This is a genomic window from Brevibacterium aurantiacum, from assembly GCF_007558825.1.
GTDB lineage: Bacteria > Actinomycetota > Actinomycetes > Actinomycetales > Brevibacteriaceae > Brevibacterium > Brevibacterium aurantiacum_A.
Window position 1 is genome coordinate 285831 of sequence record NZ_VLTK01000001.1, and the last position, 115343, is coordinate 401173.

Genomic DNA, 115343 nt, shown 5'->3' on the forward strand with positions numbered 1-115343 from the left:
CGCTCCACCCCCAGTCATGGAGCCCGCCGAGGCGGCCCTCACCCTTGCGCTGCCAGGAAACGATGGCGCTGCGACCGCGTTTGACCCGAATCCGGGTCGGGACGACGGCAGATCCCAAACGCTGAGACAGTGCTTCGGCCGACCTGAGCTCGGTGACATACGGCAGGCCAGCGAATTCTGCGGTTGCCTCATCCATGCTCTGGAGATTCGTCATCCCGTCACCTCCTTGAGAGTGTTCCCCATCTGGGAATCCTCGGCCTGCGTGCGCATCCAGCGAGCGATTCTGGTGTCCGAGTCACTGGCCAATTCGCTCAGCGATCCGTCTTCGACGATCTGCCCGTCCTCGAGCCACAGCACCCGGTCGAGGTCGCGGATCATCGCCAGGTCGTGAGTGATGACGATGCTCGTCCGTCCTTCGGTCAGCTTCGACACCGAACCCGCGACCTGCCCGCGGGTCTGCGGGTCAAGACCGGAAGTCGCCTCGTCGAAGACTACGACAGGTGCGTCACGAACCAATGCCCTGGCGATCGCCAGACGCTGTCGCTGCCCACCGGAGAGCGTGTCACCCCGGTTGCCCAACACGGTGTCATACCCCTCGGGCAATCCCAAGATGAACTCCTCGGCCTGGGCCGCACGAGCCGCGTCTTCCACCTCGGCGTCGGTGGCATCCAGACGGCCGTAGCGGATGTTCTCCCGCACGGTCGCGGCGAACAGAACCGATTCCTGCAGGAGCACCGACACGTTCGAGCGCAGGGAGGACCTGGTGACGTTGTGCGTGTCGTAGCCGTCGATGAATATCGACCCCGATTCCGGCTGTGAGAGCCGCAGCAGGTAACTCATCAACGTGGACTTCCCGGCTCCGGAGGCGCCGAGGATCCCCACCTTCTGCCCCGCAGGGATCAGCAGATTGAAATCGTTGAACAGCGGATTCCCATGGCCGTCCGCTGAGGTGATGCGGTCGAATACAACATCACCGACGACGGGCCCCATGGTCAGAGCGCCGGGGACATCAGCAATCTCGATCGGTTCGTCGAGGAGGTCGGCGATCCGTTCCCCAGACGCGGTGGCTCGGGCGATGCGGCCAGTGTATTTGGCCATATCGCGCAGCGGCTTCATCGCGATCTTGAGGTACATCAGGAACAGCACCAGGTCCCCGGGGGACATGGCCCCGCGCAGCACCTGGTAGCTGCCGAAGATAAGCACCAGAGCCTGGGAGACGCCGACGAGCACGTCGGTTGATCGTTCCAGCCCCGCGGCCAGACGACGGGCACGCACACCCGCCTTGAGCGCGCGTTCGTTTCCATTGGAGAATTCGCGGGCCACGGTGCCCTCGAGACCATAGGCCTGGACGACGCGGATGGCGCCCAGCGCTTCGGCGGCGGAGCCCACGAGCCTTCCTTCGCCCTTGCGGGTTGAGCGGGAGGCTGTCGTGATCTTCGGGGTCGCGATCTTCGACAGCACCCCGTAGATCGCTGCGGTGATGAGCACGATGGCGCTGAGCACCGGGTCGAGGATGACCATGACGACGAGGAGGACGGCCAGGGTGATGACGTTGCCCACCAGCGGAAGACCTGCTGTCACCGCCACTTCCTGGAGGCGTCCGATATCGCCGACGAGGCGCTGGGAGGTGTCTCCGATCGAGGCCCGCGAGTGGTACTTCAGCGACAGAGCCTGCACATGCTCGAAGACCCGCGAGCGCAGCTGGGTCGCGACTCGGGCGCCGACAAGGGCGAAGCAGATGGTCGAGGCATAGTTCGCCACGGCTCGGCCTGCCACGATGACCGCCAGACCGATCGCGGCCGCTGCCAAGGTCATCCCGACGTTCGATCCGACGCCGATGGTCGGCCCGATCTCTGCGCCCAGGGCCGCGGTCACGGCATCGATGGCGATCTTGAGCGGCCATGGCTCGAGGATGCGGAAGATGACGTCGCAGAACAGCGCGGCCAGCCCGCCGAGGATGAGCCACTTATGCTGGCCCAGGTGCGGGGTGAGGATCCGCAGGGTTCGCTTCAGTGCCCCGGGGGAGATCTTGGTCCTGGCCCTATTCGTTTTCGAGGTCTGACTCATACCGACTCCAACACGAACGGCGCCAGTATCTCCTGGCACCGACTGGTCCACGAATGATGGGCAAGTGCTTCGGCGCGAGCGGCAGCACCCATCCGCTGCCTCGCCGCGGCGTCGTCGATGAGGTCCTGCAGGGCACCGGCCAGCGCACTGGAGTCGCCGGCAGGCACAAGCGCTGCCGCACCGGTCCCGTCGAGGACCTCGGGAATCGAACCGATCGCCGAGGCGACGATGGGCAGTCCCGCTGCCAGGTACTCGTAGATCTTCAGCGGCGAGAAGTAGTTCTCCCCTGCCGGGTAAGGGGCCACAGCAATATCGAAGGTGCGCAGTCGGACAGGAATCTCTGCGGGGGCGAGCGCCCCGTGGAAGGTCACGCGGTCACCGAGGCGAAGAGCCTTCGCCTGCTTCTGCAGAGCCTCCGCCTCCGGCCCGTGCCCGAGGATATCGAGATGGAAGTTCCCGCGCAGATCGGCACAGGCCTCGATGAGTCGGTCGGTGCCGTGCCAGGGTTTGAGGGTTCCCACGAATCCGATCCGCACAGGTCGATTGTGACCTGGCACGGGTCGATCGTGACCTGGTTCTTCGCCCAGGCTTGGTTCCTCGCCGAGGCTGCCCATCCCTTCGGACGATTGTGCCGGAGTGATCCGTTCCGTGTTCACACCGTTGGGGACCACCGAGACATCGCGCAGTCCCGGGTAGTCCCGCTCCACCCAGGCGGCAACAGCGGAACTGACACAGACGATCCGCTCGGCTTCGACGAAGCAGTGGGCTGTGGTCCGAGCGGCATGTGCATCGTGGACGAGACCGCGATGCTGTTTCTGCTCGGCGAGCAGAGGTGCGTTGACCTCGAGGACCAGAGGCACGCCGAGGCGACTGCTGATCTGTGCTCCGGCGGTGGAGAACAGCGAATACCGTTCGTAGACGAGGTCGAAGGCCTGGTCAGTTCCCGCATCCGGAGCAGAAGCGGTGTCGACGACCATATCAGCGAGCATGTCGGACAGGCGCATGAGCGCCATCTCCCGTTGGCTTCGATCAAGACCGCCGGGCACCTTGAGGCGGGTGACGTTGAGATCGGCGAGGTCGGTCGGCACGTCGTCATCGGTGCGGGTGCAGAAGACGCTGACATCGTGCCCGAGGCTTCTGAAGGTGCGGATGACTTCCTGCACGTGGACGCTTGCGCCTTTGGTGCCGAATACTCCGATGCCCGGGTCGAGCAGAATATAGGCGATTCTCATGACACATGCTCCAATTCTCGATCGGCATTCGGCGTGGCTTCGCCGGAGTTCGGCGCGGGGTGACCAGTGTTCGATGCGGCCTGACCGAGCACGTGTGCCGCCGGAGTCTCGGTCGCGATTGCGCCAGTCACCAGGTCGGCAAGTTCGCGGGCCTGGGAGCGTGAGTCGTGCTCTCGGCACACGAGGCGGCGAGCAGCATCGGTGATCTCTCGTACGGAAGCAGGATTCTTCTGCAGACGATGGACCACCTCGGCGATGGTGGCTGCGATCTGGTCGGGGGCATCCCCCTCGACCAGCCACCCGGTCTCATCGTTGATGATGACCTCGGGCACGGCCGTGACTGTACCGGCGATGCACGGGATTCCGGTGGCCATGCCTTCGAGCAGGACGGTCGGCAGGCCATCGGCATTGCCGTCGGCGCCGACGACGAACGGGGCGACGAGGAGGTCGTGACTGACGAACATCTCGCGGACTTCGGACTGGGTCAGCGCTCCGTGCATATCGACGAGCTCGGTGAGGTGGCTGGTGACGATGAGCTCGCGCAGTTCGTCCTCAAGCGGACCCGTACCGACAAGATCGAGGTGACAGGGCAGGCCGCTGTCGCGCAGCCGGGCGAGCGCGGTGAGCAGATGCGCGAATCCCTTCTTCTCAACGAGACGGCCGACGGCCAGAAGCGAGGGAATCGCCTGCGCCGCACCGCTTGGTCGCTCGGCGATCTCGGGACGATAGGGGAAACGGTCGAGTTCGAGACCGTTGCGCACGACGACGATCCGCTCGCTGAGCTCAGGGCCGAGGGTGCGGCGCAGGTAGCTGTGGTTGTAGTCGCTGATGGCGATGACGTGGTCGGCGTCGGCGACCTTCCTGCTCAGATCGTCGAGTTCGACGCTCTCATGGAAGATGTCCTTCGCATGCGTGGTGAACGAATATGCGATCCCCGTCAGCGCCGAGGCGGCCCGAGCCACCGTCGTCGCCACCGACGCGAAGTGGGCGTGGAGGTGGGTGACCTCGTGGTCGAGTGCCAAGCGGGCCACGGCAGCAGCCTGGACGGCATCGTCGTGGCTCAGCTCTGCGATGTCGCCGAGGTGGGCCCTGAGTCCAGCGGCGATCCTCGGATCCTGCATGTTCTCCTGCCAAGTCTGCCAGAAGCTGCGGGCGCTCGAGGGCCGTTCGACGTGGATGACAGGGGCCTTGACCCTGGCCAGCTCCGGGTGGAAGCGGGTATCGGTGCTCGGCCGCAGGGAGAAGATGATCAGCTCCTCCCCCGCAGCCTCCCTGGCGAGGATCTCGGAGACGATGAAGGTCTCGGAGAAGCGCGGGTACATCTTCAGGACGTAGGCGCGTTTGGTGTTCAAGTGCGCAGTTGTGGGCCCGTGTGTGAGTGCGTGTTCAGCCTGCATAGCTGGCCTCCTCGATTGAAGCGACGGCGCCGAAGGCCGCGGGACTGTGGTCGGGGATGATGGCGGTGACGTGCGGGCCGATGAGTTCGGCAGCGAGGTGCGCGACCGAGGCCAGTCCGGCCAGGTCGATGTGCGAGCGGTCGATAGAGCGATCGACCTGCCGGCTGAACCAATCGCTGAGTGCCGTTGCGCTCATCCGATCAATGGACAGTGTGTCGATCGCGCCGACCGCGGCAAGCGCAGATGCCCGCCGGGGCTGCTCGGCACGATGCCCGTTCCGGGGGACGACGAGGGCCGGAGTCGTCGTCGCGATCACCTCGCTGATGGTGTTGTATCCGCCCATGCAGACGAGTGCGGATGCCCGGTCGATGAGGCCGGGAACGTCGTCGCTGTGTCGGATGACGATGGTCGACTCCGACGCGGATCGTTTGAGAGCTTCGAACTCGGCGAAGTCCATCTGGGGACCCGTCACGACCAGGTGAGTGTGGCCCGCCGGTGGACGCGCACGTACCGCGATCGATGCGAGGTCGGCGCCGTCGGAGCCTCCTCCCAGGCAGGTGAGGACGAACCGTCCATGCGTTGTCGCCGCACGTTCCACGGAGTGTTCCGCGGGGCGTTCCATGGCCAGGTATCCGGTGCATTCCGCGATGCGCGCAAGTTCCTCTGGCACTTCACCGGTCGCCCTTGGGTCGTAGACGTCCGGGTCACCGTAGATCCAGACCTCGTCGAAGGCATCAGCGACGACGCCGGCTCCGCCGACACGATCCCATTCGCGTTCGATCACCGAGGGGGTGTCGAGGACCTCGCGCAGGCCAAGGACCGTGTGGCACCCGCGAGCCCTGACGTGGTCGAGTGCGTCGTTCAGTTCGCCGTCGATGCCGAAGGGGTGGCGATCGACGATGAAGAGCTCAGGGTCCTGCTGGTCGAGGATCGCGGTGATCGCGGCGGCCCGCAGGGCGCTGAGCCCTTCCATCGACGAGGCCAATGCCCGGGGCTCGTAGCCTCCAGCAGATGGGGTCACACCGGGCAGAATCACCCAGTCCCATCCGGCGGGGAGATCGAAGCGAGTGGCCTCGGGGTTGCCTGCGATGAGCAGCCCGCTCACTCTGCGTCCGGTCAGTGTGGGAAGGTCCTTGGCCAGGGCGAAGGCCAAGGCACGGTTCCGGCGGATGTGTCCCAGCCCCAGGGAGTCGTGGGAGAACAATGCGATTCTCAGAGTGGAATTCATACTCTTCATCCTGGTCTGCCTGATTAAGGTGGAGTTAAGACGCAGATGAGAAGACTCTTAGGCTCGCATTCAGTCCACGCGGTAACCGAACCCGCGCACGGTGGTGACGAAGTCGCTGCCCAGCTTCTTGCGCAGATAGCCGACATAGACGTCGACGACATTGGAACCGGGATCGAAGTCGAAGCCCCACACATGTGAGAGCAGCTGTTCCCGCGAGAGCACATTGCCGCGGTTCTGCAGCAGGATCTCTGCCAATGACAGCTCACGGGCAGAAAGGTCGACGATCTTCCCAGCCACCCACACCTGCCGTCTGAGGAGGTCGACGTGCACATCTCCGCGAACGAGTTCTGTCTTCGGAGCTTCGATGATCGTCTCCTTGAGCCGCAGTCTGATGCGGGCCAGCAGCTCGCCGAAGCGGAAGGGTTTGATCATATAGTCGGCAGCGCCGGACTCCAACGCGAAGATCGTGTCGTCTGCGTTGTCACGTGCGGTGAGCACGAGGACAGGAAGGTCGGGGCGCTGTGTGCGAAGCTGGCCGAGAACGCTGAATCCGTCGAGACCCGGCAGCCCGATGTCGAGGACGAGCAGGTCGAAGTCTCCTGTCAGCGCCAGGTCTCGGCCCGAGATCCCATCGGCGGCGATCTCCGTGCTGAAGCCTGCGGCTTTGAGTCCCTTGGCGATGAAGGCGGAGATCCGCTCCTCATCTTCGACAACGAGAATTCTGTTCACTGCGGTCCTTTCGGCAGGATCATTCGGAACTGGGCGCCCCTGGATACGTGATCGAGGACGACGGTCCCTCCGTGCGCCTCGGCGATGGCCATGATGATGGACAGTCCGAGGCCGAAACCGTGTCCCTCGGTCGACCCTCGGCTGAATCGTTCGAAGATGTCGGCTGCGATCTCATCCGGGACGCCGCTGCCTTCGTCGCGAACCCAGAGATGGACGCTGTCACCTTCGACGCCGGCGCCGAAGGTGATCGACTGATCCACCTCGGTGTGTTCGAAGGCGTTTGCGGCCAACTGCAGCAGAGCCTGCGTCAGCCGCTGTCGATCAGCGGTGAGCACGACGGCCGGTGGAGTCTCGACCTTCCAATCACGCTGTCCCAGCCCTTTGGCCTTAGCCAGGGTCTCATTGAGCAGCGAAGGTACGTCGACCTGGCCCGGTCGAACGAAGTCGGGGCGACGAGAACGCGCCAGAATGAGCAGCTCCTCGACGAGGCGGGCCATCCTGTCGGTTTCATCGAGCAGCATCGTCCGAGTCTCATCGACATCATCGACGTCGCTGGAGTCCATGGTCTCAAGATGGCCGCTGAGGATGGTCAGGGGCGTGCGGAGCTCGTGACCGACGTCGTCGAGGAAGCGCTTCTGCGTCTCGAAAGAGGCTTCGAGGCGGTCGAGCATATCGTTGAATGTGCGTCCGAGCTCGGCGATGTCGTCATTGCCTCGTGTGGCGAGCCGGCTGCTGAGATCGCCGCCGGAGATCGACTGTGCTGTCTGCCGCAACTCGGTGACCGGAGCCAGAAGCCGCCTGGCCAGCACCGAAGAGATTCCCGAGATGAGCAGCGCAGCGGCCAGTGCGACGACGATGTAGATCTGCATGACCTGCGAGAGATCGGCGTGGCTGGCGGTGACGTTGTGCACGACGACGAACGACCCCAAGCCGTTGTCCGCGCCTGACTTGGATCCACCGGCCGTGTCTCCGCCGGGTGTGTCTCCACCGGGTCCGGAGGTGATCGGCAGTACGTAGCCCTCGTATTCGTCGCCGTCGATCGTCAGGTTGATCTCGCCGCCGTCGGCGGACACTCCGGCCACGGCCTTCTCGAACTCTGCGGAACCGTTCACCGCGGAATTCGGCTCCCCCTGGTAGAGGACACGACCATCGGTGAGGAAGGCGAACAGGGTCTCATCTTCGTCTGGCCGATTCTGGGCGAGGAACTGGCTGAGGATCTGGTCGACAGAGGTGAAGCGCTCCCCGGTCTCGGGGTCGACACCGTTCTGGGCGAAGGAGCGCATCTCTGCGATCTCCTGAGCCATGGCGGCCGTGTTCCGACCCTCGACGTTGTTCGCTTCGACGGTGTAGAGGACGAGCCCGACAACGGTGAGAGCGAGTACGGAGAGAATGGCGACCGTGATCGTCAGTCGATTCTGGACGGTCATCCGGATTCGACGTTCAGTCGTCATCGTCGTCGCCGTCGTCGCCGTCGCCGCCATCATCATCGTCGTCGCCGTCGTCATCGTCGTCGCCGTGGTCGTCGCCGTCGTCATCGTCGTCGCCGTGGTCATCGTCGTCGGAATCGGCGGGCACTTCGCGCGGCGGGTTGGGCACTGGCTCATAGGAATGTTCGAGTTCGTCGGGCACAGTTGACTCACCGGAAGAATCGGAGGACTTGGTCGACCCGGTGGGTTGATCGGCAGATCCATCGGCCTTCGAGGGTGCCGAGGTCTCGGGGGTGACTTCGACCGGGGTGAGATCTGGCGGCTCCGGCTGAGCGGAGCTCCTGACGATGATGACCGTGAGAACTGCGAGCGCGATCACCAGAGCGGCCACCACCGAGCCCAGAATCTTCGATCTTCCTTCCACGCTCTCAACACTGCCCAAGGCCGGAGGGTTTGTCGAGTGATCAGCGATGAGAGTCTTCTTAGACAGATCATCCGCGCACTGCCAGGGATCACCTGAGTCGCTGTGATACCGTGAGCGCCGTCCGCACAGCCCCATGCAGGAGCCATTGATGAGTGAGAACCGTCTGCCCGATGACGAGGCCCGGTTCGAGGAATCCGAAAGCCCTGACTCCTCGGACGAGAGCCGCACTGACTCCTCGGACGAGAGCCCCTGGGCCGCGCTCAAACCATGGCAGGGCAAGGCCTCGCGCCTGGACAAGGTGCTGCTCTTCCTCATCATCGGCGTCCCCCTCGTCTACCTGGGCCTCATGCCGCTGCGCCCTTGGATGCTGGTCAACGCACCGGTGCTGCAGGAATTCATCAACGGGGCGAAGACCGCGGTCGTCGCGGCCGGAGCCTACGCCCGCATCGGCGAGATTCCGCTGTGGCTCGTCGTCGTTGCGGGATTCATCGGAATGGCGAAACTCGACTGGGCGTTCTGGCTGGCCGGCCGACGCTGGGGCGACGGAATCCTGCGGCTCTTCGCCCAGAACGAACGACAGCTCAAGCGAATCGAATCCCTCAAGCGGATCCCCAACTGGGCTCTGTTCCTCATGACCATCGTCTCGCGGTGCCCGGGAGTACCGGGAACCCTCGTCTACCTCGTCGCCGGTTGGACGCGGATGCGACTGTCACTGTTCCTCATCGCCGACCTCCTGGGGTGCCTGCTCTTCACCATCATCTGGACGACCTTGGGCTATCAGCTCGGTGAGGCCGCCGTCGATGTGCTCAAAGTCGTCGACAAGTACGCGCTGTGGCTGACCTTGGCGATCATCGTCGGCATCTTCGTCATCACCTATATCCGGGAATATCGCAAGCAGAAGAACGCACAGTGAGCCGCCGCTTCACGCCTCGGTGATCGCGGGCTCAGTGGAGGTCGAACTCAGGCGCCGAAGGACAGGAAGGTCTCGCGCATCCGCGTCGGATCGGCCTTGCATCCGCTGAAGAGTTCGAAGGCGTCGATCGCCTGGTTGACGGCCATACCTGAACCGTCGAGAGTCCGGCACCCCTTGTCCATGGCCTCCCGGAGCAGTTGGGTCTCAAGTGGGAAGTACACGACATCGGCGACCCAGGTCTGCGGATCCAGCAGCCCGGTGTCGAAGGGCGTCCCAGGAAAGGCCGCCATGCCGACCGGGGTGGCGTTGACGATCCCATCCGCCGAGGTGATGGCCGGCTCCAGCTCTTGAGTTGAGATCGCGCGGACGTGGTCCCCGATCTCGGCGGCCAGATCCTGAGCTCGCTGTGCACTGATGTCGGCGATGACGAGGTCCTTGACCCCCAGCTCTGACAGCGCGAAGGCGACGGCGCGTCCTGCTCCGCCTGCACCGATCTGCACGACGCGATTCCTTGCAGCACCGTCGAGTCCGGCTTCGAATCCTCGTGCGAACCCGGTCACGTCGGTGTTGTGACCTGTCGTCCGTCCAGCTTCGTCGATGACGACCGTATTGACCGAGCCGATCCGGCGAGCGCCGGGGGCAACCTCATCGAGGTGGTCGATGACCTGCTGTTTGAAGGGGTGAGTGATGTTGAGTCCGTCGAAGCCGAGTTTCACCGCCGATGTCAGCAGCTCAGTCAGCGGCACAGAGGCCAGTCGCTCCTCGGCGATGTCGATCGTGCGGTAGATCGTGGTCAGATCATGCGCAGCGCCTTCATTCTCGTGCATGCGCGGGGTGCGGGAGGCGGAGATGCCTTCGCCGATGAGTCCCAGGAGCAGTGACCGGGTCATAGTCTCACTTTCGTGTGGTGCGTGTGGTGTTCGTGTCTGACGTGGTCGCCGCTGTTGAGCCAGCCGCGGTGCCGAGCTTGTCGGCCAGGATCTCCATCGCGTGCACATACCCCTTGGCTCCGGCACCGGTGATCACCGCGGCTGCCACGGGTGAGAGGTAGGAGTGGTGACGGAATGATTCGCGGGCATGCGGATTGCTCAGGTGCACTTCGATGATCGGATGATCATAGGACTTGAGTGCATCGTGGAGTGCCAGAGACGTGTGCGTGTAGGCGCCGGCGTTGATGATGGCACCCACGGTGGTCTCTCGGGCCTCGTGCACGGCATCGATGAGCTCGCCCTCGTGGTTGCTCTGGATACAACGAACGCCCAGGCCAGCCTCGGCGGCGCTTGCGGTGCATATGTCTTCGATGTCGGCCAGTGTGGTGCGGCCGTAGATTTCAGGTTCGCGCACGCCGAGGAGGTTGAGGTTGGGTCCGTTGAGGATGAGGACGGTCTGCATGGTCACCTGGGCAATCTGGCGGCGATCGCGGCGGCCGTCTCGGTCAGCTGGGGGACGAATTCGATGAGCTCGTCCAAGGTTCGACGGAACACCGGTGCGGCCAATGCAAGGGCCGCCAGCAGGCGACCGTCGAGGTCGAAGACGGGTACGGCCAGGGCGTTCATGCCGATGTCGTTCTCCTCGGACTGCCCCGCCCAGCCGGTGGCGCGGATCTGTTCGAGCTTGGTTCGCAGCTGTACGGGATCGGTGATGGAGTTCGGAGTCCGCGGCTCCAGTTCGAGCTCACCGATCGTGTCATCGCTGTTGGGGTCGTGGGCGAGGAGTGCCTGCCCCAACGCCGAGGTGTGCAGCGGCGAATCGTCGCCGGGATCCGTCGTCGTCCGGAACTGCGGGCCGTCGACGGTGATCACCGTGAGCGCGGCATTGCCGCGGCGAACGGAGAGGATGCTCGACTCCCCCGTGGACGCCGTCAGTGCCTGCAGCAGGTCTTTGGACGATCCGGCGAAGCCGCGACGATGCGCAACCTTCTGCCCGAGACGGAAGACCTCCAACCCCAGGGTGTAGGCCTTGGTGGAGGGCTCGTAGTCCGCGTATCCGGTCTCGACGAGCCCGCCGAGCAGCCTGTAGGCGGTGCTGAAGGGATGGCCGGTGAGCTCTGCGGCTCTGGCTGCGCTGATGCCCTCTGCATGGTCACCGAGGAGTTCGAGCATTTCGAAGGCCTTGGTCACGGAGTTGGATCCCTTTGCCGGCATTCTTCGCCTCCTTGGCTCGCTTGAGTGAACTGAACGTTGACAGACTATGTCATTTCGATCACACTGTAAACCACACTGTAACAACTACTTCCATATGATGGCAATAGAGAGATGCGAGGAAGCATGATCAACGCGACCGATGACGCTCGTCCCGCCAAGACCCCGCTGAGGGCGGCGCTGTCGAGCTGGACTGGCTCGGCTCTCGAGTACTACGACTTCGCTGTCTACGGAACCGCCGCAGCCCTGGTCCTCAACGTTCTGTTCTTCCCAGACACGACCGCTCCGGGAATGGCCATCCTTCTGGCGATGGGCACCGTCGGCGTCGCATATGTGGTTCGCCCGCTGGGCGCCCTCGTCATGGGGCCCCTGGGCGACCGGTTCGGACGGAAGTTCGTCCTCATGCTCACCTTGTTCCTCATGGGGTTCTCGACGTTCGTCGTCGGCTGCCTGCCCACCTTCGACCAGATCGGATATCTCGCGCCGGCACTGCTGGTGCTGTGCCGAGTGGTCCAGGGGCTCTCCGCTGCCGGAGAGCAGGCGAGCGCGATCAGCGTCTCCCTCGAGCACTCGGAAGAGACCAAGCGCGCCTGGACGACGAGCTGGACGCTGCACGGCACCCAGGCTGGCACCCTCCTGGCGACCGCGGTCTTCATCCCCTTCACAGCCTTCCTCCCCGAGGAGGCGCTGTTCAGCTGGGGCTGGCGCGTACCATTCTGGCTCTCGGCATTCGTGGTGCTGACCGCCTGGCTGATTCGCCGCGGCCTGGACGAGCCGCCTGCCTTCAAGGAAGCTCGCAATGAGCATCCTCCGCTGATGGCGGTCTTCCGTTGGCACAAAGTCGCGATTCTGCGAGTGGCAGCCTGTGCCATGGTCAACACCGTGAACATGGTCTTCACCGTCTGGTCGCTGTCGTTCGCCACCTCGATCGTCGGCCTCGAACGGTCGACCATGCTGCTGGTCTCGGTCATCGCCAATGGGGTGGCTCTGCTCGCAATCCCGGCCGCCGCGATCCTCTCTGACCGAATCGGCCGCAAACCCGTCTTCATCATCGGAGCCCTGGGCGCCGGATTGATGATGTTCCCCTACCTGGCTGCGGTCTCGAGCGGAAACTGGACCCTCATCTTCATCTGCGGCGCGATCATGTCCGGCTGCGCCTACTCGATGGCCAACTCGATCTGGCCCTCGTTCTACGCGGAGATGTTCCCCACCACCGTTCGCGTCACCGGGCTGGCCCTGGGCACGCAGATCGGCTTCGCCGTCTCCGGCGGACTCGCCCCGGTGCTGGCCTCAGCCGTCGCCGGCGCCTCGGGAGAGAATTGGGTCTCCGTCGCCGGGTTCACCGCCGGTGTCTGCGTCTTCACCGCGCTGGCCGCGATGACGGCAAAGGAGACCAAGGGTCTGAGCCTCGATGAGATCGACACAGTCCACGCTGCACGCTCACACTGAGGAGCGTGCCGGTGACGAAGAACTGCCGGTGATGAGAAGCAAGGAAGGACGTTTATGCAAACGTCGATAGCAACAGTCTGCCTGTCAGGAACTCTGGAAGAGAAGCTCCGGGCCGCAGCACGGGCCGGCTTCGACGGAGTCGAGATCTTCGAACAGGACCTCGTCGTCTCCCCCGACTCCCCCGAGGCCATCGCGAAGTTGGCTGCCGATCTTGGCATCAGCCTCGATCTGTACCAGCCCTTCCGGGATCTCGAAGGCGTCGACGAGGCGCAGTTCCAGAAGAACCTGAAGCGGGCGGAGACGAAATTCCAGCTCATGGCCAGGCTCGGGATCGACACCATCCTGCTGTGCTCGAACGTCGGGACTGCCACCATCGCCGATGACGGCGTGGTCGTGGAACAGCTGCGTCGCCTCGGCGATCTGGCCGACCGCCATCGCGTGAATATCGCCTACGAAGCGTTGGCCTGGGGGCGGTTCGTCTCCGAATACGACCATGCCTGGGACCTCGTGAAGGCCGCCGATCACCCTCGGATCGGGACCTGCCTCGACAGCTTCCACATCCTCTCGCGCAACACGGATCTGGGTCGCATTGCGGAGATTCCCGGAGACAAGATCTTCTTCCTCCAACTGGCCGACGCACCCGCACTGACCATGGACGTCCTCAGCTGGTCCCGCCACCACCGCGTCTTCCCCGGTGAGGGCGCCTGGGATCTCAGCGACTTCCTGACCAGGATCGCCGCCACAGGCTACGCCGGGCCGGTATCGCTTGAGGTCTTCAACGACTCGTTCCGGCAGGGCGATACCGACCGGACCGCCGTCGACGGCCTGCGCTCGCTGCGCTGGCTCGAGGCCAGCATTGCCGATGCATCTGCAGCCCCTGCTGAGTCTGCGGCGCAGGGCCCGGGCCTTGATCTGCAGCCTCTGCCAAAGGTGGAGGAACCGCGCGGAATCAACTATGTCGAACTGAGCACCGACGACCTCGGCGCCCTGACTCGCCAGATGCACCAACTCGGATTCCAGTTCATCGGCTATCACCGCAGCAAACCCCACGTGCAGCTGTGGCTGCGGGGGAAGGCCCGGATCATCGTCAGCGAGGTGACGGAGGAAGCGGGCACCACCTCGGCGCCGGTGAACGGTACGTTCCTGCGCGGAATCGGATTCGAAGTCGCCGATTCGAAGTCGGCCATGGAACGCGCCGCGCTGCTGCATGCGGAGGAGGTGCCACGCGATCAGACGCACAACGACGAGGTGCTGCGCGGAGTCTTCGCCCCCGACGGCTCCGAAGTCTTCTTCCACCAATTCAACGAGACGACACCGGCGTGGATCAAGGAATTCGGACACGACCACGATGAGCAGATCTCGCACATCGACCATGTGAACCTGGCCCAACCGTCAAACCACTACGACGAGGCAGTCCTGTTCTACACCTCGCTGCTGGCGCTGCACGCCCAGTCCTCACAGGACGTGCCGAGCCCATCAGGGCTGGTCAGGTCGCAGGTCATGTCGAGCACCGACGGATCGGTTCGGATGCCGCTCAACGTCTCTCCGCAGCCGAATGCCGAAGCCGTCGCGGGCCGTGGAATCAGCTCAGAGGCCGAGTCCTACCCGGAGCACGTGGCCGTGGCCTGCGAGGACATCTTCCATGCCGCTGCCACCGCACTCTCACGCGGACTGGACTTCCTTCCTGTACCCCAGAACTACTACGAGGACCTCGATTCCCGCTTCGATCTCGACCCGGAGTTCCTACAGCGGCTGCAGGCCCATCATGTCCTCTACGATCGGGACGAGCACGGTGAGTTCCTGCACTTCTACACATCGACGATCGGCTCCGTCTTCTTCGAGATGATCGAGCGCCGAGGCGACTACTTCGGATTCGGTGCACCCGATGCTCCCGTTCGGCTGGCTGCACAGCATCGGAAGAACGCGCACGTGAATGCGCAGCAGTCTGTGTAGCTGTCCTTGCAGTGGGAGCGGCAGCTGCCCGTGCAGCCGTCCTCGGAAGAAAGCGGGCTTCTGGCAGGTTCCAGGTTCTTCTGGCAGGGTAAGACCATGAGCAATGAACAGATCTTCGACGGGCCGTTGGCTCGTGCGGCCCGTGCCCTGGTTCGAGTCTCTGCCAGTGACGTGGCGTCCAAAGCCGATGTGAAGAAATCCGAACTCAAGGACTTCGAGAAGGGACGCGACGATCTCACCGAACAGCAGGAGCACCGCGTGCTCGAGGCCCTCGAAGAATTCGGCGCCCGGTTCGTCCGCGATGACTCCCAGGGCGGCTATGGAGTGCGTCTGAAGTTCAACCGCGCCAAGGTTCGCGCCATCGAGCGTTGGGAAGACGAGGGCGGAACACCCGCCGACGACGATGTCTGAGACCACCCGTGCAGACGGAAGCTGCCCCGACCGCGCGTTGTGCACGATCGGGGCAGCTTCTGTCTTGCTCGAGGGTCACCCGGAGAGCCAGCTGGAGGGTCAGCTTGCTTCACTGGACTCCCTGTTGGGCCCTCAGCCTTCGGCGATGAGCTCCAGATTGTCGACGACACGGTTCGAGAAGCCCCACTCGTTGTCGTACCAGGCGGTGACTTTGACCATCTTGCCTTCAACACGGGTCAGGGCGGAGTCGAAGATCGAGGATGCGGCCTGCCCGACGATGTCGCTGGAGACGATCGGTTCGGTCTCGTACTCGAGGATTCCCTTGAGTTCCCCGTCGGCAACCGTGCGGTAGGCCTCGAGCACCTCGTCGCGGGTGACCTCACGGGACACGATGGCGTTGATCTCGACGATCGAGCCGACCGGCACGGGCACGCGCAAGGCGTCGCCGCTGAGCTTGCCGTCGAGCTGCGGGAGCACGAGGCCGATGGCCTTGGCGGCTCCGGTCGACGTCGGAATGATGTTCTCCGCGGCGGCGCGGGCACGACGGGGATCCTTGTGCGGTCCGTCCTGGACCATCTGGTCGCCGGTATAGGCGTGGACCGTGGTCATGAAGCCCTGTTCGATGCCTGCCAGGTCATCGAGAACCTTCGCCAAGGGCGCCAAGGCGTTCGTCGTGCATGAAGCGTTGGAGATGATGGTGTGTTCGGACCTGTAGGCCTCGGTGTTCACGCCATAGGCCAGCGTGACATCCGCACCCTTGGACGGGGCGCTGACGAGGACCTTCTTCGCGCCGGCTGTGATGTGCGCCCGTGCTTTGTCTGCCTTAGTGAAGCGTCCAGTGGATTCCAGGACCACGTCGACGTTCATCTCAGACCAGGGCAGGTTCTCGGGGTTCTTCTCGGCGAGGACCTTGATCGGCTTTCCATCGATGATGATCTCATCGCCGGAGACCTCGACGGAAAATCCGAAGCGGCCCAGCGTGGTGTCGAACTTGAGCAGCCTGGCCAGGTCTTCGACGGGGCCGAGGTCATTGATGGCGACGACCTCCAGGCCACTGCCGCGTTCAATCAGAGCGCGCAGTGTGCTGCGTCCGATACGACCGAAACCGTTGATGGCGATGCGAGTCAATGTCACTCCTTGGGAGGGGTTCTGCTGGTGGGTACATCTCTATGGTCTCGTGTTCGCACAGACAGCAACAGTGGCCAGAGAGACATTCTACGAAAGGTTCTCGCCAGACGTATTGCCAGATGTCGAAAGTATCTGGCCATTATCGAATTGACCCGCCCCGGAGCCGATCAGTCACGCCCGTCACAGGTCGATTCACCGGAACGCCATTCGCCATCAGCACGAATGGCGGCGGTGATTCGTCGACTGCTGTCGCGCAGCTGGCGAGCCTGAGTGCGAGTCAGCGAATCGAAGACGAGCCTGCGCACAAGAGCAACATGCCCGGGCGCCGCCGCACGCACAGCCTTCTGCCCATCGTCGGTCAGCGTCGCGATCGTGATGCGACCGTCGCTCGGATCCGGAGCCCTGCGTACCCACAGCTTCCGCTCCAGCCGTGCGACCGCGCGCGACAAGCGGGACAGGGTGCTGTTGGCGTAGCCGGCAAGCTCACTCATCCGAAGCGATTGCCCCTCAGCCTCCGAGAGGGCGAAGAGGATCCCGAACTCGAAGTGACTGATCCCCGAATCACCCTGCATCTGCGCGTCGAGCGCCGCAGGAAGCCATTCCAGAAGCGTTGCCACTGCTGACCATGCTTCAAGCTCATCTGGGTCGAATGCATCAGCGGATTGGTCATCGATCATGAGCGACAGCCTAGCATTTCACTTGTCTGGGAAAGTGAAAACACCTACGATTCACTTACTCAGGAAAGTAATTGCTGCCGTGGACAGCGGCACGAAAGGACAGATGCACCATGGACACAGAAATCTCAGGCAAAAGGGTGTTCGTCAGCGGCTCCACCCAGGGCATCGGATTCGCGGTGGCCGCGAGCCTGGCTGCAGAGGGCGCCACCATAGTGATCAACGGTCGCGATGGGCACCGCGTGTCCGAAGCCCTTGAGAGTCTTCGCTGCTTGGTGCCCGGCTGCGATGTCTCGGGGATAGCCGCTGATGTGGCTGACTCAGGGCAAGTCAGTGCACTCCTCGATGCACTCGAACCCGTGGATGTGCTGGTCAACAATGTGGGACACTTCGAGGTGTCTGCGTTTGAGGAGATCTCCGACGCGGAGTGGTCGCAGCTGTTCGAGATCAATGTGATGAGTGGGGTCCGCCTCTCGCGTCATCTTCTCAAGCCGATGCTGAAGCAGAGATGGGGCCGAATCATCTTCGTCGGCACCGAGTCCGCCGTGGATGTGCCCGGTGACATGATCCACTACGGGGCGACCAAGGCTGCTGCGCTCGCGCTGAGCAATGGTCTCGCGAAACTCACCCGGGGCACCGGTGTCACGGTCAACACCGTATTGGGCGGTCCGACCTATTCCACCGGCGTAGCAGACACGGTCGAGCAGATCGCTTCCGCACAGTCGCTTGCTCCCGCGGCGTTGAAGTCCACACTCGTGCGTGAGTCCTCGCTCATCCAACGTTTCATCGAACCCGAGGAGATAGCGAATCTGGTGACCTATCTGGCCAGCGCGAAGTCCTCGGCAACGAATGGCGCGGCACTTCGTGCCGAAGGCGGCGTTCTCCCCACCACAGTGTGAAACATCTAAGCATGTGAAGCATCTGCGCGTTGAGGCATCTACGCGTATGGGCCACCACCGCGTATGAGCCACCATCGCCGCACAGGTGAGACCGCTGGCCGACTCTTCCCCAGAATCACCCGGAGAACGTGTGCCGGTATTCGTTGGGAGAGGTCGAGAGGATGCGCTGGAAGTGCATGCGCAGATTCGCTCCGGTGCCGAGTCCCACCTGGTCAGCGATCTGCTCGATCCCCAAGTCGCTGTTCTCCAGGAGCTCCCTGGCCAGATCGACCCGGGCTCTGAGCACCCACTGCATCGGGGTGTATCCGGTATCGTCGACGAAGCGCCGCGAGAAGGTGCGTACGGAGACTCCCGCATTTGCCGCGAGGTCCGTGAGCGTCAGTGATTCGCCGAGGTGCTGCAGGGCCCATTGCCTGGTGTCGGCGAAGACCTCGCCGAGAGGATCGGGCACGCTGCGCGGCACATATTGGGCCTGCCCGGCACTGCGGTAAGCGGCCGCAACCAACCGGCGAGCGACCTGGTTGGACAGACCCACACCGTGGTCGCGGCGGATGAGGTGGAGACAGAGGTCGATCGCCGAGGCTGCTCCCGCGGAGGTCAGCAACGGTCCTTCATCGATGAACAGGACGTTCTCGTCGACCTCGATCGAGGGATATCGTCGGGCCAGCTCCTTCGCCGTGGACCAGTGAGTCGTGGCACGCCGGCCCGCGAGCAGACCGGTGCGCGCGAGGACGAAGGTCCCGGTCGAGATCGCGGCGATCCGAGCGCCGCGTTCGAACGCCGAGAGCAGAGCGCCGACAACGGCCGCCGATGGCTCATCGTCGACGACCGAGGTGGCGCCGGGGATGACGATGGTGTCTGCCGATTCCAGCGCGTCGAGGCCGACATCGACGCAGTAGGAGAGACCGTCGGCACCAGTGACCAATCCGGGACCGGCTCCGCACACTTCGACAGAGTAGAGCCAGGTTCCACCGGGGAGGATGCCGCTGGGATGGACCGTTGCGGTGGGGCTGACCGCATTGGAGCCCCGGCCGAAGACCTGGACGGGAACGCCGAGGTCAATGGCAGACACCCCGCCCAGAGCCAGCACGAGAATGCGGTGCGGCTGCAGACGGGGTGTTCTGCGCAGAGGTGATCGGGAATCTTCAGTCATGATTGCTCTTCAGTCTAGGCAATCGAATGGCCACGTTCATCAGCGACTCTGAGCAGTCGAGGATCGGGCACCACCCCCACGTTCGATTCAGCTGTGGTCGTGGACTCCGGTGAGCTTGAAGCCGAGGCGGCCGTGGGCGAATGCGCCGCCGGCCCGAATCGCCGAGGCAGTCCATGCTGTCTCTGCCAACTCGGTCTCCGTAGCACCGGCCTTGACCGCCGCGTTCGAGTGCGCATCGATGCAATATGTGCACTGGGTGGTCAGTCCGACGGCATAGGCGATGAGCTCGCGGTACTTCAGCGGGATCTCACGCCCGTCCTCGGCGAATACGGCATTGTTGAAATCTCCGAAGGCCTTGAGGATGTCCGGGGTGGTCTCCTTGTAGGCCTTGTCGTACTTTCCGTCGCCTTCGCGATCGAAGAAATCAGTCATGGTGCGCTACCTCCTGGGATCGAAATCGTTCCAATTCGTCACGCTACAGCCACGAGGCAGTGGGATGCATCCGTTTTCGTCATACACGGGCGGGCAGCGGCGTTCGAACGCGAGTCAGACGATGCCGGGCTGAGGCACGAACGGCTGTGGTGCGATGCTTGCGGCAGCGGCGGGTGCGGCCACGTTCGGAATCAGGGTGCCTGCTGCGGCAGCGCGGGGAACCGCGGCGTGCACAGGCGCAGCGTGCACAGGCGCAGCGTTCGCAGATGAAGCGTTCGGAGCTGGGACACCTGGTGCGGGCGCTCCTGCCACGGCAGTGCTCGGTGCTGGTGCCGAAGTGCTCGGTGCCGGGGCCGAAGCGCTCGGAGCTGAGGTTTCGGGAGCGGCACTGCCGAGATCACTCGAGGGTTCGACTGCGGATGCCACCGGCGATGCAGCCGCGGATCCGGTCTTCGGAGGAACAGCCTCGGCGATGGCCTCGAACATGGCCAGGGTGCCGTGCTGATGGGCCAGGCTCACCGGCTGAGGGTCACTGGAGAGCTTGACGCCCACAGTCTGGGTGGCGCGGTCGATGTAGAGCATCTGGCCGTGGATGCCGATGCCGATGACCACGTCGCGGCTGGCCGAGGGCACCCAGAACTGGCTGCGGTACATTCCGCCCGGGTAGGACTGGCCCGACGGGGAGTCGGCGAATACCTGGGCGGAATCGGCTGCCCCGGTGAAGATGTCGTCGATCCACTGGCCCGAGAGGACACGTTCTCCCTCGGCCGTGGTTCCACCGCGGGCGATCATCTCACCGAATCTGGTCAGGTCGCGCAGGGTGGTGCTGATGGCGCCGTCCGCGATGGACCCGCCCCACCGGTCCTGGCAGACCTGGGCCGCGTGGGCCGCACCGATCTTCGACCATACGTATTCGCTGGCGATGACGGAGAAGGGCTGCCCGACGACGGCTTCGCAGATCCAGGCCAGAACGTCGGTCTCGCAGCTGCGGTAGACGTAGGCACCGCCGTGCTCGCGTTCGCTGGTCAGGCCCTTGAGGAAGTCCTTGATTCCGTTCGCCGAGGTGGCTGTCCGCGGCGCGAAGTCGACCGCCTCGAACAGGTCCCGGATCTCGGATCCTTCCTTGAGGTATTCCTCGGAGAACTTGATGCCCGATCGCATGTCGAGGAGGTCGCGGATGGTTGCCCCGACATATCCGCTCTCGGACAGTGCGGGCACGCGGGTGGTGACCAGGTCGTCTGGGGACAGAAGGCCCGCGTCAGTGAGTGCGCCGACGACCGCGGAAACGATGGACTTGCTGATCGAGAACAGCATATGCTGGCGCGCAGGCTTCATCGGCCAGGCGTATTCCTCTTCCAGCGCGATGCCGTCGCGGGAGACCATCCAGGCGTCGGTGAATGTGTTGGCCAGAACGTCGCCGACGGTCGACCAACTCTCGTCAGCACCGGACCACTTCTCGCGGTCGATGGGCAGGGGACGAAAATCGTTCTCTTCGGTCACAAGCTCGCGGACCGGGCCGATCCCGCGCGGGATACCCCCGGTCGGGAATATCTCCTCCATGCGCGTCAGAGCGAAGGCGAAGTACTTCGGCCACTTCCAGGAGTCGAGATCGATGCGTTCGAGGATCGCCTCAGATGGATCGACGATGGCGTCTTCGCTCGCCGATGTGAGTTCGCCGGCGCGCGGCAGCGCCGGCTCGATTGGGGGCTCTGACGGAGGTTCGGTTGAGGCTGCGCTGTCGCCGGCCTGCTGCGTCTGCGGACTGATGCCTTTGGTATTTCCCGAAAGTGCTCCGAAGCGGCGTACGCCAGATTCGTCAAGGGAACCGGGCAGTGTCTTGTCCCCATCTGCCATCGCTCGCCTCCACCGGTCTCGACCAGCATGGACTGCCGATCTGCATGGAAGAGCCTACCTGGAGGAGAAGAACCATCACAGTTGAGTCCGGGCTCCAGGCCACAATTCGAGCTTCAACGCGTGAATCGACAGGCCTGCTACCAGGTGCGACATCGCAAACGGCTACTTATCGGTTATTCAACTTACAGTCGGACGCAATCGGCACGTTCTTGATTATTCGCGTCTACCGAGCTTCGACACACCGCCGTCGTGTCGAGACCCCGGTGCACGCACAGGGGTGGCGACGCTCCAGGTGTGTTTCGGCGAATGCCAACCCGACGTCAGCACCGAGGTTGGGAGTCAGAGGAACGCGAACCCGATCAGTCCGGCGGCGATGACGGCGGCCCATGCCGGCAGCTTCCACTTCACCTGAGCGATGAAGACGGCGACCGCCAGCGCCAGGGTGGCAGGCGAAGTGACGCCCTGAGTGAACACCGGGTCATAGAGGGCGGCCGCCAGGATGCCCACCACGGCCGCGTTGACTCCCAGCAGTGCCCGCCGCACAGAAGGTGCACGACGCAGGCGCTCCCAGAAGGGCAGGGCGGCGATGACCAACAGCGCTGCCGGCAGGAAGATCGCCACCAAGGCGATTCCGGCACCGATCAGTCCCGTCGGCCCCGTTGTCGTAGAGGCCCCGAGGAACGCCGCGAATGTGAACAGCGGACCCGGCACCGCCTGCGCGGCGCCGTATCCGGCGAGAAATGAATCGTGCCCCACGAGACCGGTCGCGACAGTTTCCGTCTCGAGCAGAGGCAGCACGACGTGACCGCCGCCGAAGACCAGAGCACCGGCGCGGTAGAAGACGTCGACCAAGCGCAGACTCGAGTCTCCGGTCACTGCAGTCAGGATCGGCAGTGCCACCAGCAGCAGCGCGAAGGCAGTCAGAGCGACGGCACCGACCCTGCGGGAGATGCGTACGCCGAAGTCGTATCGCGCCCCGAAATCCTGACGCACGTCATCTCCGCCGGACCGCGCACCCGCATCCGGCCCCTGACCGCCGGTGACCGCAGCGGCTTCTCGGCCCAGCCAAGCGAGTCCGATGACGGCGCCCAGCACGATTGCCGCAACCTGAACGAAGGGGTTCGGGACCAGCAGGATGATGATCATAGCGGCGCCTGCGATGGTGGCGCGTTTGGCATCTGGGGTGAGGTTCTTCGCCATTCCCAGCACCGCTTGAGCCACTACGGCGACCGCAGCCGCCTTCAACCCGTACAGCCACCCCATGTTCGCGTCATCGCCCAGTGAGGCGATGCCGAAGGCGAAGGCGACCAGCACAATTGCCGAGGGCATGGTGAAGGCGAACCAGGCAGCGAGCAGACCGCCGATGCCTGCTCGCTGCAGTCCGATCGCCATGCCCACCTGGCTGGAGGCGGGACCGGGAAGGAACTGGCACAGCGCCACAAGGTCCGCGTAGGTACCGTCGGAGAGCCATTTCCGGCGCTCAACGAAGGTCTCCCGGAAGAATCCCAGGTGTGCGACTGGTCCGCCGAACGAGGTCACCCCGAGGCGCAGGAATGCCCAGAATACTTCCCCGATCGTGCCGGGATGCCTGCGCTCCTGCTGCACGTCTGTCATCGATTCGCCCATTCTCACTATTCTGGCCTCGGCGCCTCATGCGAACCAACAATCCGCCGATGAGTATCGGTGAACTTCAGGACAACTTTTGAGCCCAGCCTCCTGGAGTCCGATTCCGCCTGGAGTCCGATTCCGCGCCGGCAGCTGCTACACCAGCCCCTGGTCCTCGGCGACACGGATGGCGCGGGAACGAGAGTCCACGCCGAGCTTCGTGAACACGTTGACCAGGTGGCTCTTCACGGTCGCTTCGGTGACGAAGAGCTCCTGTGCGATCTGAGCGTTTGAGGCACCGGTGGCCAGCAGCTTCACCACGTCGCGTTCCCTTCTGGTCAGCTTCGGCCCTGGATTTCGCATCGCGGCGATGACCTTCGATGAGATCTCGGGCGGCAGATAGGTCTCCCCGCGTGAGGCCTTCTCGATTGCAGTCGAGATGTCCTCGGGGTTGATGTCCTTGAGCAGATAACCGGCAGCTCCGGCGTTGAGGGCGGCGACGATCTCCGAATCGTTGTCGAAGGTCGTGAGGATGAGGACCGCAGGCTTCTGCTCCATGGCGTTGAGCCGCTTCGTCACCTCGATGCCGTCGATGCCATCGCCCAGTCGCAGATCGCACATCACCACATCGGGTGCGAGCTCATCGACTATGGCCAGCGCTTCCTCGCCGCTGCTGGCCTCGCCGACGACAGCGATATGGTCGGGGGCGTCGATGACGGACCGCAGGCCGGCCCGCACCACAGGATGGTCGTCGACGAGAATCACTCGAATGCTCATGCGCTGTCCCCTTGCGTGCGTTGTCCATCGGCGTCATCGGCCTCGCCGAGGTGGTCCTGTCGTGACGTGAGAGTCGGGTTGTTGGGCAGCGTGGCTGAGATTGCGAAGCCTGAACCGGGCGTCGTTTCGATGACGAGTTCGCCTCCCAGCTCGCGCATCCGTGAGCCGATGAAATCAAGTCCGAAACCGGATTCCGATTCGCGCTTTCGCGCCTCCGGGTCGGCCATGCCGACACCGTCGTCGACGATGTCCATGCGGATCGATCCGTCCAAGTCCATGAGGCTGACCACGACCCTCGAGGCTTGAGAGTGCTGTCTGACGTTGGCGAGCGCGGACTGCGCGGTCCTCAGCAGTGCAACCTCCACCTCGGCGGGCAGAGAGGGCACGGTCTCGTCGACCTCGACGCGACCCCGGATGGACGTGTCCTCCTCCAGGCGGGTGAGCAGGCGTCGGAGGGCCGCGGTCAGCGCTCCGTCCTCGAGCTCGGCCGGGGCGAGGGCGGCGATGATCCGGCGCACGTCGCGCGAACTCTGAGCGGCGAGGTCCTCGACTTGGCGCAGAACCTGTTGTGCGTGCTCATCGGTGGTCCTGTCCACCTCGGCGTGGGCGATGAGACGGATCGAGGAGATCTCCTGTGCGATCGTGTCATGGATGTCGCGGGACACGCGGGTGCGTTCCTGGATCTCACCGGCATGGCGCTGAGTCAAGGCCAGTTCGTCCTGCAGGTCCAGCAGATTCTGGTGAGCCAGCTCCAAGGACTGCAGCAGCTCTTCGCGCCTGCGCCCCTCCCGCAGAAGTTCGATGTAGCCACGGGAGAGTCCGAGCGCGAAGACCGCGCCGATGAGCGACCCGATGATGCTCGCGGTGCCGACCGCACCGTAATGGGCCAGGGGTGCCACGACCGTCGCGATGTAGGTCAGCGCGGTGAAGACAACGGCTATGCGCAACGAGAACAGGTGACCGGCGAGCAGCCAGAGGACGAAGGCGATCCAGATGAATTCGGCGGAGACCAGTAAGGTGCACAGCCACGCACCGGCGAGGACCAGCAGCCACCATTTGGCCAGAACGATTGCACCGCTGCGAGCGGCCCGGACGGCGCCGAGGGCGTACCAGGCGAGGAACACGATGCTCACGGCGATCGCGGCCAGGGGTACCGCTCCCGCATCGAAGGCGCGGACGCACGAGATCACGGTGAGAGCCAGGGCCATTGCGTGCTGGCCGATCTCCATGGTTCTCTCTGTCCACCCGCGTGTGTCCACGGTGTCACCCCCCTGCAAGTCGTTCTTCGTGCTTGTCGTCAATCCTGCTGTGGTCATTCCTGCCAACTCAATCACATCTGCGGCGAGTGCGTGCTCTTTTCAGCGGTCGACGCTTGCGGCGGCGACGGGGCCCGACCATCGAGTTGTTTCGATGGTCGGGCCCTGCCCGTGTGAGCTGACTGCGTCAGTCGCCTGTGTCAGCTCGCGGCACCTTTGGGTCAGTGCCTGCCGTGGGCTGAGCCTGCTGACTGGAGATCCCCCGTCTCCTCATCACCGGCCGCGGCGGCGTCAGCATCGGCGTACTTGTGCTCCGAGTGTGTGATTGCCCTGTTGGGCCACCACATCCGGTTTCCGGCCAGGCCGAAGATGGCTGGAACGATGACCGTGCGCACAAGCACGGTGTCGACGAGGACGCCGACTCCGACGATGAGTCCCAGCTGGCCCAGAACCATCAGGGGCAGCATGCCCAGGGCTGCGAACACCCCGGCCAGAACGATTCCCGCACTGGTGATCACGCCGCCGGTGTGGCTGACGGCTTCGATCATGCCCTGGCGGGCACCGTGGACGACCGATTCCTTCTTCGCACGGTGAGACAGGAAGATCGAGTAGTCGATGCCCAGCGCCACGAGGAACAGAAAAGCGAGGATCGGAACCTGGGCATCGAGTGCTCCCTGACCGAACATCGTCCGGCTGAGGAATGCGCCGAGGCCGATCGCCGCGGCTGAAGACGCCACGTTGACCACGAGCAGGGTTCCCGCCACGAGCGGGGCACGGAGGATGCCGAGCAGAATGATGAAGCTGATGACCAGGATCATCGGTGCAATCGTCCCGAAGTCCTGAGCGTTGCCGTCGCGGGCATCGAGTTCGGTTGCCGCCGCGCCGCCGACGTGTGCGTTCGCACCGTCGATCGCGTCGACGTCTGACCGGATGTCCGTGATCAGATCGAGGCCCGCAGGGCTGTCGGGTTCGTATTCGCCTGTGACCATGACCTTCGAGATCGAGTCTGCCCCGGTGCTCGTTTCGTCGATGACGCTGGCGCGCACGACACCGTCGATGTCAGCCACGGAGTCAGCTGCCTGATCGGCGTGGGCTGAGTCGGTCACGACCCAGATCGGCTGCGACTCACCGGGAGGAAAGTGCTCGGACAGGACGTCGAGGCCCTGCGCCGATTCGGACTGCACACGGAACTTCTCGGACTGATCCAGTCCCACCGAGGTGCCGATGAGACCCGTGGCCATGACACCGAGAATAATGATTCCGGCGCCGAGGTGGATGCCCGGCTTCTTGACCACGCGAGTCGCGATGGTCCTCCAGATGGAAGGCTTCGCTGCGGACCTGGTCCCGGAGGTGTCGTCAGCAGCTCGCCCATCCGCGGCAGTTTCGGCGGTGGCGCCCTGCACCGTGGGGACGAAAGGCCAGAAGACGCCCTTGCCGCAGATCGCGAGAACCGGAGGCAGGGCGAAGAGCACGGCGGCCGCGGCGATGAGGAGTCCGACTGCGGCGGTGATGCCCAGTCCGCGGGTTCCCGGGATGACGGCGAAGACGAGGCTGAGCAGTGACAGAACCACGGTCAGGTTCGAGGCGAGGATCGTCGATGCGGTGTGGGCCCAGGCGGAGCCAAGTGCCAGACGGTGGTCGCTTTCGCGGCCCAGCTCCTCCCGGTAGCGGGAGATGAACAGGAGCGCATAGTTGGCACCGGCACCGAAGACGAGGACGCTGATGATGCCCGTGTCGAACTGCAGATCGAGTGCATCACCGACTGCTGCGGTCACGGTGGATGCGAGTCCGTCGGCGGTGCCGATGACGATCAGCGGCAGCAGCCACAGGATCGGCGAGCGGTAGGTGATGATGAGCAGGAGTGCGACGATGACGATGGTGACGATGAGGAGCGTGAAGTCCGCGCCGCCGAATGCCGAAGCGATGTCGGCACCGATCGCCGGTCCACCGGTGACCAGGAGGGACATGCCGGAGTCCGTGAGGTCACCTGCCTGAGAGTTCTCGGCGATGAAGTCGCGGAGTCCATCGACGGTATCGGCGGTGTCGGAGTTGGTCAGGCCGACATCGATGGGGACCATGAGGAGCGCAGCCTTGCCGTCATCACTCATGATCGGTCCGCTCGCCTGGGACGCAGCATCACCAAACGAGGAGTCTGTGCTCGATTCGCCGTTCTGGGCGGAGTCGATGTAGTCGCCGAGCGAGGCGCTCAGCTTCCCCAATTCGGACTGGTCGCTGTCGCTGAGGACCGAACCGTCGGTGTGGGAGGCAACGACCATGACCGACTGCTTGTCGGCGTCGGGGAACTTCTGCAGGAGCTGGGCGGCCCGAGAGGATTCGGAGTCGGCCGGAGCTGATTCGTTGGCCCGGTCCTCGCCTGCGCCGGACAGGAGTCCGAAGAGCAGGGTGGCGAGGATGACGACCCCGCCGAGGACGAACCACGAACCGCGCTTCGACACGAGCGTGTGCGCGCTTTTCGCAAGTGTTGTGTTCATGTCTCAAGCTCATCAAGTTTCTGAGCCGGAAACATCGCCTAGGAGTTCAGACTCAACCTGCAACTTTCGATGGAGAAAGCGCAGGATTCTCGACTATGCACCGTGTCACCTGGGCAATTACTTCAGACGATCGTCGCTCCGGCGGCGTCCATCTCGGCCAGGGCCAACGTGGAGGAGTCCTTGCCGACTCCTGCGATGAGCTCCTGGTGAACACGGACGGACCATCCGCCATTGAGGGCGTCGAGGACGGTGGCGCATACGCAATGGTCGGTGGCGATGCCGACGACGTCGACCTCGGTGATGGTGAGCTTCGTCAGCAGATCGCCGAGGTGGTCCCCCTCATCCGTCGTCCCCTGGAAGGCAGAGTAGTCGGGGGTGCCCTGCCCCTTGCGCACATGGTGGGTGATGGCGTCGGTGGTCAGCAGAGGATCGTATTGGGCGCCTCCTGTGCCGGCCACGCAGTGGATCGGCCAGGTGTCGACGAAGTCCGGGTTCGCCGCGAAGTGGCCGCCGTTGTCGCTGTCGGCATCATGCCAGTCGCGGGAGGCTATGATTGCGTCGTAGTCACCGGCATGGGCCCCGAGGTAGCGGGTCACCTCGGTGGCCACGGAGTCGCCGCCGTCCACGCCGAGCGCCCCGCCCTCGGTGAAGTCGTTCTGGATGTCCACGATGAGAAGTGCCTTCGCCATACCTCGAGCATAGGCGCTTCAATGCGATTTTCCAGGGGTGTGGCGCGGTTGCTCAGATCCAGCCCTCTGCACGGAAGATGCTGCGATAGATCTCCCTGATGACGCATTGCTTGCGAGCGTTGTACTCCATGACCGTCTCACCGGCGGAATTCGCCTCAGCGACCGAGCGCAGCTTCACCGCCTGATAGCGATTCCGGTCATCGGGGCTGCCAATCAACCAATCGCGAAACAGGCGCATGCGGGCGACTTCCGGGCACCGTGGTCCGAACACGTGAAGGTTGCACATCGGAGCGACCAGGATTCCTGAATGCGCGTCGAGGTGCTTGAACATTCGGTGCTGGTACCAGGCCGGTTCGCGAATGACGAGTTCGAAACCGATCTGGTTCAGCGATGGTCGGAAGTCGGGCTCTACGCGGGGGTCCGCGACTACGAGAGCGACATCGATGATCGGCTTCGCCGCCAGACCAGGCACCGAGGTGGAGCCGACATGAGCGATGCCGAGGGCTTTGTCCCCGAGCCGGGTGAGGATCTGCTGCGACAGCTGCGAATAGTTCTCAGCCCAAGCAGGATCGTGATCGACGAATTCGATGGGAGCGTGTGGGAGATCGGGCCGTATCCAGAGATCGGGATCATCGACGTCATTGAAGGTCACGATCTCGTTCACCTCAGCGCTGAGCAGATTGGAGCTACGCGGATGGGAGCCGAGCGGATCCACTGGGCCGTCATTGTTCGCTGACATAATCTCCACGCTATCCGCTCCGACGTGGTCACGACAGCCTCGAATAGGAGAGCTCACCCCGTGGGTTTGCCCTCGAACCAGTAGAACTGTGAGAAATGATGGTCCTTCTTCAGCTCCAGATCCTGTTTGATCAACGTACGGACCTGTTTGATGAGACTGCGTTCGCCGGCTGCCCAGACGTAGAGCCCGTCCGGATCGAGGTCGAACGAGCGCACATGCTCAACCAAGGCTGCCCCGAACGGACCCTCGCTGCGGACCCACACCCACCGAGCGTTCGGATGCTCGGCTCGGGGAAGGGTGTTCACTGTGGTCGGCTCGTGGTCGTCTTCGATCGCAACGGTCACTGGCACCTCTGCGGGGATGGTCTGCAGCCAGGAATTCACTGCCGGGAGCGCGGTGAGGTCGCCCGCGAGGAGGATGCGGTCCGTGTCCGAAGGCAGATCGATGCGGGCAGGGGTCAGCGCGGCCTCGATGGTCGTCCCCGGTGTCGCGCTCACCGCCCACCGGCTGGCTGGACCGGTGCCGGCGGGGTTCGCTGCGTCACCGTGGATGACGAAGTCGAGACTGAACGAGCCGGTAGCCACGTCGATATCGACGAACGTGTAACCGCGCTGGCTGACATGTCCCTCACCTTTCTCCGGGTGAGGGAACCACAGCCTGGTCCACAGGGTAGGAAACACCTCGGTGAGCTCAGACAGGAGCTGCGGTCCGGTGAAGTGGATGCGCCGGTAGAAGTCAGTGAAGTCCTCGACCCGAGTCACCGCAATCTCATGGTTGGAGATCCGCATCAGGCGCATCACGCCACGCTGCCAATTGACCATTGCCGTCTTCCCCTCGCTCAGCCATGCATTCAGAACTGAGCTTAGCCTAAGCTAATAAGGAAGATGCTGGCGTGGGACTCGGAGGGTCCTCCCTCAGCCCTGCTTCAGGGCTTTCCTCTGAGCCTTCGCTGCGGCTTTCCGGGCCGCATTCTTAGCTGCCTGCTTGGTCGTTTGGGCACCTGCGACGAGGAGGAGACCACCCAGGGCCGCGACATTCTTCGAGAAGTGGGTCTTGTGTGCAGCGGCATCGGCGCCGTCCATCTCCCAAAATGCGTGACCAGCCAGTGTGGTCGGGATCAGAGATCCGGCGAGTGCAAGAGCGGACAGACGTGGCTTGATGCCCAACGCCATCGTGGTCCCAGCGAAGAGCTGGAGTCCGCCGTTGGCACGGACCAGGAACTCATCGTCGTCGGACAGGACCGGCACGTATTCGCGGATCGCATCGAGCGTCGGTCCGGCAGCCTGGACCCGGCCGCCCGGGTTTGTCAGTGCCGAGTAACCGCCAGTGATGAAGATCGGTGCAGTGAGTACGCGTCCTGCTGTCTGCAGCAACGATGATCCTAGTGCCATGGAATTCTCCTTGAGGTATGGGCTTTTGAGCCTAACGGATGCCTGACCTCGGCCTCAATGCGCTTCGCCACGAGGCGTCGCTGGAGGTACTTGCTCCGCGGGTGCCATCGGCTGCGCAGCGGACGCGGGAGGCACAGCTGGTGCGGTCGGCGCAACGGGCGCGGGTGCCTTCGGCTGTCTGACACCCAGTTCGGGCTGCCTTCTGAACTGGCCCGTGGCGAAGAGAACCGCGATGACGATCGCGGAGACGATCCATCCGGACACGCCCAGGAAGGAGACCAAAGCCATGTCCGGCGTCGAGGCTGAGCCGTCGATGAACAGCCCGAGCAGCATTCCGGCCGAGCCGTTGAGCGCTGCGTGTGCGGCGACGGCTGGCCAGACCGAACCGGTGCGCAGTCGCAGCCACCCGAACAGGACTCCCAGCACGATGCATCCGCCGACCATGAAGGCCACACCGGTGATGTCGGGGCGTGCGAAGTTGTATCCGAGCAGGATCAGCGGTGCGTGCCACAGGCCCCAGATCACCCCGACGATGAGCAGCGCCGGCCAGGTGCCGAGCGGACGCAGGCTCGTCAGCAGCCACCCCCTCCAGCCGACCTCTTCACCGAAGGCGACGATCACGTTGAGCGCCGAGCCAAGCGCCATGATCACCAGATAGCCGATCACAGCCAGGACCACTGGGACCTCGTCCAGGCCCGGCAGCTGCGAGAGCTGCATCTTGAAACCCGAGAGGCCAAGCAAATCGACCTGCATCCATCCGAAGGCTGCTCCCACCAGATAGGCCGCAGCAACGAGTACGAACAACCCGAAGAAGGCGAGTGCGGTCATCCCGAGCACCCGGCCGAAGGGACGCAGAGGCCAGATGCCGAGGTACCTGACGATACTGGCCCGAGGCTCACCGGTGCGACGGCGCTGGACGATCATTGCTACGACCACAGCGATAAGAGGGGTGAACATCATGGCCATCCCCGACACCTGCACGAGCACGGGATCACCCAACCCTTCACCGCTCAACCACAGCGGCAGGCAGACGAGCCAGGCGAGGATCACCGCGACGGCGACGAAGACTGCGAACTCGAGCCACGGCACTGCGGCCGGCACGATCGCCAACGGTCGCCCCTTAGCGTCCACCCCCTCCTCCAGCTGCCTCGCCGAGTTGGCCGCAGGGCCGGTGGCCGCAGGGCCGGTGGCCGCAGAGTCTGTGGCCACGGGGTCTGTGCCCACGCTGGCGTTGTCGTTGTGATCCGTTCCCGTGCTCACGGCTCCTCCTCAGTCCTGCGCCGACGCCTCAGCCCTGATGCTTCAGGTCTCCTGCTTCAGTCCGGCTCCGGTCTCATGTTCCAACCTACGTTGCCGCAGAACCCGACACCTCCGCCGCGTGGATGAAATCGGTCTCGTTCGTGCGGCCGAGCAGTCCGATCTGTCCGCGTTCTCCGACTCGCAACTTCCTCGGGGAGAGCCTGGCACACCACCGTCTCACATAAAAATACATGTCTATGCATAACAATTCGACAGGAGTTGGTCGGGCCGCTAAGCTGGTGCGCATGTCGAAAGTATTGTCTTCGCTCCCAATCGGTGAGCACGTTGGAATCGCCTTCTCCGGCGGACTGGATACGTCCTGCGCGGTCGCATGGATGCGCCACAAGGGCGCCGTTCCCTGCACCTACACGGCCGATATCGGCCAGTACGACGAGCCCGACCTCGACTCCGTGACGGAGCGTGCGAAGGAATACGGCGCAGAGATCGCCCGTTTCGTCGATGCCAAGCGCCTGCTCGTCGAAGAAGGCTTCGTCGCTCTGCAGTGCGGTGCATTCAACGTCCGCTCCGGCGGCAAGACCTACTTCAACACCACTCCCCTGGGCCGCGCGGTCACCGGCACCATGCTCGTGCGCGCCATGAAGGAAGACGGCGTCGACATCTGGGGCGACGGCTCGACCTACAAGGGCAACGACATCGAGCGCTTCTACCGTTACGGCCTCATGGCCAACCCGAAGCTGCGCATCTACAAGCCATGGCTCGACTCGGACTTCGTCGAGGAGCTCGGCGGCCGCCAGGAGATGAGCGAATGGCTCGTCGAGCACGGCTACCCCTACCGTGACTCCGCAGAGAAGGCGTACTCCACCGACGCCAACATCTGGGGCGCGACCCACGAGGCCAAGACTCTTGAATTCCTCGATGCCGGACTCGACATCGTCGAACCGATCATGGGTGTCGCCGCTTGGCGCGATGACGTCGAGGTCGCGACCGAAGAGGTCACCGTCGGCTTCGAGGCGGGTCGCCCCGTGTCGATCAACGACGAGAAATTCGACGATCCCGTCGCCCTGGTCTTCAAGGCCAACGAGGTCGGCGGCCGTCACGGACTCGGCGTCTCCGACCAGATCGAGAACCGCATCATCGAGGCGAAGTCACGGGGCATCTACGAGGCTCCCGGCATGGCGCTGTTCCACATCACCTACGAGCGCCTACTCAACGCCATCCACAACGAAGACACCATCGCGCTCTACCACGAAGAGGGTCGCCGCCTGGGTCGTCGCATGTACGAGGGTCGCTGGCTGGACCCGCAGTCCCTCATGCTGCGCGAATCCATGCAGCGTTGGGTCGCCTCGGCGATCACCGGCGAAGTGACGTTGCGCCTGCGCCGCGGCGACGACTACACAATCGTCAACACCACCGGACCGAACCTCAGCTACCACCCGGAGAAGCTGTCGATGGAGCGCGTGGGCGACGCCGCCTTCGGTCCCGAGGACCGCATTGGCCAGCTGACCATGCGCAACCTCGACATCGCCGATTCGCGTGCCCGCCTCGAGCAGTACGCGGCCATGGGCATCGTCTCGGGCCCGACTTCGGAGCTCGTCGGTTCCCTTGAGGCCGGTGGCGCCGAGGAGATCGCAAACTCCACCGATGATGTCGACGCCGCCAGCGACCGTGCCGGACTGTCCGCCGCCTTCGACGCCGGCACGGACTGATCAGAATCCACCTGACCGGCTGAACCGCTTGCCGGCCGACCGGCTGCCTGACCGACCGCCCGACTGCCTGGCTGGCTGGCCCGCTGGTTGCCTGGCTGGCTGGCCGAGTCATTCTCGAAGCCCCACTCACACAGTGATGTCACTGTGTGAGTGGGCTTCTGTGTTGTGGCAAATCTCTGTGTCGTCACGGACTTATGAGGCGCAACGGACGCCCCCGCGGCGCAGCCCCACCTTCGGACCCTGGCTTTTCGGCGCCGACGCCGCAACAGTTGGTAAGTTCTCCTCGATCCCAGCGCCTGGATCAAACAGAACTTACCAACCGTTGCACCGCTTTCGGCGCGCAGTGGGATGATCGTGCCATGACATCAGCTGCGTCCGGTGTGCGCTTCCTCGCCGAGGTGCTCGACCGTGAACTCCGGTACCGTGGCAGCTCCGAACGCGCCACGAAGGAACGGGCGTACCTCAAGAGCGAGCTCGTCCACTACGGCGTCGGCGTGCCCGCTACTCGGGGAGTGGTCCGCGAGGTGTTGCGCACGAGTGAGTTGAAGCATGACGGAGTGATCGCACTTGCCGAGCAGCTGTGGGACTACGCACGCGACGCAGACGGCATGGAGCAAGCCGCGAGTCGGACCCCAGTCTACGAACTCCGCAGCGCGGCAACGATGGTGCTCATCCACAAGCAGGACCACCTCGGCGCCGATGACATTGACCTCTTCGAACGGCTGCCGCGTCAGGCACACACCTGGGCACTCGTCGATCCGCTCGCCGGTGATGCCATCGGCCCGTTGTCCGAACACGATGCAAAGTTCGATCCCACCCTCGAGCGTTGGGCGGGCGACGAAGATCTCTGGATCCGGCGCTCTGCGCTGCTGGCCCACCTCAGGCCATTGCGTGAGGGTCGCGGTGACTTCGCCCGATTTTCACGGTTCGCCGATGCGATGCTGGAGGAGAAGGAGTTCTTCATCCGCAAGGCTATCGGCTGGGTGCTGCGCGACACCGCCCGCACACGTCCCGACATGGTCTTCGACCGGATGCGGCCGCGTGCACATCGAGCTTCAGGTGTGACGATGCGCGAAGCGGTGAAGCATCTGTCGCCGAAGCAGCGGGATGCGCTGCTCGCAGTTCCCGTCAGAGGGACCCGGCGAATTCGAGCAGGATCTGATTGAAAGCCTCGGGCTTCTCGATGTTGGCCGCATGCCCATCATTGGGGATGACCGTCGATGATCCGATCGGAGCGAGCCCTGCGGTGGCGGCTGCGTGCGATGCTGGCCAGTGTTCACTTTCGGCTCCGGCGACGAAGAGCACGGGCACGTCAGTGCCTTCGATCACCGGACGCCAATCGGCCTTCGCGTGGTCGTTGAGAAGTGCGAGCTCGCCGCGGCTGAGGTGATGATCCACACCTTTCATGGCCTTGAGCAGACGCAGCGTGCGCCCGCCCCGCTTCCAGACGGGGGTGCCGTACCCGGTGGGAGGGATGCCCTCAGCGAAGTAGGCGTCGACGTTGGATTCGTTGTAGCCGTAGTATCCGTGGGGCCAGTCGGTGGTGTTGAGCATCTTCGGGGTCTGATCGACGATGACGATTCCGGCGATGCGATCGGCGCCGAACTGGGTGAGATAGGACCAGATTGTGTTGCCGCCCATGGAGCCGCCCACAAGCAGAACATCTGTGAGTTCCAGAGCCTCGAGAACCTGCGCCACATCCTGACCGCGCCGCTCCATTGTCACGCCTGACTTGGGGTGATCGGCGTTGCCGTGACCGCGCAGATCGACGGAGAACACCTCGTATCCGGCGCTTGTCAACGGTCCGACCTGGTAGCGCCAGCTGGTCGCCGGCGCCTTGAACCCGGACAGCAGCACCACTGGGCGACCAGAGGAGACTCCGGCCCGGGTGTACTCGAGACGGACACCGTCATCGGCAGTGATTGCGGCCATGGTCCAATCCTAGCGCCGAACACTTTCAGGCAGCTCGAGGCCTCAGTCCCAGGTGTTCAATGCATAAAGACGGCGTCACGGTGTGGATCACATCGAAAAAGCCCCTCACCAACATTTCTGCTGGTGAGGGGCTCCTCTACTGTGCGCCACGAGGGATTCGAACCCCCAACCTTCTGATCCGTAGTCAGATGCTCTATCCGTTGAGCTAGTGGCGCATGTTGTTTGGACTCTCGCCCTGCAACTCGATCAACTATACACACCGAATTCACCCAAGCTCAAATTCGACCCGAGTGCGCTTCGCCACATTTGCGGCTTCCGCAGGGAGGGGCTGGGCTCGCTCGATCGGCGATCCACAGCCCCTCCACGCGGCAGTTGGCAGGCTACTGCTGCGCAGCCTCTGGCTTCGCCGAATTCTTCCAGCGCCGGGCTGCAATGAAGGAGCGCACGCCCATGACGACGTAGATGATGAGCAGCACGAAGGTGATGATGCTCGTGATCACAGCCGCAGGTCGCTCGGCCTCACCGGCGATCAGCGCACCGACCTGCATGACGTTCATGCCGGTGCCGAAGATACCCAAGATGGCAACAACCAAAGCGATGTGGATTCCGAGCTTCTGATTCTTCAGTGCGATGAGTCCGCAGATGAGGAGGACGGCGCCCAGAATGGCCGGGATCAGAGCGGTCCAGCTGGCGAATGAGGTTGCGACGTAGGCAATGACGCCGACAACGATGAGGACGATACCAAGTCCGATGGTGGTGCGGGGCATGATGCTCCTTAGATTCTCATTTGAGGTCACAGATGCCCTGTCCCGACAGTTCCGATTCAGAGCATGATCGAAGGCGTCAGTGATGACGACAACTGCCCTCTATTCTACTATTCGTAGAATTTAAGTCCATCTCGCAGGCAGCCTGCCTGCAGGTAGCGCCGGAAGACCCGGAAGATCACCTGCGAAAGCTTCGACCGGACGGTGAGAGCCACCTCGGCGAGGGCCCCGAAGGCGCTGGTTCCATGAACAATCACGTTTTGCAACAAACAATCACCGAAATGCAAAGACACATCATTGAATTGACGCATCCACGTCTTCCGCAATGCCGTTGTGATCCAATGCACATCTTCCAGTGACTCAAAACCAGGATTTTCCGGCCCGTGCGAGTCCTACGGTGGAGATGTACCAGCCGCCAGGCGGAACCCCGATTGACCAGGAGACCACTCATGACTGTCCTCGACCATGACGTCGTCGCTGACCAGCTGAAGAACGCACCGACCGATAACGAGTCGGTGCTTTCGTTCGTCAGCAGGGTCGCCACCCTCACCACCCCCGACGATATCGTCTGGGTCGATGGTTCAGATGAGCAGAAGGCCACCATCGCCGACCAGCTCGTCGAAGCCGGCACGATCGTTCGCCTGACCGGCACCAAGGACTCATTCTATGCGGCCTCCGACCCCGAGGACGTCGCCCGCGTGGAAGGCCGCACCTACATCTGCTCCGCCGAGGAGAAAGACGCAGGCGCGCTCAACAACTGGATGGCGCCAGCCGAGATGAAAGAGACTCTCGAACCTCTCTTCACCGGTTCGATGCGGGGACGCACCATGTACGTCATCCCCTTCGTCATGGGACACGCAGAGGCCGACCAACCGATGTTCGGCATCGAGGTCACCGACTCCCCTTACGTCGTTCTCTCCATGCTCGTCATGGCTCGCTCGGGCAAGAATGCTCTCGACGCGATCGTGGCCAACGGCGGCACATTCGTCGAATGCGTGCACTCTGTCGGCGCTCCGCTCGAACCCGGGCAGGAAGATGTCGCCTGGCCCTGCAACCCCACCAAGTACATCACCCACTTCCCGGAAGACCGCTCCATCTGGTCCTTCGGCTCCGGCTACGGCGGCAACGCACTGCTGGGTAAGAAGTGCTACGCGCTACGCATCGCTTCGTCGATCGCCCGCGATGAGGGCTGGCTGGCCGAGCACATGCTCATCCTCAAGCTCACAAGCCCGGAGGGCGAGGTCAAGTACATCGCCGCTGCGTTCCCCTCGGCCTGCGGCAAGACCAACCTCGCCATGATCGAGCCCACGATTGCCGGCTGGAAGGCTGAGACTCTGGGCGACGACATCGCCTGGATGCGCTTCGGCGACGACGGCCAGCTCTACGCCGTCAACCCCGAGTTCGGCCTCTTCGGCGTCGCGCCGGGCACCGGTTACACCACCAACCCGACCGCGATGCGCGCCATCGAAGCAGGCGGCAACATCTTCACCAACGTCGCACTGACCGACGACGGTGACGTGTGGTGGGAAGGCAAGACCGACGAGAAGCCAGCGCACCTCACCGACTGGCGCGGCAATGACTGGACCCCGGATTCGGAGACTCCAGCCGCTCACCCGAACTCGCGTTTCTGCACCCCGATCGCCAACGTCCCGACCCTGGCTCCCGAGTGGACGAATCCGAACGGCGTGCCGATCTCGGCCATCCTCTTCGGCGGTCGCCGTAAGACCACGATGCCGCTGGTGACCGAGACCAAGAGCTGGAACCACGGAGTGTTCATGGGATCGGTGCTCTCCTCTGAGACCACCGCAGCAGCCACCGGCGCCGTCGGCGTCGTTCGCCGCGACCCCATGGCCATGCGTCCCTTCATCGGCTACAACGTCGGTGACTACCTGCAGCACTGGCTCGACATCGGCAACACCGAGGGTGCCCAGCTGCCGAAGATCTTCTACGTCAACTGGTTCCGCCGCGATGACGACAACTCGTTCCTGTGGCCAGGCTTCTCCGAGAACTCGCGTGTTCTCAAGTGGGTCTTCGAACGCGTCACCGGCACCGCCGACGCAGCCGAATCCCCGCTGGGCCTGACCCCCGTTGAGGGCGGCCTGGACACCGAGGGCCTCGACTTCACCGACGAGCAGCTGCGCAAGGCTCTGGCGATCAAGCCCGAGGAATGGGAAACCGAGCTCGGACTCATCGAGGAATGGTACGAGCAGCTCGGCGATTCGGTTCCAGCCGAACTCCGCGCCGAGGTCGACAACCTGCGCGACCGCCTGGGTCTCGCCTGAGTCTCGCCCGAGTCACTGAGACTCTATTGAGCGACAGAGAATCCCCCAAACCACCGACGAGGTGGTTGGGGGATTTTCGTATGCCGGGACGCAGCGTCCGCGGTGTTCGGAGCCTGCGGTGTTCGGAGCCTGCGGTGCTTGGCGCGCGCAGTGCAGCGAGGTGGCTTCAGTGGCGCCAGCGGGGGCCCGTGACGGTTGCCGAATCACATCACGTGCCGGGAGCACCAATACGCCCTGCAGCAACTGTAGGACAAGATGCTCCGGGGAGGACGTGCTTTGCTTACGGTTGTGAATACCAAGGACCGTAGTGGATACGACTACCGATGGTGGGTCCCGCAGGCGGTGCGGCAGGCGGTCCCGCAGGCGGTGCGGCAGGCGGTGCGGCAGGCGGTACCGCAGGCGGTGCGGCGGTGGTGGGTGCCGCAGGCGGTGCGGCAGCGGCGGTCAGAGGACGCGCTCAGGCGCCGTGGAGCGCAGGAACGATCAGGTAGACGCCGACGAGCACAACGATGCTGCAGACACCGAACACTGCCCAGTAGCCGATCCTGAGCAGGGGCTTGCTCTGGCCTTCGGCAGCCAGGTCGACGTGCACTGCCCGCATCCGCACAGCGGTGGAGAAGAGTGTGATGACGACGATCGCTGACACCCAGGTCGCAACCGCAACGATGAGGAATGAGCTCCACTCGATCATTTCGAATCTCCCTTGTCTGCGCGTGCCTCATCGGCTCGTGTCTTATCCGCATCAGTCTTCGCCGCTGAGGTGTGCACGGCGTTGGGATCCGAGCCGGCATTCACCTCGGAACCGGAACCGGTTCCGGAGCTGGGGTTCGCGTCGGGGTCAGCGCCCGCGTCGGAGTCTGTATCGGCAGCGGCGCTGATGTTCGCATCCGCAGCTGCCTCGGCAGCTGGACCGGCACCGGACTTCGCATCCGCTTTGTCAGAGAGTCGCTGGTCGCGGGCAGCGATGCGATCAGCACGCTTCATTTCGGCACGCTTGCGGTTTCGGTCCTTCCGCAGCTTGCGCTTGCGGCCGCGGATTCCCACCGCCTCGCCGACGGTGTCGAAGTTCGAGATCTCCGGATCCGCAGCCTTGCGCGAGCTGAGGAAGATCCAGAGGACTGCGACGACCGCGATGACGGTGTCGATGATGACGCCGATGGTGCCCAGATGCGCGATGGCTGCAGCGATACCACCGACGATTCCGGCCGCTGGGATGGTCAGCAGCCAGCCCGATGCGATCCGACCTGCAGTCGACCACTTCACGTCCGCGCCCTTACGGCCCAGGCCGGAGCCGACTACCGAACCGGACGCCACCTGCGTCGTCGACAGGGCAAAGCCCAGGTGCGACGAGGCGAGAATTGCGGCGGCAGTCGAGGTCTCGGCAGCCAGCCCCTGAGCAGGCTTGACCGTGGTGAGCTTCGTGCCGAGGGTGTCGATTATTCGCCAGCCGCCGACATACGTTCCCAGGGCAATCGCCAGTGCGCAGGCGGTGATCACCCAGAGGTGAGGACCGGTTCCGTGATCCTGCAGGTTCGCGGAAACGAGGACGAGGGTGATGACGCCCATGGTCTTCTGCGCATCGTTGGTGCCATGTGCCAGAGCCACGAGAGAGGAGCTGAAGATCTGCCCGTATTTGAACGGAGCCCGGTGAGCGGTCTTCCCTTCGCCGTTGCGTCGCGTGATGGAATAGGCCAGGCGCGTGCACAGATACGCACCGACGCCGGCGATGATCGGAGCGGCGATGGCAGGCAGGACCACCTTGGACACGAAGACGCCGAAGTCGACGGAGTTGAGCCCGGCACCGATGATCGCGGCACCGATCAGTCCGCCGAACAGCGCGTGTGACGACGACGACGGCAGGCCGAAGCGCCACGTCGCCATGTTCCAGATGATCGCACCGATGAGGCCGGCAAGGATGAAGTCCGGAGTGATCTGGACTCCCCCACCACCTTCTCTGATGATGCCCCCGGAGATGGTCTTCGCCACCTCGGTGGACAGAAAGGCACCGACAAGGTTGAGCAACGCTGCCAGGGTGACCGCTGCCTTGGGCTTGATCGCTCCTGTGGCGATCGGAGTCGCCATGGCATTGGCCGTGTCGTGAAAGCCATTGGTGAAGTCAAAGAACAGTGCCAGCACGATGACCAACACGACGACGAAGATGATTTCCACTAAGCGACCTTGAACGTAGACACAATTCGGACCGTGGATGATTTTGCTGGCGGGCAGCGTCCTCAATCGAAAAAAGTCTACCGCCTATTTCACCGAATCTTCACCCACTGTTCGGTGTATCTACACTCGCGACACTCTGCGTTCATCTCTGAGCTGGCCGAACACCTCACCACCAGTCCCGGAATGTATCGACGTTCACAATCGACCCGGTGAGTAGGCGCGATGGTCAGCAGACGAATCCGTCGGCGATGGTCAGCGCTTCGTCAAGGACCTCGAGACCGAAGCGCACGTCCTCGTCGGGCGTGTTCAGAGGCGGGACGACATGGATTCGGTTGAAGTTGGCGAAGGGAAGCACTCCCCCGGCTTTCATCGCACCGATGACCTGGTTCATCTCCGGCGAGCTGCCGCCGTACGCGGCCAATGGCTCCTTCGTCGTCCGATCCTTGACGAGCTCAACGGCCCAGAAGCAGCCCATGCCGCGGACTTCGCCGATCGAAGGATGCCGCTGCGCCATCTCGCGCAGAGCCGGACCGATGATGTCCCGACCGAGGCGGTCGGCATTCTCGACCATTCCCTCCTCGTCCATCGCATTCATCGTGGCGACCGCAGCCGCACATGCCAGCGGATGACCCGAATAGGTCAGACCGCCGGGATAGACACAGTCGCGGAAGGTCTCGAAGATCGCGTCGGAGATCGCGACTCCGCCCAGTGGCACATAGCCCGAGTTCACGCCCTTGGCGAAGGTGATGAGATCCGGGGTGACGTCCCAGTGATCGACGGCGAACCAGCGACCGGTCCTGCCGAAGCCGGCCATCACCTCATCGGCGATGTAGACGATGCCGTAGCGGGCTGTCAGCTCTCGCACACCCTCGAGGTATCCGGCCGGAGGCCCGTAGATCCCGGCGGTGCCCGGCACGGTCTCGAGGATGAGCGCGGCTATGTTGCTCGGGCCCTCGAGCGTGATCATGTCCTCAAGGTGCTGCAGCGCTCGCTGCGTCTCTTCCGCCTCGGTGGTGGAGCCGAAGTAGGAACGGTACTGGTAGGCAGGCATGAAGTGGACGATGCCCTCGGCCGAGTAGTCATTGGCGAAACGGCGCGGGTCACCCGTGACGTTGACGGCCAGCTGGGTGCCGCCGTGGTAGCTGCGATAGGCGGAGAGCACCTTGGTCCTGCCGGTGTGCAGCCGCGCCATGCGGATCGCGTGCTCGTTCGCATCGGCACCACCATTGGTGAAGAACACGTGGTCGAGATCGCCGGGGGTCCGCTCGGTGATGAGCCGGGCAGCCTCCGAGCGGGCATCGTTGACGTGCTGGGGAGCAATCGTGCAGAGCTTCGCCGCCTGCTCCTGAATCGCCGACACGACCTTCGGGTGCTGGTGCCCGATGTTCGTGTTCACCAGCTGCGAGGACATATCGAGCAGCTTCCGCCCGTCGCCGTCGAAGACATAGGGGCCCGCCGCGTCGACGATCGTCATCGGCTCGAATGGCCTCTGGGCCTGCCAGGAGTGGAAGACGTGCGCACGGTCGAGCTCGTAGGCGCGTTGACCTGCTTGCAGCTGTTCGGCACTGAACGCCCGCTCGCTGTGGACAAGCTCCGCATTGCTCTCCGAGCCTTCAGTCCTGGAGTCGCTGACCTCACGATCGAGCTCTTCGTTCGCATTGATCACAGTCATGATGCGCCGTCCTTTCGCGTTTCATTCCATATCGCCGAGGTGGGTCGGACCGCCGAGGTGATCCTGATCTTTCAATGGTGAGTCAGCCGCATCCGAATCGCCATGGACGACCTGTCAACATATATCCATGCAGCCTTACACTGTGTAAACTACGTGGCCTGGAGACGACGAAGGGAAGCGAACAGTGGAAGCTTGGTCGCAGCGAGAACCGGATCTGACGATCGCGAACCTGCTCGACGTCGACGAGATCCGCCGCGGTGATCCCGAAGTCGTGACAGGTGGCGACCAGGTGGGGCGTGCAGTGAGATGGGTCCACATCGCCGACTCGGAGAATGTCGCGCAGTTCCTCGAAGGCGGCGAACTCGTGCTCAGCACAGGCTTGTCCTACCGGTCGTCACAGGAGTCGACGGCAAATTTTCTCGATCAGCTCGAATCCGCTTCTGCCGCCGGTGCCGTCATCGAACTCATTCATGACGATGGCCGACCTGATGACGAAGCCATCGAGAACGTGCGTGCCGCCGCCCGTGGTCGCGAGATCCCGATCGTGATTCTGCGTCACCGGATCAAGTTCGTCCGCGTCACGGAGCTCGCCCACCAGGAATTGCTCGGTCGGCAGCTTGCCCGCGTAGAGCGTGCCCGCACGGTCCACGAGGTCTTCACCCAGCTGAGCCTGGAGAGTGCTGGAGCCCAGGACATCGTCGACCGGACATCAGAGCTGCTGGGCTCACCCGTCATGCTCGAAGACGTCGGACATCGCCTACTCGCCCACGCCGGCGATATACCGTCGTCGCGCACTGCTCGGCGTGAAAGCAATGGCCCGGACGACCTCGGTGAGGGCCACGAACACGGGCACGGGCACGGGCAACGGTGGCTGCAGACTCCAGTGGGACTGCGAGATCGTCGGTGGGGCCGGCTGCTCGCGCCGGGCCGCCTGGAATCCGACGAGGAGGCAGCGCAGGTCATCGAGCGCGCCGCGCAGACTCTGACCTTGGCGCGGATGGCCGAACGCGACGAACAGGACCTTCTCATCCAGGCTCAGGGCGGACTGGTCCGCGAAATCATCGAATCGGCAGACGTCGACGAGAAACAGGTCCGAATTCGGGCGGCGGACCTGGGGTTCGCACCACGAGGCCGCATGATTCCCGTGGTCGTCCGCGTTGATCGCGGTCCGAACACCGACCCGACATCACTCCAACTGCGGGAACGGTCGCTGCACCGTGCTTTCGTCACTGCAGCAACCGCTCACCACTGCTCCACACTGTCCGCCGGACTGCAATCGGGTTCATTCGGCACCGTGGTGGCGCTGCCCCCAGGCACCGACGATGATGCGGTCCTTGATGGGCTCATCGATGAACTTCCCACCCGCGACACCACAGTCGGAGTCGGGCGGACGAGCACGTCGATCGTCGACGCCGCCAGCCAGCTCGAATCCGCCAACCAGGTGGCCGAGATCGCGTCGACGCTCGAGTTGCGACAACGGAAGTACTACCGATTCTCCGACGTAAGACTGCGCGGACTGCTCTCATCCCTGCGCGATGATCCGAGCGTTCGGGCCTTCGCCGAGGCGGAGCTGGCTCCTCTGCTCGAAGCTGAAGGCGGAAGCGGTGGCGGCGGCGGCGAGGAGATGCTCACCCTCCTCGAACAGTTCCTCTCTCACAGCGGCAACAAGTCAGCGCTTGCCCGCAGCGGCTTCTTGTCCCGTCCGGCACTGTACGCGCGCCTGGACAGACTTCAGGCCAAGCTCGGGGTCTCGCTGGAAGATGCGGAGTCACGCACCGCACTCCACGTCGCCATTCTGTGGCTGCGCACAAACCGGTGAGGTGAACTGCACGCGATTGATTCACCGTCACAGCATTGTAAGACAATCACCGATATCTGGCGAAGCAGATCTCGATGAAAACACTTGAGTTGATAACACTTGCAGGCCCAGTTTCCGATCAACTCTCGATATTGCGCAGAACTCGCTATATGGTCGATTGTATGACACAGCGGCAGTGGAAGGTGTCAGTCCGCCATCACGATGGGGCCCGCCGCTTCTTGCCCAGTCGGTCCAGAGTGGGGCCGGCATTTTGACGAGGAGAGACAAAGATGTCCAAAACAAGTCAAATCATCATCGCTATCGTCGGCGTCATCGTTCTGGCGCTGGCAGGAGGCTACTTCGGAGCCGGACTTCGATCCGGAGGCGGTGTCGGAGGCACAGAGAACGGCGCCTGGATCCAGAAGATCAAGGATCAGGGCGAACTCCGAGTCGGAATCGCTTCTGCTCCCCCGATGACGGGCGAGCAGAAGGACGGCAAGATGGGCGGACCGAATGTGCTGCCGCTGCAGAACCTGGCCAAGGAGATGGGGGTGAAGTTCACTCCGGTCGCCGCCGAATGGTCGAAGATGGTGTCCGGCCTGCAAGCAGATCGGTTCGATGTCGGTGCGTACCTCGACGCCACCTCGGAGCGGTCATTGGCCATCCAGTTCACCGATCCCGTCTACACCTACGAAGGCGTGTGGATCGTCAAAGCCGATTCCGGTCTGAAGTCCACCGAGGATGTCATCAAATCGAAGAAGCCCGTCGCCGTAGCCTCGGGTACGTCCTACGAACGTCGGGTCGTCGACCTGGGAGTCGACATCGTCAATGCCGAAGCGATCCCACAGTCGATCACCGCGATGGAAGCCGGTCGCGCAGTCGCAGCGTTCGGTGACCTCCCGACCCTGGCCGACGCCGCTCAGAAGAACAAGGCGCTGAAGATCGTGCGACCGAAACCGGTCATCTTCAAGAGCGATTCGAACTACGGAGTCAGCGCTGACATCGATGAACGTTCACTGCAGGTCATCAATATCGCCATTCAGAACGCGAAGAACGACGGTTCGTTCCAAGCTGCACTGGACAAGGCTGGAGTGATCAGTCCGAATAACCTCGGCGACCTCGCGATGAAGTGACCGACCCTGCCCCTGAAAGAAGGGAAATCCCATGAACTACACGTTCGACTGGAGCGTGGTCACGAACAACTTCCCACGGTTGCTCGACGGCCTGCTGCTGACCGTGGAGATATCGGTCATCGTCATCATCCTCAGCATGATCCTGGCCATTCCAGTGGCCTTGCTGCGCATGTCCAACATCGAGGTGATTCGTTGGATCGCCCAGCTCTATATCGAGATCTTCCGCTGCACCCCACTTCTCGTGCAGCTGTTCTGGGTCTACTACGCGCTGCCGACTCTGACCGGGATCACCATCCCCGGCACGATATCGGCAGTCATCGCGCTGACTCTCAATCTCACCGCATTCATGGCCGAGGCCTACCGCAGCGGATTCCAAGCGGTTCCTCCTGAACAGGTCGAAGCAGGCAAGATGCTCCGGCTGACCAGGTTCCAGCAGATCCGTCACATCATCGTCCCGCAGGCGCTCAAACAGCAGCTGCCGGTGATCATGTCGCTCGACATCTCACTGTTCAAGGACACCGCACTGGTGTCCACGATCGCGGTGGCCGATCTGATGTTCACTGCGAACAAGATCTCCACGGAGTCCTACCGAGCACTGGAGATCCTCTCCGTCGCAGCTCTCATGTACTTCGTCATCGCATTCCCTGCCTCGCTCATCCTGAGCAAGATCGAACGCAACATGATGGAGACGGGCAATGTGCGCGGCATTCGTCGCAAGAGCCTTGCGGCACAGATGGCGCCTGGAACGAAAGTCGAGGTCAAACCATGAGTGAGAACTCAGCTGCCCACACCGGGACGCACAGGGACATCGCCGCGAAGTCCGGTGATGTGCTCGTGTCCTGCCGCGGGCTGAAGAAGAGCTTCGGTGATCGCGAGGTCATGAAGAGCATCGACTTCGACATGCTCGCCGGCGACATCACCGTCATCATCGGCAGGTCGGGATCGGGCAAGTCCACGCTGCTGCGGGCGATCGCCGGGCTCACCGACCCCGATGACGGCACGATGACCTTCGATGGTGAAGTCGTGTTCGAGGATTCGAAGCGCACACCGGCGTGGAAGCAGGTCGATTCCCACGTCGGCATGATCTTCCAGAGCTACACGCTGTGGCCGCACATGGATGTGCTCAAGAATCTCACTCTTGCTCCGCGGAAGCGACTGGGCATGTCCGAGTCCGCAGCGCTGGAACGAGCGGAGAAGGCCCTCGCCGAGGTGGGGATGTCCGACCACATCCACTCCCGTCCCAGCGAACTCTCCGGTGGTGAGCGGCAACGCGTCGCGATCGCCCGTGCGCTGATGATGCGACCGAAGCTTCTGCTCTGCGATGAGATCACGAGCGCGCTCGATCCACCGGTGGCCGCCGAGGTCCTCGACGTTCTTCGTCGTCTCAAGGAAGAAGAAGGAATCGCCGTCGCTCTCGTCACTCACGATATGGCGTTCGCCTCGAAGGCCGCAGACCGGGTCGTGTTCTTCCACGAAGGAGAGATTGCGGTGAATGCGACCCCAGACGATGCCTTCAACAGAGCAGAGGACCCGGAGCTGAAGAAATTCATCGACGCTGTGCGGTTCTGATCAGGCGCCATGCGGGTGCACTGATTCAGCGCCATGCGGGTGCTCTGATTCCGTGCGTTCACCGCACGTAGTCGGCCCCGGTGATGTCGAGGGTTGCCCCGGTCAGATGCCGTGACCGTCCGGAGACGAGGAACGCCACGAGTTCGGCGACATCTTCGGGCGGGGTGACTTCTCGCAGCGGGAGGTCGGCGAGAGTCCCCGCGTCGATCTCTCCGGAGGCGAGGCCGGTATCCACCCATCCCGGAGCCACGGCATACGCGAGGATGCCCTTGTTGCCGAAGCCCCGGGCGATCCCCTTCGTCAGGCTCAGCAGCCCTCCCTTGGCCGCACCGTAGGCAAGATGCTCGGCGTCATCGCCGCGATGGGCCGAGCGGCTCGTGATGTTGACGATCGTTCCCCCGCCGAGGTTGGGGAACTCCTCAAGGGCGCACCTGCACAGATCTGCTGCGGAGATGAGATTGAGCTGCAGGTTCGCCTCCCATCCCCGGCCCCATGCGTGCGGGTCAGCTGCGGGCGAGGCGATCCAGGCTCCGGCGTTGTTGATGAGAGTGTCGACGCCGCCCAGGGCTTCCTGCGCCGAGGCCCATAGCCCCGCGGCAGTGCCGGGACATGCCAGGTCGGCACGCACGAGGTGTGCGCGCTCCCCGAGTTCGGCCGCGAGGCCACGAGCGCCGTGCTCGTCGGAGTTGAAGTGGATCGCCACTGCCGCCCCGTCCCGATGGACGGCCCTGACAATGGCTGCCCCGATCCCCTTCGAGCCGCCCGTGACGAGGACTCGTCTTCCAGCCAGTGGGCGCGCTTCTTCGATGGTCATATCGTCCTCCTTCATCGACCGGGCCCGGCGATCTGCTTTCGCACCCGGTTCGGCTTCTCAGCCGACCTGCTGTGCCCCAGTGATCTCGATCGCAGCACCGGAGATGAACGATGCTCGATCGCTGAGCAGGAACGTCGTCAACTCCGCGACTTCGTCCGGACGGCCCAGACGACCCAGCGGGATGGACTCGGCCAGGACCGCCTCGGCGATATTCGAGGTTTCGAGCTTCTGCTTCAGCATCGGGGTGAGGATCTCGCCGGGGCAGACGGCGTTGACCCGCACTCCCTGTCCGCCGTAGTCGCGGGCAAGACTCTGGCTGAACGAGACGACTGCGGCCTTGGATGTGTTGTACGCGATGTGGCCGCCTGCCGGGTGCAGACCCCATTGGGAGGCGATGTTGACGATCGACCCGGTTCCCGCACCGATGAGCGACGGCAGGATGCCGCGGCTCAGATGCATGACGGCATCGACGTTGACGGCGAAGGTCGCCGCCCAGTCGTCCTCATCGATGTCAAGGAGGGAACCTCGGCGCATCACTCCTGCACAGTTGACGAGGCCATCGACGACTCCGAAGCGCGCGAGCACGCTGGTGAGGAGATCGGCGCAGCCTGCCGCTGTTGAGATGTCGGCCGGGTACGACGACAGCCGCGCACCCACCTCGGCGGGCAGAGAAGGATCGGGAGGCATTTCCACCCGGTCCACGGCGATGACGGTTCCGCCCTGACGCGCGCAGGCTGTGGCGATCGCCGAGCCGATTCCGCCGGCGGCTCCGGTGACGATGATGGTGCGACCTTCGAGTTCCATAAGCTGTCCCTTCGCCGTGCACTGTCCATTCGCAGTCGGGAGAACTGACATCGACTCACTCCCCGGCTGTCATTCGGCCCATCCCCCGTCCCCAGATGTCGCCGACGGTATAGCCGACAGGGAACGGATCGTCGGATTCGAGGACGAGCTGGTGGAACCCTGTGATCCACCCGCGACCGCTGATCGTCGGCACGATCCCCGGAAGACCGCCCACGGATGTCGTCTCCTTCACCTCAGCGGTGAAGGTCGTGCCCATCATCGATTCGTGAACGAACTTCTCCCCGACGGCCAGCTCTCCCCTGGCATACATAGCTGCCACACGAGCGCTGGTTCCGGTTCCGCACGGCGACCGATCGAATGTGCCTGACCAGGTGCTCGGATCATCAAGGTCGACCTCCCCGTTGGGCAGGACCACGGCATTGCGGCCGTGAGTGCCCTCGGTTCGCGCCGGTCCGTGGATCATCGGCAGAGCGATCGAGTCGATCTCGGGGATGAGCGGATGGAGAACGTCGAACGCATCGTCGGCGGCTTTCCTCATCACCGAGGCGGCCCGGACGATCTCCTTCGCGTTGGCCGGCTCGAGGTCGATGCCGAAGTGCTCTGCCTTGGCTTGAACATAGAACTGTCCCCCGAAGACGATGTCGACGGGAATCGATCCGTAGCCGGGAACCTCCAGCGGCAGATCAAGACCATGGACGAACGCGGGCACATTGTCGAAGGTCACCAGTGTGGCCCTGCCTTCTTCCACGCTTGCGCGCACCGTGACGATCCCGACCGCGGTGTCCACGCGCAGAGTGGTGATGGGTTCGAGGACATCGATAGCCCCGGTCTCGATGAGTGCGGTCACCGCGCAGATGAGATTCGATCCCGACATGGGTCGGAATCCGCCCTGTTCCATGACGATCATGCCGAAGTCACAACTGGAATCTGCCGGAGGGACGATCAGAGGCGAGCAGAGCCCGGGATATCCGCGAGGCTCCTGCAGGACCAGTGTGCGCAAGTCATCGAGATGGTCACGACAGTAGCGAAGCCGCTCGACCATGGTCGCACCCTTGACTCGCAGTCCGGAGCCCATGAGGACTCGACCCGGTTCACCAGCCGCGTGGACGTCGACCGTCTGAATGAGCTGCCTATTGGCCATAGTGTCGGTACCTCGTTCGAAAACAGTCGACGGTCAGGCGACGGTCTCGAGGCCTGCGGCACTGAGGAGGCCTCGGAGCTCCTCCCGATATTCCGTCGCCAGTGGCAGAATCGGAGCGCGCGTCGGACCTGCCGGCATCCCGACGAGTTCGACACCGGTCTTCACTCCGCAGGCATAGCTGTGTGATTCGAGGAAGACACATATGGGGTGAATCTTCTCCCACAGTTCCCGCGCTCGGGGAATGTCAGTGTCGATGGACAGCGCGTTGTACAGATCGACACACAATCGGGGAATGAAGCTGGCTGCTCCCCACACACCTGCATCGGTTCCGAGTGCGAGCGCTGCGAAGGTCAAGGTGTCGCAGCCGTTGATAGCTTGGATGTCATCGGACTGGTCGAGATAGACGGAGGTGAACTTCGAGAAGTCGCCGCTGGTGTCCTTGTAGCACGCGACTCCTCCTTCCCGCCCAAGACGGCCGAACTCTTCAGCACTGACGTCAAGCCCGGTGGCATCCGGAATGTTGTAGAACATGATCGGAATGTCGACGACGCTCGAGACTGCCCGGTAGTGAGCGATGGTCTCTTCGATTGACGGAGTGTCGTAGAAGGGAGGGACGATCATGAGAGCATCGGCACCTGCTTCTTCGGCATCGCGGCTGAGCTCGATCGTCTCTGCCGTTGAGAGTGCCCCAGTTCCCGCGACCACGGGCACACGCCCACCTGCCGCTTGAATGTAGGCGCGGTTGCCTGCTTTGCGCTCCGCGACAGTGAGTGCGGTGAATTCTCCGGTTGAGCCGCCCGGCACCAATCCGTGGACGCCGTTCGAGATCATATTATCGACCTGAGCCTCGATACCGGCGATATCGATCTCGCCGCCGTCAGGGCTGAACGGGGTGATGCATGCGGCATAGATGCCGGTGAAGGTGATTGACATGAGTTTGGCCTTTCAACTGGTGGCTGTCGTTCAACAGTGGACGAGGAGCGGGAATCGATCAGAATCGCTGTGGTGATATCCGCGCAAGGAGATCGGGACTGAGGTTGGATCTTCGATCGAGCATGATGTCGGTGAGCACCTTCGCCGAGGCGGGCGCCAGGGTCAGCCCCAACATAGAATGGCCGGAATTCACAAAGACGTTCTTCGCCGTGCCCAGATTGCCGATCACGGGAAGCCCGTCCGGTGTCATCGGCCGCGAGCCCGCCCACGGAGCCTGCTCACCGGTCGGTGCATCACCCCAGTCACGGAAGGATTGTCTGGCAGCACGGCGAATGGCTTCGACGCGGACGTCGTTGACGTCGTCATCTCGGCTGCCGAATTCCATCGTCCCCGCCAACCGAAGCATGCCGTTGAGTGGGGTGACTGCGACCCTGGTGTCTTCGAGAGTCAGTGAGGTTCTCAGTCTTATCGGCGCCGGAACGTAATCGATGCTGTACCCCTTGCCCGAATAGATGGGCAGTCTGCGTCCGAGCTCGCCCAGAAGTGCACCGGTCGGCACGCCTGCGGCGACGACGACGGCATCGGCAGCGATGACCTCCGCGTCGGTGGTGACGATCGCAGTGACAGTGTCACCGCTGCGCACGAAGCTTCGCACGGTCGCTCCTTCGCGCACTTTCACACCGATGTCGCCCAACTTCTTCAGCAGTCCGCGGGTCAGCGAGTCGGGTTCGATCTGACGATCGGTGGGAAAGAACATCCCGTGGCGAATTCGGTCGCTCAGTGCCGGCTCCGCCTCCAGCAGGTCATCGCCGTGGAGTTCTTCGGCGACGTGACCAGCCGTTGCGAACGCCTTCAGGGTCTGAGCGTGTTCTTCGAATCGAGCGGTCGTCTCAAATGCCAGGAGCACTCCCCGAGCATGCATCTCGAAATCGATGCCCTGGCGCTGATAGTCATCGAAGAGCGCATTCGCGTCTTCACCCATGCGCAGGTGCACGTCGAGACCTGCGTCGAAGTCCTTGGCGTTGCAGCGTTGGGCCATCCGGAGCAGAAACTTCAGGTATCCAGGTGCCAAAGACGGTTTGATCGACAGGGGGCTGTCGGGCCTGAGCATCCATCTGATGCCCTGCAGCAGGACACCTGGCCCGGGAACCGGAGTGCTCTCAGCCAGTGCCACTTTCGCCGCATTGCCATGGGATGCTCCGGCGCCGCACTTTCCTGCTTCGAGAAGCGTGACCTCGCAGCCGGCAGACGCCAATTCATAGGCGCTGGCCAGGCCCACCACTCCACCGCCGACAACGACTGCCTTCATACAGGTCTCCCTCAATGCCGACCGCGACCGACGTTGGTCGCAGCTTAAGGATTGTATGACAATCCCTTGAGGATCACGCTACGCATTCGTGGTGATCGCGTCAATGCTCTTTCGCGCAGAGTTTCCCAAGGGCCTGCGCCTCGGAACGGCTGATGCCCCACTGAATTCTGGGAACAGCCGGTCGGTCAGTCAGTTGCTCGATTCAGGCGTCAGCAAGGCGAGTTCCTGGGCGCTGTCCATGGTGTGAACGTCCAGGGCTGTCCGAATCTGCGCGGAATCACCCGTGCGGATCGCGCGCATCAGCGCCGCATGGATGGCATGAGCCCGCGCAGGATTCGTCCGGGTGAATTGGTCATAGGCCAAAACGATCGTCATCTGCGCTTCCATCACCGGCCAGATACGCATGAGCAGGTAGTTGTCCGCCGCTTCCCAGATCCCCCGGTGGAAACGCACGTGCGCCTCATGCAGGGCCAGAGGGTCCGATTCTGCGGTGGCCCTCTCGAACGTCCGCCACGCGTCTTCCAGCGCCTCCATCCTCCGGCCGGTCTTGTCGGCAAGGATCTCGCTGATCGCCTCGGTGTCCAGGGCGACCCGGATTCGAGCGATGTCGAGCAGAGAATCTGACTGGATATCAGCTACCCGAAGGCCACGGTAGGCCTCCTGGATCAGAAAGCCGTCCCTCGCCATCTGATTGAGTGCCTCGCGAGCGGTCGGACGGCTGACGTCGAGAGAGGACGTGAGCTCGGCTTCGATGATGCGCTGCCCCGGCCGGATCTCACCGACCACGATTCGTCGTTTGATCTCATCAACGACGCGCTGCCGGCGCTCCGTATTGGAAGCAGGAGCCTGCGCCGTGCCGCCGGAGGATTTTTGCAGGGCACCCGACCTGGGAGCGCCTGCCGATGCGTGCTCGATATCGTTTTTCGCTGATTCCGATGAGTCCACTCCGGCGCCTCCTTATCGATATCGATTGTCAAGTCCGGTCAAATTGCCGGACCGGGTCAGACAGAGATGACCCTGCCAGTGACGTTTCCTTCGACGGAGCGCACGAACGCCGCAGCGACCTGCTCGTCGGTCACCGGAACCATCCCCGCGAATGCGTCGTGGAAGTGAGGAGAGTTCGCCAGCACATTTGGGCTGACTGCATTGATACGGATGCCGCGCGGAAGTTCTGGGGCAGCGGAGATGACGAATGATTCGACAGCGCCGTTGACCAATGCGGCCGCAGCTGCCGTCGGCACAGGCTCTCGGCTGAGCACACCGGTGGTCACCGTGATCGATCCGCCGTCGTTGAGATAGTCGAGGCCCTGCGTGACGAATTCAACCTGCCCCAGAACCTTCGACGCAAAGGCGCTCATGTAGTCCTCACGTGTGAGCTCGGTGACCGGCTTGAATGCCGCAGAGCCCACCGCCACGACGATGGCATCGACTCGTCCGACAGCTTCGAGCAGCGCGGCAATCGATTCAGGATCCGAGGTGTCGACGCCAGGCTGAGTCGATCGGGATGCTGAAACGACGTTATGCCCACGCGCCTCCAACTCGGCTCGAGCAACCCCTCCGACGTGCCCCGCGGCTCCAACCAGCAAGATCTTCATGACACTGACTCCTCGTAGTTGCATTGAAATACCACTCAAGATTGACTGACAATCCTGAGCCTAGGGGATGACGAGCAATCACACCAGGGATGGGGGCGCCGCTCACCTCTGACTCCAGGGTGCGAGCAGACGAAAACCCCCGTCTGACCGGTGTTTCAATGGTCAGACGGGGGCAATTCACAACGCGGAGTCGGAGGGATTTGAACCCTCGGTCCCCAGTTCAAGGGACTTCACCTTAGCAGGGTGACGCTTTCGGCCGCTCAGCCACGACTCCAGATACTGACTCGACACCTCTCCTCAAAGAGGGCACCGAACCTGCAGTTTGCACTACGGGGAACAGCCTATGCGAAACCAGCGGCGAAGAGCAAAGCGTAGCGACAAAGAGTGGCCTTGATCATAATCCGGCTAGTGTCGGATCACCGGAAGAACGGGGATGGCGACCAGGTTCCTGTGCTCACATACACGCGAATTCCAGCATTCATCAATCTACGGGCGTAAAATCGACCTGAAGTGCTCAGCGGTTTGCTCTCTGACGGGTTTGGGAACGATGCTACGGAGGTGCGCCCTGCGCTGGCATCGATCATGATGCGCGCCGATGGCCAGCATCGTGAGCAACGCACACAGCACGAGACGTAAACCTATGAGGAGTTAAGAACTTGCCAGAGATTCCCCCTGACAAGCAAGGGCCGAATGGGAACGACCCCAATTCTCGCCCTGCTGGTCACCGTCTCCGCGCTTCTTCTCGTCCTCGATTCCGCGGTGATGCAACAGCCAGTGAGGATGAATCGACCTCACTTCGTCCGTCATCGAACTCGCAGTCGAAGCCACAGCGGGCCTCCCCACAGTCGCAGAGCTCAACCAGGCAGCCTCAGAACTCAGCTAGGTCGCAGAACTCAGCTAGGTCGCAGAATTCGGCCGATGCGCGCCGTCCGGCCTCCGCCTCACAGCAGCCGTCCTCCGCCTCACAGCAGCCGAGCTCCCCAAACAACCAGCCGAGGTCCCCGAGCAACCAGTCGAAGGCACCGACGCCTCGTCCAGTAGCTCCACGCACTCGCCGCGAAGCACGGATGCTTCGTGCCGCGGGCGCCAGCAGTGCCTCCGCCGCAGGTGTGGCATCTGCCGCCGAGGCCCAGGAACGCAGTGCCAGCACACCGGAGCAGACCGCCTCCGCACCAGAACCGAGACCCGACAATGCCGCCCGGTCCGCCGATACACGCAACCGCGGCCCCGCCTCGGCGAGGGCATCAGCAGGCAGAGTCGCTGAGGATGCAAGCGCAGCACCACGGCGCAGAGACACCCGAACGGAGGAAGCGGCAAACGCCGCCGAGACCTCGCGCGCACGGCGCCATTCGTCGCGGGTCGGAGAAGCCTTCCCCAGCCTCGTCGGCTGGACCTCACTGAGTACCCTGCTGCCGGGCATCGGACTGCTGCGCACACGATTCCGGCCACTGGGCTTCATCCTGCTCGGCGGCTTCGTCCTCACCTTCCTCGTCGCCCTCGTCTATGTCCTCATCAAAGGACCGATCCGCGCGTTCGGCACCGTCGTCTCAAGTCCGACGATGCTGACCTTCCTCGCGATCATCCTCGCCATCATCGGCGTGATCTGGGTGCTTGCGATCGTGATCTCCCACTTGGGGCTGCGCAAGGGACACCGCTATGCCCCGTGGCAGAACAAGATGGCCGGCGTGCTCGTCGTCTCGCTCGCACTCATCGTCGGCATCCCCCTCGGCGTCGGTTCGGTCTACGCACGAGTCCAGGGCGATACGGTCTCCAGCCTGTTCGGCGACAGCACAGGACATGCCAAGAGCGCCGAGGACCTATGGGCCGACAAACCCTACATCAACGTCTTCCTGATGGGCCGCGACAACGGCGATGACCGTGAGGGCACACGGCCCGATACCATGCTCGTCGCCTCGATCGACACGAAGACCGGCAATACCGCACTGATCTCTGTGCCGCGTAATCTCGCGTTCCCGATCTTCCCCGAAGGCAGCGAATTGGCCAAGAGCTGGCCCGACGGGTTCCGGCCCACGGGTCAATCGTCGGTCGACCTCATCAACTCCGTGTGGCAGTGGGGCGAGGAGAACAAGGATGACATCGGAAACACCCATGGCCTGGAACCGGGCATGTTCACCACGATGCAGGCCGTGGAGGGCTCACTGGGCCTCAACCTCGACTACTGGGCGGCCGTCGACATGGCCGGGTTCGAAGACGTCGTCGATGCCATCGGCGGCGTGAAGATCGACGTCGAACGTCCCATCCCCATGGGCGGCGGCAAGTCGATGTCCGGAGTCGCGAACGATGTCTACGGCTGGGTCGATCCAGGCCCGCAGACGCTGAGGGGCAAGGACGCACTCTGGTACGTGCGCTCACGTGAAGGCAGTGACAACTACGACCGTATGTGCCGTCAGCAGCGCATGATCAAGACGACCCTCGATCAGGTCGACCCCCGCGAACTCGCCACGGCGTACCCCAAACTCGCGAACTCGGCGACCAAGAACATCGCCACCTCGATTCCGCAGAACGAGGTCCCGGCCTTCATCGAACTAGCGATCTCGATGCAGAAGGGCGACGTCACGACGGTGCAGATCAACAACGACGTCACCCCCACGTACGACCCCGACTTCGACGTCCTCCACAAGTGGATCCTCGACGAGGTCAAGGGCGCGTCCGAGGGTGAGGAGACGCCCAAACCGACTAATACTGCAGCCCCGGACGAGAAGAAGGACACCGCCGAGGAGGAGCCCACGGAAGAGGCCCCCGCCGAGGGAGCAGCGGCCGAGGAGACGCCCGCCGGAGAAGAAGGCGGTGAGCCCACCGAGACCACGAAGCCCGGCGAACCCAACGCCGAAGGCAAGTGCTACCCGAAGGGGTTCAAGCCCGGCGACGACTTCCCCGGCTATCCAGGCCCGGGAGCCGGAGATGAAGGGTGACGACGTCCTCGCCACAGTCGGGAGCCGGACGCTCATCTGAGGCGCACTCACCTGCTGCAGAGGTTCCAGACCCGCAGGCCCATTCGGTCGCGATCATCGGCGCCGGGCCCCGCGGGATCTCGGTCCTCGAGAGACTCGTCGCCCTCGCCGCCGAACGGTTCTCGGGCGCAGGTACCCCGCCGACGGTCGTCATCCACCTCATCGATCCCTATCCTCCGGGCGCGGGAATCGTCTGGCGTACCGATCAGCCCCAGACCCTGCTGATGAACACGACGATTGCCGAGCAGACGATCTTCCCCGACTCCAGCTGTTCGTTCGTCTCCCCCGAAGGCGCGTCCGATCGGTTCGGCCCGAACATGGCTCAGTGGTATCGAGATGAGGGCGGAACGGACCCCGTCGATGCCACGTTCCCCACCCGGACTCTCTACGGCCGCTATCTGCGCGACGCCTATGCTCGCATCCGCGACACGGCACCTGACTTCGTCACGATCGTCGAGCACCCGACCAAGGTCGAATCGGTCATCGATCTCCCACCCGTCACGCCTTTGGGTCACACGTCCACGGACCCTGAAACCGTGCCGCCGCAGCTGGTCCGCTGCGAGGACGGAACCGCCATCATCGCCTCGGCCGTCGTCCTCGCCGTCGGCCACATCCCCAGCGCGCAGACCGAGGAACGTGCCCGGCTCGCGGCCTTCGCACAGCGCACCGGCGGACTCTACATCCCACAGGGCCTGCCGGCGGAAGCTCCCGTCGCCGAGGTGGCACCCGGCAACCGTGTCATCGTCCGTGGCATGGGTCTGAACTACTTCGACCTGCAGACACTGTTCACGCACGAACGTGGAGGCCGCTTCGACCCGGATCCCGACATCGCGGGCGAGCTGCGCTATGTGCGCAGCGGTGAGGAGCCTCGCCTGCTGCTCGGCTCACGCCGCGGCGTTCCCTACCGCAGCAAGCCCATCTGCCAGGCTCACCCTCGCTCACCTTGGCCTCTGCGCTACTTCACGCGGGAGAACATCGCACTGCTGGCCGGCCTCGACGACCTCGAAGGTGACCGCAAAGCGGGAGCACGTTTCAACGACCAGCTGTGGCCGCTCATCCTCGCCGACCTCCGTCTCGCCTACTACAGCACCCTGTCCCGGATCCGTCCCGAGGCGTTCGCCGGTGACCCTGGACAGCTGCGTGAAGCTATCGCCGAAGCGGTGTCCCGACACCTGACCAGGCGCACCTGGCAGGAGACCCACCCGGAGGCACACGAGTCCACCGACGTACATGCTGGGAACACTGACGCCGCTGGCGAGTCTCGACAGCGCGAAGCCGCCGAGGCTGCACGCCAGGGCCGCGTCACCCGTGAAGCCTTCGCCTGGTCGGAGATCGAGGAGAGCCTCGTCCCCGACCCCGCTCACCGCATGTCACTGCACGAGCTGCTCAACCCGCTCGAGGGACGAGAGTTCGATAGCCGAGGCCCCAGGGAGGCGAACTCCCTGCACGAGTGGATGCTCGACTTCCTCCGCGCCGACCTCCACGATTCGCTGGCCGGTCCCGAGGGCAGTGCCGAGAAATCGCTGTTCACCGTGCTCTGGCAGTCTCGGCTGCTGCTCAAAGATCTCATCGTGGCAGGCCATATCGACCCAGTCAGCATCGACATGGAGATCTGCGGTTGGTTCGAAAGCTTCGTCTCCGGCATCTGCGACGGCCCTCCCCCGCAGCGCATCGCTGAGCTTCTCGCCCTGGCCGAAGCCGGCCTCGTCGAGTTCATCGGCCCGGACATGCGCATTGAGGCGAATCCCGATGTCTCTGCACCTGCGGACGGGAGGCCCGCGGTTGCGGACGGGGATCCGCTGCCGCAGATCTTCACGGTCACCTCGGCGCAGGTCGCGGGCGGCGTCACGGGCAGTGTCGTCATCGATGCTGCTTCACCGACGAACGCAGTGTCCCGGGCCGCCGATGTACTGGTGCACGGGATGGTCGACCGCGGCCAACTCACTCCCGCCCGACTGACCTTGGACGACGGTCGTGAGAAGTTCCTCAACGGGCTGTCGCTCACGCCGCGGCCCTACCGCACGATCGATGTCGACGGCACCGTGCACCCCCGCCGTTTCGCACTGTCCATTCAGCTCTCCTCCGTCCAGTGGGGTCTGGCGATCGCCGCGAATCCCCATACGAACGCAGCAACACTGAACGACTCCAACGCCGCAGCCGCGGCCATTCTCGACCTCATCTGACGGTTCCGCTGGCCCAGGGCCCAGACGGGAATCAGCCGGCGCAGGCGGTCGGGAGAACGTTGACTCCTCAGGCGGCGTGGCGCCTACGCGGGTCTCCCCTAGGCATCGGCCATCTCGAGGGCGGCTTCGGGCTTCGTGGTCCTGGCTCGCACGATCGCGAGCAGGGACATCACGACTCCGATGATCGCCCAGGCCAGCAGGCCACCATAGGCGGCACCCACTCCGGTGGTTCCTGCGGTGATCGCGGCGAAGCCGTTCATCGCCGGCGTCAGCGGCAGGATCGGGGCAATGAAGTCGAAGAAGCCGGGCACCGCGCCGATCGTCCGTCCGGCAACTGCGAGGACCACTGCGATCACCGATAGGAACCTGCCCACGCCGCCGAACCACGCCACCAAGGCGAAATTGAGCACCATGAACACCAGCGCGGAGACGAACGTCAGGACCGCGATGTCGAAGCCTTGGACGGCACCGATGTCCAGCACGCTCACCGCCAGGATCGACAGCACAAGGGCCTGCAGCAGTCCTACGATCACGCCCGGCACCAAGCCGCGCAGCCAGACTGCCACTGAGGACTTCGTTGAGAGCAGGGTCGAAGCCGGGATCGGCTTGAGCACCGTGTAGGTGACGAGTCCGCCGACCCACAAGGCGAGCATGATGAGCAGCGCGAGCGTCGACCCCTGCAGCACATCGCCCGCTTCGGAGGAACTCGGCGCTTTGATGTTCTGAGAGGCGACGGTGGAGAGCTTGTCACGCTCCGGGGCCGAATAGGAGGGGACTTCGTCCGCACCCTTCTTCACACCGTCGGCAAACTTGCCGACGCCTTGCGAATACTTGTCTGTGCCCTCGGACAGGGTACCCAGTCCGCTCGCAAGGTCAGAGGTGCCGGTTGCGGCAGTGGAGACTCCTGTCGTGTACTTGTCGAGTCCGGTGGAGAACTCACCGAGTCCATCGGAGAGCTGTCCTGCACCGTCGTCGAGTTCGCTCGAGCCATCGGCGACCTTGGCGATTCCGTCACTGAGCTCCGGCATGCCGTCGGCGAGCTTCTGATTGCCTTCGGCGACACCGGAGGCCCCATCACGCAGACCCTTCGAAGCCTCGAGCAGCTTCGGAGCATTCTTCGAGATGTCCTCCATGCCCTTGGTGAGTTCGCCGAGGCCGTCTTCGAGGCCCTTGACGAACTTGCTCATGCCGTCGCTGAGTTCACCGGCGCCATCGGCGAGCTTGTTCGCGCCGCCGAGCAGCGACTCCCCGTCCTGTTTCTGCTCCAGACCGTCGACGGCGCTGTTCAGTCCGCCCGAGGTGCCGTTGAGGAGCCCCTGAGCGTAGGCCTTCTCGATGCCGGCGCAGACCTCATCCGGTGTGCCGACGGGGCACATCTGAGCGCGTGCCTGATCGGCCTCGTCCTCGGTCATCATGCCCGCCGACACCAGCGAATCGAGACCGGTCACGGTTCCGCTCTTGGCGAGCTGATCGGCTTGGTCGGCACCTTCCTGGAGACCGTCGCGGTACTGGCCGAGACCGGATGACAGGCCTTCGGCACCCTCGGAGACACCCTTTGCGCCCTTGTCGAGGTCCTTGCCGCCTTTGACGAGATCATCGATTCCGCCCTCGCCGGAGCCCGAGTCACCGGAACCGGCGAAGCCCTTGATGATCTGGTCGATCGACTTCGTGTACTCGTCTACTCCCCCGGAGAGCTCTCCAGCGCCGTCGGCCAGTTTCTGCGTGCTGTCGGGCAGGCCCGCTGTCGACTTCTTCATGTCCTGCAGACCGCCCGAGAGCTCGGAGGTGCCCTTCGACAGTTCATCGGCGCCCTTGGACAGGTCACCGGCTCCCTTGTTGAGTTCAGATCCTGAGGAGTCGAGCTTCTCCATACCATCGGAGAGTTCGCCCGCACCGCTCGCGGACTTCTTCGTCCCCTTCGCCAGGTCCTCGCCGCCGTCATCGAGTTCACCGGCGGCGTCTCCAAGGTCCTTCATCTGATCACCCATGTCGTTGAAGCCGACATAGATGTTGTCGAGATAGGTCTCGGTCATCTGCGTGTTGAAGGTTGTCCGCGCCACCCCGGCAACCGACTGCGCGATCTGGGTGTCGGCGGCCGGAGCCACCCCGGAGACATCGACGTCGAGCTGCGTCTGAGTTGCGGACTTGGCGTCGCTGACCGAGGTCACAGCCCTGGAAAAGCCCTCGGGGATGGTCAGGGTCGCAGCGAAGGTCCCATCGGACATGCCCTTCTCGGCATCGTCTTCATCGGTGATGACCCAATGGATGTTCTTGTCCTCTTCGCCCACAAGCCCACTGGTCAGCTGCCGGCCGATCGGCACGGTCTCACCATCAACCTCGGCGCCGTCATCGTTATTGACGATCGCGGCCTCGATCGTATCGAGGCGGTCGGTGCTGTTGTACGTGGCCAAAATGAAACCAGCAGCCACGATGATCGGGATGAGCACCAGGCCGAAGAGGGACAGCCAGGTCACTGGCCGTTTCGAGTTCGCACGTTCGAGTCTCACAACTGCACGCCTTCCATTTCGCTGCGACCGGCGGCGTGGGCTTGCACGCCGCCGTTGTCATTGTCGGTTCCACGCTCAGCCCCGGGCTTAGCCTCATCGAGGTCGAGGTGGAAGTAGTTCGTATTCGGGGACAGGATCCCTGTGACGTCGCCGTCGGGCAGACCCAGCACGATCGCCGTGCCCTCGGCCTGCAGATCAAAGACAAGATCGCGGAGATCGCGACCGTCCCGGCCTCTCTCGTCGGCCAGTGCGCCTGCTTCGCTGATGATGAGCAGATCCGGCGCCGAGGTGGCCAGCTGTGAGAGCTCGCGTGCCCCTGGCATCTTCCCCGGCCCGTTCTCATCGAGGTCGAAGTACGGAACACGACGACGGACCCGTCCGGCATGTTCGGGCAGGACCATGTCTCCGATCTTCATCTCACCGGCTGTCAACCCAACGCGACCGGAGAGGGCCAGCAGAAGTGCCTTACGCGCTTGGCCGCTGGCGACGAGGATCTGGCCCGGTGAGAGGGAGATGTCGACCTGGGCGAATCCGCGCCGGCCCGAGCGCACAGCGATGCCGCGGCCGTAGACCCGGTAATCGGAGTCCGGCTCCGGCCAGTCCCGCAGAGCCACCTCGTGAGCCAGGCCCTCTCCTTCGACATCGAGTCGAGGCAGGATGCGGTCGAGCCATTTCGGCAGCCACCATGCCTTGTCGCCGAGCATCTGCATGATGGCAGGCACCAAGGACATGCGCACCAGGAAGGCGTCGACGAAGATACCCGAGGCCAGAGCGAGTGCGATGGACTTGATGATCGGCTCCCCCGCGGGAACGAAGGCGGCGAAGACGGAGAACATGATGATCGCCGCTGCCGAGACCACTCTGGCAGAAGAGGCGAAGCCGGCTTTGATCGCGCCCCGCGCACTCGCCCCGTGGACGTAGGCCTCGCGCATGCCGGAGACGAGGAACACCTCGTAGTCCATGGCGAGCCCGAACAGGATGCCCATGACGATGATCGGCAGGAAGCTGATCACCGGCCCTGTCGAATCGATGCCCATCGCTGACGCGAAGAGTCCGTCGTGGAAGACGAGGACCACGGTGCCGAAGGAGGCGAAGACGGACAGGAGGAAGCCACCGGTGGCCTTGATCGGCACCCAGATCGAGCGGAAGACCATCATGAGCAGGATGATCGAGAGTCCGACGACGAAGATGCCGAATGGCACCAGCGCCTTGCCGAGCTGATCGGAGACATCGATCTGGATCGCCGTGGCACCGGTGACCGCGGTTTCGAAGCCGTCCTCGTCCTCAATGTCCGCACTCAGGTCCCGGAGTCGGTCGACGGTGTCGAGTGTCGCCGGATCTTCGGAGCTGGTGGTGGGGATGATCTGGAACAGAGCTGTCGTCGCATCTCGGTTCGGGGTGGCGAGGATGACCTGGTCGACGCCTTCGACATCTTCGATCTCGTCTTCGATCGTCTCGACGTCGTCAAGAGGGTCATCAGAGGTCACGATCTCGCTGGTCATAACCAGCGGTCCGTTGAAGCCGGGGCCGAAGTGCTTGTCGATGAGGTCATAGCTCGTTCGGGCGGGAGTGCCCTCCTCCTGGCTGCCTGCAGTCGGCAGGGAGAGTTGGAGGTTGGAGGCGGGGATCGCGAACAATGCGAGTCCGCCGACGATGATCACGACTGTCAGCAGCGGAATCTTCGTCACTACGTGCAGCCAACCAGCGAAGAACTTGTTCATGATCGTCTTCGGGTAGGGTTCACCGGCCTCAGCCTCCGCCTCGGCGGCAATCGATGACCGGGAGACGGAGTCGTCCGCCTTCTTCTGTGCGGTCGCGAACGCCCGGCGGTAGCGCTTCGTCGGCTTGGGGGTGATCTTCTCCTTGACCAGTCCCAGCAGCGCGGGAACCATTGTCAGGGAGATCAGCACGGCGACGACGACGGAGCCGGAGGCGCCGATGCCCATGACCGTGAGGAACGGGATTCCAGCCAGGGACAGTCCGAGCAGCGCGATCATCACGGTCATGCCCGCGAAGACGACAGCCGATCCGGCAGTGGCGACGGCCCGTCCTGTGGCCTCGAGCGGATCGTGGCCCTCGGCCAGGAGTGCCCGGGCTCTGGAGACGATGAACAGCGCGTAGTCGATGCCGACCGCCAGGCCCAACATCAGCGCCAGCATGATCGAAGAGGAGTTGACTGCACCGAAGGCTGTGGATCCTACGACCAGGAGAACGGAGATTCCGACGCCGATGAGCGCTGTGATCAGCGGCATGCCGGCAGCGCGGAAGGAGCCGAGGGTGAGCAGCAGGACGATGAAGGCGATGACGACGCCGATGCCTTCAACCCAGGAGATCTCCACACCGGTGATCTGGAAGAGCTGGCCTCCGCCTTCGACCTGGGAACCCTCCGGCAGGGCGTCGCGGAGCGGATCCAGCTCCTCGAGAAGCTGGTCGGGGGCCGCTTCGCCGACCTCCTGCTGGGTGCCGTCGTACTGGACGGAGATCATCGCAGCGGACTCGTCCTCGCTGATCGCGCCCTTGACCATCTTGTCGAACGGCGATGTCACGGCGTCGACGTGCGGGAGGTCTTCGAGCCGATCGACTTCCTTCTCGATCTCGTCCTTGTACGCGGAGTCCTCGACGGAGTCGCCGTCGGCGGCGACGACGATGACAGATGCGCCCACACCTGAGGCTTCCGGGAAAGTCGTCTCCATCGAATCGAGTGCGACCTGAGCTTCGGACCCGGGGAGGGTGAAGTCATTGTCGAAGTCCTTCGCGAAGGCTGCGACACCGGCGCCGACGAGCCCGAAGATCACCAACCACCCAGCGATGAATCGGATGGGAGCGCGATAGGCACGGCGACCCAGAGCGTACAGGAATGTTGACACGAAGACCTCGATACAAAAGTGTATTGGATACAGTAATGTATTGTTGTTGACTCAGTGCCCTCAGCGCAAATGCATCAGGAGTTTCTTAAAGATTCCCATCGGATGCCCAGGACGACACCGATGCGCAGGGGCCACACCAGCACCGCCCCTGCGACAGCAACACCGCCACACCAGCACAGCGACCGCCACGACGATGAAATGTTCGATGAATACAGACAATCTCAGCGCCCGCAGACGGCAGACCCGATCCACCTTGGTGGAGGCGGGCATGTCCGTCTTCGCCGTCAAGGGCATCGATGGGGCTTCGATCGAGGAGATCTGCGAGGCCGCCGGGTTCACTCGAGGAGCGTTCTACTCGAACTTCTCCAGCCGCGACGACCTGGTTCTGGCCACGATCGAACAGCGCACCTCCCACGACCTCGACCTGCTCGACGCCACCATCGAACGCTGGCGCGATCGCCTCAACTCCAGTCGGCCCGAGGACATCGAGGGATTCCTCACGGAGTTCATCGACGACACCTTCAGCCAGAAGAGGGCCACCGCCGCCGAGGTGATCGCTGAGCAGGAGATCCAGCTGTACTGTCTGCGCACGCCCGACCTCTACCCCCGGTACGCGGAGCTGAGCTCTTTCCAGATACAGCGGATCCAATCGCTGATCGAGAACGCCATCGGCTTCGCGGAAGCCGCCTCGACGATTCCGCTCAAGGACCTCATCGAAGCGCTCACCGCCGTTCACACGCAGTCTTCTCTGCGCGCGGCTGCGGGGAGGGAACTTCACGAGGTCGTCGAGATCGATTCGACGCAGATGGTGCGGATCCTCAGTCGGCTGCTCGACTTCTCGCAGAAGGCCTAGGCTCGGACGGCGAACGCCCAGGACCGGCGCCAAGGCACTAAAGTGGTGGCCGTGAATGAACTTCAGCGCGAATACTACGCCTTCATCAACAACATGGATGTCCGCCTCGGCGCCTTCGTCCTCGCCGACCTGCCCGAGACCTTCGATAAGGAAGACGGGGAGACGGTGCCGTTCCCCAAGGATTTCGGTCCCAAGTCTCTTCCGATGCTCGAGTTCTTCGTGCTCTCCCGCTTCTCCTCCCCCGACGAGGTGATCGACCCCGAGAACCGCAGATTCGTCGAGGGCCTCATCCGCTACCTCGGCGAGACCTATCTCCGAGCGATCGGCGGAGCCTGGGATCACGACGAGGAGACCGGAAACGGGATGCCGTTCATCCGCCCGGACACGGAAGAAGGTCCGCTGAAAGGTGAACCCATTCCCATCCTGGCCATCATCCTTGCCGCAGTCGATGCCAGGACCGCCGAGGTCTTCACGGCCGTCCTGTCCAAGGCCCGCGAGAACCTCGGCGGTGACGGCGCGCCGAAGCGCAGCTGCACCGGCCTGGCGATGGGGATGCTCACCGCTGAGAACTCCAGCGAAGAAGAGGTCGAGTTCCTCTCCCGCTTCATCGGCACCGTGGAACCGGGTATCGCTGCCTGGACCCAGGAGCAGGCCGATCCGTCGTCATGGGAGTTCGGGCGCGAGGCACTGGTCCGGCTGGGTAAGCAGCTCAAGGCCCGCTACGATTCCCGCGATGAGATGATGACGGAAGACGAGACTGAATTCGTCGCCGGAGCGATGCGCTTCATCGGCGAGACCATCCGGCGGATCGGCTTCGGACAGTGGCGATACGGCGCGCACCTCGAGGCCGATGACCCCCGCAGCAGGCAGCCATTCATCCGTTTCCGCGTCGGCGATCAGAACCTCGACATGGTGCCGTGGCGCCTGGCTCAGACAGCGCTGGATGATTCGAACTCGATCGCCTCCGGCCTCGACACCATCATCTCGATGCGCGAAGAAGAGGCCGCAAGCGAAGCCGCTGATGCCTGACGTTCATAGCTCAGAGCTGGTAGCGACGGTTGCCCTGCAACCCGTCTGCCGGTGAACCGGGAGCCAGATCGATCTGCTTGCGCTTCGGGTCGATCTGCACGGTGACCAGGGTCGCCGACCGGTCCCCGTAGGCGGCACCTGGAGCTGGGGTGCAGGACACCGGCGCTTCGTCTGGTCCTGTGGTCAGAAGGTCGATGAGCTCAGCCGTCGACTCGGGACCACTTGAGGTTCCAGCTCGGGCGGAGTACTCCTCCAGTCGCCGCTCGAGGTGAGCGTGACGTGCCCGTGAGGTCGACGTCGCATTGAGCTCGAGGCTTCCGGGGACGAGGTCGGGGTGGAGGAAGTGGTTCGTGTGCAGCAGGAATCCTGACTCCGTGCCCGGCGATACGCTCGGATCTCCGGCTCGTCGCTCGCACTTCTGGGCATTGGCGATCTCGACCTGAACCACCTCGTCGGCGGAGACCACCGTGATGATCGACGAGGAGTTGGTCGGCGCCGAGTGGATGACTTCGAGTGCCTCGTCCAGTGTCCTCGCCGTCGACAGGACACGTTCGAGGATCATGTGGATGGGCACTCCCCCGACCCCATCGCCCTCGTGCTTGAGGATGTTGAGCAAGACGCCGACGCCGGCTTCGTTGAGTCCGATCTTGCCGAGCATCCCGTATTCGGCGATGCCCACATGACGCAGCTGGCCGGGCACAGCGCCCACATCGTTGATGTGCCACAGCGTCGAGAAGTCGGCGGCCCAATCCCAGTTCTGCGCCGCAAGCGAGCTTCCCGAGCGAGTGAAGCTCACGGTCGAACACTCCGTCGGCGAGGCCGGTGCCAGGGTCATGATCTCCGTGCGGGCGATGACCTCCATCAGTTCATCCACGGGAACCTGCGCGCCCTCGGCCACAGCCGCGACCTCCTCAGCAGCCTCAGGCGACCACGCCCTGAGACGTGCGTGACTCGCTGCGGCAGCGGCACGGACGTCCGCCTCGGCGATGGACAGGAATTCGAAGTAGCGCCGGTAGCCTGCGATCGCGGATTCGATGCCCGTGCGCAGCTCACGCCCACGCTGGGCGCCGCGCTGGACGTGGTCAGCGGCTCGCGAGATGAAGGTCTCGGGCCTGACCTCGGCCGCGGGAACGTATTCGGTGCTCATCAGGGTCTCTCCTCTTGTCACCGGGGAATGCTCGCCTCACGCCTGTGGGACGAGCGACCCCGCTCCGACTTCGATGTCCAGGTAATGTATGTGGGCGGCGGTCTCCGCCAGGGCGGCGAACAGGTTAAAGTTGTGCAGCGATTCGAATCCGCGCGACCAGTGCAGACCCTGCGCGATCGAATAGACGCTGTGGTCCTCGGTGGCGTCCATGCGCGCGGTGATCTCACTCAGACGCTGCTGGTGATGGTCGACGAGTTCACGCCTGCGGTCGTGGAGACCCTGGAAGCGGAACCCGTGCGCCGGCAGGACCGCCACCTCGGCGTCCAGCTGGCCGATTTTGTCCAGAGAATCCAGATAGTCGCCGAGGCTGTGAGTGATTGCGCCGCTGTCGAGCCCGATGTTCGGGGTGATCGTCGGGAGCACATGGTCGCCCGAGAACAGCAGCTGGTCCTCATCGCGGATGAAGACCGAGTGGCCGTAGGTGTGGCCCGGCGTCCACAGTGCCCGCAGCGCGCCGGAGACCAGCGGCAGCTCGGAGCCGTCCTCGAGGATGGTGACGGTGTCGGGCATGCTGCTCATCAGCAGCGCGAAGTCGTCCTTGGATCCCGCGCCGCCCTTGTCCTTCTTGCTGCCGTCCTTCTTGCTGACCTGGAGGCGCTCGACCTCGGACCAGCGGTCCTCGGGAACTCCGTAGGCGCGAGCGATGTTGATGCTCGGGTCGACCCCGGTGCCCAGATCCACGCTCTGGGAGAAGAACTGCTTGATCGAGCGCAGATCTTCGCCGTGCATGGCGACCCACATGTCAGGGTTCTTGTGGAGCAGCGCGGGAACCAGCCCGATGTGGTCGCGGTGGTAGTGGGTGATGGCGATCCCGTGGACGTTCGCGACAGTGAATCCCAGGGATCCCAGCGCCGAGGTGAGCGCCAGGTACTGGTCCTTGCCGTCCCAACCGGGATCGATGAGGATCAGACCCGAGCCGTCGGCGATTCCGTAGCAGTAGGTGTAGACGAGTGGGTTGTTGGGGATCGGGACGGGGATCGCCCAGACGCCTTCGGCAACGTTCTCCACTGGGGGCAGAACTCTGTCTTTCCACGCCTTCGACTGCGCCGAGCTGAGTGTTTCGATCGCCATTGTTCGCCGTTGCCTCTCTTCGTCGAGCATCATGGTCGGGTCCGCTCGGGACCGAACCATTGCGACCCCGTACTTTTGCGGGCCGACATTGCCAATGCTGATCAACCTACTCTCTTTTCGCCGTTACTGAAAAGTCGTTCGATAGACGGGATGAGGGGAAACGTGATGGGACGCCACCACCTCGGCGCCGTGATGAGCACGAGGCCCTGCGTGAAATGCCGGCGTCGGGCACACCGACCCGGATTCGAATCTCGACTAGCAATCAGCAACTTGAGCCACTGGATTCGTTGCGAATGACACGTTGCATGTGAAGTTATCGTTTCGTTTCGTGAGATTGATTGCGTTTTCGGTTGTATTGCGGATAGTGTCTATGGCGCAGATCACTTATGCGCCCGCGCGAACGCACGGTCGGGTGGGAGCGCTGCGACATTTGGCAAGACTCATTGGGGAGGATTGATATGGCTGCGTCAGGGTCACTGAAACGCAACCTCGGGCTGTGGTCCATCGTCGGGCTCGGTCTCGGATATATGACGCCGACGGTGGTCTTCGATACGTTCGGGATCGTGTCGGACGAAACCGATGGGGCGGTGCCCGCCGCGTACCTCGTCGCGCTCATCGTCATGATCTTCACGGCCTTCAGCTACGGAAAGATGGTCAAGGTCTTCCCGACAGCGGGTTCGGCCTACACCTACACTCGAGAAACCATGAGCCCGGGACTCGGCTTCCTGGTCGGCTGGACCTCGCTCATGGACTACCTGCTGCTGCCGATGGTCAACTGCCTCATCGCCCGCCTGTATATGGAGTCACTGGTCCCCGATGCCCCCGCCTGGGTGTGGGTGGTCCTCTATACCGTGATCATGACCGGCATCGTCACCACTTCCATGCGCGGCACGGCCAACTTCAACGCCGTACTCCTGGTCTTCGCGGTCACCATGGTCGCTCTCTTCTGCATCATCGCCGTCGTCAATCTGACCAACGGCGAGGGATCCGGAATCGTCTTCAGCGCCGAGCCCTTCATGCATGAGGGCGTGCACATGTCCGCGCTCCTCACCGGCGCCACGGTGGTCTGCTTCTCCTTCATCGGCTTCGATGCCGTGACGATGTACACCAATGAGGCCAAGCATGTGAGCCTCATGCCCAAGGCGATTCTGCTGACCGTGGTCGCTGGTGGACTCATCTTCCTCGTCGCTAGCTACTTCGCTCAGCAGCTCTTCCCCGACAATTCGCAGTTCAGCGTCGTCGACGATCCGCTGCCGGAGATCGGCCTCCTCACCGGAGGGCCCGTCTTCATGGGCTTCTTCCTCGCAGCCGCCTTCGCCGCCACTGTGGCATCGGGCCTGGCCTCCCATGCCTCGGTCTCGCGCATGCTGCTGGTGATGGGACGCAATGGCGTGCTGCCGCGCAAGGCCTTCGGCTACATCCATCCGAAGACCCACACCCCGATGTTCAACATCATCCTGGTCGGCGCGGTGTGCCTGTTTGCGATGTCGTTCAGCCTCGAGTTCATCTCCGCGCTGATCAACTTCGGGGCTCTCATCGCCTTCACCTTCGTCAACCTCACGGTCATCGCGCACTTCGCGTTCCGCACCAGACAGGTCGTCGACTTCAAGTCGGCGTTCAACTACGTGGTGATGCCAGCGATCGGCGCAATACTCACCGGCATCCTGTGGGTGAGCCTGCACGAGACCGCACTGATCGGCGGCGCGATCTGGCTGGCGATCGGTGTCATCTACCTGGCTGTGCTCACCCGCGGCTTCAAGCGCACAGTCCGCAGCTTCGACGACCCCGAGGCCGATGCCGAGATGTCCGAACCGGAGGCCGCCGCGGAATAGGCGCCGGCCGCGGCACTGCGGCGGTGCGGCGGTGCGGCGGGACTGGAGCGTGCCGCAGCAGTGCGGCGGGACTGGAGCCGGCCGGGCGGAGTGCCCGCAGACTCAGATTTCCTGGTGAAGGATTGTCGAATTCATCAACGGAATTCGACAATCTTTCACCAGAGAATCACGACCACGTGCAGGGATGCGAAAAGTCCCCGTCGCTGTCGTTTTCACGATGCGAACGGGGACTTTCACTTTGCGGAAGCGGTGGGATTCGAACCCACGGAGCGGGGTTGCCGCTCAATGGTTTTCAAGACCATCTCCTTCGGCCGCTCGGACACGCTTCCAAGGGTTCGCGATGAACCACGGCCTGCTCCGCACGAGGCTGAGCCACAACAGTTTCTCACAAACCGATTGTCTTCTGCTAATCGGTTCCCGAAGGAGCGGCGTCAGTGCTTTGCTGACCCGCTGCCCTGCTCAGATGCGTCAGTCTGCAACTGCTCGGACATATCGGCCTGTGACTTGTCGGACTCGTCGGTCCGCGGCTGCACCTGCCGTTCCTCCTGCAAGACGTGTCGACCAGTCGAATCCGAATCCTCCGGGGCGGCGCCGCGCGCAGCGAACGTAGCGGGCACGGGCGAGACGACGAACTCGTCCTCTTCGTCCTCGAACTCCTCATCGTCGAAGGCCGACTGCTCGGCGAGGCTTGGACGACGAATTCTGCTCGGCCTGGCAGCGCCGGTGAACTGCGCCGTCGGTCCCTGCCGGGGTGCGGGACGTGGCCGAGGTTCAGCGGATTCTGTTATCTCGGAGTCCGAATCGACAATGGTGCCGGCGTCCGTGTCGGCGGTGGTGCCGGCGTCCGTGTCGGCGGTGGTCTCCGCGTCGGCAGCATTGTCTGTTTCGGGCACAGGGCCGGTGTTGACTGTGGTGTTGACTGTGGTGTCGGCTGCAGCGTCCTTGTCGGCCTCGGAGCCGGCGTCGGAGTCGGAGTCGGCTGCAGTGTCCTTGTCGGCCTCGGAGCCGGTGTCGGTCCCAGCGACCTTGCTGGCCTTGGAATCAGCGTCGGCCCCGGTGCCCGCGTCAGCGAGAGCTTCGTCGGCTTCGACCACGAGATCGGGCGTCCGCGATTCATCCGCGCCGTTCGAAACGACTGCGTCGCTAGGGGCCTCCGCGTCACTCGAATTGTCTTCGTCGTTCGAAGTCACCGTGTCGTTCGAAGTCACCATATCGTTCGAAGCCTCCGTGGCACCCGAAGCCTCTGCGGCAGTCGCGGGAACGCTGAGTTCCGCCTCGGCGGGCGTGTCACCGGCACGAGCCGGCTTGCCCTTGAGAACCAAGGTCAAGGTCGACAGCGGAACCGAGAGCCAGTTGGGACGATTGCGCAGTTCGGTGACGACCTCCACAAGGAGCCTGTCGATGAGTGCCGCGCGCAGGACAGGATCGCCGAGACCCAGGCTTTCGCCACGGGCTCGAGAATAGCCGCTGAGCAGCGAGTTCTGCACCTGCGAGGCCCAGAGGAATTCCGGGGAATCGTAGACGGCTCGCAGCGCTGACGCGTCATTGCCGAAGCCGTTGACGACGAGGCCGCCGTCCTCCGATTCGAGCTCGCCGGTCCGCTGCAATCTGGCGAATCCAGCCGCGTAGTCAACGCTGCGCAGCAATGCCACGAGGTCGAGTGCCACCGGCTTCGGATCCGAGTTCGTCGAGTCCGTGAACTTCACGACCGAGTAGCCGTCGGTTCCCGAGCTCACTACGTGATCAAGAGTCAGCTCTCCATGGATCTTCTGCAGCACACCGATCGTACTCAGCGACTGCAGCTTCACGCGGTGGGCACGCAGCTCGGGCACCAGGGAATCCAGGGCCAGCGGAGCACGGCCCAGTGCCCAGTCGATGCGCTCGATCCACTTCTTGGCCAGAAGCCTCGTCGGCTCGCCCCGACCTTCGACGATGCCGAATTCGGCGGCCATATCCGAGTGGAGCTCACCGATGCGGCGGCCCATCTCCGAAGCCTGAGCGTTGTAGGCTCCGATCGATCCGGAATCGACGGCGCAGACGATGTCCACTGCTTCGCGCCAGGCGGCTTCGGCGTCGACGTCCACATGGGACAGCAGCGCCATCGGAGCCTCCATCTCGGTGACCTCGAACATGTCGTACCACCGGCCTGAGCCCCAGCCGATGACTTCGGGAACACTGCGGGAGCCCGCCTCGGTGAGCAGAACCGGGATCGTCAGCGATGACGGCATCCCGTTCTCCAACACACGGAAGAAGCTGAGCTCCATCGGCTCGTACTCGTCGTGGATGATGACCATTGATTTATGGGCGCCGGAGTCGGTGACCTCTATGGGACGGATGTCGATGGGCAGCTCTTCACGAGCGTCCGTGACCAACGAAGCCTTCGACGGCTTCGGTGGGACCACCTCGGCGGGGGAATTGCTACGGCCCGAGGCTGACCGCGAAGGAGCTGATGCCGCCGGCACCGAAGACTGCGCAGGCTGGCTCCCTCGCGATGCTGCTGCCTTCTCCTGGCTGTGACGCAGCGATTCTGTGCTCAGCTGGCCGCCGTCGAAGACTTTGCGCTTGGTGATCGCGTCGGCCATGAGATTGACGAAGACGGGGTCTGCCGCACCGTCATAGACGAAGACTTCTCCCAGTGCGAGGTCATCGATCCGACCGATCAGCGACTTGCGCAGGTGCATGTCTTCGACTCCGCGCAGTGAGAGCGGAATGTTGAGCCGACGCAGGGTCGGACCGTCACCGACAGAGATCACGGTCACGAGACCGGCGAAACCACCGAGCGCCTCGGCCTTATACACAAAGGCACGAGCCACCGACATCGGAGTGATATCGGGGTCGGTTCCGAAGTCTGCGGCGTGCTTCGGAAACCACGACTGCCGAGGTATCCAGCTGGCTAACAGTTGCTCCAGCTCACTGCTGATGGCCATGTCGCCTCCTTGAAGGAATTAAGGGCATCTCCATCCAATCATGTTAAGGCCCTCGCGCTGTTCAGGGCGCACCAGAAATCATCAACTCCGCGCCGTATTCCATACCTTCAGCACCCCATCGGAGGCCTTTCGACGCCCCAGCGCAGTGCCGGTCAGCGGCGGCGGAGTGCTGGTAGGGCGGCTTGCCGGGTGTCCTCATTCCGGAACGAGTTGCACAAGGACAACACAGAAGGAGCACAATGGAGTCGTGTTGAAAAAAGACGTATCACCCCAGCAGCAAACACTCGCGAACGAGGTCGAAGCGGCCGCGACGCGAATTGCCGACTCTGTGATCATGTCTCCCCTGCAGATTTCGGAGCGGCTGTCCGCCGCCACCGGCTCCACTGTCTACCTCAAACGCGAGGACCTGCAGATGGTGCGTTCGTACAAGGTCCGCGGCGCGTTCAACTTCATGCTCCAGCTCGACGAGACCGAGCGTGCCCGGGGAGTCGTGTGCGCCTCGGCGGGCAACCATGCCCAGGGCTTCGCCCGCGCGTGTAAGGAGCTGGGCATCCAGGGCACCATCTTCGTCCCCAAGACCACGCCGAGGCAGAAGGTCGACCGGGTCCGTCATTTCGGCGGCGACTGGGTCACGATCGAGATCTCCGGCTCCACCTATGACGACGCATCGGCGCTGGCCCACCGGCACGCAGAACGCAACGACGCCCTCCTCGTCTCGGCCTTCGACGATCTACGCACCATCGCCGGCCAAGGCACGGTCGCTGTGGAGATCGCCTCCCAGCTCAAGGCAGCACCCGACTACATCATCGTGCCCGTCGGCGGCGGCGGAGTGATCTCCGGAATCGCGGCCTATGCGGCCCAGAACCTGCCGGGCACCACCGTCATCGGCGCCGAACCAGCGGGTGCCGCCTCGATGATCGCAGCACTCAAGGCCGGACGTCCGGTCACCTTGGAGAACATCGATCCCTTTGCCGACGGCACCGCGGTCAAGCGCGCCGGGGCGCTGACCTACGACATCGTCTCCGACCTCGAAGTCGATGTCCGCCCCGTTGCCGAGGGCGCAGTGGCCACGGAGATGCTCGACATGTACCAGGTCGACGGCATCATCGCCGAGCCATCCGGGGCAATCGCCTCGGCAGCCATCGGGAAGCCGGGGACGGGCAAGCCGATCGCCATCGAACCAGGATCGACCGTCGTGTGCCTGGTCTCCGGCGGCAACAACGACATCTCCCGCTACCCGGAGATCTTGGAGCGCTCACTCGTCCACGAAGGCCTCAAGCACTACTTCATCGTCGACTTCCCGCAGGAGCCCGGCGCCCTCCGTCGCTTCCTCAACGAGATCCTCGGCCCCGACGACGACATCGCGATGTTCGAGTACGTCAAACGCTCTGATCGTGAAACCGGCCCTGCCTTCGTCGGCATCGAACTCGGCTATGCCGAGGACCTGCCGAACCTGCTCGAACGTATGGACGCCTCACAGATCGAGATCGAACGCGTGCACCAGAACTCACCGATGTTCCGTCTCTTCGCCTGAGGCCCTGCGAGCCTCGTCTCGGACGTGAAGTCACCTCGGCCGAATCTTCGCCGAACCACTAGAGTGGAATCATGCGAGCAATCACGATTTCCACTCCAGGCGGTCCCGAAGTCCTTCAGGTCACCGAGGAGCCGACCCCGGACATCGCGGCCGACGAAGTTCTGGTCACAGTGCACGCGGCCGGCATCAACCGCGCCGATCTGCTGCAGCGCCAGGGCTTCTACGACCCACCGGCCGGTGCCACGCTGATCCCGGGCCTCGAAGTCTCCGGCACGATCGCCGAGCTCGGCTCCGAGGTCACCGGTTGGAAGGTCGGCGACCGAGTCGCCGCCCTCCTCTCCGGTGGAGGTTACGCGGAGTCAGTCCCCGTTCCTGCAGGTCAGCTCCTTCCAGTCCCTGACAGTCTCGACCTCACCGAGGCTGCCGGCCTGCCCGAGGTTCTGGCGACAGTGCATTCCAACATCGTCGGCAATGCGAACATCCAGGCTGGCGAATGGCTCCTCGTCCACGGCGGCGGATCCGGAATCGGCACGGCCGCCATCCAGATCGCCAAATACCTCGGCGTCAAGATCGTCGTCACCGTCGGGTCCGAACGCAAGGCCGAATTCTGCCGCAGCCTCGGCGCCGATGCCGTCATCAATTACCGTGACGAGGACTTCGTCGAACGCGTCCACGAGATCTGCGTTCGCCCCGACGGTTCGACCGGCGCCGACGTCATCCTCGACATCATCGGTGCGAAATACCTGAAGTCCAACGTCAAGGCTCTGGGCACCGACGGGCGCCTCGTCATCATCGGCATGCAGGGCGGCGCGAAGGCCGAACTCAGCATCGCCTCGCTCATGCAGCCACGCAAGTCGGTCGCGGGCACGACGCTCCGGGCACGACCCAAGGAGCAGAAGATCGAGATCATCGCCGAGGTGGCTGCACAGTTGTGGCCGGCAGTGATCTCCGGTGACATCCGCCCGATCGTCCACGAGACGATGCCCTTGTCCGATGCGCCCAAGGCCCATACCGCATTGGAAGAGGGCGCGAGCATCGGAAAGGTGCTGCTCATCGTCGACGAGTCAGCGCCTGCCGCGAAGTCAGAACAGCACGTCTGAGGCTCATTGAGGCTGAGGCCCAGCGTGTCTGAGCTTCAGCGCAGGAAGAAGGTGTCCGAACATGACCAGCACTCCCGATCAGTCCGAGAGCTCCTCCACGCAGCCGGGACACTCCCCCGGTCAGTCGGCGAGCATCTCAGAACAGCCGGCGGGTCCTGCCGGTGAATCCGTCGAAGAGTCATCGGCCGAGGTCGATGTGTCATCCCCGGCGAAGGTGATGCGGATCGGAACCATGGTCAAACAGCTCCTCGAAGAGGTTCGCAACACCGACCTCGACGAGAAGGGTCGCGAGCGTCTGGCGAAGATCCACCGCCGGTCGATCGACGAGCTCGAGGACGGCCTGTCCAAGGATCTCATCGACGAACTCGAACGCCTCGACCTGCCCTTCGACACGGGCGATGGCCCTCCGACGAACTCCGAGCTGCGCATCGCCCAAGCCCAGCTGGTCGGCTGGCTGGAGGGACTCTTCCACGGCATCCAGACCGCGATCATGGCACAGCAGGCGATGGCGCAGCAGGGTCCTGCCGGGCATGGACAGCTGCCACCGGGAATGGCGGCACCCGGGACCGCTCCGACCGCAGCCGCCAACGGCCAGAAGCAAGACGACACCGACAACCGCCGCACGGGCAACTACCTGTGAAGAACATCTTCTCCGGTCTGCGAAAGCCGGGCGGATCCTCCTCGCGCAAGGGCCCTGACCAGCAGTTCGGCACTGGGCTCTGGCGCCATAACCGCGACCGGTTCATCCGCGCCGTCGACCGCTACTACACCACCTCGGTGGCCATCCACGAGTTGACGGCCGAGGGCCGGGGTCCGTCTGCCGACGCCAACACGATCATCGATGGGACGCAGCGCCTCAACGACCTGGTGCCGGTCGTCGACGAGATCACCGCGTGGCTGAACACCCATCACCCGGTCTCCGGGCAGGTCGTTCCCGGCCACACCCGAAATGCTGTCGGTGACACTCCGGAACTGCTGACCAGGGCCTCATCGAAAGTCGCCGAGGCGGTGCTCGCGGCATCGATGGCCCGCACCGAGATCATCGCCGGGCGACAGTTCGGCCCAAGCGCGAAGGCGACCGAACGATTCATCGCCGACGCTGCGCAGCTGCTCGAACACGTCCAGGAGAACGTGGATGGACGGGGCAATCATGACGCCACCTGAGGGCTTCGACCTGGGGCTCGTCGCCAGCGATATCGACGGCACTCTTCTGCTTGATTGGAAGCCCATCTCCAAAGCCACGATCGATGCGATCCACCGCTGCCAGGACATGGACATCCCCTTCGTCCTCGTCACCGGTCGGCCGATCAGATGGCTGGAGACGATCGCCGCACAGATACCCGACCTCGGCCGTGTCATCTGCCTCAACGGAGCAGTCGTCTATGACATCGCCTCGGCGAGAGTGGTCTCTGCTCACACGATCGAATTCTCCGAAGTTGAGAAGATCATCGCCACGATCGCCGCTTCCCACCCGGAGGCGAATTTCGCGTTCGAGACTCTCACCGGCGGACTCGTCGACAAAAACTTCATCTCCCGCAACCCCCGACAGGCCCACGTCATGGAGAACCTGTCGGAGCTGGCCACGCGTGACGTCGTGAAGATCCTCGTCAGCATCGGCTCCGAAGACTCAGCGGCCCTCCACGATCTGCTTGATCCCCTGGTCGCCGCGAACTGCCATGCTTCATTCTCAGACCCTGTCAACGGTCTAGTCGAACTGGCTCCGGCAGGTGTCACGAAGGCGAAGACGCTCGAGGAACTGTGCGGCCACCTCGGCGTGGCCCGTGATCAGGTGATGGCGTTCGGGGACATGCCCAACGACATCGAGATGCTGACCTGGGTCGGCCACGGCGTCGCCATGGGCAACGCGCTGCAGTCGGTGAAGGACTGCGCTGCCACCGTCACCGACGCAGTCGATGAGGATGGCGTCGCACGCTACCTGGGCGCCGTGCTCGACGCTCACGCAGGACGCCCCTAAAAATACCCGACGTCACTAATGTCAGGCGGCGCCGCCCGACATTAGTGACGTCGCCGATGTTTAGCGAAGTACGCGGCCGCAAGGCCGCGTCAGCACGAGCGGTCTCTGAGCCTCAGGTGTGGGTGGCGCGCGAACCGCTGAGTGAAAGCACCCCGCGGTCGAGGTCGAAGTAGTCGACGAGAGCGACGGCCAAGCCATCGTCATCAACCGACTTCGTCACGAGCGATGCACGCTGTTTGAGCACGTCCTTCGACTGACCCATGACGATTCCGTGATGGACCCACTCGATCATTTCGATGTCGTTGAGTCCGTCACCGGCGCCGATGCTCAACTCGTGGTCGATTCCGAGTTCGGATTCGACGAGTTCGAGCCCACTGGCCTTCGACACTCCGTCGGGGGCGATGTCGAGCCAGTTGCTCCAGCCCACCGAATAGCTGACTTCGTGGAGACCGAGGCGATCGACAGCCTCGGCGAACTCCTCCGCAGTTCCGTTGACCTCTCGCATGACGATGCGGGTGGCGCGCTTCTGCAGGAGCTGCTCGAAATCGACGATGTCGAGCGTGTCCGATTCCGCGAGCTCACCCGCGGGGAATGGTCCTGAGGCCCATCGGTGCAGGTCGGGATCCTCAACGAGGAACAGCGCGTTCGGCAGTGCCTCGTACATCTTCTCCAGAGCGTCCTTGGGGTCGAAGGACACGACGTGGTGCATCTCCCAGCCCTGCGGCGAAGCCGGGTCGAGTTTGACGACGACAGATCCGTTCGAGCAGACGACGAACCCTTCCTTGAGGTCGAGTGCGTGCACGACCTCAAGCGCTCCGGGCAGTGCCCGTCCGGTGGAGATGACGAGGTGATGACCGGCTTCGGCGAGCTGGGTCAGCACCTGCCGGACGGGGTCGGACAGTGATCCGTCGTAGTTGACGATGGTGCCGTCGATGTCGAGCGCGATGAGGTGTTCGGGCAATTTCTCTCCAAGCTTGAGGATCGTGGCTTCAGTAACGCGGGCCCTCTGGTCCCTGGGCGGTCATGCCGCCGAGGTAGGGGCGCAGTGCCGCGGGAACCGTGACCGAACCGTCCGCCTGCTGGTGGTTCTCCAGGATCGGGACGAGCCAGCGGGTGTTGGCCATAGTTCCGTTGAGTGTGGCGACGGGGCGGGTGGCTCCGTCGTAGCGTTCGCGGACCTGCAGGCGGCGCGCCTGAAAGGTCGTGCAGTTCGAGGTCGAGGTCAGTTCGCGGTAGGTGTCCTGTGTCGGGACCCAGGCTTCGCAGTCGAACTTACGTGCCGCGGAGTCTCCGAGGTCGCCGGCTGCGGTGTCGATGACGCGGTAGGGCAGTTCGCACAGGCCCAGCATCTTCTCCTGCAGGGACAGCATCCGCTCGTGCTCGGCAGCGGCGTTCTCGACCTCGACGTAGGAGAACATCTCCACCTTCTGGAATTGGTGGACGCGGATGATTCCGCGGGTGTCCTTGCCGTAGGAACCGGCCTCGCGACGGTAGCAGGACGAGATTCCGGCGTAGCGCAGCGGACCGTCGCTCAGGTCGATGATCTCGTCCATGTGGAGTCCGGCCAGGGGCACCTCGGAGGTGCCGACGAGGAACAGGTCATCGGCTTCGAGTCGGTAGACCTCGTCGCCGTGCTCGCCGAGGAATCCTGTGCCGCGCATGACTTCGGGTTTGACCAAGGTCGGTGTGATGGTCGGGATGAAACCGGCTTCTTCGGCCACGTCGCGAGCCAGGTTGAGCAGAGCCATCTCCAGCTTGGCACCGAATCCGGTGAGGTAGTGGAAGCGCGATCCCGAGACCTTGGTGCCTCGGGCAGTGTCGATGGCCTTGAGCGTCTCACCGATCTCCAGATGGTCGGCCGGTTCGAAGCCGTCGGTGCTGAAGTCACGAGGTTCACCGACGGTCTTCAGGGTCACGAAGTTCTCTTCACCACCGGAGGGGATGCCTTCAACGATGAGGTTCGGAAGCTTTCCCGCGAGCTTGTCGAATGCGAAGCTCGCCTCTTCGGACTCTGCCTGCAGGGCCTTGACCTTGGCAGACTTCTCCTTGCCCTCTGCGATGAGCTCAGGCTTGTCCTCTTTGGCCGCCTTCGCGATCTGAGAGGAGAAGGACTTCTGATCGGCGCGCGCGTCCTCGTATGCCGTGATGGCAGAGCGGCGTGCGGAATCCGCGGCGAGGACTTCGTCAACGAGGTCGACGGACGCGCCGCGGGCCTCCTGCGATGCTTTGAACAGGTCCGGGTCTTCTCTGAGGAGCGCTAGATCGATCACCCTCTCAGCTTAACGGCCCAGGACTCTTTTCGATATTCGAGCGTCACTCAAGTGTGTGGCCAGCTGGCACTCAAGATGGGCACTGTAAATTTGAGACATGACCATCGCATTGGACCCCATGATGACGTGGTTCGTCGTCGCCGGCATCATCGTCGTGCTGCTCGTCGCGTTCTTCCTCGGCCGCCGCACCGGGACTCGTCGTGCGCTGAGCCGGATTCGGCAGTACTCCAGAGGCTCCGATCCCGATGGCCCAGAGAGCGAGAACTCTGGCCGCTACCGGGCAGCTCTCATCGTCAATCCGACCAAGACCGATGTCAGCAGACTCGCTTCGACCGCCGAGGCGATCTGTCGCTTCGAAGGCTGGAGCGCACCGCTGGTCATCGAGACCACCCCCGAGGATTCCGGCGAAGGGGCCACGGCTCGTGCACTTGACGAGGGGGTCGACGTCGTCATCGCCGCCGGCGGCGACGGCACGGTCCGAGCCGTCTCCTCGGCGCTGGCGGGATCATCGACACCGATGGGGATCGTTCCCTTGGGGACGGGTAATCTCCTGTCCCGAAACCTCGACATCGTGCTCGACAAAACCGAGTGGGCCCTGCGCATCGCCCTGTGGGGCCGCAACCGCAGGATCGACGTCGGGACCGCGAAGACCGCCGAGGATGGGGACACTCACGTCTTCACTGTGATGACCGGGCTGGGGTTCGATGCCGCGGTCATGGCCGATACCAATTCCGATCTCAAGTCCCGTCTCGGCTGGCTGGCCTACGTCGAGGCCGGGTCTCGGAAGCTCGTCGGCCGCCCCAGTCACGTGAAGGTGACTTTCGACGACGACTATCGGGTCTCAGCTCGCGTGCGATCGGTCCTCGGCGGCAACTGCGGGAAGCTGCAGGGCGGCATCCAGCTTCTGCCACAGGCCGTCATCGATGACGGGATGCTCGATGTCCTCATCGTCAGTCCGAAGAACCTGGGCCAATGGGTGGGCGTCCTTGCCTCCGTTCTAGGTCGGAAGACGTCGAAGGGCCTGCACACAGACATCAGGAAATGCCAGAAGGTCGTCATCGAATCCGGCGAGGAACTCGATGTGCAGCTGGACGGGGATCCGATCGGCCAGTCCGGGTATCTGGCTATGGAGGTCATGCCTGCGGCGCTGACCGTTCGCGTGCCCACAGTGGAGCAGCGTAAGCAGATCCGGGCCGAGGCCTGGCCTGTCTGAGCGTACGGCTGCCAGCGGGTCTGCGAACCGGCGTCGGCCGGTAGATGAGTGCCATTACCGGACGGTCACATCACGAGAGCGTCTCGATGTCGACGATTCGTTGACCAAAGTGTTACAGCTATTCACCCTGAACTAAACGTACATAAGTAGTTCAGGGCATTCCCTGTATCTAGGATGGCTGTCAGATGTGCACCCCCTCACAATTTCAAGATTGAAGGCACTCCAATGAAGAAGCTCATTCTCGCGCCGGCTGTGGCCCTCGCGTTCACTGGCCTGGTGGCCGCCCCAGTCGCCGCCGCCGAGGCCCCCTCGACTCAGTCCACGTCTGCCAAAGCTGAAGCCAAGGCCGAGCAGATCAAGAAGGAAAAGGCCGAAAAGCTTGCTGAGGAGAAGGCTGAGCAGAAGAAGGCCGACGCAAAGAAAGCCGCTGCCGACAAAGCAGCCGAAGAAAAGGCTGCCAAGGACAAGGCTGAGCAGAAGAAGAAGGACGCAGCCGAAAAGAAGGCTGCCGACAAGAAGGCCGCGGACAAGAAAGCAGCCGATAAGAAAAAGGCTGACGACAAGGCTGACGAGAAATCTGGCGACGATGCCAAGGATTCGAAGGAGCCTGCACCCAAGGACGAGGATTCCAAGGATTCCAAGAAGGATGACTCCGACGCCAAGGACGACGCGGAAGAGATCAATGCACAGCTGAAGGTCTCCAACTCTTCGATCACGGCCGAAGACCTCGCGACCAAGGGCGTCAAGGTCACGGTCACCGGACTGAAGGAGGGTGACAAGCTCTCGACATCCGGCCTGAGCGCACCCGTTACGACTGTCGCTGCTGACGGGAGCAAGTCGCTCACCCTCGATTACTCCGGCGATGCTGAAGACCTCAAGGAGGGCGAGAAGAGCTTCTCCGTCAAGGTCCAGCGTGCTGGCGTTCCAGCGAGGACCCTCTCGGGCTCAACCGAGGTCATCGAAGCCCAGGATGCCATTGACTCGGAACTCACGGTCGACCCCGACGAAGTGACTCCAGAAGATCTCGCCGACCCTGATAAGGGCGTCCAGGTCACCGTGTCGAATGCGGAAGAAGGGGATACGGTCACCGACAGCCTGACTGAAGAGGGCAGGACTGTCGACGCGGACGGCGACTTCACGTTCGGCATCTATTACCAGGGCGATCCCGAAGAACTCGACGAAGGGCCTGTCCCCTTCACGGTTGAGATCAATCGCGGAGGCGAAGAGTCGGTCACCCTCAAAGGAGAAATCGAAGTCGCCGACGACGACCCCGATGTCGATCCGAAGGTCTCACTCTCGACCAAGGAGATCTCGGTCGACGACTTCAAGAAGGACGGACTCAAGATCACCGGCGAGGGCTTCTCCCCCGACGGTACGGTCAGCGTCAAGGGCGAAGCGGTTTCGGCTCAAAGCGCCGCCGCTCAGGCCGATAGAATCACCGCCGACGAGGACGGCAACGTCAGCGGCGTCGTAACCGCGCCCGAATCGATCGAGGCCGGCAAATACTCGCTCACCTTCATCGACGACAAGACCGGCAAGGAGTCCGCTCCAGTCGAAGTCACCGTCACCGAAGATGACGCCGCCGTCGATCCGATCGATGCTTCACTGAAGGTCGATCCCAAGGAGATCACAGCAGCTGACCTCTCCAACAAAGACAAGGGTGTCACCGTCACCGTCTCGGGCGTGAAGAAGGGTGACAAGATCACCGACTCCCTGACCGGGGACACCGAAATCGCCGACGCCGATGGCGACTACAAGCTCCATCTCTACTACCAGGGCAATCCCGACAACCTCGAAGAGGGCAAGGTGCCGTTCACGGTCACCATCGACCGCGAGGGAACCGAGTCTGAGACGCTCAAGGGCAACATCAACGTCGTCGCCGAAGACAAAGAAGACGGCGATGACGGAGACAGTGGAGACGGAGGGGATACTCCCGAGGCTCCTGCAGAGGCGTCGTTCACGGTCTCACCGAAGATGCTTGAAGCCGCCGACTTCGCCAATGAGAAGAAGGGCGTCACCTTGGCAGTCGAAGACTGCGAGCCCGGCTCGGACGTGCACTTCGCGGTCACGCCCAAGGGCCTCCGAGTCACAGCGTACGAAAACACGGTCAAAGCCGATGACGAGGGCAAAGCTTCAGTCAATGTCTTCGGTACCTCCGACAATATCTCGGCATATGTCGGCGCCTACACAGCCAGCGCAATCTGCGGCGATGACTCGATGAAGGAATCGTTCACAGTCACGGCCGGCGCAGACGGCGGCGGCAGCGACGGAAGCGACAACGGCGGAAACGATGGCAGCCAGCTGCCACGCACCGGTACAGACCTTGGCGGTCTCGCCACGGGGGCGCTGCTCCTCCTCATCGGCGGAGCAGCGATCGCCGTGACAGGTCGCCGCAAGAAGGTCGGTCAGTCACCGACCGACTACTGAAGTAGAACCGCAGAGTGATCACTCGATGAACCTGATCATGTGAGCGCTTGAATGGGTGTGGCCCCGACTTCGGTCGGGGCCACACCCATTTCCAACGAGTCCGCAGTTCTCACCAGCCAACGACGCCTGTGACGGATATGAACAACAAATGTGAACACAACGACCACAACTATGCTCGTTGTATATATTTCATTATTGTTACCTGCGTAGGAGATCATCCTCAGCTGCTCAGACGAAGGACATCATGAAGAAGCTTGCACTCGCCCCCGCAGTGGCCCTGGCCATCACCGGCCTCGCCGCATCCCCCGTAATGGCTGCACCCACAGCCGACGCTTTCGGACAGACAAACGTCCAGCAGAGCAAAACCCAGTCAGATGAAGCCGAGGAGCAGGCGGAGATCAACGCCGCCGTCTCGGTTACCCCACAGGAGATCTCACAGTCTGACTTTGCTGACCAGAACAAGGGTGTTCAGGTTCAGATCACTGGACTCGAAGCCGGGGACAAGGTCTCCGACAATGTGACTTATGACGAAGGCGACTCGACTTCGGTCGAGGGCGATACTTTCTCCTACAGCATCTACTTCACCGGCGAAGCAGCAGACTTCGAGCCGCAGACCGTCGAATTCGACATCACCGTCCAGCGTGAAGGCGAAGAGGATCAGGTCATCCCGGCGAGCTTCACCGTCGTCGAAGACGGCGACGCCGAAGAGCCAGAAGCACCCGCAGTTGACCCGAAGGTCTCTCTCAACACTGAGAAGATCGCTGCCTCCGACTTCGAGGAGAACGGCCTCGAGGTCACCGGCGAGGGCTTCACCCCCGGAAGCACAGTCAACGTGATGGGGAACGCAACTCAGTCACCCTTCTTCCAGGACGAGGTCAAGGCCGACGACAACGGCAAGATCAGCACCACGGTCGAAGCACCCGAAGACGGTCTCGAGCCCGGCGACTACTCGGTCTCCGCAGTCGATGCCGAGACCGAAGAGGTGTCGAACTACGCTAAGTTCACCGTCACCGAAGACGAGACCGAAGAGCCGAAGCCGACCACCCCAGCCGCTGAAGCCAAGCTGACCGTCTCGCCTGAGACCATCGAAGCCGTTGACTTCGTCGTAGAGAACAAGGGCGTCACCCTGGCAGTCGAGAACTGCGAGCCCGGCTCGGACGTTCACTACGTTGTCACCCCTGAGGGCAACTCGAACGTCACCGCCTACGACAACACCGTCAAGGCCGACGACGAGGGCAAGGCCTCCGTCAACGTCTACGGCACCTCTGCCAATGATGCGTCGGCCTACCTCGGCGACTACGACGTCAGCGTCACCTGCGGCGATGACGAGATGACCGGAGCATTCACCGTCGGCGACGACGCCAACGCCGGTGGCAGCGACGGAAACGAAGACGGCAATGAAGACGGAAACGACGATGGCGGCGGTGAAGACGGAGACGGTGGCGGCGAGCTGCCTCGCACCGGTACCGAACTGACCGGCCTCGTCGGCGGAGCTGCCCTCCTCCTCATCGGTGGAGCCGCAGTCACCATGACCATGCGCCGCAAGAAGGTGGCTCAGGATCTTTCAGAGATCTGATCTCGGGGCCTGAATCGGAGACAACATCCGGATACGACGAAGGGGCGATTCCAATTGGAATCGCCCCTTCGTCATGCGGGCTGAGAACTGCTGGCAGTCAGTTCACCGGCGACGGAACCTGTTGTAGAGAACCATCGCGCCCGGCTCGGGCCGTCCCTGCGGACGTCTGCCGCGCGAAATCGAGACGACATCACCCGCGGAGCCGGCGGCGAAGACGCGTGCTTCGCGTTCCTTCGCAGACATCCGAGACCTGACCTCGGTCTCGAGCTCCTCGTTCCGGGATTTGAGTGCATCGACCTGGTTCTGCAGATCGATGATCTTCTTGATGCCCACCAGGTTCACGCCCTCGTCCTGCGAGAGCTGCTGGATCAGCCGGAGTTTGGCGATGTCTCGCCCCGAGTACCGCCGGCCTCTGCCAGCGGTGCGCTCGGGTGTGACGAGACCCAGACGGTCATACTGCCGCAGCGTCTGCGGGTGCATTCCTGCAAGGTCCGCCGCCACCGAAATGACGTACACCGCTGCACTGGTCGATATGTGCATTGTGCTTCACCACCTCAACTGGCCTTGGCTTTGTCGAGCAGACCATCCCGCGGATCCTCGTTCTCGGTCGCGGTGCGGAATGATTCGACAGCTTCTTTGGCGTCCTTCGACAGGTTCTGCGGCACGACGATCTCCGCGGTCACCAGCAGGTCGCCGGTGCCCTTCTTCGATTTCACGCCCTTGCCGCGCAGACGCATGGTCCGTCCCGATGGTGTGCCTGGAGCGATCTTCATCGTCACCGGCATTCCGTCGAGCGTCGGCACCTTGACCTCGGCGCCCAGGGCAGCCTCGTCGAAGCTCACCGGCAGGTCCATCCGCAGATTGTCACCATCACGGGTGAACACGGGGTGCGGCTTGACCTTGATCGTGAGGATCACGTCGCCGGTCTCGCCGCCGTTGGGGCTGGCCTTGCCCTTGCCTGCCAGTCGGATCTTCTGCCCGTCTTTGACGCCGATCGGCGTCCGCACGGTCAGAGGCTTCCCACCTGGCATGTTCAGCTTCACCGAGGCGCCGTTGATGGCCTCCGTGAAGGACAGAGTGGTGTTGGACTTGATGTCCCCGCCCTTGACCGGCGGCGAATAGCCGCCTCCGAAACCGCCTCCGCCGTAGCCGCCGCTACCGCCGAAGCCGTTGAGAAGGTCTGCCAGGTCAGGGGGTACGTCTCCCCCGCCTCCACCGTAAGGTGAACGAGTCCGTTTCCGTCCGCCTCCGCCGAAGAGGTCGGAGAATACGTCATCGAATCCGCCGCTGGCACCGCCCCCGGGCCCGCCGGAACCGGTGAACCTGGCGCCGCTGCCCATGACGCGGACCTGATCGTACTGTTCGCGAGATTCCTTGTCAGAGAGCACCTGATGGGCCTGGCCGAGCTCTTTGAATTTGTCTTCAGCCTTGGAATCACCGGGATTGGCATCCGGATGATACTTGCGTGCCAGCTTGCGATAGGCTTTTTTGATCTCTGCGTCGGAAGCATCTTTGGAGACGCCGAGGGTCTTGTAGAAGTCCTTTTCGAACCAATCATTCTGAGGACCGGTATTCACCTGGCACCTCCTTCCGTGTCTTCTTCATCAGTGTATTCAATTGTCTCCTCACAATCCGCAACCCCGGGACCTCGATCCCGGATGATCCGGACCGCCGCCGAGGTGGTTCCACATTGGCGGGACCACCTCGGCGAGGGTGTGGTTCTCAGTCTTCCGGCTGCTGCACGCCGACGCGCGCCGCACGGATGATGCGCTCACCCATACGGTAGCCCGGCTGCATGACCAGGAAGACGGTCGGAGTCTCAACATCGTCCGAAGGCTGCTGCATGAGTGCCTCATGCAGTCGCGGATCGAACTCGTCGCCGACCTCACCGTACTGCTCGACGCCGACCTTGTTCAGCGAGTCGATCAGCTTGTTCACGTGGGTCTCGAAAGGCCCAGAGACGTCGCCGTTCTCCTGCGCCAGGCGCACCTCGTCGAGCACGGGGATCAGGGCTTCGACGGCCTTGATCGTGCCACCGGTTGCTGCCCGCTCGCGTTCGCGATCGGCCCGCATCCGGTAGGCGGCGTACTCGGCGTTGATGCGCTTGAGGTCGGCCAGGTGCGCTGCGGCCTCAGTTCCCGGTGCGGGTTCGGCGGCCTCTTCGCCCTGTGCTGCCTCGGTGTCGTTCAACGTCGAAGCATCGGCTGGAATGTCGACGCCGAGGTCACTGGCATCGGCCAGATTCTCATCGGCATCTTGGACGCCCTCGGCGCCTTCGGCACCGGCAGCGTCGTTCGCGGCATTCTCCTCACCGGCCTCCGCCGAGGCCGACGCTGCGTCGGCCTCGGGGCGGAGCTCGCCGGTGTCCGGATCGATCCGGCGCTTGTCGCTGAAGGTGAAGCCTGGCTCCTCGGACGACGGATCGTTGCCCTCGGCAGTCATTACTTCTTCTCCTCGTCCTCTTCATCGACAACCTCAGCATCGACGACATCGTCGTCGGCACTTGCATCGGAATCGCCTGCTGCCCCTTCACCAGCGGCACCTTCGGCACCTGGCTGGTTGTAGATGGCTTCGCCGATCTTCTGCTGGTTGGCGACAAGCTTGTCGTAGGCCGTCTTCACGGCGTCGTCGTCTTCACCCTTGAGAGCTTCCTTGAGAGCCTCAACGTCCGAGTTGATCTCGGTCTTGACCTCTTCGGGCAGCTTGTCCTCGTTGTCGGTGATGAGCTTCTCGGTCTGGTAGGCGAGGTTCTCCGCATTGTTGCGAGTGTCAGCGGCCTCACGGCGCTTCTTGTCCTCGTCTGCGTGCTCCTCGGCTTCCTTGACCATGCGGTCGATGTCTTCCTTCGGCAGTGCGGAACCGCCGGTGATCGTCATCGACTGCTCTGTGCCGGTGCCCTTGTCGGTGGCCGACACGTGCACGATGCCGTTGGCGTCGATGTCGAAGGCGACCTCGATCTGCGGGACGCCGCGAGGAGCTGGGGCGATGCCAGTCAGCTCGAAGGTGCCCAGGTTCTTGTTGTCGCGAGTGAACTCGCGCTCACCCTGGAAGACCTGGATCGACACGGAGGGCTGGTTGTCCTCGGCCGTGGTGAAGGTTTCCGAGCGCTTGGTCGGGATCGGGGTGTTGCGCTCGATGAGCTTGGTCATCACGCCGCCCTTGGTCTCGAGCCCGAGCGACAGCGGGGTGACGTCGATGAGCAGAACGTCCTTGCGTTCGCCCACGAGGACACCGGCCTGCACGGCTGCGCCGATCGCGACGACCTCATCGGGGTTGACGCCCTTGTTGGGCTCCTTGCCTCCGGTGAGTTCGGTGACGACGGCGGAGACGCCTGGCATACGGGTCGAACCGCCGACGAGGACGACGTGGTCGATCTCGGAGACGGACACGCCTGCGTCCTTCATGACTGCGTGGAACGGAGCCTTGGTGCGCTCGAGGAGGTCCTTGGTCAGGTCCTCGAACTTCGCGCGGGTCAGGGTCTCATCCAGGTGGATGGGTCCGTTCTCGCTCATCGACAGGTACTGCAGTGAGATGTTGGTGCTGGTGGCCGAGGAGAGTTCCTTCTTGGCCTGCTCCGAAGCTTCCTTCAGACGCTGGATTGCGGTCGCGTCCTTGCTCAGGTCGACGCCGTAGCCGTTCTTGACCTCACCGACGAGCCAGTCGACGATGCGCTGGTCCCAGTCGTCGCCGCCGAGGCGGTTGTCGCCTGAGGTCGCACGGACCTGAATCGTGGAGAAGTCGTCTTCGTCCTTGCCGACTTCCAGCAGGGAGACGTCGAAGGTGCCGCCACCGAGGTCGAAGACCAGAATGGTCTCGTCTTCCTTGCCGCGCTCGAGGCCGTAGGCCAGAGCTGCAGCGGTGGGCTCGTTGATGATGCGCGAGACATTGAGTCCTGCGATCTCACCGGCATCCTTCGTGGCCTGACGCTCGGCGTCATTGAAGTATGCGGGAACGGTGATGACTGCGTCGGTGACGTCTTCCTGCAGGTATTCCTCAGCATCGTGCTTGAGCTTCTGCAGGATGCGAGCCGAAACCTCAGGGGCCGACATCTTCTTGCCGCCGATTTCGGTGGTCCAGTCGGTGCCCATGTGGCGCTTGACCGAGGCGACGGTGTTCTTGATGTTGGTGACGGCCTGGCGCTTGGCGATCTCGCCGACCAGGGAGTCGCCGTTCTTGTTGACAGCAACGACGGAGGGGGTCGTGCGACCGCCTTCCGCGTTGGCGATGACCTTGGGGTCACCGCCTTCGAGGACTGTGACGACGGAGTTCGTGGTTCCGAGGTCGATTCCAACTGCACGTGCCATAACGTTGTCTCCTTACATATCGTGAGTGATCTCGACTCGAATGTGTGCGATCGGGCGGATCCACCACCGGGCTTCCACAGCATTTCCTGCTGCGGGGACGAGCGATGGACCCACTCGACCGCACACATTGAGCCAACTGCACTCAAGTATTATCTTCGTGATCCGAGCAGTCAAGCCCGGCATCATTAAAGTTGCGTACACTAGACTCAACTTTGCGGAATGAGGGTTTATTCCACGAGAGAGAAAAAGTTTGTGGGATCGCTCTCTGCTGCCCTTCGACCGGATCCTTGAGGTTCTTCAATGCGAACTGATCCGGCATCGGCGCAGAGCACTTGTCATTGGCTTCGTACAGGGAGTTCGTCTGGGTCTCTCCGTCTGCGGTCGGCATGAGGACCATGCTGATCTCATCGCGATCAGCCCCTCGCGCGGCGACAATGTGCGGCGAGAATGGGGACATGAGCAATCACCAGATGATCGAGATTCGAGGCGCCCGCGTGCACAACCTGGCGAACATCGATGTCGACGTCCCATTGGGTCGGCTGGTCGGCATCGCCGGTGTCTCCGGTTCGGGCAAGTCGTCCCTGGCGATGGGAGTCCTGTACGCGGAGGGCTCTCGGCGCTACATCGAAGCGCTGTCCACATATACGCGCCGCAGGATGAGCCAAGCACCGCGTGCCGACGTCGACCGGGTCAGCCACGTGCCTGCCGCTCTGGCTCTGCGACAGCGCCCTGGCATCCCCGGCGTCAGGTCGACCTTCGGCACGTCCACCGAACTGCTCAACGTCGTCCGGCTCATGTTCTCGCGCCTGGCATCACATGTCTGCCCGAACGGCCACCGACAGGAACCGACGCTCAATGTAGCAGCAGAGGAGCCCTTCGCCTGTCTGAGCTGCGGAGCGAACGTTCAAGCTCCAGGAGCAGAGGATCTGGCCTTCAATTCGGTGGGAGCCTGCCCATCATGTGAAGGGACAGGCATTGTGCGCAAGGTCGACGATGCCTCCCTGATCCGTGACGAGGACATAAGCATCGACGATGGAACGGTGATTCCATGGCAGATGTTCGGCTTCAACGTCCAACCGCAGATCGCGCGCGAATTCGGCGTCCGCACGGACATCCCCTGGAAGGAGTTGAGCGCCGAGGAGAAGGCGATCGTCTTCGATGGCCCGGAAGAGAAGAAGCACATCGCTGTGACCTCGAAGAAGGGTCTGCACGAGCTCGACTTCACCTTCCGCAATGCGCGACTGACCGTGAGCGAGGAGCTCAAACGCGCCACTGATGAGAAACGACTGTCCCGGGTGAGCCGGTTCCTCACCGAACACACCTGCACCACGTGCCACGGCACCCGACTCGCACCTGCAGCGCTGCTGCCGAAGATCGGCGATCTCAATCTCGCCGATGTCACCGCCATGACCCTGAGCGAACTCGCCGATTGGGCCACGGCTGTCGCCGACACCGTGCCGAAGACGATGCGCTCGATGTCCGAGGCACTGACCAGCACGCTTGGGCACATGTCGAAGCGACTGCTCGACCTCGGCCTGGGCTATCTCTCGCTCGATCGTGCCGGATCAACACTGTCCACCGGCGAGCGCCAACGCGTGCAGCTGGCGCGAGCCGTACGAAACGAGACCACCGGGGTCCTCTATGTCCTCGACGAGCCCTCGATCGGCCTCCACCCCTCGAACATACGCGGACTCCAAGGGGTCATCTCCGACCTGCTCGAGGATGGCAACTCCGTTGTCATGGTCGACCATGACCCTCTCGTGCTGCGTGATTGTGATCATCTCATCGAGATCGGTCCCGGTTCCGGCAACGACGGCGGGACGGTCGTCGCCACCGGAACGGTGGACAGCCTCGGCGACAATCCGGACTCTCTCATCGGCGGGTTCCTCACCGGAAGAGACGGCAGACTTGTCCGCAGTTCTGCGGCACCCGATCAGGTCTTCGACAAGGGGACGATCAGGCTGCGCACCTCCCCCATCCACACCGTGCATGCGCTCGATGTCACGATCCCCCGGGGACGGATCACCGCTGTCACCGGGGTGTCCGGATCCGGGAAGAGCACGCTGGTTCTCGACAGCCTCATTCCCGCACTCCGCGCAACGGATCAAGCCCGTCTGCCCTCGCACGTCACCTCGGTCGAGGGTGCCGGAATCGAGAAGGCCAGCGTCGTCGACGCCACCCCGATCGGGGTCAATGTCCGCTCGACCGTCGCCACATACTCGGGCATCCTCGATGAGCTCCGGCGTGCCTATGCCAGACTCGACTCGGCGAAGGCCGCCGGTCTGAGCGCCCGGGACTTCTCCTACAACACCGGTTCTCTGCGGTGCCCGCGCTGCGAGGGAACGGGAGAGATCACGCTCGACGTGCAGTTCCTCCCCGACGTCGACATCGCCTGCCCCGACTGCGGGGGTCGGCGTTACGGTCCCGACGCCGAGGCTCATCGCCGTCCCGTTGCTGACGGTGAGATTGCGCTGCCCGAGCTGATGGCCATGACCGTCGCCGAGGCTGCCGGGCACGTTGCCGACCTGAGGAAGGTCACCACACGGCTGCAGGCACTGCAAGAGGTGGGGCTGGGGTACCTCACCCTCGGCGAGGCGACTCCGGCTCTGTCAGGCGGTGAAGCGCAGCGTCTGCGGCTCGTCTCAGAACTCGATCGGACGCAGACTGGCACCCTGTTCGTGTTCGACGAGCCCACCATCGGGCTCCATCCTTTGGACGTACGAGTGCTCATCGGCGTCCTGCAGCGACTCGTCGATCAGGGAGGCACCGTCGTCGTCATCGAACACGACCTCGATGTCATCGCCAACTCCGACCATGTCATCGACATGGGCCCGGGAGGCGGAGTGGACGGCGGTCGCATCGTGGTCGCCGGCACTCCGAACCAGGTCGCCGATGACAAAGACAGCGCCACGGGACGATATCTGGCGAAGGAGACGTCCCCCTGACCAGCATTCGGCGGGTGAGCTGGCAGCGGTCTCCGACGCGAGGACCACTGCCAGCTCAGACAGCGGTCACACGGACTTCGTATCCGGGTCCGCACCGTCCAGTTGACCGTCCCGACTGAATCTGCGCAGCTGGGTCACATGGCTCGGGTTGAGCTCGGCGACGTTTGAGACCTGAAGCAGCTTCATCGTCCGCTCGACCTGTTCGCTGAGGATCGCGATCGTGCGATCGACGCCTTCCCTGCCACCGGCCATGAGCCCGTAGAGGTAGGCGCGGCCGATGAGCGTGAAATCCGCACCCAAGGCCATTGCCGCGACGATGTCGGCACCATCGCGGATGCCCGTGTCGACGATGATCTCGAGGTCATTGCCGACTTCCTTCGCCACCGAAGGCAGCAGTTCGAAGGGAACCGGGGCGCGGTCGAGCTGACGTCCGCCGTGGTTCGACAGCACAATGGCGTCGACGCCGAGATCGGCAAGCTTCCTGGCATCGGCAACAGTCTGGACGCCCTTGATCGCAAGCTTGCCCGGCCACATCTCACGGATCGTGGCCAAGTCGTCAAAATCGATCGACGGATCCATGGCCGAGTTGAGCAGCTCGCCGACAGTTCCGCCGGTCTCGGACAGAGACGCGAACTGCAGCTTCTCCGTGGTCAGGAAGTCCCACCACCACCAGGGACGCGGAATCGCGTTGAGAACGGTCTTCGGCGAGAGCTGCGGTGGGATGGAGAATCCGTTGCGGCTGTCCCGCAGTCGAGCGCCTGCGATCGGGGTGTCGACGGTGAAGAAGAGGGTGTCGTAGCCGGCCGCAGCCGCCCGTTCAACCAGACCGTAGGAGATCTCCCGCTGACGCATGACGTAGAGCTGGAACCAGTTACGCCCATTCGGGTTGACCTTCTTCACGTCCTCGATCGAGGTTGTGCCCAAAGTGGACAGGGTGAAAGGAATGCCTGCTGCACCGGCTGCAGAGGCACCGGCGGTCTCACCCTCGGTCTGCATCAGACGAGTGAACCCCGTGGGCGCAATGCCGAAGGGCATCGACGAACTGCCTCCGAGGATCTGTGTGGTCGTATCGACCTGCGAGACATCGTTGAGGATGGAGGGGTGGAACTCGATGTCCTGGAAGGCCTGCACCGAGCGCTCCATCGAGATCTCCCCCTCCGCTGCGCCGTCTGTGTAGTCGAACGCGGCGGCGGGAGTGCGCCGCTTGGCTATCTGGCGCAGATCCTCGATCGTGAATGCCGATTCAAGACGGCGCTTCCGTGAGTCGAGCTCGAACTTCTTGAACTTCATCAGCTCGAAGATCTCGGACGGATTGGGCAGTTGTCTCTTGACCATGTGCGGTACCTCTTTCTCTTCGGTTCGTCGTCAGGTCTGATTCGTCAGGTCTGATTCGTCAGTGCTCTTCGTCAATGCTCTTCGTCAGTTCGCTGGTCACACTCCCTCTGGGACCATCCAGGACAGAATCGTCGACTGCAGTCCGACAAGCAGGCACATGACAACGAGCATACCCAGCGACCACCAGATGACGCGGCGGAAGATCGCGGACTCCTGGCCGAGGAGCCCGACCGCTGTAGCTGCGATGGTGAGGTTCTGCGGGCTGATCATCTTGCCCACGACACCGCCGGAGCTGTTGGCGGCCACCAAGAGGACGGGATCGATCCCCGCCTTCGTCGCGGCCGTCTGCTGCAGGGTCGCGAAGAGCGCATTGGCGCTGGTGTCGGATCCGGTCACGGCCGTACCCAGCCACCCGAGGATGGGCGAGAGAAAGGCGAACAGCACCCCAGCGCCAGCAATCCATGTGCCGATAGTGATCGTCTGGCCCGAGAGGTTCATAACGTAGGCGAGCGCCAGCACGAGCCCGACGGTGAGGATGGAGAAGCGCATTTTGACGACATTGTCGACGAAGACCTGGAATGCGTCCTTGACGGTCATCTTGTACACGACGGCGACGATGATTCCTGAGACCAGCAGCATCGTGCCCGGTGATGACAACCATTGGAAGTTGTAGACCGTGCTCGTCGACACTTCCCCCGCAGCGTTCAGGATGTTCCCGTCGAGGCCCGGCCACGGAATCTTGATATCGGTGCCCGCCAGCCAGGTGTCGATGACCGGAATGAGCTTGGCAGCAGAGAAGATGACGATGACGATGAGATACGGGCACAGTGCCATGAACACCCGCCTGCCGGTCAGAGGTGCCGTCTTCGTGTCCACAGGTGTCTCCAGGTCCACCGATGTCTTCGTGTCGGCAGAGGACTTCACGGCCGCACCCGACCCACCGGCATCGGGGGCGTCAGCGTTCTCCCTGGTGCGTTCGTCTGCCATCTTGTCCAGCGCGTCCTGGCCGCCGACGGGCTTCCAGAACTGGAGCATGATCACTGCAGCGGCGAGGCCCAAGAGCGAGGCGATGATGTCGGTCATTTCGACCGAGAGATAGTTCGCAGAGACGAACTGTGCTGCCCCGAACACGATTCCGACGACCAGAGCAAGTGGCCATAGCTGGCGCAGACCGCGCTTGCCGTCGACGAGGAAGATGAGGAACAGCGGCACAACGGCGGCCAGCAACGGAGTCTGGTGACCGACCATGGCACCGATCTCCTTGTAGTCGATTCCCGTGAGGTTGCCGGCCGTGATGATCGGGATGGCGATCGCACCGAAGGCGACCGGAGCGGTGTTGGCCACCAGCACGACGACTGCTGCTCGCATGGCGGTGAAGCCGACTGCGATGAGCATGACACCGGTGATGGCAACCGGGGCACCGAAACCGGCAAGGGCTTCGAGCAGTCCCCCGAAGCAGAAGGCGACCAAGATCGCCTGCACGCGAGGATCATCGGAGATGACGTTGATGACCAATCTGAGGTCTTCGAAGTGTCCTGACTTCACCGTCAGTTCGTAGAGCCAGATGGCGGTGATGACGATCCACATGATCGGAAACAGCCCGAAAGCGAATCCTTGGCTGGCCGAGAGGCCGGCCAGCCCGACCGGCATGCCGTAGACGAAGATGGCAACGATCAGGGCGACGATGACTGCCGCCAGTCCTGCCCAGTGGGCCTTCCATTTCAAGAACCCGAGGGTGACGAAGATAGTCAGCAGCGGCAGCAGCGCAGCCAGCGATGACCACAGGAGGCTGTCTGCAAGTGGGGCTATTTCAGGAGTGTACATATCTTCTCCTGCACGGTCGGTGCTCGACTGCAGCGTCTGCGTTTCGACGTTGAACGCGCCCGAACATGCATACTCGATGGGCTTCAGTATGTCCTTTATGTGGTCAGACCACTAAAGTGAGTGTATGGCGCAATGTGATCCGGGTCAAGATCACACTCATGAAATGATGGTCGGGTGCGAAAAGTGAGTAATCATGCCAAATGAACCAGTCAGCAAGGCCCACAACTCAGTTGCCGGTCAAGCCGCAGCTGCACCACAGACACCAGAGTGGAGGCCGGTTTCCAAGTCGAGCACCCATGAACTCGTGATCAATGCGATCGAGGAGCAGATCATGACCGGGTCGCTCACCGTCGGCGATCCGCTCCCCTCGGAACGGGAGCTGGCCGCCAAGCTGGAAGTCAGCCGCGCCGCCGTGCGTGAGGCCCTGCGGGTCATGGAGTCACTCGGCGTCATCGTCTCGAATGTCGGCTCAGGAAAATCGGCGGGCACCTTCATCGCCTCTATGCCCAAGGAGGCGCTGGCTCGGTTCCTGCGCCTGCATGTGGCTCTGGCGAACTTCAGCATCGAAGAAGCCATCGAGACTCGCATCCAGTTGGAGCGCTCGAGCACCGCACTGGCAACAGGCCGGGTCCACGACGACGCATTGGCTGGCATGAACGCTTCGCTGGCGATCATGGACACCCCCGGCGTGAGTCTCGAGACCTTCAACGACGCCGACACCGCATTCCACGTCGCCATCGCCCGCGCCTCGGAGAATCAGCTGCTCTCCGATCTCACCGAGGCCATCCGCGGATCCCTGCGCCGCCCCATCCTCATCGCATTTCACGAGGTCGATGATCCACGTGCCCTGATGGCGCAGCTGCAGGGGGAGCATCACGCCATCATGCGGGCCATTGTCGACCGCGACACCGACCACGCGGTGCAGTTGACCGAAGATCACATCCGCTCGGCCGCCGCAGCCTTGCCGCACATGACCCAGAAGCCTGCGCCACCCAGGTGAATGCCAGAGGTGGGATCGAGCTCAACGACTCGACCCCACCATCACTGCTCCATCGCCGAGACGGCTCCCCGACGATCTTCCTCAGCCGGTCACACCGGTGACTTCGTTGCTGGCGTGAGGCAGTTCGGCGGTCTTCTCGACTTCACCGGTGGCCAGATCCACGATGTGGAGCTGGCTCTTGTCCGGTTCGGAGACATAGGCCTTCTCCCCCTGCACGAAGAGCGTCGGCCGGGGCTGCTGCCAGTCGACAGGCTCCTTCCATGCTTCGGTGACCGGGTGCGAGTCGGTGATCTTGCCGGACTCCGGGTCGATGACGTTGAGTTTGCCGTCGGTGCCGAGCACGAGTGCCTCGCCTTCGGGTCCGCGGCCCAGGGAACGGAAGCTGTATGAGGAGTCGAGGTCGACGAGCTTCATCTTCCCGGTCTCGGTGTTCGTCAGTGTGACCTTCTCCGGACGTTCGAGTTCGGCATCCTCGTCGACCTTGTAGTCCCCGAGCACGACCGGCGAGTCATCGGATCCTGCCTGATTGCCGATCCGACCATAGCTGTCCGGGGAGTCGACCTTCGTGAACTTCCCATCCTTGTAGTAGAGGATTCCATCCTCACAGCCGACAGCGATCGCCTCATCCTGGGCAGCGGCCTCCCCGTGGACGCCCGGGCAGTCCTCGTTGCGGGCGATCTCCTTGCCTTCGGCATCAACGACCTTCGCTCCCGAGCGTTCCTCTTCATTGCCGATGGTGTGCAGCATGTTGCCGTTCTCCAGCTGCACCGCCACACCGTGGTGTGCCTCCTCTGCCTCTTTGACTTCAGGTTCGGGTGCACCATCGTGGAAGGCGTCGGTGTCGAAGATCTGCATACGCCCGTCGCCGTCGCCGAAGAGCACTGTCGAACCGCCATGGCGCACGACGTGACCTGGGGTATCGGTTTCGTAGACCTTGTCGGTCAGCTGCGGTGAGCCGGCAAAGCTGTGAGCATGGTCGCCGTGCTCTTCGGTCCAGACGCCGGCGTCGAAGAGCTGGAATCCGTTTGCCACCGACACCATGGCATGTCGCCCGTCGCCGACCGGATTCACCCGATTGAAGCCCTCGAGCTTCGTGTCGTCGATGACCTCGAGCGTCTTCGCGTCCAGAGTGAGGATGCCGCCGTCATAGGTGGCGATCAGCCGTGCCTGCGTCTCCTCGACCTGTTCGGCGTCCGAGGGTTCCGCAGTGCCCGCCTGCTCGCCGCTGTCGGGGTCGGCCTCCGCACCGGTGGTGCCGCATCCGCTCAGCAGGAGGGCGGTGACGGCCGCGCTCGCAGCCAGTGGTGCGATCAGGGTTCGTTGTGTTCTCATTCTTCTCTCTTCCCTATTTCCATGATGGTGTGTCCGTGCTCTGTGGTGTTGCGAGGTCGCGTGCCTCGCTGACGGGCCCTTCTCAGCGAGGCACGAGCCCGTCCGCGATGGCCTGCGCGTTGGTTCGCTGCATGTCGATGTAGGTTCCGGCCTCCCCGTCGGCTTCGGTCAGCGATTCCGAGAACAGCGGTGTCACTTCGACATCGAGGTCGACTTCGTCGGACAGGGCCTCGGCGAGCTTCTGCGGCTGCGAGGAGTCCGCGAAGATCGTGGGCACCCCCGCGTCTTCGACCGTGCGGGCAAGCTCCTCGAGATCAGCTGCCGAGGGTGATGCCAGTGTGGTTCCGCTCGGAAGCACCGCCCCGATGACCTCGAAGTCGAAGCGGTTCGCGAAGTAGCCGAACACGTGATGGTTCGTCACGAGCTTCCGATTCTCGGCAGGGATCGCCTCGGCTATCTCTTCGATGTCGGCATCGAGGTCTTCGAGCTGCCTTCGATACGAGGCTGCAGACGGTTCGATCGCCTCGGCGAGGTCATCACCGATTTCCTCCCCCAGCGCCGAGGTGATGACATCGACGGCGGCGACCATCCGCGCGGGATCGGTCCAGAAGTGAGGGTCAGGTGCCCCCGCACTGCCGCCCGAGGCGTACTCAAGGGGATCGATGTGCTCACCGACCTCGAGGACGCGCACCCCTTCGCTGCGCGCATTGTCGAGGTTCGCCGACAGCCCCTCTTCAAGCCCCAGTCCGTTGCCGATGATGAGATCGGCGTCCTCCATTGCTCCGGCTTCCTTCGCGGAGATGCCGAAGGAATGCGGATCGGAGTTCGGCTTCATCAGCACCGTGACCGCTGCATGGTCTCCGACGAGGCTGTGCACGACATCGCCGAGGATGTTCGTCGTCACCACGATCGACGGCTCATCGTCGCTTCCGCTGCAAGCGGTCAGTGATCCGAGCGTGGCCAGCGTGAGTGCCACCGCTGTGAGGTGGTGCCGTGTGCTCATCACCGCCCCGTCACAGCCAAGCTTGCGGGCGCCCCGCCGATGTCGAAGCTGCGCGCCTCACGCAGCCCATCGGCCGGGTCGAGCTCGAAGACCGTCCCCGTGGATGGATCGCTGACATAGGTGCGCTCGCTGTCCACCGCCACCGAGGGACCGCCTCCGTGGCCCTCGCCTTCGGCTTCGGCGGGTTCGACGATCTTCTTCTTCGTCAGCACTGATCCATCTTCCGGGGCGATCGAATAGACGGTGCCGTCCTCGTCGAGGGCGATGACCGCGGAATCGTCGGGGGCGACACCTGCGGAGACAACCTCGGCTTCGGTGTCGGCGAATGACCACTTTCCCGACGTCGCATCCAGAAGCCCGATCCCCTGCCCCTCGAAGGGGACAGCAGCGAGGTCACGGCCGGCTTCGATCGACCAGGCGCGGGCTCCGTCGGCACCCTTGGGGTAGGGCAGCACATCGGCGTCGAAATCCTCATCGACAGCGATCACGCCCTCGGCACAGGCAAAGGCCAGCCCATCTCGGGTGACGCCGGCACCATGGATCTCCGGGCAGTCGTCGTCGATCGGAGTAGCTGCGCCTTTCTCATCGAAGACCGTGAGCTTCGAGGGCAGGTCGTCGGGGCTCTCGCCCGGCACGGTCGATACGAAGTGATCCTCGAAGGGGACCGTCACTCCATGGTGGGGGCCCGGTTTCACGGTGCCGAGCTGGTTGAGTTCGCCGTCGCCGAGTGCGCTCCGGTCATAGATTTTGGCCCGACCCTCGCCGTCGAAGAAGAACGCCACCTCGGTTGACCCGGAGGCGACGTGAGCGGGATCGACCCCGTCGATCTGACCGATGGTCTTAGGCTCGGCCTTGTAGTAGTGCCTGTGGTCGCCGTGGTCGACCGTCCATGCCCCCGTGTCGACGGCTGTGACCGTTCCGGCTTCACCATCACCGAGGTAGAGATAGCGGGAATCTGCTCCCGACAGGGTCGTCGACGGTGAGCCCTCGACCTTCTCCACGACGTCCTCGGTGAGCAGGTCGACGACCGAGACTGCACCGGTCTTCGCATCACTGACGGCCAGACGCAGCTGCGGCTCGTCGGCCTCCTCCGCGCCTTCGACATATCCGTGGGGAGCCGTCGACTGGCTGGGACTGCCGGCCCCATTGGCCGATTGCTGGCCCTGGCACCCGGTGAGGGCGAGCAGTGCGATCAGTGCCGCGCTCGGCGCGGCGAATCCTTTTGTCCTCGTCATGAGATCTTTCTATTGATAACGGTTCTCATTGTGATAAAAGTATCGTAGCGCACTTCTCACCCTCCTCGCGACGAGCACCACGAAGAAGATGAGGACGGTGAGCAGCGCAATGGTCGCACCGGCAGATGTCTGGGCATACCAGCTCACAAGCAGCCCCACGAAGCACGCGCTCGCACCGATCACCGAGGCGGCCGCCATGATCACTCCGACGCGGTCGAAGAGAAGGCAGGCCGTGGCAGGGGGCCCGATGAGGAGTCCGAAGACGAGGAGAGTACCGACGACCTGGAACGATGCGACGACAGCCAGGGCCGTGAGCATGAGCATCGCAATATGGGTCCAGCCGGGCCGCATGCCCAGAGTTGCCGCCTTGCGCTCATCGAAGGCGAGCGCCAGGAACGGTCGATGCAGGAGCGTGCAGGCCAGCACGCCCAGGCAGGCTGCGCCGGCGAGGACGATCAGGTCCTGACTGCGGACTCCGAGCACGTCACCGAACAGGAAGCCCGTGAGGTCGACGGCGAATGACTGGGAGTGAGACACGATGACCACGCCAACGGCCAGCATTCCGACGAAGAGCAGCCCGATGCCGACATCCTGGGACAGCTTCGACTCGCGCGACACCCAGGTGATCCCGGCCGCCATCACCAGGGCACTGGCCGCCGCGCCGACCATGAGGTGACCACCGAGGAGCGCCGCAATTGCGACCCCCGGCAGCATCCCGTGCGACATCGCGTCCCCGAAGAAGGCCAGGCCACGCAGGACGACCCAGGTGCCGATGCATCCGCACAGCACGGCGGCGAGCACACCGGCGATCAGGGCGCGGAGGACGAAGGACACCTCGAAGGGCGCGAAAAGGAATTCCATTCGATGATGATAACCATTATTGTTAGAGCGTGGACAATCCGATCACCCTCACCAACCTCAGCGCTCACTATGGTGCGCATCTCGCCCTTGACCAGATCACCCTGGCCGCTCCCCTGGGCCGAGTCACGGCACTCGTCGGCGCCAACGGCTCAGGCAAGTCAACGGTGCTCATGGCACTGGCAGGGCTGCTCAGACCGACACACGGATCGATATCCGGCCTGCCGTCCGCTGTGGCTTTCGTGCCTCAGCGCAGTTCTGCTCCGGACCACCTTCCGATCACCGTCAGACAGGTCGTAGCCATGGGCAGATGGAGCGCACGGGGACTCTTCGCCCGCCTCGGCGGTGATGACCAGCGGATCGTCGACGACTGCCTCGCCCAGCTGCGAATCGACGACCTCGCCTCGCGTCGCCTCGGTTCACTTTCCGGGGGTCAGCGTCAGCGTACCCTGGTGGCGCAAGGTCTGGCACAACGCGCGGATCTGCTGCTCCTCGACGAACCCCTGGCCGGAATCGATGCTCGAGCAACCGAGGACATCACCCTGGCCATCGACTCCGAGCGCAGCCGCGGCGCCACGATCGTCATGGCGACGCATGAGCGCACCCAGGCGGCCCGGGCCGACCACGTCGTCCATCTGCGCCAGGGTGCGCTCGCATTTCGGTGAGCACTCACCAGAACTCGATCACCAGAACTCCCGCGCCGATGAACCGTCGCCGCACGGAATCTCACTCATCTACGGGACGAGCGGCAACCTCGGCGGTCTCTGCATCGATTCTGTGCTGATCGGCCTCGCGCTTGGCCGCTGCCTTCGCCTCCTTGTGCTCCGCCCGGCGCTCCTTGCGCCGTTCGACGAGGAGGTAGAGGGCGGGCACGAGGATCAGGGTCAGCACGGTCGAGGAGGTCAGGCCGCCGATGACGACGATCGCCAGAGGCTGGGAGATGAAGACTCCTCCGCCGGTGAGTCCCAATGACATGGGCACGAGCGCGAAGACCGTGGCAGCGGCAGTCATCAGGATCGGGCGCAGGCGCAGTCGGGTGCCGTGGATGATCGCATCCCACAGCCCCATCCCGTGCTCGCGCAGCTTGTTGACGAGGTCGATGAGCACGATCGCATTGGTCACCACGATGCCGATGAGCATGAGGAGGCCGATGAGCGAGGGGATGCCCAGCGGTGTGCCCGTCAGCAGCAACAGCAGCACGGCACCGGTCGCAGCGAAGGGTATCGACACGAGCAGGATCAGCGGCTGGACGAAGCTGCGGAAGGTCGCGATCATGACGAGGAAGACCAGCGCGATCGCCACGAGCATGGCCCATCCGAGCTGGGCGAAGGAGTCGGCCTGCTCCTGGCTCGCCCCTCCGACGTCGAAGCTCACACCATCGGGCAGATCCATGCTCGAGGTCAGTTCCTGTGCCTCGGCGGAGACCGGGTTGAGCTGTCCTTCAGCAGGGGTGGCGAACACTGTGACCTGACGGTTTCCATCCTCCCGGGTGACGGTGGCTGGGGTTTCGGTCTCGTCGACGCTGGCGATCTCATCGACCGTGATCGGGTCACCCTTGATGTCGGGGATCGCCGCCTGTTCGTCGGCGAGGTCCTGTTCCTCGGCCTGGCTCTCCTCCTGCTCGCGCTGACTGTCGACGAGGTCGTCGATAGCGTCGTTGGCCTCGTTCAGGCCCTTCTCTGCCTGTTCGACGCCTTCTTCCGCCTGTTCCACCTGGGCGGCGGCCATGTCGCCGGGGCTCGGAGCCGGCGGTGGATTCTGGGCATCGCGCAGAGCCTTCCGGGCTTCTTCGAGCTGATCGGCGGCGTTGTCGCGGGCCTCCCGGGCCGAGTCAAGCTGATCGGCTGATTCCTCTTCAGCCTTGGCCTTGGCTTCCTCGGCTCTGCGGTCGGTCTTCTCTTCGACTGCGTCGGTCGCGTCTTCCTGGGCGTTCTGCGTCTGCACCTCGGTGACCGGAAGCTCCAAGGCTCGGATCTCGTCTGGAGTCGCATCGGGGTGAGTCGGGGCGAGGAAGATATCCCGCTCCTTGCCCTCCAGCGTCAGAGTTCCGGCCTCACTTCCGTGCAGGGCCGCCGCAATAGCCTGTCCCACCTCGGCCTGGCTGTAGCCGTAGTCCGCAGCCTTCTCCCGGTTCACATCGACGTGGATGATCGGCTGATCGGAGGCGAGGTCATTGCGGGCGTTCGTCACCCCTTCGGTCTCACTCATCTTCTTCGTCACGGAATCGGCGGCCTCGTTCAGCGCTGACAGATCAGAGCCGGAGAGCTTGATCTCCACGTCCTCGTTCGCACTGCCTGAGGCGTCTTGGAGATCGATCTCGCCGACGTCGTCGCCGAGTCCGTCGATCTGGTTCGACAGCCGGTTCGTTGCGACTTCCGCTTCGGAATCGTCCTTCAGGGTGATGTTGAAGGAGTTCTCCGAACCAGTTTCGGGTCCGTTGACGGTCGTTGAGTAGGTGTCGACGTCCGGGTCGGAGGCGAGGACGTCTTCGATCTTCTTCGCCGCCTCATCACTGGCCTCGAGCGAGGCTCCGGCTGGCAGAGTCTGCGCGATGTAGAGAGAGTTCTGCCCTGCGGACCCGAGGAGGTCGGTCTTGAGGAAGCTGGCCATCATCATCGTCACGGCGAAGATCGCCACGGAGATGACGATTGTGCGCCATGGGTGTCGAAGTGCGGCCAGGATAGCTGGCAGGCTTCGCTGCTGCAGACGGTCGACCCTGTCCGAGGCCTCACCGTCGCCGGGCATCGGCGTCACCGGAGCATCGGCAGTCGCCGCCGGGAGCAGCGTCTTGCCCTTGGCGTCGCGTTTGGCATTCTTCCCGTCGATCTTCGACTGTCGTTTCTCTGCGCGCTTGATGCCCTTCTCCCGATGCTTCCGGGCCCACGCCTCATAGCCTGCGTCGGTGGCAGCCTGGCGCTTCGGCGAAAGGGGCTTCGGGCTCTTCCGCAGGACCCAGTAGCTGAAGACCGGAACGATCGTCAGCGCGACAAGGAGCGAGCCGAGCAGAGCCAGCGTCACGGTCACGGAGAATGGTCGGAACAGCTGCCCGGCGATGCCGTCGACGAAGGCGATGGGCAGGAACACTGCCACAGTGGTCAGGGTCGAGGCCGTGATGGCGCCGGCCACCTGTTTGACGGAGGCGACGATGTCATCGATCGTGAGGTCGCTTGTACCCTGCCGTCTGCGGATGTTCTCGATGACGACGATGGAGTCGTCGACGACACGGCCGACGGCGATGGTCAGGGCTCCCAGGGTCAAGATGTTCAAGGTGTATTCGCCGACCATGAGACCGATCATCGCGATCAGCAGCGACATCGGGATCGAGATCGCGGCGACCACGGTGGACCGGAAGGAGCCGAGGAAGGCCAGGATCACGAGGATGGCGAAGAACAGTCCCAGCCCGCCTTCGACCGACAGGTCATGGATCGACTTCTCGATCTCGGGAGCCTGGTCGAAGATCGTGGAGAAGGAGATGTCGTCGCCGAGTTCGGGCCCCATCCTCTCGATGACCTCATTGACTCCGTGGGAGACCTCAACGACATTGTCGTCCTGCCCCTTGGTCACCGACACCGTCACGGCGTCCTTGCCATCGGCACGCGAGTACGAGGTCTTATCCACGGAATCGAGTTCGACATCGGCGACCTCGCCGAGCAGGACCGTACCGTCAGCGGTGCGCAGCGGGGTCTTCTCGATCTGGTCGACCGCGTCGAGTTCATTGCCGACCTCGACCGATAGGGACTTGTTCCCGTCTGCACTCTGCCCGGCGGGAACAACTGTCCCTGCCGCGGTGAGCTCATCGGGCACCGAGGTGGTGACGACGTTCTTATCGTTGACGTCGTCGGGACGGAAGCTGATGTTGACGCGCTGCTCGTTCTGCCCGGCTACGTCGACACTGGAGACGCCCGCGACGCCTTGGAGCTCAGGGACGAGTTCAGTCTCAACGAGGTCGCCGAGCGCCTGAGAGTCCTCTCCCCCGGAGACGGCGAACATGACCACCGGGACGTCGTCGATCTGCTGGGAGAGCACCTCCGCCTCGGCGCCGTCGGGAAGGTCTGCCTTCGCAGAGTCGACGGCGGAGCGCACAGAGTCCGTCATCTCCTCGGCATCCTTGCCGAAGGGCCAGGTGACGTTGGCCGACATCGATCCCGCCGAGGAGGTTGTGCTCACCGTCTCGAGGTCGCCGACCCCTTCGAGCGCGGTTTCGATCGGCTTGGTCACCGATTCCTCGACGACCTCGGGTGAGGCTCCTGGAATCGTGACCTGCACCGAGGTACCGGGCAGCTCGACCGAGGGCATCGTCTCCTGGTTGAGCGAGGTGGTCGCAATGACGCCGAAAACGGCGATCACAAGGGTGAGCAGGCCGACGATGAGGCGGTTCTTCAGACTCATCCTGGTGATCAGGGACACGGGTTCCTCCGGGTTTTGGGCATGCGGGAGCTGCGGATGGGTGATCGGGTGATTTTATGGAGCGGTGTCGGCGGGGATGGTCCGGGCGAGGGTGGAACGAGTTCAGTCTTTCAGGCCGGGCTGGTCGACGCGTCCCCCGAAAGTTGTCTTCTTCCTCCCCCAAAAGGCTGAGTGAGGCATGGGAGGTCGGTCATGATTCGATCATATGAGCGCAGCAGTCTGCAGGCGCGGGTGTTTTCCTCCGTCTTGGATTCCGGAAATACCACAATCGTGAGCGTGACGGGCTTCGGCGCAGATCGGCGCCTCACTGCGTTCAGCTGTGCAGGCGTACGTAGTGGCGGAGTCTCTCCACTCCGTTCGTGCCTCCGTCACTGAGAAGCGCGGCCTTCAGCTGCGCCCTGACAGCTGCTTCGTCGAAGGACTCGCCGATGACGACCAGCGCGCTGTCCCAGCGCTCCTCCTGCGGTGCGGCAGTTGACTGCGGTGCGGCTTCTGATTGCGGTTCGACTGTCGATTGCCGTGCGGCTGTCAACTGCGGCGCAACCGCCGACACATAGACATTCGGGCCTACCGCCTGGAGCCCATAGCGCCTGCTTCCGGCCCTGTCGTCGATAAGGATCGAGCCCTTCACCCGGTAGACCCCGGCAGGCAGGTCCTCAAGGAAGTCCAGCACGGCACCAGCATCGACAGAACCGCTGCCAGTGATCGTCACCGACTGTGCGTGATGGTGGACGGGGGCGCTCTCGCCTTCACCGTCGAGGCCCTCCTGAGCGGCCTCGGCGTAGGCCTGTCGGATGAGTTCCCGGATCGGAAGTTCCGCTTGGATGGGCTCTGCGCTTGCGCCTGCATCCCTGGTTGAGCTGTCACCCGACCGTGTTCCGTCGCCGCCTCGTTCGGCCCCTGAGCCGGGGTCGAAGATCAGCGCCGGGTCGAGACGGCCGTAGCTGGTGCCGACGACGAGGAGTCGCGGATTACGCTGATGGGCCCGTTCCCGGATCGCAGCGACAGCCGTGTCCCGGTCCGCGGCGGGGAGCTGATCGAGCTTGTTGACAAGTACCAGGGTCGTCGCCGCGTAGCGCATCGGCGGTGCGGTTTCGGTGTCGACCGTGGCGGCATGCATGGTGGCGTCGACGACGTCGATGACTCCGCCGAGGTGGAAGCGGTGGTGGCCCATGCGGGTGACCATCCGTGCCAGTGTCAGCGGTTCGGCGAAACCGCTGGCTTCGACGATGATGGCGTCGAGACGCAGCCGAGGTTTCGCCAGTGCGGTGAGTGCGTCTTCGAGCGAAGTGTCATCATCAAGGCAGCAGATGCATCCGCCCGAGATGGAGAAGGGCTCATCGACCTGCCCGACGACGAGGCCCGCGTCGATGTTGAGGTCGCCGAAGTCATTGACGACGACGCCGATGCGCGCATCGGGGTGGCGCAGCAGGTGATTGAGGAGACTTGTCTTTCCCGCACCCAGGTAGCCGGTCAGGAGGATCACCGGGACGGCTCCTGCCGACTGATTCCTGTTCACATCTCCTCCACATCTGCCATCGGGACGCTCGTCATCCGCTAATGGTAACGTTTTTCATTAGTACCGGAACATATCAACATATGCGCATATGCTCACAGGACCAACTGCGCTGCACAGTCGGAGGCACAAGGACATGACGGCGGAAGAACCCAAGAAGACCCGCAGCACGGCCCAGAAGGTCGTGATCCGCTCCGCACTCGAGAGCGAGAAGCGCTTCGTTTCTGCCCAACAGCTCCACCGGAGGCTTGAAGATCAGGGTCATACAGTCGGGCTGGCAACCGTCTATCGGCAGCTCAACGCCCTGAGCGAATCCGGTCACGCCGATTCCATCACCATTGCCGAGAAGCAGCTGTTCCGCGCCTGCGGTCAGGACGAACACCACCATCATCTGGTGTGCGAAAACTGCGGCAAGGCCGTCGAGATCGAACCGCCCAGCGAGGACTGGATGAGCACCACCGCCAGAGTTCATGGATTCGAAGTCACCCGACACATGTTCGAGATCTTCGGACTCTGCGCTGAGTGTGCCGCATCTGCCCAGAGCAGATAGCGACCCCGTAGAATCACATCGTCGCCGTGCTCCAGTCCGGGAATCGGTCTGGGAAGCCCGCCCAGACTATCGGCCCGGCCGCCAACTCCGCATCACTGAGGGCAGCATTGTCGAGGACCCGTCGCAGCAAGGGTTCATCGATCCCGATACCGACAAACGCCACGTCCTGACCAAATGCCAGGACCTCGCCATCGGCACCGAGCCTGTCATCGAGCGCCAGGGGTGAGAGCGTGAAGAACCCTCCCACCTGGTCCCATTGGCCGGTGATGTGCGGTCGGGTAGCCAAACGGGCGAAACCGGCCGAACGCAGAATCCGACCGCAATGCCCCTGGAAGAGGCACGAGGTCAGTGCCTGGTGAAGTCGTCCGGGATGGAACGGCCGCAGCTGCTCGTATCGGCACGCCACGACCCCACGCGAATGGAACTTCGGCCTGAACTCTCCATTGAGGATCGAGACCCAGCCCGCATCCGGCACCCGCTTCGCAAATGGCCGACGCCCCTCGCCATGGACGTGGTCGGAATCGGCAATGAGGCACTGGTCAGCACTCGGAGCCAGATGGCTGAGCAGCGCGGCAGCCTGCTCGAGTTCCGCGGACTCCAGCACCCCTGAATTGACGATCGCGATCGTTGAAGAGAACTCGATCTGACTCACGAGCAGCTCCGCCCTCGCAGCGAGGATACCGCCCTCGCCCTCGCCGCCCATGGCCGGTAAGCCGACATAGTCCGGGGACCCTATATCGACGAGCATGTGCCCGACATCGAGTACGCAGACAAGGTCGATGAGGCGCGTGTCCGCACCGGCTGCATTGAGTGATCCCACGATCTCCATCACTGGCGTCTCGAAGGGATACTCCAGCACGATGCCATGTACCTGAGATGCTCTGCGGAGGAGGTCGACCGTGCGGTCCACCACTTCGACACCCTCGGCGGTCTGTTCCGCGGGAACGAGGACGAATCCGCGCACCGCAGCCAGACGCCTGGCGTAGCTGCGCCGCTCCTCCACGCACATGCCCGTCACGGCGATCACATCGACGTCGGCCTCAATCTTCGGCATTGGCTTCCTTCCCTCGAAGAACCTAGTATTAACGTTAATAATACTCGTTCTCAATAAGGAGTTCAGCAATGAAGGTCAGAAATTCTCTGCGTTCGCTTAAGAATCAGCCGGGGGCGCAGGTCGTTCGCAGGCGTGGCCGCGTCTTCGTCATCAACAAGAAGAACCCCCGCTTCAAGGCCCGTCAGGGCTGATCGGGTCGCACGCCCCCGTCGAACCGGGCGTGGATGCGCTCGAGATCGGCGGCCGTGTCGAAGTCGGCCACGACGCTCGGTTCCACGTCGACGAGGGTCGGTTCGAGGCCGGCGAACAGGAGCCTCACCGCACCATCGACGGGGTCCGGGATGGATTCCACTCGCGCGAGCAGCAGGGCCGTGGGCCAGGCGGCGCACAGGAACTGTGTCTTTCCGCGATCATCCGTGCCCGTGGCCGGAAGCCCAGCCCGTCGGCAGGCAGCCATCAGCTCGCCGAGGTGGCCCGCCGTGATCAGCGGCATGTCCCCTGCCAGCACCAAGGTCACATCCGCGGACTCACCAGCGCCGGTTGCGCTCTCACTCGCCCGAACTGCGGAACACGCCGCTGCGATCCCGGCCAAGGGACCGGCGAAGACCGGTTCCTCACGAATCGCATGCACGGATTCCGTCTCCGCCTGTGACAGCCCGTCGGTCGGCCCGGCCACCCACACCTCGGCGAGGGGGTCGACGGTGCGAACGGTGCCCAGGATTCGAGAGATCACCGTGACACCGCCCAACTCGACTGCGGGCTTGTGGACGCCGCCGAATCGGTTCGAGCGGCCTCCGCTGAGTATGATCGCCCTGATCGACATGCCCCGATCCTACGCGCGAGGACATCGTGATCCAACGCGCGAAGACATCAGCGACAACGGGATTCGCACAACATTTCCGGTCCAGGTGAGCAATACTGTGAGACATCACCAGTTCATGGCGGGCTGCATCCAGCGGGGCATCGTCGACCCGGCGAAGGCGCCCGTTCGCACCGGAATTGCACGGAGGAATCGAGAATGACGAAGTTCGATGTTGTCGAAGCATCCATCGCCTCACTGCGACAGGCGCTCGAGGACGGGACCGCCACCTCGGTGGGGCTCGTCGAGTCCTACCGCGCTCGCATCGCCGCCTTCGACGGGCCGGACACCGGCACGAAGTTGAACTCTGTGATCGTTGCCAACCCGGATGCTCTCGCCGAGGCGGCCGCCGCCGACGAACGACGTGCCCACGGCCAGACGCGAGGGCCCCTCGACGGGATCCCGTATACCGCGAAGGACAGCTACATGGTGACCGGGCTGAGCGTGGCCGCCGGTTCCCCCGCTTTCGCCGAACTCATCGCGCAGAAGGATGCCTTCACCGTCGAACGCCTCCGCGGCGCCGGTGCCATCTGCTTGGGGCTGACCAATATGCCCCCGATGGCCAACGGCGGCATGCAGCGTGGTCTCTACGGCCGGGCCGAAAGCCCCTATAGCGCGCAGTGGCTGACCAGCGCCTTCGCCTCCGGCTCGTCGAACGGCTCCGGTACCGCGACAACCGCGAGCTTCGCCGCCTTCGGTCTCGGCGAGGAGACCTGGTCCTCGGGACGAGCCCCTGCCTCACACAACGCACTCATCGCCTACACCCCCTCCCGCGGAGTCATCTCCGTGCGCGGCAATTGGTCTCTGGTGCCCACGATGGACGTCGTCGTCCCCCATACTCGGTCGATGGCCGACCTGTGCGAGGTCCTCGACATCATCGTCGCCGACGACACCGAGACTCGTGGCGACTTCTGGCGAGTCCAACCCTGGGTCGAGATTCCCGCCGCTTCTGCCATCCGGCCCGATTCCTATGCCGCGCTGCTTCCAGCCGATGATGAAGCGGCTCGTTCGACTCTGGCCGGCAGACGCTTCGGCATCCCGAAGATGTACATCAATGCCGACCCCGAGGCCGGAACGAACCCCGATGGCGGCATCGGCGGGCCCACGGGACAGCAGGTCGAAACCCGGGCCTCGGTGATCGCCGCGTGGGAGGATGCCCGCCGTGATCTTGAGGCCGCCGGTGCCGAGGTCGTCGAGACCGATTTCCCAGTCGTCAGCAACTACGAGGGCGATCGACCCGGTGCTCCGACTATCAGGACGCGCGGCATCGTCAGCACCGACTACCTCGATCGGGAGATCAACGACCTCTCCGCGTGGGCCTGGGACGATTTCCTGGCCGCCAACGATGATCCGAACCTGTCCTCCCTCGCCGAGGTGGACGGGACGAGGATCTTCCCCCACCCGGACGGCGCTCTGCCGGATCGCTACACCGGGTTCGACGATGACATCGCCGAATACCCGCAGCTGTCCAAGGATCGCCCCTACACCTCGGTGACGGAGATCCCCGATCTCGAAGACGGCATCCGAGGCCTCGAGGTGACTCGTCGGATCGACCTCGAAGAGTGGATGGACGCCAACGGCCTCGACGCGGTCGTCTACCCGGCGATGGCCGATGTGGGACCGGCCGATATGGATGTAGACGAGGCCTCAGCGGACCTCGGGTGGCGCAACGGCACCTGGGTCGCCAACGGCAACCTGGTGCCACGGCATCTGGGCATCCCCTCGGTGACGGTGCCCATGGGCACAATGGCCGACACCGGGATTCCCATCGGGTTGACGATCTCAGGCCGCGGCTGGGATGACTCGAAGCTCATCGAACTCGCTGCGGCGTTCGAAGCCACCGGTGATCGACGTGAGGAGCCGCCGCGGACGCCGAGGCTGTGAGTGAGAGCTCAGAGGTCCTCGGAGTCGAGAATCCCGGCCACTGCCGCAATGATCACCGCAGTCGCATAGTCTTCGTCCGCACCGTGGCCCGCCTCGCAGACCGGACCTGACCGGCCAGCATCTTCGACGATGACGGCTGCCGACTCCTCGAGCCGTGCCGCCGTTCGGGCATGTCTGGCGACGAGTTCGAGCAGCACCGCGATGGCGGAGTATTTCCGTCCTGCCGGGGCCGGATGTGCGGCCAGCAGACCGAAGGCCTCGTCCATCACCTCGGCGATGCCGGGTCCCATCGTCTCCGGCAGCACCCCCGTCGACAGCCAGGGATGCGCGCGGTGGAGAGCGAATATTCCGGCGGCGAATGCGGACAGATCGGCCCGCCAGGAACCCATTGCCTCAGCTGCGGTCCGTTCAGCCAGCACCTCGTCGATCATGAGAGCGACGAGTCCGTTCCTGTCCTCGACGTGCCGATAGAGGGCGGCTGGCGCACTCCCGATCTCTGCAGCCAGAGCCCGCATCGTGACCTGCGGCAGGCTCGTCCGGTCAGCCAAGGCGATGGCCGCTCGTGCGATGCCCACCCGGTCCATGCGAGCGGGCCTGCCCACCTTCCCCTCAGTCACTGTCACCCTCCTGCCCTTGGTGTGGAACGCTCGGCGATCCAGCCTCGCAGTGACAGGGTGCTCTCGCCCTGTTCGTGCTCGGATCGTTCCAGCGACTTCGCTATCGTGGTCGCGGCTCGGAGTATCTCTCCCGACCCGGTCACCGACTCCACGTTGGAGTGCAGTCCGCTGGGAGTCACTCTGCGATTGCTCAATGCCGGTGCTGCGACTCCGAGCCGTGCGGCGGTCCGCGCCCAGAAGAACTGATCCGTGTGCTGAGGGAATGGGACGCTCGGAATTCCGGCACGCAGGCAGGCCGCGGTGATTCCCGCACCGGCCTGGTGGATCGCGGTCGCAACCTGCGGCAGCAGCCAGGAGTGGGGCACCTGGCCCGCGGTGACAACCCGGCCGGGCGCCGCCTCGGCGAGGTTGGGACCGGCCGCACCTTGGACGATGACACGATGGCGGGTCGAGGACACGAACTCGGACAGCGCATCCGCGGTTCGGCCGCCCTCTGGAACGCTGCCCATGGTCACGAGCACGGGCGGGGGCCCGCCGGCGAGAAAGTCTGCGAGTTCGGTCGGTGCGGTCCACTCTTCATCGTCGACCGGCCACCAGAAGCCGTCGAGGCTCATGTGCTGAGGCCAATCGCCCGGGCGCGGAAAGATGACGGGGCTGATGCCATGGTGGACGGGCACCGCGGCTCGTGCTCGTTCGTTCAGGGTTGTGGTGAACTTCTTCGCGGGCAAGCCCAGCTGTCCCCGGACCCATGCCACTGCAGGGACGTAGGGCGCGGGTACTCTCTGCACCACGCGTCCGATCGGACGGTTGAGAAGGGGTCCGAAGTCGATCGCCGAAGCGATCATCGGCGGATAGGCCCGACTCGGCCTCGAGGGCTGGAGCAGTGCTTCGGCAGATGGGATGCCGAGCGCTTCAGCGATGTCGTGGCCGTAGGGCGAAATGGGGTTGGTGAGCACTACGTCGACGGCGCCTGCGCGTACTGCCATGAGGGCGGCTTCAGCGTGGTCCATCATGTAGCCGCGCAGGTGATCGAGGTATCCCCGTACACCCGGGCCAGCGTCTCCATCCACGGACGGAGGAGGCGTGAGGGCAGCTGTGTATCGTGCTGCGGCGCACCCGGACCGCTCCACAGCCGCCGCATAGTCGTCATGGACGACCATGGTGACACTGTGCCCGTCGGCAATGAGGTCCACGGCGATTCTGATCGCCGGTGAAACGTCGCCCCAGGAACCCGGGGCCAGAATGAGCACCTTCATGGCCCTCCTCAATCGGTCCGCGTGCCGGAGTCTTATTTTGTGTACATTGTTCACTAAATAATATCAGAGCCCCGATCACTGTGTGAACAAGTCTGAAACCTTCGGGTGAACTCGCCAGATTACTGGATCGTAGCCAGCAATCGGTGGAACAGTAATGGACATGACCGATTTCTCTGTTCTTGCCGAACGTGCATCCGCTCTGCTCGAAGCCCATCATCAGGATCGTCCGATCGTCCTGCCGACAGTGTGGGATGCCTGGTCAGCCCAGGCCATGGTCAATGCCGGATTCGAGGCGCTGAGCATCGGCTCCCATCCTCTCGCCGACTCCGTGGGCTCCGCGGACAGCGAGACCATGAGCCTCAGCCAGGCGCTGGCGGGGATCGCCCGCGTGTGCGGCTCTGTGGATGTGCCGGTCAGCGCCGATCTGGAATCCGGCTACGACACTGCGGCGCCGGATCTCATCGCCGGGCTCCTCGAGGCCGGCGCTGTGGGCGTCAACATCGAGGACACCGTCCACAGCGAAGGACGACTGCGCAGCGCCGAGGAGCACGCCGAGTACATCGGCGACCTGCGTCGCGCCGCTGACGCGCAACGGGTGCACGTGGTCATCAATGCCCGCACCGATGTGTTCAAGAATCCCGATGATTTCGAGGATCCCACCGCCGAGGCGATCCGACGCCTCAACCTGTGCGCCGAGGCCGGTGCGGATTCCGTCTATCCCGTCAGGCTGCCGAACACCGAGACTCTCAAAACCGTACTGTCGCAGGTGAGACTGCCGCTGAACGTCACCGCCCACCCGGTCAAGGGTGCCGTGCCAGACGAGCTCGACCTCTCTCAGCTGCAGGACCTCGGGGTGAAGCGTGTGACCTTCGGGCCTCTGCTGCAAGCCACGATGTATGACTACTTCGCCAAGTTCACCAGGAACTGGCACTGACGACAACCGCTGATTCCGCGGCCATCGACCACAGCCACTGAGCAGAACGCCAACCGCAATGATGAGGAGCCGCAATGCCTGAGAATCTCCGTGAAGGACAGCCTGTCTGGATCGATTACACCTGCCACGACTTCGAGTCCACGACGAAGTTCTACTCCGAGATATTCGGGTGGAAGTTCGAGGATCAGGGACCTGATTTCGGCCACTACAACATGATCACAAAGGACGGAGCAGTTGTCGGCGGCGCTATGCGTGCCATGAACATGGACGGCACTCCGAACCCGATGATCCCGGCGATGTGGACGACCTACCTTCACACCGACGACATCGCGAACACCTATGCGGCAGCACTCGCCGCGGGTGCGGCCCCCATCGCCGAACCGATGTCGGTCGGACCCCTGGGACAGATGGCTGTCATCACCGATCCCACCGGTGCCGGTGTGGGCATGTGGCAGCCCGGCGAGTTCACCGGGTTCGACACCCCGCTCACCCCCGGGACTCCGGTGTGGTTCGAGCTCATGACGCGCAACTATCCTCTCGCGCAGGAGTTCTATCGCACCGTCTTCTCCTTCGATATCGTGGCGATGGAGGGGTTCCCGTATTCGACACATGGCGCCGATGAGAACGCTGTGGCCGGCATCTGCGACGCCAGCGAATGGACCCAGGTGTCCTTCTGGCGTGACTACATCAACGTCGAGGACACCGATGCCACCGCAACCAGGGTGGCCGAACTCGGCGGCAAGGTGCTCGCCGGTCCCGAAGATTCACCGTATGGCCGCATCGCCACCGTCACCGATCCGGAAGGGGCGACGTTCCAGCTCCAGCAGAATCCGTGAGTACTCACGCCTGAGGTCGATTCCGTCAGCGGGCGTCAGCCCCGCAGAGCGAGTGCGAACGGCAGTACCGCAGTTGCCCCCGCCTGCCTGAGCAGACGTGCCCCGATCGCCATCGTCCACCGTGAGACAACCTCGTCGTCGACGAGAAGCACCGCCTTTCCGGCCACTGCCTCTTCGACCTCGGGCGGGACGACGAACGCATCGTAGAGATCCTTCACCCGGAAGGCACTGTTGACCTCGGGGCTGCCGTGGTCATGAACCTGCAACAGCTCTCCCCCATCGATGAGTCGTCCTGCGGAGGCCAGATTCGCCGCCAAGGATCTCACTGTCGCGGGCCTGCGCGCGCTTGGCACCGAGACGACGACTTCAGGGCGGATTGCCCAGTCCCATTGGGCCAGGACCTCAAGGCACCATTTCCCGATCTGTGCGGGCACTTCGGCATCGGGAGCGTCCGGTGCGAGGAATGATCGCAGAGTCTGCCCCTGACCCAGATCGCTGAGCCGTGCGATGGCTCGGCCCTCGGCCGCCAACTCTCCCGCCGGGATTCGGCCTTTGAGCGGGACTCCGATGTTGGCCATGCCGCTGGGCCAGGTGCTGCGCGGGTCGATGGGCAGGCCGACGCGATGCAGAGTTCCTGCCGTTGCCTGCCTGTTCTCGTCCGAGATCTCGGCCGACCACCACATTCCGGCACAGTTGTCGCAGCGTCCGCA

General features: G+C 63.5%; 96 protein-coding genes and 3 tRNA genes (2 of these 99 cut by a window edge). 33 read left to right on the forward strand and 66 right to left on the reverse strand.

All coding sequences use genetic code 11. From position 1 onward, the window contains the following. The 8 genes from FO013_RS01380 to FO013_RS01415 all read right to left on the reverse strand — a co-directional run. Positions 1–214, reverse strand: partial view of a phosphotransferase gene (locus FO013_RS01380; RefSeq protein WP_143920699.1) — the beginning only. 1034 nt of this gene lie to the left of the window's left edge; the window shows 214 of its 1248 coding nt (coding positions 1–214); its start codon is at positions 212–214; its stop codon lies beyond the left edge, outside the window. Beyond that, complete coding sequence (locus FO013_RS01385; protein ID WP_143920701.1) at positions 211–2067, reverse strand: ABC transporter ATP-binding protein; 1857 nt, start codon at positions 2065–2067, stop codon at positions 211–213. The genes FO013_RS01380 and FO013_RS01385 overlap by 4 nt, the downstream gene beginning before the upstream one ends. After that, on the reverse strand, positions 2064–3299 hold the full coding sequence (locus FO013_RS01390; RefSeq protein WP_143920703.1) for a glycosyltransferase family 4 protein: 1236 nt from the start codon (positions 3297–3299) through the stop codon (positions 2064–2066). Before FO013_RS01390 ends, FO013_RS01385 begins: the two co-directional genes overlap by 4 nt. After that, complete coding sequence (locus tag FO013_RS01395) at positions 3296–4696, reverse strand: glycosyltransferase family 4 protein (protein WP_143920706.1); 1401 nt, start codon at positions 4694–4696, stop codon at positions 3296–3298. Before FO013_RS01395 ends, FO013_RS01390 begins: the two co-directional genes overlap by 4 nt. Then, positions 4686–5924 carry a glycosyltransferase family protein gene (locus tag FO013_RS01400; protein WP_143920708.1) on the reverse strand — a complete coding sequence of 413 codons (1239 nt, stop codon included), beginning with the start codon at positions 5922–5924 and terminating at the stop codon, positions 4686–4688. The genes FO013_RS01395 and FO013_RS01400 overlap by 11 nt, the downstream gene beginning before the upstream one ends. A 69-nt stretch (positions 5925–5993) precedes the next feature. Then, positions 5994–6653 carry a response regulator transcription factor gene (locus FO013_RS01405; RefSeq protein ID WP_143920710.1) on the reverse strand — a complete coding sequence of 220 codons (660 nt, stop codon included), beginning with the start codon at positions 6651–6653 and terminating at the stop codon, positions 5994–5996. Beyond that, positions 6650–8188: a sensor histidine kinase gene (locus FO013_RS01410; RefSeq protein ID WP_260847907.1), complete on the reverse strand. Its 1539-nt coding sequence runs from the start codon at positions 8186–8188 to the stop codon at positions 6650–6652. The genes FO013_RS01405 and FO013_RS01410 overlap by 4 nt, the downstream gene beginning before the upstream one ends. Next, complete coding sequence (locus FO013_RS01415) at positions 8094–8504, reverse strand: hypothetical protein (RefSeq protein ID WP_143920711.1); 411 nt, start codon at positions 8502–8504, stop codon at positions 8094–8096. Before FO013_RS01415 ends, FO013_RS01410 begins: the two co-directional genes overlap by 95 nt. Before the next feature lie 148 nt (positions 8505–8652). Between FO013_RS01415 and FO013_RS01420 the strand changes: the two genes are divergently transcribed. After that, positions 8653–9417: a DedA family protein gene (locus tag FO013_RS01420; RefSeq protein WP_143920713.1), complete on the forward strand. Its 765-nt coding sequence runs from the start codon at positions 8653–8655 to the stop codon at positions 9415–9417. 47 nt (positions 9418–9464) lie between these two features. Here FO013_RS01420 and FO013_RS01425 read toward each other — a convergent pair whose 3' ends face one another. The 3 genes from FO013_RS01425 to FO013_RS01435 are packed head-to-tail and all read right to left on the reverse strand — an operon-like array spanning position 9465 to position 11561. After that, positions 9465–10307: a shikimate dehydrogenase gene (locus FO013_RS01425; RefSeq protein ID WP_143920715.1), complete on the reverse strand. Its 843-nt coding sequence runs from the start codon at positions 10305–10307 to the stop codon at positions 9465–9467. A gap of 4 nt (positions 10308–10311) precedes the next feature. Next, positions 10312–10809 carry a type II 3-dehydroquinate dehydratase gene (aroQ, locus tag FO013_RS01430; RefSeq protein ID WP_143921000.1) on the reverse strand — a complete coding sequence of 166 codons (498 nt, stop codon included), beginning with the start codon at positions 10807–10809 and terminating at the stop codon, positions 10312–10314. A 2-nt stretch (positions 10810–10811) separates the two neighbouring features. Then, positions 10812–11561 (reverse strand): IclR family transcriptional regulator, encoded by a 750-nt coding sequence (locus FO013_RS01435; RefSeq protein WP_143920717.1) that lies wholly within the window; start codon positions 11559–11561, stop codon positions 10812–10814. 123 nt (positions 11562–11684) lie between these two features. On the opposite strand from FO013_RS01435, the gene FO013_RS01440 reads away from it, so the two are divergent. The 3 genes from FO013_RS01440 to FO013_RS01450 all read left to right on the forward strand — a co-directional run bounded on the left by FO013_RS01440 (position 11685) and on the right by FO013_RS01450 (position 15371). Continuing rightward, positions 11685–13007, forward strand: a complete 1323-nt coding sequence (locus FO013_RS01440; protein ID WP_143920719.1) for an MFS transporter — start codon at positions 11685–11687, stop codon at positions 13005–13007. A gap of 54 nt (positions 13008–13061) precedes the next feature. After that, positions 13062–14960 carry a bifunctional sugar phosphate isomerase/epimerase/4-hydroxyphenylpyruvate dioxygenase family protein gene (locus FO013_RS01445; protein ID WP_143920721.1) on the forward strand — a complete coding sequence of 633 codons (1899 nt, stop codon included), beginning with the start codon at positions 13062–13064 and terminating at the stop codon, positions 14958–14960. A 96-nt stretch (positions 14961–15056) separates the two neighbouring features. Further along, complete coding sequence (locus FO013_RS01450; RefSeq protein WP_143920723.1) at positions 15057–15371, forward strand: XRE family transcriptional regulator; 315 nt, start codon at positions 15057–15059, stop codon at positions 15369–15371. Between the two features lie 132 nt (positions 15372–15503). On the opposite strand, the gene gap is transcribed toward FO013_RS01450, so the two are convergent. After that, on the reverse strand, positions 15504–16499 hold the full coding sequence (gap, locus tag FO013_RS01455) for a type I glyceraldehyde-3-phosphate dehydrogenase (RefSeq protein WP_143920725.1): 996 nt from the start codon (positions 16497–16499) through the stop codon (positions 15504–15506). A 167-nt stretch (positions 16500–16666) separates the two neighbouring features. Then, positions 16667–17176 carry a MarR family winged helix-turn-helix transcriptional regulator gene (locus tag FO013_RS01460; protein ID WP_143920727.1) on the reverse strand — a complete coding sequence of 170 codons (510 nt, stop codon included), beginning with the start codon at positions 17174–17176 and terminating at the stop codon, positions 16667–16669. A 110-nt stretch (positions 17177–17286) separates the two neighbouring features. Between FO013_RS01460 and FO013_RS01465 the strand changes: the two genes are divergently transcribed. Next, complete coding sequence (locus FO013_RS01465) at positions 17287–18072, forward strand: SDR family NAD(P)-dependent oxidoreductase (protein ID WP_143920729.1); 786 nt, start codon at positions 17287–17289, stop codon at positions 18070–18072. A 115-nt stretch (positions 18073–18187) separates the two neighbouring features. Here the strand turns inward: FO013_RS01465 and FO013_RS01470 are convergent, their stop codons facing one another. From FO013_RS01470 to FO013_RS01525, 12 genes are all read right to left on the reverse strand, one after another. Beyond that, positions 18188–19225 carry a GlxA family transcriptional regulator gene (locus tag FO013_RS01470; protein ID WP_143920731.1) on the reverse strand — a complete coding sequence of 346 codons (1038 nt, stop codon included), beginning with the start codon at positions 19223–19225 and terminating at the stop codon, positions 18188–18190. 87 nt (positions 19226–19312) lie between these two features. Continuing rightward, complete coding sequence (locus FO013_RS01475; RefSeq protein ID WP_143920732.1) at positions 19313–19657, reverse strand: carboxymuconolactone decarboxylase family protein; 345 nt, start codon at positions 19655–19657, stop codon at positions 19313–19315. A 114-nt stretch (positions 19658–19771) separates the two neighbouring features. Further along, positions 19772–21511, reverse strand: a complete 1740-nt coding sequence (locus tag FO013_RS01480) for a serine hydrolase domain-containing protein (protein ID WP_143920734.1) — start codon at positions 21509–21511, stop codon at positions 19772–19774. A 339-nt stretch (positions 21512–21850) separates the two neighbouring features. Then, on the reverse strand, positions 21851–23137 hold the full coding sequence (chrA, locus tag FO013_RS01485) for a chromate efflux transporter (RefSeq protein WP_143920736.1): 1287 nt from the start codon (positions 23135–23137) through the stop codon (positions 21851–21853). Between the two features lie 135 nt (positions 23138–23272). Beyond that, complete coding sequence (locus FO013_RS01490; RefSeq protein WP_143920738.1) at positions 23273–23893, reverse strand: response regulator; 621 nt, start codon at positions 23891–23893, stop codon at positions 23273–23275. Further along, a complete protein-coding gene (locus FO013_RS01495) occupies positions 23890–25152 on the reverse strand; it encodes a sensor histidine kinase (RefSeq protein ID WP_260847908.1) in 1263 nt (420 codons plus the stop codon). Before FO013_RS01495 ends, FO013_RS01490 begins: the two co-directional genes overlap by 4 nt. Positions 25153–25370: 218 nt before the next feature. Then, positions 25371–27641 carry an MMPL family transporter gene (locus FO013_RS01500; protein WP_143920740.1) on the reverse strand — a complete coding sequence of 757 codons (2271 nt, stop codon included), beginning with the start codon at positions 27639–27641 and terminating at the stop codon, positions 25371–25373. Positions 27642–27763: 122 nt separating this feature from the next. Further along, positions 27764–28330, reverse strand: a complete 567-nt coding sequence (locus FO013_RS01505; RefSeq protein WP_143920742.1) for an isochorismatase family protein — start codon at positions 28328–28330, stop codon at positions 27764–27766. A gap of 52 nt (positions 28331–28382) precedes the next feature. Continuing rightward, positions 28383–29069 carry a GrpB family protein gene (locus tag FO013_RS01510; protein ID WP_143920744.1) on the reverse strand — a complete coding sequence of 229 codons (687 nt, stop codon included), beginning with the start codon at positions 29067–29069 and terminating at the stop codon, positions 28383–28385. A gap of 53 nt (positions 29070–29122) precedes the next feature. Beyond that, the gene (locus tag FO013_RS01515) at positions 29123–29890 is read right to left on the reverse strand and encodes a siderophore-interacting protein (RefSeq protein ID WP_143920746.1); all 768 of its coding nucleotides are present in this window, start codon (positions 29888–29890) and stop codon (positions 29123–29125) included. Between the two features lie 93 nt (positions 29891–29983). Then, positions 29984–30460: a DoxX family protein gene (locus tag FO013_RS01520; RefSeq protein ID WP_143920748.1), complete on the reverse strand. Its 477-nt coding sequence runs from the start codon at positions 30458–30460 to the stop codon at positions 29984–29986. A 54-nt stretch (positions 30461–30514) separates the two neighbouring features. Then, on the reverse strand, positions 30515–31720 hold the full coding sequence (locus FO013_RS01525; protein ID WP_260847909.1) for a CPBP family intramembrane glutamic endopeptidase: 1206 nt from the start codon (positions 31718–31720) through the stop codon (positions 30515–30517). 284 nt (positions 31721–32004) lie between these two features. Between FO013_RS01525 and argG the strand changes: the two genes are divergently transcribed. Continuing rightward, positions 32005–33426 (forward strand): argininosuccinate synthase, encoded by a 1422-nt coding sequence (gene argG, locus FO013_RS01530; protein ID WP_143920750.1) that lies wholly within the window; start codon positions 32005–32007, stop codon positions 33424–33426. A gap of 359 nt (positions 33427–33785) precedes the next feature. Beyond that, positions 33786–34592: a DNA alkylation repair protein gene (locus FO013_RS01535; RefSeq protein WP_143920752.1), complete on the forward strand. Its 807-nt coding sequence runs from the start codon at positions 33786–33788 to the stop codon at positions 34590–34592. On the opposite strand, the gene FO013_RS01540 is transcribed toward FO013_RS01535, so the two are convergent. From FO013_RS01540 to FO013_RS01555, 4 genes are all read right to left on the reverse strand, one after another. Beyond that, positions 34555–35358 (reverse strand): alpha/beta fold hydrolase, encoded by an 804-nt coding sequence (locus tag FO013_RS01540; RefSeq protein ID WP_143920754.1) that lies wholly within the window; start codon positions 35356–35358, stop codon positions 34555–34557. The genes FO013_RS01535 and FO013_RS01540 overlap by 38 nt on opposite strands. Positions 35359–35500: 142 nt before the next feature. Next, positions 35501–35573, reverse strand: a tRNA-Arg gene (locus FO013_RS01545). A 165-nt stretch (positions 35574–35738) separates the two neighbouring features. Next, the gene (locus FO013_RS01550) at positions 35739–36125 is read right to left on the reverse strand and encodes a cytochrome d ubiquinol oxidase subunit II (protein WP_143920756.1); all 387 of its coding nucleotides are present in this window, start codon (positions 36123–36125) and stop codon (positions 35739–35741) included. Positions 36126–36232: 107 nt separating this feature from the next. Beyond that, positions 36233–36433, reverse strand: a complete 201-nt coding sequence (locus tag FO013_RS01555) for a hypothetical protein (protein WP_143920759.1) — start codon at positions 36431–36433, stop codon at positions 36233–36235. A 138-nt stretch (positions 36434–36571) separates the two neighbouring features. Between FO013_RS01555 and FO013_RS01560 the strand changes: the two genes are divergently transcribed. Then, positions 36572–38404 (forward strand): phosphoenolpyruvate carboxykinase (GTP), encoded by a 1833-nt coding sequence (locus FO013_RS01560; RefSeq protein WP_143920761.1) that lies wholly within the window; start codon positions 36572–36574, stop codon positions 38402–38404. 457 nt (positions 38405–38861) lie between these two features. Here the strand turns inward: FO013_RS01560 and FO013_RS01565 are convergent, their stop codons facing one another. The 3 genes from FO013_RS01565 to FO013_RS01575 form a co-directional block, all read right to left on the reverse strand. Beyond that, on the reverse strand, positions 38862–39095 hold the full coding sequence (locus FO013_RS01565) for a hypothetical protein (protein ID WP_143920763.1): 234 nt from the start codon (positions 39093–39095) through the stop codon (positions 38862–38864). Further along, positions 39092–40573 carry an inorganic phosphate transporter gene (locus FO013_RS01570; protein WP_143920764.1) on the reverse strand — a complete coding sequence of 494 codons (1482 nt, stop codon included), beginning with the start codon at positions 40571–40573 and terminating at the stop codon, positions 39092–39094. The genes FO013_RS01565 and FO013_RS01570 overlap by 4 nt, the downstream gene beginning before the upstream one ends. 226 nt (positions 40574–40799) lie before the next feature. After that, the gene (locus tag FO013_RS01575; protein ID WP_143920766.1) at positions 40800–42245 is read right to left on the reverse strand and encodes an aspartate aminotransferase family protein; all 1446 of its coding nucleotides are present in this window, start codon (positions 42243–42245) and stop codon (positions 40800–40802) included. A gap of 184 nt (positions 42246–42429) precedes the next feature. Here FO013_RS01575 and FO013_RS01580 point away from each other — a divergent pair, with 184 nt between their 5' ends. The 4 genes from FO013_RS01580 to FO013_RS01595 all read left to right on the forward strand — a co-directional run bounded on the left by FO013_RS01580 (position 42430) and on the right by FO013_RS01595 (position 46745). Further along, complete coding sequence (locus tag FO013_RS01580) at positions 42430–44064, forward strand: PucR family transcriptional regulator ligand-binding domain-containing protein (RefSeq protein WP_143920768.1); 1635 nt, start codon at positions 42430–42432, stop codon at positions 44062–44064. Positions 44065–44333: 269 nt separating this feature from the next. After that, positions 44334–45176 carry a substrate-binding periplasmic protein gene (locus tag FO013_RS01585; RefSeq protein ID WP_143920770.1) on the forward strand — a complete coding sequence of 281 codons (843 nt, stop codon included), beginning with the start codon at positions 44334–44336 and terminating at the stop codon, positions 45174–45176. A gap of 31 nt (positions 45177–45207) precedes the next feature. After that, positions 45208–45945 (forward strand): amino acid ABC transporter permease, encoded by a 738-nt coding sequence (locus tag FO013_RS01590; RefSeq protein WP_143920772.1) that lies wholly within the window; start codon positions 45208–45210, stop codon positions 45943–45945. Then, positions 45942–46745 (forward strand): amino acid ABC transporter ATP-binding protein, encoded by an 804-nt coding sequence (locus tag FO013_RS01595; protein ID WP_143920774.1) that lies wholly within the window; start codon positions 45942–45944, stop codon positions 46743–46745. Before FO013_RS01590 ends, FO013_RS01595 begins: the two co-directional genes overlap by 4 nt. Positions 46746–46803: 58 nt before the next feature. On the opposite strand, the gene FO013_RS01600 is transcribed toward FO013_RS01595, so the two are convergent. From FO013_RS01600 to FO013_RS01635, 8 genes are all read right to left on the reverse strand, one after another. Beyond that, entirely contained in the window at positions 46804–47559 is a 756-nt protein-coding gene (locus FO013_RS01600) for an SDR family NAD(P)-dependent oxidoreductase (protein WP_143920776.1), read from the reverse strand. Between the two features lie 57 nt (positions 47560–47616). Then, positions 47617–48363: an SDR family NAD(P)-dependent oxidoreductase gene (locus tag FO013_RS01605; protein ID WP_143920778.1), complete on the reverse strand. Its 747-nt coding sequence runs from the start codon at positions 48361–48363 to the stop codon at positions 47617–47619. A gap of 55 nt (positions 48364–48418) precedes the next feature. Then, the gene (locus tag FO013_RS01610) at positions 48419–49504 is read right to left on the reverse strand and encodes a proline racemase family protein (protein WP_143920780.1); all 1086 of its coding nucleotides are present in this window, start codon (positions 49502–49504) and stop codon (positions 48419–48421) included. 33 nt (positions 49505–49537) lie between these two features. Next, complete coding sequence (locus tag FO013_RS01615) at positions 49538–50437, reverse strand: dihydrodipicolinate synthase family protein (RefSeq protein ID WP_143920782.1); 900 nt, start codon at positions 50435–50437, stop codon at positions 49538–49540. A gap of 58 nt (positions 50438–50495) precedes the next feature. After that, a complete protein-coding gene (locus tag FO013_RS01620; protein ID WP_143920784.1) occupies positions 50496–51746 on the reverse strand; it encodes an NAD(P)/FAD-dependent oxidoreductase in 1251 nt (416 codons plus the stop codon). Positions 51747–51935: 189 nt separating this feature from the next. Next, positions 51936–52691, reverse strand: a complete 756-nt coding sequence (locus tag FO013_RS01625; protein ID WP_143920787.1) for a GntR family transcriptional regulator — start codon at positions 52689–52691, stop codon at positions 51936–51938. Positions 52692–52747: 56 nt separating this feature from the next. Further along, the gene (locus FO013_RS01630) at positions 52748–53341 is read right to left on the reverse strand and encodes a short chain dehydrogenase (RefSeq protein WP_143920789.1); all 594 of its coding nucleotides are present in this window, start codon (positions 53339–53341) and stop codon (positions 52748–52750) included. A 185-nt stretch (positions 53342–53526) separates the two neighbouring features. Further along, positions 53527–53615, reverse strand: a tRNA-Ser gene (locus tag FO013_RS01635). 793 nt (positions 53616–54408) lie between these two features. Between FO013_RS01635 and FO013_RS01640 the strand changes: the two genes are divergently transcribed. Further along, the gene (locus tag FO013_RS01640; protein ID WP_143920791.1) at positions 54409–56274 is read left to right on the forward strand and encodes an LCP family protein; all 1866 of its coding nucleotides are present in this window, start codon (positions 54409–54411) and stop codon (positions 56272–56274) included. After that, positions 56271–58496 (forward strand): FAD/NAD(P)-binding protein, encoded by a 2226-nt coding sequence (locus FO013_RS01645; protein WP_143920793.1) that lies wholly within the window; start codon positions 56271–56273, stop codon positions 58494–58496. Before FO013_RS01640 ends, FO013_RS01645 begins: the two co-directional genes overlap by 4 nt. A gap of 98 nt (positions 58497–58594) precedes the next feature. On the opposite strand, the gene FO013_RS01650 is transcribed toward FO013_RS01645, so the two are convergent. After that, positions 58595–61003, reverse strand: a complete 2409-nt coding sequence (locus FO013_RS01650; RefSeq protein ID WP_143920795.1) for a YhgE/Pip family protein — start codon at positions 61001–61003, stop codon at positions 58595–58597. Further along, positions 61000–63870 (reverse strand): MMPL family transporter, encoded by a 2871-nt coding sequence (locus FO013_RS01655; protein ID WP_143920796.1) that lies wholly within the window; start codon positions 63868–63870, stop codon positions 61000–61002. The genes FO013_RS01650 and FO013_RS01655 overlap by 4 nt, the downstream gene beginning before the upstream one ends. A 205-nt stretch (positions 63871–64075) precedes the next feature. On the opposite strand from FO013_RS01655, the gene FO013_RS01660 reads away from it, so the two are divergent. Both FO013_RS01660 and FO013_RS01665 read left to right on the forward strand, forming a co-directional pair. Beyond that, positions 64076–64723 (forward strand): TetR/AcrR family transcriptional regulator, encoded by a 648-nt coding sequence (locus FO013_RS01660; protein WP_143920798.1) that lies wholly within the window; start codon positions 64076–64078, stop codon positions 64721–64723. Positions 64724–64774: 51 nt separating this feature from the next. Then, entirely contained in the window at positions 64775–65752 is a 978-nt protein-coding gene (locus FO013_RS01665; protein ID WP_143920800.1) for a hypothetical protein, read from the forward strand. Positions 65753–65762: 10 nt separating this feature from the next. Here the strand turns inward: FO013_RS01665 and FO013_RS01670 are convergent, their stop codons facing one another. Next, entirely contained in the window at positions 65763–66899 is a 1137-nt protein-coding gene (locus FO013_RS01670) for a C45 family autoproteolytic acyltransferase/hydrolase (RefSeq protein WP_143920802.1), read from the reverse strand. Between the two features lie 36 nt (positions 66900–66935). Continuing rightward, complete coding sequence (locus FO013_RS01675; protein WP_143920804.1) at positions 66936–68030, reverse strand: MBL fold metallo-hydrolase; 1095 nt, start codon at positions 68028–68030, stop codon at positions 66936–66938. Positions 68031–68488: 458 nt separating this feature from the next. On the opposite strand from FO013_RS01675, the gene FO013_RS01680 reads away from it, so the two are divergent. Further along, complete coding sequence (locus tag FO013_RS01680; protein WP_143920806.1) at positions 68489–69862, forward strand: APC family permease; 1374 nt, start codon at positions 68489–68491, stop codon at positions 69860–69862. A 241-nt stretch (positions 69863–70103) separates the two neighbouring features. Here FO013_RS01680 and FO013_RS01685 read toward each other — a convergent pair. Together FO013_RS01685 and FO013_RS01690 are read right to left on the reverse strand one after the other, a co-directional pair. After that, positions 70104–70191: transfer RNA gene (locus tag FO013_RS01685), tRNA-Ser, on the reverse strand. A 102-nt stretch (positions 70192–70293) separates the two neighbouring features. Next, entirely contained in the window at positions 70294–72789 is a 2496-nt protein-coding gene (locus tag FO013_RS01690) for a maltokinase N-terminal cap-like domain-containing protein (protein ID WP_143920808.1), read from the reverse strand. Between the two features lie 247 nt (positions 72790–73036). On the opposite strand from FO013_RS01690, the gene ilvA reads away from it, so the two are divergent. The 5 genes from ilvA (at position 73037) to FO013_RS01715 (ending at position 77398) form a co-directional block, all read left to right on the forward strand. Further along, a complete protein-coding gene (ilvA, locus tag FO013_RS01695) occupies positions 73037–74323 on the forward strand; it encodes a threonine ammonia-lyase IlvA (RefSeq protein WP_143920810.1) in 1287 nt (428 codons plus the stop codon). Positions 74324–74394: 71 nt separating this feature from the next. Further along, the gene (locus tag FO013_RS01700; RefSeq protein ID WP_143920813.1) at positions 74395–75423 is read left to right on the forward strand and encodes an NAD(P)H-quinone oxidoreductase; all 1029 of its coding nucleotides are present in this window, start codon (positions 74395–74397) and stop codon (positions 75421–75423) included. 61 nt (positions 75424–75484) lie between these two features. Continuing rightward, positions 75485–76063, forward strand: a complete 579-nt coding sequence (locus FO013_RS01705; RefSeq protein WP_143920815.1) for a proteasome activator — start codon at positions 75485–75487, stop codon at positions 76061–76063. After that, positions 76060–76587: a hypothetical protein gene (locus FO013_RS01710; protein ID WP_143920817.1), complete on the forward strand. Its 528-nt coding sequence runs from the start codon at positions 76060–76062 to the stop codon at positions 76585–76587. Before FO013_RS01705 ends, FO013_RS01710 begins: the two co-directional genes overlap by 4 nt. After that, on the forward strand, positions 76559–77398 hold the full coding sequence (locus FO013_RS01715) for an HAD family hydrolase (protein WP_260847910.1): 840 nt from the start codon (positions 76559–76561) through the stop codon (positions 77396–77398). Before FO013_RS01710 ends, FO013_RS01715 begins: the two co-directional genes overlap by 29 nt. 112 nt (positions 77399–77510) lie before the next feature. Here the strand turns inward: FO013_RS01715 and FO013_RS01720 are convergent, their stop codons facing one another. Continuing rightward, a complete protein-coding gene (locus FO013_RS01720) occupies positions 77511–78359 on the reverse strand; it encodes an HAD family hydrolase (RefSeq protein WP_143920819.1) in 849 nt (282 codons plus the stop codon). A gap of 28 nt (positions 78360–78387) precedes the next feature. Further along, positions 78388–79668, reverse strand: a complete 1281-nt coding sequence (gene serS / locus FO013_RS01725; protein ID WP_143920821.1) for a serine--tRNA ligase — start codon at positions 79666–79668, stop codon at positions 78388–78390. Positions 79669–79765: 97 nt separating this feature from the next. Here serS and FO013_RS01730 point away from each other — a divergent pair, with 97 nt between their 5' ends. The 3 genes from FO013_RS01730 (at position 79766) to FO013_RS01740 (ending at position 84884) form a co-directional block, all read left to right on the forward strand. Then, a complete protein-coding gene (locus tag FO013_RS01730; protein ID WP_260847911.1) occupies positions 79766–80881 on the forward strand; it encodes a diacylglycerol/lipid kinase family protein in 1116 nt (371 codons plus the stop codon). A gap of 225 nt (positions 80882–81106) precedes the next feature. After that, positions 81107–83308 carry a hypothetical protein gene (locus FO013_RS01735; RefSeq protein WP_143920822.1) on the forward strand — a complete coding sequence of 734 codons (2202 nt, stop codon included), beginning with the start codon at positions 81107–81109 and terminating at the stop codon, positions 83306–83308. A 244-nt stretch (positions 83309–83552) separates the two neighbouring features. Then, positions 83553–84884: a COG1361 family protein gene (locus FO013_RS01740; protein WP_143920823.1), complete on the forward strand. Its 1332-nt coding sequence runs from the start codon at positions 83553–83555 to the stop codon at positions 84882–84884. Between the two features lie 102 nt (positions 84885–84986). On the opposite strand, the gene FO013_RS01745 is transcribed toward FO013_RS01740, so the two are convergent. The 5 genes from FO013_RS01745 to FO013_RS01765 form a co-directional block, all read right to left on the reverse strand. Continuing rightward, complete coding sequence (locus tag FO013_RS01745) at positions 84987–85424, reverse strand: heat shock protein transcriptional repressor HspR (RefSeq protein WP_143920824.1); 438 nt, start codon at positions 85422–85424, stop codon at positions 84987–84989. Positions 85425–85438: 14 nt separating this feature from the next. Then, positions 85439–86461, reverse strand: coding sequence for a DnaJ C-terminal domain-containing protein (locus FO013_RS01750; protein ID WP_143920825.1), 1023 nt, complete (start codon positions 86459–86461; stop codon positions 85439–85441). Between the two features lie 145 nt (positions 86462–86606). Beyond that, on the reverse strand, positions 86607–87326 hold the full coding sequence (locus tag FO013_RS01755; RefSeq protein ID WP_143920827.1) for a nucleotide exchange factor GrpE: 720 nt from the start codon (positions 87324–87326) through the stop codon (positions 86607–86609). Continuing rightward, a complete protein-coding gene (gene dnaK / locus FO013_RS01760; protein ID WP_143920829.1) occupies positions 87326–89188 on the reverse strand; it encodes a molecular chaperone DnaK in 1863 nt (620 codons plus the stop codon). The genes FO013_RS01755 and dnaK overlap by 1 nt, the downstream gene beginning before the upstream one ends. Positions 89189–89330: 142 nt before the next feature. Further along, complete coding sequence (locus tag FO013_RS01765; protein WP_143920831.1) at positions 89331–89576, reverse strand: hypothetical protein; 246 nt, start codon at positions 89574–89576, stop codon at positions 89331–89333. Positions 89577–89643: 67 nt separating this feature from the next. On the opposite strand from FO013_RS01765, the gene FO013_RS01770 reads away from it, so the two are divergent. Beyond that, the gene (locus FO013_RS01770) at positions 89644–92133 is read left to right on the forward strand and encodes an excinuclease ABC subunit UvrA (protein WP_143920833.1); all 2490 of its coding nucleotides are present in this window, start codon (positions 89644–89646) and stop codon (positions 92131–92133) included. Between the two features lie 66 nt (positions 92134–92199). On the opposite strand, the gene FO013_RS01775 is transcribed toward FO013_RS01770, so the two are convergent. Both FO013_RS01775 and FO013_RS01780 read right to left on the reverse strand, forming a co-directional pair. Further along, the gene (locus FO013_RS01775) at positions 92200–93468 is read right to left on the reverse strand and encodes an alpha-hydroxy acid oxidase (RefSeq protein WP_143920836.1); all 1269 of its coding nucleotides are present in this window, start codon (positions 93466–93468) and stop codon (positions 92200–92202) included. Positions 93469–93564: 96 nt separating this feature from the next. Further along, complete coding sequence (locus FO013_RS01780) at positions 93565–95292, reverse strand: L-lactate permease (protein WP_143920838.1); 1728 nt, start codon at positions 95290–95292, stop codon at positions 93565–93567. A 193-nt stretch (positions 95293–95485) separates the two neighbouring features. On the opposite strand from FO013_RS01780, the gene FO013_RS01785 reads away from it, so the two are divergent. Further along, positions 95486–96292 (forward strand): FadR/GntR family transcriptional regulator, encoded by an 807-nt coding sequence (locus tag FO013_RS01785; RefSeq protein WP_143920840.1) that lies wholly within the window; start codon positions 95486–95488, stop codon positions 96290–96292. An 81-nt stretch (positions 96293–96373) separates the two neighbouring features. Here FO013_RS01785 and aztD read toward each other — a convergent pair whose 3' ends face one another. The 4 genes from aztD to aztB all read right to left on the reverse strand — a co-directional run bounded on the left by aztD (position 96374) and on the right by aztB (position 100723). Then, the gene (gene aztD / locus FO013_RS01790; RefSeq protein ID WP_143920843.1) at positions 96374–97624 is read right to left on the reverse strand and encodes a zinc metallochaperone AztD; all 1251 of its coding nucleotides are present in this window, start codon (positions 97622–97624) and stop codon (positions 96374–96376) included. A gap of 82 nt (positions 97625–97706) precedes the next feature. Then, positions 97707–98627: a zinc ABC transporter substrate-binding protein AztC gene (gene aztC, locus FO013_RS01795; RefSeq protein ID WP_143920845.1), complete on the reverse strand. Its 921-nt coding sequence runs from the start codon at positions 98625–98627 to the stop codon at positions 97707–97709. Next, on the reverse strand, positions 98627–99862 hold the full coding sequence (locus FO013_RS01800) for a PQQ-binding-like beta-propeller repeat protein (protein ID WP_143920846.1): 1236 nt from the start codon (positions 99860–99862) through the stop codon (positions 98627–98629). Before FO013_RS01800 ends, aztC begins: the two co-directional genes overlap by 1 nt. Positions 99863–99871: 9 nt before the next feature. Continuing rightward, a complete protein-coding gene (gene aztB / locus FO013_RS01805) occupies positions 99872–100723 on the reverse strand; it encodes a zinc ABC transporter permease AztB (RefSeq protein ID WP_143920847.1) in 852 nt (283 codons plus the stop codon). Positions 100724–100752: 29 nt separating this feature from the next. On the opposite strand from aztB, the gene aztA reads away from it, so the two are divergent. Further along, positions 100753–101385 (forward strand): zinc ABC transporter ATP-binding protein AztA, encoded by a 633-nt coding sequence (aztA, locus tag FO013_RS01810; protein WP_143920848.1) that lies wholly within the window; start codon positions 100753–100755, stop codon positions 101383–101385. A 61-nt stretch (positions 101386–101446) separates the two neighbouring features. Here the strand turns inward: aztA and FO013_RS01815 are convergent, their stop codons facing one another. Both FO013_RS01815 and FO013_RS01820 read right to left on the reverse strand, forming a co-directional pair. Then, a complete protein-coding gene (locus FO013_RS01815) occupies positions 101447–105127 on the reverse strand; it encodes an efflux RND transporter permease subunit (RefSeq protein ID WP_143920849.1) in 3681 nt (1226 codons plus the stop codon). A gap of 313 nt (positions 105128–105440) precedes the next feature. Beyond that, positions 105441–106646, reverse strand: coding sequence for a CobW family GTP-binding protein (locus FO013_RS01820; RefSeq protein WP_143920850.1), 1206 nt, complete (start codon positions 106644–106646; stop codon positions 105441–105443). Between the two features lie 133 nt (positions 106647–106779). On the opposite strand from FO013_RS01820, the gene FO013_RS01825 reads away from it, so the two are divergent. Beyond that, positions 106780–107193 (forward strand): Fur family transcriptional regulator, encoded by a 414-nt coding sequence (locus FO013_RS01825; protein WP_186292955.1) that lies wholly within the window; start codon positions 106780–106782, stop codon positions 107191–107193. 13 nt (positions 107194–107206) lie between these two features. On the opposite strand, the gene FO013_RS01830 is transcribed toward FO013_RS01825, so the two are convergent. Next, positions 107207–108247, reverse strand: coding sequence for a GTP-binding protein (locus FO013_RS01830; protein WP_143920852.1), 1041 nt, complete (start codon positions 108245–108247; stop codon positions 107207–107209). Positions 108248–108315: 68 nt separating this feature from the next. Here FO013_RS01830 and ykgO point away from each other — a divergent pair, with 68 nt between their 5' ends. Beyond that, on the forward strand, positions 108316–108438 hold the full coding sequence (gene ykgO, locus FO013_RS01835; RefSeq protein WP_009884304.1) for a type B 50S ribosomal protein L36: 123 nt from the start codon (positions 108316–108318) through the stop codon (positions 108436–108438). Here the strand turns inward: ykgO and FO013_RS01840 are convergent. Next, positions 108429–109070 (reverse strand): molybdenum cofactor guanylyltransferase, encoded by a 642-nt coding sequence (locus FO013_RS01840; protein WP_143920853.1) that lies wholly within the window; start codon positions 109068–109070, stop codon positions 108429–108431. The genes ykgO and FO013_RS01840 overlap by 10 nt on opposite strands. 195 nt (positions 109071–109265) lie before the next feature. Between FO013_RS01840 and FO013_RS01845 the strand changes: the two genes are divergently transcribed. Continuing rightward, complete coding sequence (locus FO013_RS01845) at positions 109266–110990, forward strand: amidase (RefSeq protein WP_143920854.1); 1725 nt, start codon at positions 109266–109268, stop codon at positions 110988–110990. 8 nt (positions 110991–110998) lie between these two features. Here FO013_RS01845 and FO013_RS01850 read toward each other — a convergent pair whose 3' ends face one another. Then, the gene (locus FO013_RS01850; protein WP_143920855.1) at positions 110999–111607 is read right to left on the reverse strand and encodes a TetR/AcrR family transcriptional regulator; all 609 of its coding nucleotides are present in this window, start codon (positions 111605–111607) and stop codon (positions 110999–111001) included. A gap of 2 nt (positions 111608–111609) precedes the next feature. Further along, a complete protein-coding gene (locus FO013_RS01855; protein ID WP_143920856.1) occupies positions 111610–112863 on the reverse strand; it encodes a glycosyltransferase in 1254 nt (417 codons plus the stop codon). A 160-nt stretch (positions 112864–113023) separates the two neighbouring features. Between FO013_RS01855 and FO013_RS01860 the strand changes: the two genes are divergently transcribed. Then, positions 113024–113797: an isocitrate lyase/PEP mutase family protein gene (locus FO013_RS01860; RefSeq protein ID WP_143920857.1), complete on the forward strand. Its 774-nt coding sequence runs from the start codon at positions 113024–113026 to the stop codon at positions 113795–113797. Between the two features lie 74 nt (positions 113798–113871). Continuing rightward, positions 113872–114633: a VOC family protein gene (locus FO013_RS01865; protein WP_143920858.1), complete on the forward strand. Its 762-nt coding sequence runs from the start codon at positions 113872–113874 to the stop codon at positions 114631–114633. Positions 114634–114668: 35 nt separating this feature from the next. Here FO013_RS01865 and FO013_RS01870 read toward each other — a convergent pair whose 3' ends face one another. Then, a protein-coding gene (locus FO013_RS01870; RefSeq protein ID WP_143920859.1) for a RecQ family ATP-dependent DNA helicase crosses the window boundary here: on the reverse strand, positions 114669–115343 show its end. Its footprint extends 1449 nt past the window's final position; 675 of the gene's 2124 nt are visible here — the last part of the coding sequence; its start codon lies off the right edge, out of view — the gene reads right to left on this strand; its stop codon occupies positions 114669–114671.

Excerpts from the sequence above, each read along its gene's own strand:
- FO013_RS01620 (WP_143920784.1), bottom strand. The coding sequence starts at position 51,746 with ATGAAGGCAGTCGTTGTCGGCGGTGGAGTGGTGGGCCTGGCCAGCGCC.
- FO013_RS01520 (WP_143920748.1), bottom strand. The coding sequence starts at position 30,460 with ATGGCACTAGGATCATCGTTGCTGCAGACAGCAGGACGCGTACTCACT.
- FO013_RS01765 (WP_143920831.1), bottom strand. The coding sequence starts at position 89,576 with ATGCCGACCGCAGACGGAGAGACCCAGACGAACTCCCTGTACGAAGCC.
- FO013_RS01390 (WP_143920703.1), bottom strand. The coding sequence starts at position 3,299 with ATGAGAATCGCCTATATTCTGCTCGACCCGGGCATCGGAGTATTCGGC.
- FO013_RS01680 (WP_143920806.1), top strand. The coding sequence starts at position 68,489 with ATGGCTGCGTCAGGGTCACTGAAACGCAACCTCGGGCTGTGGTCCATC.
- FO013_RS01550 (WP_143920756.1), bottom strand. The coding sequence starts at position 36,125 with ATGCCCCGCACCACCATCGGACTTGGTATCGTCCTCATCGTTGTCGGC.
- aroQ (WP_143921000.1), bottom strand. The coding sequence starts at position 10,809 with ATGCAGACCGTCCTCATCCTCAACGGACCCAACCTCAACCTCCTCGGC.
- FO013_RS01630 (WP_143920789.1), bottom strand. The coding sequence starts at position 53,341 with ATGAAGATCTTGCTGGTTGGAGCCGCGGGGCACGTCGGAGGGGTTGCT.
- FO013_RS01565 (WP_143920763.1), bottom strand. The coding sequence starts at position 39,095 with ATGATCGAGTGGAGCTCATTCCTCATCGTTGCGGTTGCGACCTGGGTG.
- FO013_RS01425 (WP_143920715.1), bottom strand. The coding sequence starts at position 10,307 with ATGACCCGGTCACTGCTCCTGGGACTCATCGGCGAAGGCATCTCCGCC.
- FO013_RS01535 (WP_143920752.1), top strand. The coding sequence starts at position 33,786 with ATGACATCAGCTGCGTCCGGTGTGCGCTTCCTCGCCGAGGTGCTCGAC.
- FO013_RS01705 (WP_143920815.1), top strand. The coding sequence starts at position 75,485 with ATGACCAGCACTCCCGATCAGTCCGAGAGCTCCTCCACGCAGCCGGGA.
- FO013_RS01845 (WP_143920854.1), top strand. The coding sequence starts at position 109,266 with ATGACGAAGTTCGATGTTGTCGAAGCATCCATCGCCTCACTGCGACAG.
- FO013_RS01675 (WP_143920804.1), bottom strand. The coding sequence starts at position 68,030 with ATGGCGATCGAAACACTCAGCTCGGCGCAGTCGAAGGCGTGGAAAGAC.
- FO013_RS01610 (WP_143920780.1), bottom strand. The coding sequence starts at position 49,504 with ATGGCCAATAGGCAGCTCATTCAGACGGTCGACGTCCACGCGGCTGGT.
- FO013_RS01440 (WP_143920719.1), top strand. The coding sequence starts at position 11,685 with ATGATCAACGCGACCGATGACGCTCGTCCCGCCAAGACCCCGCTGAGG.
- aztB (WP_143920847.1), bottom strand. The coding sequence starts at position 100,723 with ATGGAATTCCTTTTCGCGCCCTTCGAGGTGTCCTTCGTCCTCCGCGCC.
- argG (WP_143920750.1), top strand. The coding sequence starts at position 32,005 with ATGTCGAAAGTATTGTCTTCGCTCCCAATCGGTGAGCACGTTGGAATC.
- FO013_RS01640 (WP_143920791.1), top strand. The coding sequence starts at position 54,409 with ATGCTTCGTGCCGCGGGCGCCAGCAGTGCCTCCGCCGCAGGTGTGGCA.
- FO013_RS01420 (WP_143920713.1), top strand. The coding sequence starts at position 8,653 with ATGAGTGAGAACCGTCTGCCCGATGACGAGGCCCGGTTCGAGGAATCC.
- FO013_RS01855 (WP_143920856.1), bottom strand. The coding sequence starts at position 112,863 with ATGAAGGTGCTCATTCTGGCCCCGGGTTCCTGGGGCGACGTTTCACCG.
- FO013_RS01830 (WP_143920852.1), bottom strand. The coding sequence starts at position 108,247 with ATGCCGAAGATTGAGGCCGACGTCGATGTGATCGCCGTGACGGGCATG.
- FO013_RS01460 (WP_143920727.1), bottom strand. The coding sequence starts at position 17,176 with ATGATCGATGACCAATCCGCTGATGCATTCGACCCAGATGAGCTTGAA.
- FO013_RS01780 (WP_143920838.1), bottom strand. The coding sequence starts at position 95,292 with ATGTACACTCCTGAAATAGCCCCACTTGCAGACAGCCTCCTGTGGTCA.
- FO013_RS01615 (WP_143920782.1), bottom strand. The coding sequence starts at position 50,437 with ATGTCAATCACCTTCACCGGCATCTATGCCGCATGCATCACCCCGTTC.
- ykgO (WP_009884304.1), top strand. The coding sequence starts at position 108,316 with ATGAAGGTCAGAAATTCTCTGCGTTCGCTTAAGAATCAGCCGGGGGCG.
- FO013_RS01480 (WP_143920734.1), bottom strand. The coding sequence starts at position 21,511 with ATGGCAGATGGGGACAAGACACTGCCCGGTTCCCTTGACGAATCTGGC.
- FO013_RS01700 (WP_143920813.1), top strand. The coding sequence starts at position 74,395 with ATGCGAGCAATCACGATTTCCACTCCAGGCGGTCCCGAAGTCCTTCAG.
- FO013_RS01490 (WP_143920738.1), bottom strand. The coding sequence starts at position 23,893 with ATGAGCATTCGAGTGATTCTCGTCGACGACCATCCTGTGGTGCGGGCC.
- FO013_RS01690 (WP_143920808.1), bottom strand. The coding sequence starts at position 72,789 with ATGGCCATCAGCAGTGAGCTGGAGCAACTGTTAGCCAGCTGGATACCT.
- FO013_RS01745 (WP_143920824.1), bottom strand. The coding sequence starts at position 85,424 with ATGCACATATCGACCAGTGCAGCGGTGTACGTCATTTCGGTGGCGGCG.
- FO013_RS01445 (WP_143920721.1), top strand. The coding sequence starts at position 13,062 with ATGCAAACGTCGATAGCAACAGTCTGCCTGTCAGGAACTCTGGAAGAG.
- FO013_RS01510 (WP_143920744.1), bottom strand. The coding sequence starts at position 29,069 with ATGTCAGCGAACAATGACGGCCCAGTGGATCCGCTCGGCTCCCATCCG.
- FO013_RS01470 (WP_143920731.1), bottom strand. The coding sequence starts at position 19,225 with ATGACTGAAGATTCCCGATCACCTCTGCGCAGAACACCCCGTCTGCAG.
- FO013_RS01435 (WP_143920717.1), bottom strand. The coding sequence starts at position 11,561 with ATGCCGGCAAAGGGATCCAACTCCGTGACCAAGGCCTTCGAAATGCTC.
- FO013_RS01465 (WP_143920729.1), top strand. The coding sequence starts at position 17,287 with ATGGACACAGAAATCTCAGGCAAAAGGGTGTTCGTCAGCGGCTCCACC.
- FO013_RS01400 (WP_143920708.1), bottom strand. The coding sequence starts at position 5,924 with ATGAATTCCACTCTGAGAATCGCATTGTTCTCCCACGACTCCCTGGGG.
- FO013_RS01575 (WP_143920766.1), bottom strand. The coding sequence starts at position 42,245 with ATGACTGTGATCAATGCGAACGAAGAGCTCGATCGTGAGGTCAGCGAC.
- FO013_RS01755 (WP_143920827.1), bottom strand. The coding sequence starts at position 87,326 with ATGACTGCCGAGGGCAACGATCCGTCGTCCGAGGAGCCAGGCTTCACC.
- FO013_RS01505 (WP_143920742.1), bottom strand. The coding sequence starts at position 28,330 with ATGGCGAAGGCACTTCTCATCGTGGACATCCAGAACGACTTCACCGAG.
- FO013_RS01770 (WP_143920833.1), top strand. The coding sequence starts at position 89,644 with ATGAGCAATCACCAGATGATCGAGATTCGAGGCGCCCGCGTGCACAAC.
- FO013_RS01825 (WP_186292955.1), top strand. The coding sequence starts at position 106,780 with ATGACGGCGGAAGAACCCAAGAAGACCCGCAGCACGGCCCAGAAGGTC.
- FO013_RS01590 (WP_143920772.1), top strand. The coding sequence starts at position 45,208 with ATGAACTACACGTTCGACTGGAGCGTGGTCACGAACAACTTCCCACGG.
- FO013_RS01500 (WP_143920740.1), bottom strand. The coding sequence starts at position 27,641 with ATGAACACAACACTTGCGAAAAGCGCGCACACGCTCGTGTCGAAGCGC.
- FO013_RS01410 (WP_260847907.1), bottom strand. The coding sequence starts at position 8,188 with ATGACGACGGCGACGACCACGGCGACGACGATGACGACGGCGACGACG.
- FO013_RS01385 (WP_143920701.1), bottom strand. The coding sequence starts at position 2,067 with ATGAGTCAGACCTCGAAAACGAATAGGGCCAGGACCAAGATCTCCCCC.
- FO013_RS01395 (WP_143920706.1), bottom strand. The coding sequence starts at position 4,696 with ATGCAGGCTGAACACGCACTCACACACGGGCCCACAACTGCGCACTTG.
- FO013_RS01600 (WP_143920776.1), bottom strand. The coding sequence starts at position 47,559 with ATGACCATCGAAGAAGCGCGCCCACTGGCTGGAAGACGAGTCCTCGTC.
- FO013_RS01605 (WP_143920778.1), bottom strand. The coding sequence starts at position 48,363 with ATGGAACTCGAAGGTCGCACCATCATCGTCACCGGAGCCGCCGGCGGA.
- FO013_RS01775 (WP_143920836.1), bottom strand. The coding sequence starts at position 93,468 with ATGGTCAAGAGACAACTGCCCAATCCGTCCGAGATCTTCGAGCTGATG.
- FO013_RS01660 (WP_143920798.1), top strand. The coding sequence starts at position 64,076 with ATGAATACAGACAATCTCAGCGCCCGCAGACGGCAGACCCGATCCACC.
- FO013_RS01735 (WP_143920822.1), top strand. The coding sequence starts at position 81,107 with ATGAAGAAGCTCATTCTCGCGCCGGCTGTGGCCCTCGCGTTCACTGGC.
- FO013_RS01515 (WP_143920746.1), bottom strand. The coding sequence starts at position 29,890 with ATGGTCAATTGGCAGCGTGGCGTGATGCGCCTGATGCGGATCTCCAAC.
- dnaK (WP_143920829.1), bottom strand. The coding sequence starts at position 89,188 with ATGGCACGTGCAGTTGGAATCGACCTCGGAACCACGAACTCCGTCGTC.
- FO013_RS01560 (WP_143920761.1), top strand. The coding sequence starts at position 36,572 with ATGACTGTCCTCGACCATGACGTCGTCGCTGACCAGCTGAAGAACGCA.
- aztC (WP_143920845.1), bottom strand. The coding sequence starts at position 98,627 with ATGAGCACACGGCACCACCTCACAGCGGTGGCACTCACGCTGGCCACG.
- chrA (WP_143920736.1), bottom strand. The coding sequence starts at position 23,137 with ATGGGCGAATCGATGACAGACGTGCAGCAGGAGCGCAGGCATCCCGGC.
- FO013_RS01840 (WP_143920853.1), bottom strand. The coding sequence starts at position 109,070 with ATGTCGATCAGGGCGATCATACTCAGCGGAGGCCGCTCGAACCGATTC.
- FO013_RS01715 (WP_260847910.1), top strand. The coding sequence starts at position 76,559 with ATGGACGGGGCAATCATGACGCCACCTGAGGGCTTCGACCTGGGGCTC.
- FO013_RS01595 (WP_143920774.1), top strand. The coding sequence starts at position 45,942 with ATGAGTGAGAACTCAGCTGCCCACACCGGGACGCACAGGGACATCGCC.
- FO013_RS01785 (WP_143920840.1), top strand. The coding sequence starts at position 95,486 with ATGCCAAATGAACCAGTCAGCAAGGCCCACAACTCAGTTGCCGGTCAA.
- FO013_RS01475 (WP_143920732.1), bottom strand. The coding sequence starts at position 19,657 with ATGACTGATTTCTTCGATCGCGAAGGCGACGGAAAGTACGACAAGGCC.
- FO013_RS01450 (WP_143920723.1), top strand. The coding sequence starts at position 15,057 with ATGAGCAATGAACAGATCTTCGACGGGCCGTTGGCTCGTGCGGCCCGT.
- FO013_RS01865 (WP_143920858.1), top strand. The coding sequence starts at position 113,872 with ATGCCTGAGAATCTCCGTGAAGGACAGCCTGTCTGGATCGATTACACC.
- FO013_RS01860 (WP_143920857.1), top strand. The coding sequence starts at position 113,024 with ATGACCGATTTCTCTGTTCTTGCCGAACGTGCATCCGCTCTGCTCGAA.
- FO013_RS01740 (WP_143920823.1), top strand. The coding sequence starts at position 83,553 with ATGAAGAAGCTTGCACTCGCCCCCGCAGTGGCCCTGGCCATCACCGGC.
- FO013_RS01730 (WP_260847911.1), top strand. The coding sequence starts at position 79,766 with ATGACCATCGCATTGGACCCCATGATGACGTGGTTCGTCGTCGCCGGC.
- FO013_RS01540 (WP_143920754.1), bottom strand. The coding sequence starts at position 35,358 with ATGGCCGCAATCACTGCCGATGACGGTGTCCGTCTCGAGTACACCCGG.
- FO013_RS01670 (WP_143920802.1), bottom strand. The coding sequence starts at position 66,899 with ATGAGCACCGAATACGTTCCCGCGGCCGAGGTCAGGCCCGAGACCTTC.
- FO013_RS01585 (WP_143920770.1), top strand. The coding sequence starts at position 44,334 with ATGTCCAAAACAAGTCAAATCATCATCGCTATCGTCGGCGTCATCGTT.
- aztD (WP_143920843.1), bottom strand. The coding sequence starts at position 97,624 with ATGAGAACACAACGAACCCTGATCGCACCACTGGCTGCGAGCGCGGCC.
- FO013_RS01555 (WP_143920759.1), bottom strand. The coding sequence starts at position 36,433 with ATGCGTCAATTCAATGATGTGTCTTTGCATTTCGGTGATTGTTTGTTG.
- FO013_RS01800 (WP_143920846.1), bottom strand. The coding sequence starts at position 99,862 with ATGACGAGGACAAAAGGATTCGCCGCGCCGAGCGCGGCACTGATCGCA.